The following is a 114717-nucleotide window of genomic DNA, read 5'->3' as shown; positions in this document are numbered from 1 at the left end:
ACCGAACAGCTCCAAAGGCTGCCGTGCTGCCGTTACACTACGGCGGACCGCGCGCGTTCCCCGGGGACCGACGCCCGACAAGTCTGCCATGCGCAGCATCCGTCCCCGCTTTCATGTCACGGGTGCGCGCAGCATCGCTCCGTCCCCCGCCGTCAGCGCGCGCAGCATCCGTCCCTCCCGTGTCACGAATGGTCGACGGCATCAGCCATTCGTGACAGGCGAGCGATCTCGACGTCGTTCGCCTGTCGCGAATGGTGGGCAAGACCCGCACTTTGCGACAGCCGAACGACCGCCGGGCGCGCGAACCCGTCCGACGGGTGAGAGCGCGCCGGCGCAGCCGGGGCGCGGCGGCATAATGGGGCGGTGAGCCCCGACAACGACGAGGTCGACCGCATCGTCGATGCGTGGGTGCGTCAGCGCCCGGATCTCGACTTCTCGCCGCTCGAAGTGCTGTCCCGCGTCGACCGGCTCTCCCGCCACCTCGACCGGGCACGCAAGGAGGCGTTCCGTCGCAGCGACCTCGAGTCGTGGGAGTGGGACGTGCTTTCGGCGCTCCGCCGGGCGGGCGAGCCGTTCCAACTCAGCCCCAAACAGCTGCTGCAGCAGACGCTCGTCTCCAGCGGCACGATGACGAACCGCATCGACCGCCTCGTGGGTCGCCGCCTCGTGCGGCGCGAATCCGACCCGGGCGACGGCCGCAGCATCCTCGTCACCCTCACGGCCGACGGACGGACGAGAGTGGATGCGGCGATCACCCGCCTTGTCGACGCCGAGGCCCTGCTGCTCGACGCCCTGTCGCGCGGCGACCGCGACCGGCTGGCCGCGTTGCTGCGAAAGCTCAGCCTCGGCTTCGACTCCTAGGGGTCGCCGCCGGGGTCTGCGCGGGACCCCGGATCAGCCGAGCGCCTCGCTCAGTTCGAGCCAACGACCCTCGAGGCCGTCGCGCTCGGCTTCGAGCCCGGTGATCCTGGCCATCTCGGCGCCGAGGCCCTGGTAGTCGTTCGGGTCCCACTCGGCGAGTGCTGCGCGCGCGGCCGTGACCTGCGTGTCGAGCTTGACGATGCGCCGCTCGATGGAGGCGATCTCCTTCTGGGCCGTCCGCAGGTCACCGCCGGCGAGTGCGGGCGCACCCGACCCGCCCGACGCCGCGGCCTTGGACGTACCGGTGGTCTCGCCCGCCGCGCGCAGCTTGAGGTACTGATCGACGCCGCCGGGCAGGTGCCGGAACTCGCCGTCGAGGATGGCGTACTGCTGGTCGGTGACGCGCTCGAGGAAGTACCGGTCGTGCGAGACGACGAGGAGGGTTCCCGGCCACGAGTCGAGCAGGTCTTCCATCGCGGCGAGCATGTCGGTGTCGAGGTCGTTCGTCGGCTCGTCGAGGATCAGCACGTTGGGCTGGTCGAGGAGGATGAGCAGAAGCTGCAGGCGTCGCTTCTGCCCACCGGAAAGGTCTTTCACCGGGGTGGAGAGCTGCGCGCTCGAGAAGCCCAGCTGCTCGAGCAGTTGTCCGGGTGACAGTTCCTGCGCCTTCGAGCCGGCGCCGAACGTGTACGACGTGCGCAGGCGGGAGATCACCACGCGCACCGGGTCTTTGAGGTGCTGCTCGAGCTCGTCGAGCCGCTGCGTGAGGGTCGCGACGTGCACGGTCTTGCCGCGCTTGACTCGCCCCTCGGTGGGCTGGATCGATCCGTCGACCAGGCCGAGCAGCGTCGACTTGCCCGCGCCGTTGACGCCGAGGATGCCGGTGCGCTCGCCCGGGGCGATCAACCACGTGACGTCGTGGATGATCTGACGGTCGTCGTAGCTGACGGCCACGTCGATGAGGTCGACGACGTCTTTACCCAGGCGCGAGGTCGCCAGTGACTGCAGGGCGACGCGATCGCGGATCTCCGGCACGTCGGCGATGAGTTCGTTCGCCGCGTCGATGCGGAACTTCGGCTTGGTCGACCGTGCGGGCGCTCCACGGCGCAACCACGCGAGCTCTTTCTTCGCGAGGTTCTGCCGACGTGCCTCGATCGTCGCCGACTGGCGGTCGCGCTCGACCCGCTGAAGGATGTACGCCGCGTATCCGCCCTCGAAGGCGTCGACGATGCGGTCGTGCACCTCCCACGTGACGGTGCTGACCTCGTCGAGGAACCACCGGTCGTGTGTCACGACGAGCAGCGCGCCGGAGTTCGTCGCCCAGCGACGCTTCACGTGAGCTGCCAGCCAGGTGATGGCCTCGACGTCGAGGTGGTTCGTCGGCTCGTCGAGGAACAGGATGTCCCAGTCGCCCGAGAGCAAGCGCGCGAGCGCGACCCGCCGGCGTTGACCGCCCGAGAGGGTGCCGATCCGCGCCTCCCAGGGGACGTCGGCGAGGAGGCCCGCGATCACGTCGCGCGTGCGGGCGTCGCCCGCCCACTCGTGCTCAGCGCGACCGTCGACGACCGCGTTCGAGACGGTGTCGTCGTCGTCGAGCTCGTCGGCCTGGTGCAGCACACCGACCGTCACACCGCTGCGGACGGTGACGCGGCCGGAGTCGGCCTCACGCAGGCCGGCCAGCATGCCGAGAAGGCTCGACTTGCCGTCGCCGTTGCGGCCGACGATGCCGATGCGGTCGCCCTCCGACACGCCCAGCGTCACGGAGTCGAAAACGACTTTGGTCGGGTACTCGAGATGCAGGGACTCGGCCCCGAGAAGATGCGCCATATTATCTCCAGGCTACGGGGTCCGCGCTGTACGACTGATGCACGGGGGTTCCGCGGTGCCGTCGTCCGCGTCGCATGGCGCACCGGAGGATGACACGGGGCCGCCCGGAAGATTCCGGACGGCCCCGCAGAAGAACGGATGCTGAGGATCAGCTCAGGTCGTTCGCTTCGAGCCACTCGGTGGCGATGTCGCTGGCCGACCGCTGGTCGACCGTGTTCTGCACGTTCAGCGCGACGAGGCCCTCGGGAGTCAGCGCAGCACTGATCTTGTTGATGACCTCGGCCGCGTCGTCGGGGAAGTCGGCGCTCACGACGGGAACGACGTTCGACGCGAGGAAGAGGCCCTCGGGGTCTTCGAGCACGACGAGGTCGTCGGTCTCGATCCGCGGATCAGCCGTGTAGACGTTCGCGATGTTGACCGTGCCGGCGAGCAGATCTTCGACCGTGGTGTCGCCGGTCGCGGAGAACGCGACCTCGACGCCGTAGGTGTCGAGGAGCCCGGTCGGACCGTAGGGGCGCTCGGCCAGCTCGGCGTTCCCGCCCAGGGTGAGGGGCACGGACACGTTGGCGAGGTCGGCGATCGTGGTGAGGTCGTTCTCCTCGGCGAACGCCGCAGTGACGGTGTAGGAGTCCTGGTCGGTCGCCTCCGACTGGTCGAGGACGGCCAGGCCCTCGGGCAGAGCGTCGGGGAGCGCCGCGAAGACGTCGTCGGCGGTGCGCGCCTCGGTCTCGGGGTCGAAGTACTGCAGCAGGTTGCCGGAGTACTCGGGGAACAGGTTGACTTCGCCGCTCTCGAGAAGCGGGATGTACGCGTCGCGCTGACCGATGCTGAGCTGCTTCGTGACCTCGAAGCCGGCGCCCTCGAGCGCCTGCGCGTAGATCTCGGCGATGATCTCGTTCGAGGGGTAGGCCTGCGAACCGACGACGATGGGCCCGTCGGAGGCGCCGTCACCGGCGGGCTCGCCGGAATCGAGCGGGCTGCTGGAAGCGCAGCCAGCCAGGGCGAGGAGTGCCGCCGCGCCGACTGCTGTGCCGGCGAGGCCCTTTCGGATTCGTGCTGTGAACATGGTTTTCTCTTTTCTTGGTGGGGTGCAGAGTCGGTCGCCGTTAGCGAGCGACGGTCTTGGTGATCTCGGGGCGCTCGGTGGCCGAGCGCAACGTCTTCTTGCGGCTCGTCTCTCCTGCGGCGACCGCACCGGCGCGGATGCCGCGCGGAACGACAGCGTGCTGAGCGACCGCGAACAGAGCGTCGAGCACCAGCGCCAAGGCGGCGACGAGGATCGCGCCGCCGATGATGACGTCGAGTTGTCGAAGCTGCAATCCGCTAATGATGTACTGGCCGAGCCCGCCGAGACCGATATAGGCCGCAATGGCGACGGTGGCGACGACCTGCAGGGTGCCGGCACGGAGTCCACCGACCAGAAGCGGGAGTCCGAGCGGCACCTCGATGCGCCACAGGATCTGCCACTCGGTCATTCCCATGGCTCGCCCGGCATCGATCACCCGGCGATCGATCGCCTCGAGTCCGGTGTAGGCGCCGGCGAGGATCGACGGGATCGCCAGGATGACGAACGTGATGACCGCGGCCTCGGGTTTGTGCAGGACCCCGAGCAGCAGGACGAGAAGGATCAGAAGACCGAACGACGGGATCGCCCGGGCGGCGCCCGACACGGCGACGGCGAACTCTCGCCCCCGCCCCGTGTGCCCGATCGCCCAGCCGACCGGCACCGCGATGAGCGCGGCGATGACGACCGAGACGAAGGTGTAGGCGAGGTGCTGGGCGATGGCCGCGGGCAGCGGCGAATTGCCGCCCAGGCGATCGGGCGAGAAGATCCAGGCGAAGGCCTCGAAGAAGAGGTTCATGCCGTCGCCTCCGCACCGATCGCCGCGCGCCGCACGCGGCGCGCCTTCGTGGCCCGGGCCCACGGCATGAGCAGACGGCCCACCATCACGAGCACAAGATCGACGACGAGCGCGAGCACGACGACCACGACGACTCCCGCCAGCACCTCGGGGATGATGCGGCGCTGCAGACCGTTGGTGAAGAGGTAGCCCAGGTTGATGACGCCGACGAGGATGCCGACTGTGGCCAGCGAGATCGTGCTCGCGGCCGCCACGCGGATTCCGGCGAGGATGACGGGGCCGGCGAGCGGGAACTCCACCGCCCAGAATCGTCGGAACGAGCCGTAGCCCATCGCCGTGGACGCCTGACGGACACCCGGGTCGACGGAGTCGAGGCCGTCGGCGACCGAGCGCACGAGAATCGCGACCGCGTAGATGGTGAGCGCGACGATGAGGTTCGTCTCGCTGATGAAGCTGTACCCGATCGCCGACGGCAGAAGGATCAGCAGCGCGATCGAAGGGATCGTGTACAGCAGACCGGTGATCGTGATCACGCCGCTGCGCACCAGCCGGTAGCGCCACGCGACCCACCCGAGTGGCACGGACAGCACGAAACCGATCAGCAGCGGGATGACACTCTGACGCAGGTGATCGAGCGTCAGACCGCCGATGAGATCGAGGTTGTCAAGAACCCAGCTCACCCGGTCGGTCCGTCCACCAGCGCCCCCTGGGTGCGCCCCTCGCCATCGACGACGAACGTGCCGTTCGCCGTGTGCTCGATGTGAAGCGCACGTTTGCCGCGCTCGGTGCCGACGAAGCTCGCGACGAAGTCGTTCGCCGGTTTCTCGATGATCTCGGCGGGGGTTCCCAGCTGGGCGACGCGGGCGCCCTTCTCGAGGATCACGACCTGGTCGCCGAGGAGGAAGGCCTCATCGATGTCGTGGGTGACGAAGACGATCGTCTTGCCGATGTCGCGCTGAAGCCGCAGCAGCTCTTCTTGCAGCTCGGCGCGCACGATGGGGTCGACGGCGCCGAACGGTTCGTCCATGAGCAGGATGTTGGGGTCGGCCGCGAGCCCGCGCGCCACACCGACGCGCTGCTGCTGGCCACCCGAGAGCTGACTCGGGTACCGATCGGCCATCGTCGGCTCGAGCCCGACCGTCTGCATCAGTTCGAGCGCCCGCGCCCGAGCGGCACGCCGAGTCTGACCCTGCAGCACCGGCACGGTCGCGATGTTGTCGATGACCGTGAAGTGCGGCAGGAGTCCGGAGTTCTGCATCACGTAGCCGATGCTCCGGCGCAACTCGACCGGCGATCGGTCGGCGATGTCGTCTCCGTCGATCGAGATCGTGCCGCCGCTGGGATCTACCATGCGGTTGATCATGCGCAACAGCGTGGTCTTTCCGCAGCCGGACGAACCGACGAACACCGTGGTCTGCCGCGACGGCAGCACCAGATCGAACTCACCCACGGCGCGGGTGCCATCGGGGAAGACTTTCGAGACGTTCTTGAACTCGATCATGTCGACCGCCTCAGTCCTCGACCGACACCTTCCGGTCGAAGGCGACGAAGCCGGCGAAGTCGCGGCCGGCCTTCTCGACGGCGCCGGGGAGCAGATCGGGGTACGACCACGCGCCGTCCGTCAATTCGACTCCGTCGAGGGCGATGCTCCAGTACTGAGCCGCACCCTTCCACGGGCAGGTGTAGGGCGTCGGAGTCTTCACGAGCGCACCTTCGCGCACGCTCGCCGGCGGGAAGTACCAGTTGCCTTCGATCGAGACCAGATCGTCGCGATCCGCCTCAGCGATCACGACACCGTCGAGTACAGCCTTCATGAGTCCTCCTCGGAGCTCCGCGGGGCACGGAAACCCGTGCGATTCCGCCACGGTACCCGAGGCTACCGACGCCCAGGGCGGGGAGGGCCGAGATTGCCGCGTATGACGCCAACGTGTTATTGAGAGCCCCGCCGACGGTCTGCCGTCAGACCACGCGCGCGCCGGCCACCGGGCCGTGCACATGGAGCGCGGTGAACCCGGCCGCGCTGAGGGTGATCTGAAGTTCGAGGGCCGACGCATCGTCGGAGGCGAGGAAGGCGACGGTGGGCCCCGACCCCGACACGAGGCCGGCGAGCGCACCGGCCTTCTCACCGGTTTCGAGAGCCGCTCCCAGAACGGGCCGGAGAAGCAGCGCGGGCGCCTGCAGGTCGTTGCGCAGCGACGCCGCGAGCATTTCGGGGTCACCCTGTCGAAGAGCGTGCAGCACGGCGGGGTCGACCCGCGGCTGACGGGGAGCCGGACCGATGTCGACGAGGTGCCGCGCGCGATGGGCGTCGAGCTCGCCGTAGGTGACGGGGGTCGACATCCCCTCGTCGCTCACCACGAGCACCCAGTCGAAGCGGCCACGCGCCAGGGCCGGGCTCAGCTCATCGCCGCGGCCCGTACCGACCGCTGTCCCGCCGACGAGGGCGAACGGCACGTCGGCGCCGAGCCGGGCGGCCAGTCGTGCGAGTTCTGCCGTCGAGAGCCCGGTTTGCCATAACGCGTCGCAGGCGACGAGGGCGGCCGCAGCATCCGCCGATCCCCCACCCATGCCCCCCGCCACCGGTACCGACTTGCGGATCTCGAGATGCACTCCGCGGTCGATGCCGGTCGCACCGGCGAGAAGGCGCGCAGCGCGCACCGCGAGGTTGCGGTCATCGACGGGCACGTCGTCGAGCGCGACCGTTCCCGTGACGTGCGCGGTGATCTCGTCGGCATCGCTCGCCCAAAGGTCTTCGTAGAGCGACACCGCTTGATAAGCCGTCGCGACGTCGTGGTACCCGTCGTCCTGCACGTCGCCGACTTCGAGGAAGACGTTGATCTTGCCCGGCGCACGCACGTGCACTCGTCCGGCGGTCGGCGCGAGACTCACCGGTTCGCCGACTCCGCCCAGAGGTCGACGTCGATCGCGTCAGAGACGGCGTCGATGCGTTCGAGCTCTTCGGCGTCGAATGCCGGGCCATGGAGCGCGGCGAGGTTGTCATCGAGCTGCTCCGTGCGCGAGGCGCCGATGAGAGCGGAGGCCACCGTCTCGTCGCGCAGCACCCACTGGATCGCCATCTGCGCGAGGGTCTGACCGCGTTCCTTGGCGATGAGGTTCAGGCTCCGCAGCGCCGCAACCGCGCTGTGCGGGAGGGCCGTCTCGGTCAGGGAAGAACGCTGCTGCGCGCGGCGGGCGCGGCCGTCGCCGAGGTATTTGTCGGTCAAGAGGCCCTGAGCCAGCGGGGTGAAGGCGATCGCGCCCATCTGCTCGTGCTGCAGGACCTCGGTGAGTCCGTCTTCGACCCAGCGGTTGAGGATCGAGTACGACGGCTGGTGGATGACCAGCGGTGTGCCGAGCGAGCGCGCGACCGCTGCGGCCTCGGCCGTGCGCTCGGCGCTGTAGGACGAGATGCCGACGTAGAGGGCCTTGCCCTCGCGGACGAGGGTGTCGAGGGCGCCGATCGTCTCTTCGATGGGGGTGACGGGGTCGACGCGGTGGGAGTAGAAGATGTCGACGTAGTCGATCCCCATGCGCTCCAGCGACGCGTTCGCACTCGCCAGCAGGTATTTGCGCGAGCCGAAGTTGCCGTAGGGACCCGGCCACATGTCGTACCCGGCCTTCGACGAGATGATGAGCTCGTCTCGGTAGGGGGCGAAGTCCTCGCGCATCATGCGGCCGAAGTTCGTCTCCGCCGATCCGTACGGCGGGCCGTAGTTGTTCGCCAGGTCGAAGTGGGTGATCCCGCGGTCGAAAGCGTGGCGCAGCAACGCGCGCTGATTGTCGAACGCGATGTTGTCGCCGAAGTTCCACCACAGCCCGAGCGAGACCGGGGGAAGGAACAGTCCGCTCGCACCGACCTGCCGGTAATCCGCGCCGGAGTAGCGTTCTGCCGCTGCCGCGTAGGGCCGGTGGAGGTCGCGGACCTCCGCGCCGAATCGCTCGGGATCGATCACCCTTCGACACTAGCGCCCGCCCGCGCCCGCAAAGGATGCGGGGAGGAAATGCGGGCGCAACGCGGTGTGTTTACCTTTAGTACACCTTCGCTTCCGCGAAGATCCTCCCCCTTACCGTTCTGAGAGGAGCCGCGTTGCCCCGGATTACCCCGCTACCGGCCGAGACCGACCCGCTGCGCCGCATCCTCTCGAGGAACGACGTGCGCCTGGCCGACGGCATCCTCCACCTCGTCGGAGACGACACCGCGCCGTCCGAGGCGCGGGACTCCGACCTGCTCTTCGTCGCAGCCGCGTTGGAGGCCGCCGACATCGACGTGCTGCTGGTGCGCGACACCAACCGGCGCCCGAAGATCGTCGTCGATCTGACGGATGCCGCCGCCGCCCTCGCGGCTCTGCGCCTCGCGGCAGCGGATGAGCCGCTGTATTTCAAGAGCCCCGGCGAAGATCCGCACCCGGTTCATACGGCGTCGCTCTCGGCCGACGTCGTGTCGGCGATGGCCGTGTTCCGACCGCGGACGTCGATCGACGGCGCATTGCGCTACGGCGCGGCCTTCGCTCCGCAGCTGGAGTTCTGGCGGTTCGGCGAGCCGCTCGTCGAGGCACCCCGCGCGAACGCCCTCACCCGACGCGTGATGGCCACCACCGACCTCTCGTTCGTCGAGGTGGAGCGTCACGGTCGCACGTGGCGGACGATCGAGGGCATGTTCGCGCCCCACGCGAACGAGTTCACCCACGACGTCGACATGGTCTTCTCGTGGGTCGACGGCACCGACTCGGAGTTCCAGCGGCAGCGCGCGGCGAGCATGCAGGGCTACGTCGTCGGAGACGGCGACGACGCCCCCGCGCGATACCGTCAGATCGACGAACTGCGCTACGCGTTGCGCAGCGTGCACATGTTCGCCCCGTGGGTGCGTCGCATCTTCATCGTGACCGACTCCCCCCGGCCCGCCTGGCTGGCCGAGCACCCCGACGTCACCATCGTGCGCAGCGAGGAGTTCTTCGCCGATCCCTCCACCCTGCCGACGCACAACTCCCACGCCGTCGAGGCGCAGCTGCACCGCATCGAGGGCCTCGCCGAGCACTTCCTCTACAGCAACGACGACATGTTCTTCGGTCGACCCGTCACGCCGGAGCTGTTCTTCAGCGGATCCGGGGTGAGCCGGTTCGTCGAGAGCGGGGTGCGCATCGGCGCCGGCGGATCATCGCCCGATCGCTCGGGGCACGACAACGCCCTGCGGGTGAACCGCGCGCTGTTGCAGGAACGATTCGGACGCGTCATCACGCACGACCTCGAGCACAGCGCCGTTCCGATGCGCCGCTCGGTCGCGGCCGAACTCGAGCAGACGTTCGCCGACGACTACGCGCGTACGGCCGGCAGCCGCTTCCGCTCGTCGACCGACGTCTCGGTCACGAACAGCCTCTACCACTACTACGCGCTCTTCACCGGGCGGGCCGTCGTGACCACCGAGCCGCGCATCCGCTACATCCAGACGACGCAGCTCGACTCGCTCCGGCGCATGGAGCGGCTGATCGAACGGCGCGACACCGACATGTTCTGCCTGAACGACGGCAGTGAGCCCGAGATCCCCGAAGAGATGCGGGTCAAGGCGCTCCGCTCCTGCCTCGAGCGCTACTTCCCGGTGCGCGCCCCGTGGGAGCGTGCCGACCGACCTGTCGCCGGAGTCAGCGGATCACGGGCATCGGCGCCGTCGGCGGCGACGTTCGCGTGAGGGTGCGCGCGGCGGGCGTTTCGACACCGGCCGCACGGAGCCGTGCGAGCGACTCTGCAGCATCGACGAACTGCAGGGGAACCGTCGTCTCGAGCGGCACCACCGAATGGACGATCGTCTCGTCGTAGATGTGGATCATGTTGAACCCCTGCGCGCCGTCGCGCGGCCTCGTGCCACCGACGGGCACGGTGAGGTCCTGCGTGTAGCAGGTGGCGGAGGCCACGGACACGGGGATACCCGCGAACGTCGCGAACGTCGAGTAGTGCAGGTGCCCGCCGATGATCGCGCGCACGTCGGTGCCGCGCAGCACGTCGGCCAGGCGGCGCTGGTCGCGCAGCTCGACCGACGCAGCCAGATCGAGCACGCTCGGCACCGGCGGGTGGTGGAGGGCGAGGATCGTGCCCAGGGGTGCGGGGGTCGCAAGCTCCGCCGCCAGCCAGCGCAGCTGATCGTCGGAGACTTCGCCGTGGTGCAGGCCGGGCACGGTCGTGTCGAGCGTGACGATGCGGAGTCCGTCGAGCTCGTCGACGCGGTCGACCGGGGCACCGCCCGACGGGTCGCCGGGAAGAAGGTGCGCCCGGAACGAGGCACGGTCGTCGTGGTTTCCCATCACCCAGATGATGCGGGCGCCGAGCGCCTCGGCGAGGGGTTCGACCAGGGCGGCGATGCGCGCATACGCGTCGTCTTCGCCGTGGTCGGCCAAGTCTCCGGTGAAGATGAGGGCATCGGGACGAACCCCGGATGCTTCGATGGCGGCGAGCGCACGGACGAGATAGGCCTCGGAGTCGACGCTGTCGTAGAGCCGCGCGCCGTGGGCTCGCAGGTGTGTGTCACTCAGGTGGAGCAGAACCCTTTCGGGCTTCGGGTACTCGGCGTACCGCATGTCTCTCCCTCAAGCCGCGAATCGAACGGCGCCGTGAAACCGACAGAACCGGCGAACCGGTCTAGCGGCTGAGCGTGGCAGAACGAGAGAAATGTTACAGAGAGGTTTCGTGAACTCCCGATGGACACGTCATGAAACGCTGATGCGGGCGATGCGGACGTAGTCCTCGACAGAGAGTTCTTCGCCCCGTGCGGTCGGCGCGACGCCGGCGCGCTCCAGAAGAGCGGATGCTTCCGCCGCCGTCGCCCCGACGACTCCCGCGAGCGCTTGCCGGAGCATCTTGCGACGCTGCTGAAAAGCGGCGTCGACGATCGCGAAGGTGCGGCGGCGTTCTTGCTCTGTGCCCCGCGGCTCGGAATCGAGGGTGAAGGCCACGAGCACGGAGTCGACGTTCGGAACCGGCCAGAAGACCTGCCGCGAGACGGTGCCCCCCAATCGCCATGCTCCGTACCAGGCGGCCTTGACGCTCGGCGCGCCGTAGATCTTCGAGCCGGGCCCCGCCGCCATCCGCTCCCCCACTTCGGCCTGCACCATGATCACCCCGCGCTGCAGCCCGGGGAAGGTCTCGAGGAAGTGCAGCATCACCGGCACCGAGATGTTGTAGGGCAGATTCGCCACCAGCACGTCGGGGTCGCCGGGCAGTTCGGTCACCCGCAGCGCGTCGGCATCGACGACGGTCAGCGCGCCCTCGGGAACACCGTGTGCCGACGCGGTCTCGGCCAGCCGCGCCGCGAGACGATGGTCGATCTCGACGGCGGTGACGGGGGCACCGGTTTCGAGGATCGCGAGGGTGAGCGATCCTAGGCCAGGCCCGATCTCGACGACACGGTCGGTCGCGGTGACCCGCGCGACCTGCACGATGCGGCGAACGGTGTTCGCGTCGACGACGAAGTTCTGGCCCAGCTTCTTGGTCGGGGTGATATCGAGCGAGGCCGCGAGCCGACGGATCTCGGCGGCGCCGAGCAGGGTGACGGGCATCCCTTCATCGTAGTTCGCGGGTGCGCAAGCCTCCTGCCCCGGTGCTTCCTGCGGAGTACCGTGGCGGTCATGAGCTCAACCGGCACCATCCCCGCGGACACCTTCTCGATGAAAAGCCCCTTCGGACGCCGCGCGGCCGCCCTCTCGATCGCCGCCGCGGTCGGCGGGTTCTTGTTCGGGTTCGACTCGTCGGTTATCAACGGCGCCGTCGACTCCATCCAGGAGAACTTCGCGCTCGGCGACTTCCTCCAGGGGTTCGTCGTCGCCGTCGCGCTTCTGGGTTGCGCGGTCGGCGCGATCGTCGCCGGGAACCTCTCGGATCGATGGGGACGCCTGCGCGTCATGATGCTGGGCGCCGTCATGTTCCTGGCGTCGTCGGTGGGCTCGGCGCTCACCTTCAGCGTTCCCGACCTCATTCTGTGGCGTGTCATCGGCGGCATCGGCATCGGCATCGCCTCGGTGGTCGCACCGGCCTACATCGCCGAGATCGCGCCGCGGCAGATCCGCGGTGCGCTCGCGTCGCTGCAGCAGCTCGCGATCACCCTCGGTATCTTCACGGCTCTCCTGAGCGACGCGCTCCTCGCCAACATCGCCGGCGGTGCCTCGGAGCAGCTGTGGTGGGGCATGGCCGCCTGGCGTTGGATGTTCCTCGTCGGTGTCATCCCGGCGGCGGTCTACGGCATCCTCGCCTTCACCATGCCGGAATCGCCCCGCTTCCTGCTCTCGAAGGGCCGCGACGACGAGGCGCGTGTCATCTTCGCCCGACTCGTTCCCCCCGCCGATCTCGAGAAATCGGTCACCGAGATCTCGCAGTCGATCGAGACCGACCGCAAGAACGCGGGAGCCTCGCTCCGAGGCCCGGTCTTCGGCCTGCAGGGCATCGTCTGGGTCGGCATCATCTTGTCGGTGTTCCAGCAGTTCGTGGGGATCAACGTGATCTTCTACTACTCCACGACCCTCTGGAAAGCGGTCGGCTTCGACGAGAGCAACTCGCTGCTGATCAGCGTGATCACCTCGGTCACGAACGTCGTGGTGACCCTCGTCGCGATCTGGCTCGTCGACCGCGTGGGCCGCAAACCCATCCTCCTCACCGGTTCGCTGCTGATGGCGGTTTCGCTGGGCACGATGGCGCTGGCGTTCACCTTCGCCGAGACCGTCGACGGATCACCGAGCCTCCCCGGCGCGTGGGGCCCGGTCGCCCTGGTCGCCGCGAACCTGTTCGTCGTCGGGTTCGGCGCCTCGTGGGGCCCGCTCGTCTGGGTGCTCCTCGGCGAGATCTTCCCCAGCCGCATCCGCGGCAAGGCGCTCGGGGTCGCTGCGGCCGCGCAGTGGATCGCGAACTTCTTGATCACCGTCTCGTTCCCCGTCATGGCCGGGTGGTCGCTCCCGGTGACGTATGGCATGTACGCGTTGTTCGCTGCGCTGTCGTTCTTCTACGTCGCCTGGAAGATCCCCGAGACGAAGGGCATGGCGCTCGAGCAGGCCGAGACGCTGTTCACGAAGAAGCCCGCCCGCGCGAAGAGCTGACGCCCTGGTGTCGCATCCGTGCGGCAGGATGAGAGCGTGACCCGGTTCGTAGTGGTACCGCAGTGGCAGGGCAGTCCGTCTTCGCGTGCCATGCGGCTGCGCGACGGGGCTGAGGCGATCGCAGGAGACCTCCCGCGATCGACCACCGAGCACCTCGCCGTTCCCCTCGAGGCCGGCGACGCCCTCGACTCCGGGGTACAGCGCCTGAGCGCCGTCGCCCGTGTGCGCGAAGATCTCGCGGCTTTCGTCCGGGAGGCCGATGAACCCGTCGTGGTGATCGGCGGTGACTGCGGCGTCGCGGCCGGAGCCGTTGCGGCCGTCGCTGCGGACGACGTCGCGATCGTGTGGTTCGACGCCCACGCCGACGTCAATACGCCCGAGACGTCGCCGTCGGGCGCCTACAGCGGGATGGTTCTGCGCAGCATCCTGGGCGACGGTCCTGCCGCGGTCGCACTCGACAAGGGCACCATCACCCCGGGCCGGGTCGTGCTCGCCGGCGCACGCTCGCTCGATCTCGAAGAAGAGCTGTTCGTCGTCGGCGAAGGGATCCGGATGCTGTCTGCCGACGACCTCTCATCGCACGATGCCCTCGCAGAGGCGGTCGCCGCGACCGGTGCCACACGCGTGTTCGTTCACGTCGACCTGGACGTGCTGGATCCGGCCGAGATCTCCGGCGTGCAATCGGCACAGCCGTTCGGAGTAGCCGCGACCGACCTGGTCGCCTCGGTCCGCGCGCTTCGCGCTCGCTTTCCCCTCGTCGGCGCCTCGCTCGCGGGGTTCGCGCCGCCCTCCCCCGAGGCCGCCGTCGACGATCTCGGCACGATCCTTCGCATCGTCGGAGCACTCGCGTGAGCCCGGTGCCGGTTCCGCCCACGGGGTGGGAAGAGCGCGCCGAACTCGCGGTGGCGCGCGGCCGGCGTCTCGACCGCTGGATCCCCTCGATTCTGCTCGACTCGCCCGTCAGCCGATTCGGATACCTCTACGGCAGCGCCGTCGGCTGGGTCTGGGGCACGCTCTGGAGCACCGGCCGGATCGAACGCCGGGAGGGTCTCTGGGTGTTCCGAGGCCTGCCGAACTGGGCGTTCGGACGCGGCGGGGTATGCGTGGGCGGATGCTTCCTCACCGGCGGCGGGCGCGTGACGCCCGCGATGCTGCGCCACGAGGCCGTGCACCAGCGCCAGTGGCGTCACTACGGCATCCTCATGCCGGTGCTGTACGCCATCGCCGGGCGCGATCCGCTGCGCAATCGGTTCGAGATCGAGGCGGGGCTCGTCGACGGGAACTACGTTCCGCGAGCCGCCTGATCCGAGCTTCGCCGCTGGCGCCAGGCCCGCCAGGCCCCGGTCGACCAGAGCGCCCAGATCACGAGCAGCGGCTGGAAGACCAGGCGGATGCCGCGCGACAGATCGGAGTCGAGCCCGAACGCGTCTGTGCCGCGGACGAACTGTTCGATGTTGCCGGGGAAGACCGCGATGAAGAACGCGGCGGTGATCCACCCGATCAGCACGCGGTAACGCGCCAACACGATGAGCGAGAGCCCCAGCGCGATCTCGACGAGGCCGGAGGCCACGACGACCACGTCGACGGGCAACGGCAGCCATTGCGGCACCTGGGCGACGAAGGATTCGCGCGCGAAGGTCAGGTGGCCGATGCCGGCGAAGGTGAGAACCGCGCCCAGCAGCCAGCGAGCGATCGAACGAGGAAGGCCCATGACGCGATCGTAGACGCGAAGAGCGGGTCAGCGGGCGGTGGCCAGGCCGAAGCGCTCGGGGGTGTGGATCGACTCCGCGTCGATGTCGTAGCCCACCGTGAGTTCGTCGACGATGTCTGCCGTGCCGAGGTAGCCGCCGAGCAGGTAGACGCGCGTGTTCGCGGCTGCATGACCCTCGAACGCGCAGAGCATCTCGCCCGCCCAGCCCGAGACGGCGCGGGTGAGCGCTTCTCCGGGGGCGCAGGCGCGCACCTCACCCGGCGCACCGCCGCGGCGCGACCGGTCGAGCCACGTCACCGTCATGCGGGCGGGGGCGCTGACGCGGCCGATCCACGAAGCATCCGGAACCTCGATGAAGAGGCGTCCGGTCGAGCAGAGCGGCAGGGTCACCAGAAGGGTCTCGAGGTCGACGAGCGAAGACTCGTCTGCCGTGACGAGATATTGCACCCGGGTGTGACGCGAAGACCGGCAGGCGGTCTCGTTGTGCTCGCTTTTCTGGACCATGACCCTCCTACTATACGGGAGGGAAGGGTTGCCTCACCTTATGTGGCGGGAATGATCAGGATGCGGCGAAGCTCGCTGATCTCGTCCCTGTCCAGCGCATGGGCACGCAGGTAGTCGCTCGGCGAGCCGTACTCGTCGGTGAGGCGCTTGAGCAGCCCGCGCATCACCCGCGCCGGTGACCGCGTCGCGAGCTCCTCGAGGTGGACCGCCTCCGGATGCATCGCGCGAAGACGTGCGACGACCTCGGTGTTGCGCGCCGCGGGGAGCATCTTCTCGGTGCGCGCATAGTCGGCGACGATCGCATCGAGGTCGACACCCGCGGCGGCGAGCGCGAGCGCGACGGTGACTCCGGTGCGATCCTTCCCCACCGTGCAGTGAACGAGAACGGGCTGATCGACGATGATGCTCCGGACGACTTCGACGACCCGGTCGGCGGCCTCGACGATGAGGCTGGAGTACAACTCGGCCAGGCTCACGTCGTTCTCGAAGAACGACGTGATCGAGCCGAGGAAGACCGGCACGCGTTCGGTGGTGAGGTCGAGGCCGTCGACCAGGCTCGGCGACCGCTCCACCTCCTCGTCGTCCCGAAGGTCGATGATCCTCCGGAGCCGCAGTGCGCGCAGTGCTTCGAAGCCCGATTCGTCGACCGTGGCGAGGTTGCCCGACCGGTAGAGCACGCCGCTCCGTGTCTGCCCGTCGCCCGCCGGCAGCCCTCCGATGTCGCGGAAGTTCAGCACCCCCGAGACCAGGGAGCGCTGCGCGCCGCGGCTCACGCCTTCTCCGGTCGCGGCGGAACGGGATAGCGGCCCGCGATGGCGACCCGGTTGAAGGCGTTGATCGCGACGAGGATCCAACTCAGCCCGACGTACTCCGCCTCGCTCAGGATGCCGCCCACGTGGTCGTAGACCTCGTCGGGGACGCCGTCCTCAGAGATGAAGGTGAACGCCTCCGCCAATTCGAGTGCGGCGCGTTCGCGGTCGGAGAAGACGCCCGACTCGCGCCACACCGCGATCTGAGCGATCTCGTCGGCCGAGAGCCCCGCCGCGACCGCGCGGTCGACGTGGATCCGCACGCAGAACGCGCACCCGTTGAGCTGCGAGGCATGGAGCTGCACGAGCTCTTTCAGGCGCGGTTCGATGCCCGAATCCGCCGCCAACGCGCCCACCGTCTTGGAGAACGTCTCCAGCGCCCGGTAGGCATCGGGCGCGGAACGCGAGAGGTGCACGCGAGGCTCTTCGCTCATGCCTTCAGCCTATGCGCGCGGGGTTCGACACGCTCGGCAACCAGACCCTGAACCTCGCGAAAGATCCGGCCGTCCCGACGACGGGGCAGAATGGCCGCGTGCCCGACTTCGACGAGTTCTCCTTCCTCCCCGACCAGGCTGCCGACGCGGGCCTGCCGGGTCCGCTTCCGCGCGGCGAGCGCCTCACCCTGACACTCCCCGACGGCCGGTCGTTGAGTGCGCTGCGGTACGGCGACGCCCCACCCGAGGTGACGTTCCTCCACGGCGCGGGTCTGAACGCCCACACCTGGGACACCACGATCGTGGCGCTGGGTCGCCCCGCTCTCGCGATAGATCTCGCCGGGCACGGCGATTCGTCGTGGCGCGACGACGCCACCTATGCGCCGCGGCTCCTCTCCCCCGACGTCGTGGCCGCACTCGCCGAGTGGACCGACCGCCCCCAGGTGCTCGTCGGTCAATCGCTCGGCGGTCTGACCGCCGCGCCCGTCGCAGCATCCACCCCCGCTTCTGTCTCGCGCCTGATGATCGTGGACATCACCCCCGGCGTCGATCCCGATGCCGGGCCCACCCAGGTGCGGGCTTTCTTCGCCGGCCCGACCGACTGGGCGTCGCGCGACGAACTCGTCGATCGCGCCCTCGCCTTCGGGCTCGGCGGGGGGTCGCGCGAGAAAGCCGCCAGGGGGGTCTTCCTCAACTCCCGGGTGCGTACGGATGGCCGCGTCGAGTGGAAGCACCACTTCGCCCACCTCGCCGCGGCCGCCGCGAACGCTGCGGGCGAGCCCGCCACCGATGACGCTGTGGCCACGCTTCTGAGCGGCGCCGGATGGGAGGACCTCGCCGCAGTGCGAGCTCCCATCACGCTGATCCGTGCCGATCGCGGGTACGTCACAGAGGCGGATGCTGCCGAGTTCGCGGCGCACGCGCCAGCGGCCCGCATCGTGACCCTCGCGTCGAGTCACAACGTGCAGGAAGACGCGCCGCTGGCCCTCGCGGACGAGATCGTGCGCCTCTTCTGACCCTTCCGTGTCGTTCCGCGTCGGCCCCGCCGCGGGGGGTCGCGCGGAACCCTAGGCTGGAGGGCACACCGAGATAGCCCTGCCGCGGCGTCCGACAGCATCGATGACGCCGCCTCCTGGGGAAAGGACCCGCCACATGCCCCGCCGCGCCACCTTCGCCGCCACAGCCCTCTTCGTCACCGGAGCCCTGCTCCTGTCGGGCTGCACGAGCACTCCGAGCCCCACCCCCACATCGGTCGGCGCCCCCGACCCCGACGCGACCCTGACGGTCGCGGCGACGCTCGAGCCATCGAACCTCGACGTGCGACACACCTCAGGCGCCGCCCTCGACCAGGCCCTCATCGACAACGTCTACGAGGGCCTCGTCTCGCGCGACCAGGACAACACCGTCGTCCCCCGCCTCGCGAGCGACTTCCAGGTGTCCGACGACGGCCTGACCTACACCTTCACTCTCCGTGAGGGCGTCACCTTCCACGACGGCAGCGCACTGACCGTCGATGACGTCGTGACGTCTCTGACCGCCGCCAAGGACGACGCCACCATTCAGGGCAACGTCGACCTGACCGGGGTGACCTCCATCACCGCCCCCGACGCCACGACCGTCGTCGTGACCCTGGCCGCCCCGAACAGCGACTTCCTCTTCTCGCTCACCGGGCGCGCCGGACTCGTGGTCAAGACCGGCGATACGACGAACCTGCAGACGGCCGCGAACGGCACCGGTCCGTTCTCGGTCTCCCAGTGGGCGCAGGGTCAGAGCTTGATCCTCGAGCGCTCCGAGTCGTACTGGGGCGAGCCGGCCGGCGTCGCCGAGGTGGTGCTCGACTACATCCCCGACCGCACGGCCGCGGCCAACGCGGCCCTCGCGAACGAGGTAGACGTCACCCTCGAACTCGACCCCGAGTTCCGTTCGCAGATCGAAGACAGCGGCATGTTCGCGATCGAGACCGGTCAGACGACCGACAAGGGCACCCTGGCCTTCAACAACGCCGCCGCCCCCCTGAACGACCCCGACGTGCGTGAGGCGCTCCGTCTCGCGATCGACCACGACGGTCTGATCGAGGCGATCGGCGGCGTGGGGGCACCGCTCTTCGGACCGATCCCCGAGCTCGACCCCGGCTACGAAGATCTGTCCGAGCTCGTCCCGTTCGATCCCGAGCGAGCGAGGCAGTTGCTCGCCGACGCGGGTCAGGAAGACCTCGAGCTGACCCTCACCATCCCGAACATCTACGACGCGACGATCCCCACCTACCTGGTGTCGGCGTTCGACGACATCGGCGTGACGCTGAGGGTCGAGTCGGTCGAGTTCTCGGTATGGCTCACAGACGTCTTCACGAACAAGGACTACGAGCTGAGCTTCGTCCGCCACGTCGAGGCGCGCGACTTCTCGAACTGGACGAACCCCGACTATTACTTCGGCTACGACAACCCCGAGGTGCAGTCGCTCTACACCGAGGCGGTCGCCTCGGTCGACGAGGAACAGGCCGATGCACTGCTGGCCGAAGCCGCACGCATCGTCTCGGAAGACAACGCCGCCGACTGGCTCTTCGTCGCCGCGCCCCTCGCCGCGGTCGGCACGCACGTCAGCGACTTTCCTCAGAACTCGCTCAACGTCCGCCTTCCGCTGGCCGGTGTGACGGTGTCGTCCGAGTGATGACGACGGCGAGATGACGGTGTCTTCGCGGTGATCCGCTACGCGGCGACGAGGGGGGTCCTGCTCCTGGCAGGCCTCCTCGTCGCCAGCGTGCTCATCTTCTTCACTCTTCGGGTGCTCCCGGGCGATGTCGCGCAGCTCATCGGCGGCACGACGTCGTCTCCCGAGCAGATCGCCGCGATCCGGGCCGGTCTCGGCCTCGACCGACCCCTCCCCCTGCAGTACGCCGACTGGATCGGCGGAGTCTTCCGCGGAGACCTCGGATCATCGCTGTTGACCGGCACCTCCGTCGCCGACGAACTCGCCGCCAAGGCGCAGGTGACCGCGCCTCTCGGGCTCCTGGCACTGCTGATAGCCATGGCCTTCAGCATCCCCCTCGGTGTCGCATCCGCGCTCCGTCGCGGTCGCGCTGACGGAACCGCGTTGAACGTCGGCGCACAGGCCCTCGCGGCCGTACCCGTCGTGTGGGCGGGAATGATGCTGGTCGTCGTGTTCGCCGTCTGGCTGGGGTGGCTCCCCGCCCAGGGGTTCCCGCGCAACGGGTGGGCCGACCCCGCCGCCGCGTTGCGTTCGTTGCTCCTCCCGGCGCTGACGATCGGGGTCATCGAGGGCGCGATGCTCATGCGGTTCGTCCGCAGTGCCACACTGCAGGCCGTGGGCCAGGACTACGTCCGCACCGCCGCGGCCAAGGGCCTCACCCGCCGCCGCGCGCTGATCCGGCACGGGCTGCCGAACGTGGCGCTGTCGGTCGTGACCGTCCTCGGCCTGCAGGTCGCGGGCATCGTGGTCGGCGCCGTCGTCATCGAACAGCTCTTCTCCCTCCCGGGGGTGGGGCGGATGCTGGTGGCCGACGTGGGCGCCCGAGACCTCCCCAAGGTTCAGGGCGAGCTGTTGGTCCTCACCGCCTTCGTGCTGATCGTCGGATTCGTCGTCGACCTCGCGCACCGTTTCATCGACCCCCGGCAGAGGGACACGGCATGAGCGAGATAGCGCCCGCAGGACGCGGGCAATGGCTGAGACGTCTGTGGAGCCTCGGAACGGGCCGCTTCGGCATCATCGTCGTGGCGGCGCTGCTCCTGACGGCGATCGTCGCCGCCTTCTGGACACCGTTCCCGCCCGCGCAGGTCGACATCGCCGCGCGGTGGTCGGCACCCGGGTGGCCCCATCTCCTCGGAACCGATGACACCGGTCGCGACATCCTCAGCCTTCTGATGGCGGGTGCGCGAACGACGATCGTCGTCTCACTCGGAGCCGGACTCATCGCCACGGTGCTGGGCATCGCGCTCGCCGCCCTCGGCGCGCTGACGGCGCGGTGGGTTCGTGAGACCGTGGCCGTCCTCATCGACGTGCTCGTCGCCTTTCCCGTGCTCCTCATCGCGATGATGATCTCGGCGGTATGGGGCGGGTCGCTCGGGGTCGTGATCTGGGCCGTCGGCATCGGCTTCGGCGTCAACATCGCCCGTGTCACCCGGTCAGAGCTCCGCCGCGTGCTGCGCAGCGACTTCGTCCTCGCCGGACGCGCGAGCGGTCTCTCTCCCGCGCAGAATCTCTGGCGGCATCTGCTGCCGAACGTCGCGCCGGTCTTCATCGTGCAGCTCTCGTGGGCGATGGCCGTCGCGGTGCTGGCCGAAGCCGGTCTGTCGTACCTCGGTTTCGGTGCACCGGTCACCGAGCCGTCGTGGGGCCTCCTCCTCAGCGGGCTGCAGCAGTACATCTCGATCCACCCCCTCACGGTGGTCTGGCCGGGCTTGGCCATCACCGTCACGGTGCTGGGCCTGAACCTCCTGGGTGACGGGCTCCGCGAAGCCACCGACCCCACGCTCTCGCGGCGGACCGCAGCATCCCGTCTCCACGTTCCCGGAGTGGTCGCATGAGTCTCGAGGTGCGTGACCTGGTGGTCGAGATCGGCGGCCGAAGAGCCGTCGACGGGGTGTCGTTCACCGTGCCCGACGGCGGCCGACTCGGTGTGATCGGCGAGTCGGGCTCGGGAAAGTCGCTCACCGCCCTCGCCGTGCTGGGCCTGCTTCCCGACGGTGCGACCGCGACGGGCAGCGTCCGCTGGGACGGACGCGAGATTCTCGGGCTCCCCGATCGCGAACTCGCGCGCGTGCGCGGTGATGAGATCGGCGTGGTCTTCCAAGAACCGCAGACCGCGCTGAACCCCATCCGCACGGTCGGGCGACAGATCGGCGAATCGCTGCGGATCCACGAAGGACTCTCGCGCGCCGAGGCCCGCAGACGCTCGGTGATCGAGGCGGAGCGCGTCGCGCTCCCCGACCCCGCGAGCATCGTGAACCGCTACCCGCACCAGCTCTCCGGTGGTCAGCGGCAACGCGTCGCGATCGCGATGGCGCTCGCCTGCCGGCCGCGGCTGCTGATCGCAGACGAGCCGACGACCGCCCTGGATGTCACTATCCAGGCGGGCATCCTCTCGCTCCTCGGCTCGCTCGTGCGCGACGCCGGCATGTCGCTCGTTTTCATCACCCACGACCTCGCCGTCCTCGCCCAGGTGGCCACCACCGCCGTGGTCCTCGAGAACGGGCGGGTCGTCGAGACCGGCGAGGTGGCGCAGCTGCTCGACGCCCCGGTCTCGCCCGTCACGCGGGGCCTGGTGCGCGACGCGCGGGCGACCCTGTGGCGGCCGGAGGGCGGACGATGACCGACGTTCTGCTGCGCGCGCGGGAGTTGACCCGTCGCTACACGGCGCCCCGGCGGGCCCTGTTCGCGCCCCGAGCCGTGACGACGGCCCTGGATGCCGTCGACCTCGACGTCTCGACGGGCTCGGCCGTCGGCGTGATCGGCGAGTCGGGATCGGGAAAGTCGACGCTCGTGCGCCTCCTGCTCGCCCTCGACACCCCGACGTCGGGCTCGGTCGAACTGGGAGGACGACCGGTCGACGCACGGCAGAGCGCGCGGTCGTTGCACTGGCTCCGCCGGCAGAGCGGAATCGTCTTCCAAGACCCCTATGCCTCGCTCGATCCACGGATGAGCATCGGGCGCATCGTCGGCGAACCACTCTGGGCGCTCGACATCGCCGGCGATCGGCGCGCCCGCGTGCGCGAGGTGCTCGCTCAGGTCGGCCTCGACGCCGCGATGGCCGATCGGTTTCCGCACGAATTCTCCGGCGGTCAACGTCAGCGCATCGCCATCGCGCGCGCGATCGTGCACCGCCCGACCCTGCTCGTCGGCGACGAGCCGCTCTCGGCACTCGACGTGACCGTGCGCGCCCAGATCCTGCGCCTCCTCGCCGAACTGCGCGCGAGCACCGGCATGACCCTTCTTCTCGTGTCGCACGACCTCGGCGTCGTCCAACACCTCTGCGACGACGTGGTGGTCATGAAAGAGGCGCGCATCGTCGAGCGCGGCGCCACATCGGCCGTGCTGCAGAACCCGGTCTCGCCCTACACGCAGTCGCTGTTGGCGGCCATCCCCACCCTTCCCCGGCCGTAATCGGCGCGACACTCCGGTGTCGCAACCGGCGGCTAGGGTTCGGCTATGTCCCCCGCGATCATCCCCCCGTTCCTGCTCGATCGGCTCGCAGAGACCGAAGAACCCCGCCTCGCGCGCGCCGCCGCCGCGGCCCGCGCCACGATCGCGATGGGCCGGCCTGAGCGCCCGGCACGCGCCCGCCTCCGTCTCTCGATCGACGAGACCGGAACACTGGTCGCCGAGGCCGCACCCGGCCCCGATCGCGTCGTCTTCGACGCGGGCAACACCGAGCGCCTGCCCGGTGCGATCGTCCGCGCCGAAGACGATCCTGAGACCGGCGACGCCGCTGCAGACGAGGCGTTCGACGGACTCGGGGCGACCTTCGACTTCTTCTGGGATGCCTTCGCGCGCGACGGCATCGATGCGGCGGGCGGTGCGCTGCTGGCGACCGTGCACTTCGGCGAAGACTACGACAACGCCTTCTGGAACGGCGAGCGCATGGTGTTCGGCGACGGCGACGGCGAGGTCTTCACCGGCTTCACCCGCTCGCTCAGCGTGATCGCGCACGAACTCGCCCACGGGGTGACCGAAGCCGCGGGCGGTCTCGAGTACGAGGGTCAGTCGGGCGCGCTCAACGAATCGTTGTCCGACGTGTTCGGTGCCTTGGCAGAGCAGCACCACCTCGGCCAGACGGTCGAACGTGCCACGTGGCTCATCGGCGAGGGCATCTTCACCGACGAGGTGCAGGGCGTCGCTCTGCGTTCGATGAAAGACCCCGGCACGGCCTACGACGACGATGTCCTCGGCAAAGACCCGCAGCCGGGTCACATGCGCGACTACGTCGAGACCACCGACGACAACGGCGGGGTGCACATCAACTCGGGTATTCCGAACAAGGCCTTCCACCTCGCCGCCACCGCACTCGGCGGTAAGGCATGGGAGCGCGCCGGCCTCGTCTGGTACCGCACCCTCACCGGTGGCGCACTGTCGCCGACGGCCCGGTTCGTCGACTTCGCCGACGCGACGGTGGAGGCAGCCCGAGCGGAGTACGGTGAAGACTCGGAGGAGGTCGCCGCCGTCCGCGCCGGGTGGGTCGGAGTCGGCGTCATCGACGATGGAGCAACCCGCTGAGCCGACGCGAGTGATCGTGACCGTCGTGCGCTCCGGCGGAATCGCCGGCCTCCGACGTGAATGGCGTGCGGAACCCTCCCCCGATGCCGTGGCGCACTGGATCGCCCTCATCGACGGGTGCCCCTGGGGCGAACCGATCGGCGAGTCGCCCGGCGCAGACCGCTACCGCTGGCAGATCCGCGCCCGCCGCGACGAAGAACCCGAACGTCAGGCCGAGCTCGACGACGGCCAGGTCGAAGGCCCCTGGCGCACGCTCGTCGACGAGGTGCGCGCGCTCTCTCCGCGCCCGGCGCGGCGCGGCGCGGCCGACCGTTGAGCGAACCTACGAACGAGGCGAGCAGCATCCGCCCCGACGATCTCAGCCGAACAGGCGCCGTTTCGCCGGCTTGAGCTTGGGCACGCTGAGCTGCAGATAGACGACGCCCAGCCAGCGGCCGAACTTGAACCCGACCCGGCCCATGCGTCCGACCTCGACGAAGCCGAGCTTCTCGTGCAGCGCGATCGAGGCTTCGGCCCCCCGGTCGCTGACCGCCGCGACGATCTCGCGGATGCCCGCCTCCTGCGAGGCGGCGATGAGCGCCTCCAACAGCGCACGCCCCAGGCCTTTACCGGCGGCCGCCTGCCCGAGGTAGATCGAGTTCTCGACGGTGTAGCGGTAGGCCGATTTGCTCTTCCACGGCTGCACGAGGGCGTATCCCAGAATCTGCCCCGACGGCGACTGCGCGACGAGGAACGGCATTCCGAGCTTGACCAGGTGCGCGTACTTGTCGCGCCACTGCGCGAGCGTCCACCGCTTCTCGTCGAACGTGACCATCGAGTTCGTCACGTAGTAGTTGTAGATCTCGCGGATGTCGGGGATGTCGGCCTCGCGCACCGGGCGGATCTCGTACTCGAAGGGACGCTCCGGTGCGGCTGAGCGACGCAGGTGCCAGGGCAGACGGCGTCGGCTCTTGTCGTACTCGTCCTCCAGCATGAGCGCCATTTTAGCGGCGACGAGACCCCCGAACGCCGCCCCGCGGGGCGATTCACTCGAGCGGATGCTGCGGAGGCCTCAGGCGGGCAGGCGCCAGTCGACCGGCGGAGCGCCCTGCTGCTCGAGCAGCGCGTTCGCGGCCGAGAACGGCTTCGAGCCGAAGAAGCCGCGACGCGCCGAGAGGGGCGAGGGGTGCACCGACTCCACGATCGGCGTCGCGCCGAGCAACGGCCGGAGGTTCGCCGCATCCTTCCCCCACAGGATCGCCACGAGCGGCCGGTCGCGCTCGACGAGGCTGCGGATCGCGAGCTCGGTCACCTTCTCCCACCCCCATCCGCGGTGCGAACCCGCATTGCCCGGAGAGACGGTGAGCACACGGTTCAGCAGCATGACGCCCTGGTCGCTCCACGCCGAGAGGTCGCCGTGGGCGGCGGGTGCGATGCCGAGATCGGACTCCAGCTCGGTGTAGATGTTCGCGAGGCTCCGTGGCACCGGCCGCACGTGCCGGTCGACGGCGAACGAGAGGCCGATGGGGTGTCCGGGGGTCGGATACGGGTCCTGCCCCACGATGAGCACCTTGACCTCGGAGCGCGGCCGGGCGAAGGCGCGCAGCACGTTCTCGCCGGCGGGGAGGTAGGAGCGACCCTCCGCAGCTTCCGTCCGAAGCCGCTCGCCGAGTGCGGCGATGTCGTCCGCCACCGGGGCGAGCGCCTCGGCCCAGCCGCGGTCCATCAGCCCGGAGTCGGCGAGTTCCGCCAGCGACTTCGCCATGCCGTCAGGCTCCGTCTTCTTCTTGCACCGTGCCCCGCGCCGACCAGGGGAAATCGATCCACAGAGCGGTTTCCTTCCACGAGTAATCGGGCCGGACGATGGTGGTCGGCTTGGTGTAGATGACGACCGAGCGCATGTCTGCGCCGCGGTCGCGAAGCAGTTTCACGGCCAGGGCCAGCGTCCGGCCGCTGTCGGCGACGTCGTCGACGAGCAGCACCTTCCGCCCGCTCAGGTATTCGGTGTCGAGCGCGGGGCGCAGCACCTCGGGCGCATCGAGAACCGTGCCGATGCCGGTGTAGAACTCGACGTTCAGGGCGCCGCAGTTCTTCACGCCGAGCCCGTAGGCGATCGCTCCCGCGGGCAGGAGACCGCCGCGGGCGATGGCCACCACGACGTCGGGGACGAACTCGTCGGCGAGGATCTCTCGAGCGAGGTCTCTGGATGCTTCGCCGAACTGATCCCACGTGAGCGTCTCGCGCTCGTCGTCACCTGTCGTCATCGGGTCCTCCTCGGGCCGGTCGACCTTCAGCCTAGGCAACGGCGCCGGGCGATCCGGCCGCGGGCGACGATGCGCGCCGCGCCGCCCGTGTACTCTCGGCCCATGTCTCGCGCATCGTCCGCCGCCGATCGACTGCGTGGTTCTTCTCTCGGCATCACCGCCGGGCTCATCGGCTGGTTCGTCGTCGTCGAGATCACCAGCGGCGTACTGCAGGGGTATTACGTGCCCCTGCTCAGTGACATCGTCGTGCGACTGGGCGTGACCGACGCCGACGTCAACTGGTTCGAAGCGGCGCAGCTGCTGCTCTCAGCGCTCGTCCTGCCGGTGCTCGCGAAGCTCGGCGACATGTACGGGCACAAGAAAGTGCTGCTCGCCTCGGCTCTCCTCACCGCCGGAGCGAGCTGGTGGCTGGTCTTCGCCGACTCGTTCTGGACCTTCCTGATCGCGTGGGCGTTGCAGGGCTTCTACGTCGTCTGGCTGCCGCTCGAGATCGCCCTCGTCTTCGAGCGCGGCAGACGTCAGGCACGCGGGGTCTCGCAGACCCGACGCGCCGCCGGCCTCCTCGTCGTCGGTCTGCAGGCCGGAGCGATCCTCGGGGCACTCGCCGCCGGCAGGCTGTTCGCCGCGACCGGTGAGAACCTGCAGTTGACCCTCATGGTGCCGGCGATCGCGGTGACACTCGTGTGCGTCGTCATCTGGCTGGGAGTGCCCGAGTCGGAGCCCGTACCCGGCCGCCGGCTCGACATCGGCGGTTTCGTGCTCCTCGCGTTCGCCCTGTTGCTGATCACCGGTGCCCTGTCGTTCCTTCGTGTACCCGCCGGCCCGGGGCCTGCGGTCGTCGTCGCGTTGCTCGTCGCCGGGCTCGCCGCGCTGGCCGCCTTCGTCTGGTACGAGTTGCGCCAGCCCGACCCCGCGGTCGACATCCGTGTTCTCGTGCGCCCCGAAATGTGGCCCATCCAGGCGACCGCGTTCCTGGTCGGCATCAGCCTCCTCGGCGCGCAGGGTCCGCTCGCGACCTACGCGGGTACCGATTCTTCGCTCGGGTACGGCCTCGGCCTCGACGCGACCGACCGGTCCAACGTGATCGGGGTGTACCTCGTGTCGCTGATCGCGGGGGCCGTGCTCTTCGCCGTGCTGTCTCGCCGCGGCAACCCGCGGCTCATCCTCATCGCTGCGTCGGCCCTCGTCGGCATCGGCTACCTGCTCTTCGTGCCGTTCCACGTCGAGCTCTGGCAGGTGCTGACGAACCTCTCCATCGCCGGCGTCGGCTCGGGCGCCCTCGTCGCGGCGATGCCCGCCGCCGCCGCAGCGGCCGCGCCCCGCGGCCAGACGGGTATCGCGTCAGCGTTGACGAACACGACCAAGACCATCGGCGGCACGTTCGCCTCGGCGGTGTTCGGGGTGGTGCTCGCCGCGGGTGCGGGTGCGGCCGTCGTGGGCGCCGCCGCCCCTCTCGTCGGATACCTCACCGTCTGGGCGGTGTGCTCCGCCGGCGGATTCCTCGCCGCAGCGCTGCTCTTCTTCGTCCCCAAGGTCGCCTTCGCCGACTCCGCCCCCGAAGAAGCGGCAGCCGCGGCCGGCCGGTCGCAGGTGCTCTGAGCCGGGACTCAGCCCTCGCGCACCCGCAGCGGCCCGCGCGCCAGCGCATGCTGGGCGGCCTGGGCGACCGGTCGCATCGTCACGAGATCGAGGTTCACGTGCCCCGGAGCATCGAGCGCGTACGCGATCACGTCGGCGACATCGGCGCCCGTCAGCGGGTTGTCGACGTCGTCGTACACGCGATCGGCGGCGTTCTGGTCGCCGCGCAGCCGGTTGAGCGAGAACTCCTCGGTGGCCACCATGCCGGGGGCCACCTCGACCACGCGAATGGGCTCGCCGTTCAGCTCGAGCCGCAGCGCGTGCACCAGCATCGACTCGGCCGCTTTCGCGGCGTTGTAGCCCGACCCGCCCGGGTAGGCGGTCTGCGCGGCGGTCGACGTGACGAAGACGGTGTCGGCGTGACCGTCGGATGCTGCCGCGTCGCGCAGCAGCGGGAGCAGCGCCGCAACCACGCGCTGCGTCGTCAGAACGTTGACCTCGAACATCCACTGCCAGTCGGCCGGGTCGCCGTTCTCGACGAAGTCCGTTCCGCGGGCCCCACCGGCGATCTGCACGAGCGCGTGCACGGGGCCGGTCTCGGCGAGCCAGCCTGCGAGCGCGTCCACGTCTTCGCCGCGGGTGAGGTCGGCCGCGAACGCGACGATCCCCGTCTCGGCTTCGAGCGCTTCGACGCGCTCGGCCCGACGGGCGACTCCCACCACGTCCCAGCCACGAGTGCGCAGCATCCGCGCCGTCGCCTCGCCTATCCCAGAACTGGCACCGGTCACCACAGCACGTCGCGTCATTGGCACAACGCTACCCGCCGCCGCGCGGGGCGGCTGTTACGTCGCGAGTCTCCGCGGGTGGCGGGCAGGTGAGGCCCTGCGTAGTCTCGCTGCAGGTCACGGCGCCCGCCTGGCCGAAGCCGAACGCAGGAGCCGCTCATGTCCGCACCCGAGAACTGGCGTTTCGAGACCAAGCAGATCCACTCGGGCGCGCAGCCCGACCCGGTCACGAAGGCGCGGGCGACCCCGATCTACCAGACGACGTCGTACGTCTTCGACAACGCCGACCACGCCGCGAACCTCTTCTCGCTGGCCGAGTTCGGCAACATCTACACCCGCATCCAGAACCCCACCCAAGACGTCGTCGAGCAGCGTCTGACCGCTCTCGAGGGCGGCACGGGGTCGCTGCTGGTGGCGAGCGGCCAAGCCGCCGAGGTCTTCGCGATCCTCAACATCGCCCAGGCCGGTGACCACTTCGTCTCGTCGAGCTCGATCTACGGCGGCACCTACAACCTCTTCAAGTACACCCTCGCGAAGCTCGGCATCGAGGTCTCGTTCGTCGAGAACCAGGACGACCCCGAGGAGTGGCGCGCCGCCGTCCGCCCCAACACGAAGCTCTTCTTCGCCGAGACCATCGGCAACCCGCAGATCAACGTGCTCGACATCCGCACCGTGGCCGACCTCGCGCACGAGGCGGGCGTGCCGCTCATCGTCGACAACACCATCGCGACGCCGTACCTTATCCGTCCCTTCGAGCACGGCGCCGACATCATCGTGCACTCCGCGACGAAGTTCCTCGGCGGACACGGCACGGTCATCGGCGGCATCATCGTCGACGGCGGAAAGTTCGCCTGGACCGAGAACGCCGACAAGTTCCCCGGCCTGAGCGAGCCCGACCCGTCGTACCACGGCGCTTCGTACACGACCGCCGTCGGTGACGGGCTCGCGTACATCATCAAGGCCCGCGTGCAGCTGCTGCGCGACCTCGGGGCCGCGATCTCGCCCCAGAGCGCCTGGCTGCTGATCCAGGGCATCGAGACCTTGTCGCTCCGGATCGAACGCCACGTGCAGAACGCACAGGAGATCGCGGAGTGGCTCGAGAACCAGCCCGACGTGGCCTCGGTCAACTACTCCGGGCTGCCCACCTCGCCCTGGTACGCCGCGGCGAACCACTACGCCCCGAAGGGCGTCGGCGCGGTGCTGTCGTTCGAGCTGAAGGGCGGCGTCGGCGCCGGCCGCGAGTTCGTGAACTCGCTCACCCTCTTCAGCCACCTCGCGAACATCGGCGATGTGCGCTCGCTCGTAATCCACCCCGCCTCGACGACCCACTCGCAGCTCACCCCCGAGCAGCAGTTGACGACGGGCGTCACCCCCGGTCTCGTCCGCCTCTCGGTCGGGCTGGAGAACGTCGACGACCTCAAGGCCGACCTCGAGCAGGCGCTGGCCGCGGCCCGTCGAAGCGTCGAGGCTGCGCGCGCGTAGTTTTCGCACCATACGCAGCTGCCCCGGCCCCATCGCTTCTGCGATTCGGGACGGGGCAGTTGCGTCGGGCGGATGCTGCGTGGGTCAGGCCCGCACCTTCGGACGCAGGTGACCGAGTCCGCCATCGATTCCGAGCACCTGGCCCGTGATCCAGTCGTTGGCCGGGTCGAGGAGAAACTCCACTCCGCGCGCGACGTCGTCGGGTTCGCCGAGGCGCCCGAGCGCGTGCATCGACTCCGAGACCCTGCGAGACCCCTCGCTCGCCGTGAGCGCAGAAGTCAGCGGCGTCTGGGTCAGGCCCGGCGCCACCGCGTTGATGCGGAGTCCCTGCGATGCGTAGCTCGCTGCCGACGAGAGCATGAGCCCGATGACACCGGCCTTCGCGGCGGCGATCGCATCGTGATTGGGCAGCCCCGCCATCGCCGCCGCAGATGAGACCAACACGACCGAGCCGCCCGACCGCAGGTGCCGCCCCGCCGCCCGGACGGTCGCGAACGCGGTCGTCAGCGACGCAGCGATCACCCCGTCGTACTGTTCGCGCGACGTGAGGTGAGCGGGTTTGAGCAGCATCGAGCCCGCGAAGCACGCCACGCCGTCGAGGCGTCCAGCCTCGACGAAAGCCCGGTCGACCGCGTCGAAGTCGGTCGCGTCGAGGACGATGTCGGGATCGCCGTTCCCGGCCTCCCGAGCCGTCGTCACCACTTCGTGACCTGCTGCCCGCAACAGCTCGCAGGTCGCCGCACCGATGCCGCTCGATGCGGCGATGATCAAATATCGCGCCATGGGGTTCCTCCCCCGCAATTGTCTCCTCCGCGGAGCCGCCGTGGGCGGGATCAGCGCCATCCCGCAGCAAATCGATCCACGGTGTGACAGTCCGCTGGCCGAGGGGCCCAGCGGCGTATCCCGGATTCTTGATCGCGTGCCCACCCCACAAGCCCGTATCCGCTTCCCGTCGTCCGCTGCAGTTCGGCGCCGTCGCGGCGCTCGCATCTGCTGCAGTCCCCGTCGTCTGCTGCAACTTCCGTCCGGTTGCAGCAGCATCCGCCGCATTTCCCGTCATCCGCTACACAGGGCGACGTAGCGGATGCTACGAAATGCCGCGGATGTTGCCGCGAGCACGGCACGACAGCGCGAGCACGGGGCGAGGTCGAATCATCGCCGAGAACGCGGATGCTGAGCGCCTCCCGCACGGGCGTGACCGCTCAGCATGCGGCCGCCCCGCCGTAACAGTCCGCCGACGGCGCACCGCACGCGGGAGGATGGAGGTATGGACTGGCAGACCTCCGAAGACACGGTGCCCTCTGCGCCGATCACGGAGGCTGACGCACGCCTGCTGTTGGGCCGGCCGCCGGCGACCGGCGCCTGGCGCGACGGCGACCCGGTCGGTGACCGCAAATTCGCCGGGTTCCGCGACTTCCGCACCGAGGGCGGTGAAGAGCTCCCCGCGTTCCGCCTGTCGTACGAGACGTGGGGCGAGCTGTCCCCCGCCCGCGACAACGCGGTGCTGGTCCTTCATGCTCTCACCGGCGACAGCCACGTTCGCGGGCAGGCCGGCCCCGGGCACCCGACCGCCGGCTGGTGGGAAGACCTCGTCGGCCCGGGCGCACCGATCGACACCGACCGGTGGTTCGTCGTCGCCCCGAACATGCTGGGCGGGTGCCAGGGCTCGACGGGCCCCGCGAGCATCGCCCCCGACGGGTACGAATGGGCCGCGCGCTTTCCGTTCCTGACCATCCGAGACCAGGTCGATGCCCAAGCCCGACTCGCCGACACGCTCGGCATCGACGTCTGGGCCGGGGTCGTCGGCGGCTCGATGGGCGGCATGCACGCCCTCGAATGGGCCATCGGCCACCCCGCGCGGGTGACGCGCGCGGCAATCCTGTCGGCGCCGCCGGTGACCACCGCCGACCAGATCGCGCTCAACTCGGTGCAGCTCGAGGCGATCCGCATCGACCCGCGCTTCGCGGCCGGCGAGTACTACGACGCCGGCGACGGCGACGGGCCTCATCGGGGCCTCGCGCTCGCGCGCCGCATGGCACTGCTGAACTACCGCAGCCCGACCGAACTCAACCAGCGCTTCCAACGGTCGTGGCAGTCGGGCGTGAGCCCGCTCGGTCACGGCGGACGCTTCGCGGTGGCCTCGTACCTCGACTTCCACGGCAACAAGTTCACCCGCCGCTTCGACGCCAACAGCTACCTCACCCTCGTCGACGCCATGACCTCGCACGACGTCGGACGTGACCGCGGCGGAATCGAAGACGCGCTGCGGCGGGTCACCGCCACGACCCTCGTGCTCGGAATCGACAGTGACCGCCTCTTCCCGATCGATGGACAGCACCGCATCGCCCGCAGCATCCCGAACACGCTCGACGGGCGGGAGGCCGTGACCATCGCCAGCGATTTCGGCCACGACGGTTTTCTCATCGAGACGGATGCTGTCGGAACCCACCTCCGCCGACTTTTCGAGGCCTGAACAGGCCTCGCTGGCGAGGCGAGTCAGGCGACGGCGGCGGGCTCGGGTTCTGCGGCGACCGGAGTCTTCTCGAAACGGAAGCTCAGCAACGCCACGCCCAGGCCCCCCAGCGCGAGCGCGACACCCACCCACGCGGGCGCCGCGAACCCGAGGCCGAGCGCGATCACGACGCCGCCCAGGAAAGCGCCGAGGCTGTTGCCCATGTTGAGCGCAGAGTGATTGAGCGCCGCAGCGATCGACTGGTTGTCGCCCGCGACGTCCATGAGTCGGGTCTGGATCGCCGGGCTCAGGGCCGCTCCGACGAAACCGATCGCAAAGGCGAAGATGCCGAGCGTGACCACCCAGCCCGCCGTCAACGCCAGCAGGGCGCAGGCGATGGCCATCGCGACGAGACCGATGGGGAGCCATTTCTTGAGGTTCGCGTCAGCGAGGTGTCCGCCGACGATGTTGCCGACCGTCATACCGAGGCCCACCACCACGAGGACGATGGAGACCGCCCATTCCGGCGAGCCCGCGAGGTCTGTGACCATGGGCGCGATGTAGCTGTACATCGCGAAGAACCCGCCGAAGCCGACGGCCCCGATCCCCAATGCGAACCAGACCTGACCGACCTTGAAGACCTTGAGCTCGTCGCGGAGCCGGCGCCCGGGCACACCCGGGTGCTCGGGAACGAACAGCATGATCGCGAGGGTCGAGAGCGCGAAGACGCCGCCGACCGCGAGGAAAGCGAACCGCCAGCCGAACTGCTGCCCGAGGAGGGTGCCGAGCGGCACGCCGACGACGTTCGCGACGGTGAGCCCGGTCAAGACGAAAGCGACGCCCTTGGCGCGGTTTCCCGGTCCGAGCACGTCGGCCGCGACGAGCGCCCCGATACCGAAGTACGCGCCGTGCGGGAGCCCCGCGAGGAGACGGGATGCAGCCACCAACTCGTACGTCGGCGCGATCACCGTCAGGAGGTTGAAGACGGTCAACGCCAGCGCCAGGACGATCATGACGCGGTGACGCGGAAAGCGGGCGACCGAGCCCGCGATCGTCGGCGCGCCGATGACCACACCGAGCGCATACAGCGAGATGAGCACTCCCGCTTGCGCGATCGCGTCGTCGGGGTTGGCCGCCCATGCGGACGGCAGAAGCTCTGCGGCGACGTTGGGCAGAAGCCCCATCATCACGAACTCGGTCATGCCGATGCCGAAGCTGCCGATGGCGAGCGAGAGGAGCGCCCGCATCGCCGCACCCCTCGAGAGAGTCGAGGAGGTCATTCCTCGATGGTATCCCCGCGTGCCTCGTTCTCGCGAATCGATTCGATAGCGCTCTCCAGGCGTTCGATCTTGCCGTCGATCTCGCCGGTGCGTCCCGCGCGGATGTCTGCTTTCAGCACCAGCGACACACGCGAACCGAAGGGCATGACCGCGTCGGTCGCCCGACGGACGACGTCGAAGACCTCGTCCCATTCCCCCTCGATCTCGGTGAACATCGAGGTCGTCCGGTTCGGCAGGCCCGACGCTCGCACGACACTCACCGCTGCGGCGACCGCATCGTGCACCGACCCGTCGGCATCGGAGGAACCGGACGGAGCGACAGAGAAAGCGACGAGCATGGGATCACCCTCGCACAGCGGCGGCGCGGCGGCGAGCGGATGCTGCGCCCGCCCGCGTGCGCACGCGGCACAGCCGCACGACCACCCAGACGAAGAGCACCACGAGCAGCAGGTTGCGTGCGTTGAGCAGCAGGACGGCCCCGAGCTGCGCGACGAGGAGACCGTCGTAGGCGAGCGGATAGATGCCCTGGGTGAGCGCGGCGATCGCGAGCGTCAGCACGGCCGGTCGGGCCCAGTGCGCGCGATCCAGCACCAGCCCGATGAGCACGGGGGTGACGAGCCACACGATGTACTGCGGAGAACCGACCTTGTTGAAGACGATGAAGCCGACGACCAGACCGAGCGTCAGCACCGGGAACACCGAGGCGAACGACGCACCCCGCCACGTCTTGACCGCGCCGAGCAGGAACACCGAGCCGATCGCGATGACCATCAGCGGTGTCATCGCCGCGATGACGGGGTCGACGTTCGGGCCGGTGACCTGGAACGTCAGGATGTTCGGCTCGTAGTAGATGCTCGCACCGTCGACGCCCAGCGATGCGAGGAGCATGTAGAAGCCGCTGACCGGGGCTTCGATCTGCAGTCCCCGGTCGGTCTGCTCCGACACGAACGAGAACGCGTAGGCTCCCCCGCCCGCGATGAAGATCACCACCAGGGTCAGGGCGGAGACGGCGAGCGCGCCACCGACGACGGTGAAGCGTCGCCGCAACGTGACGAAGGCGGCCGCGAGAACAGCCGCCGGCCACACCTTGATCCACGTCGCGACGGCGAGCAGGATCGCGCCGAGCCACGGCCTGCCGACCAGCCAGAGCGACCCGGCGATGGCGAGGGGCACGGTCACGCCGTCGAGCCGATACATGCCGACCGGGCCGAGCAGCAGGATGGCGGCAAGCCAGAACCATGCGCCGGTCACACGACCTCGCGAACGGGCTGTGCCGACCAGCAACCCGAACACGACCGCGTCGAGCGCGGTGACGAAGACGGCCCAGCCGACCGTGTAGGTCAGAAACCCGAAGGCCCAGGCCATGACGAGCGGAACCAGAGCGAGCTGCGGATACACCCACGGCTCGGTGATGCCCACGATGCCGCCACCGGTGAGCGCTCGCGCCGACCAGGGTTCGTACACGAGATACACGTCGCCCATGGGGTTGCTGGGGAGGACGAAGCCCGCCACACCGACCGCCGCGTGGACGAGCACGAAGGCGATCCACAACACACCCCGCTTGGACACGGCGTCCATTCTACGAGGCCCCGACTTTCGCGAACGTATCGGGCCGACGCCCGGCGACATCAGCGACGTGGGGCTGCGTCGTCGCCGGCGAGAAGTCCCGCCACCGTTCGCGCGATCTCGGCCGTGATGTCGAGGGCGGTGATCGGCCCCCCGGCCCCACCGTGACGGGCCGCCGCTTCGGTGGCCGCGCGCCCGTGCACCCATGCCCCCGTGGCGGCGAGCGCCCCGAGGTGCTCTACGTCGGCCGGCGTTCGTACGGTGGCGCCCGCGACGATCGCGCCGATGACACCGGCGAGCACGTCACCCGTCCCCGCCGTGGCGAGCCACGGTGTGCCCGTCGTGACCCGCCGCACCCACCCGCCGGGCGTCGCGACGACCGTCGTCGCCCCCTTGAGGAGCACGGTGGCACCGAGCGCCCGCGCCGTCTCCCGCGCCGCACGCTCACGCTCGGAATCGTCGGCGTCGGCACCGATCGGCACGAGCCCGGCCATTTCGCGGAGCCTGTCGTGCTCGCGCCCGTGCGGGGTCAGCACCCGGGGCGCCGAGCCCTCCGCCGCGAGATCGAGTGCTCCCGCATCGACGACGACGGGAACATCCCCGGCCAGGATGCTGCGCAGCGCCGCATCCTCGTCGGGCGAGCGATCGGCAGCATCCGTTCCCGATCCGATCAGCCACGCCTGCACCCGCCCCTCGGCGGTCACGGTCTCGGGCCGGCGGGCGAGGATCAGATCCTGCGCCCGTTCGGGACCGACGTACCGCACCATTCCGAGGCCCGTTCGCCAGGCCGCCTCGACGCCCAGGACCGCAGCGCCCCGGTACCGGGTCGAGCCGGTTCGGAGACCGAGCACTCCGCGGGAATACTTGTCGTCTGACGCCGTTGGCAGGCGGAGAACACTTCGCGCCTCCTCGGCCGTCCACGCGGCCGTTGCGGGCCGGGGCTCGAACGTGGTCTCGACCCCAGTACCCGACATGGCCCACACCCTACGCGCCGGAGGCACCATGAGCATCCTCTTCACCCCCCTGACGATCGGCCCGACGACGTTCCGCAACCGACTGTGGGTCGCACCGATGTGCCAGTACAGCGCCGTCGACGGCATGCCCGCGGAGTGGCATCACGTGCACCTCGCCCAGTTCGCTTCGGGCGGTGCCGGTCTCGTCGTCGCCGAAGCCACCGCTGTGTCCCCCGAGGGACGCATCTCGCCCGATGACACCGGCATCTGGAACGACGCACAGCAGAGAGCGTGGGCTCCGATCGTGGATGCCCTGCACGCGCGTGGCGCCCTCGCCGGCCTCCAACTGGCGCACGCGGGGCGCAAGGCCTCGACGTGGTCTCCGTTCGCCGGACACCGCGGCACCGTGCCCGGCGACCAAGGCGGCTGGCAGCCCGTGGCCCCCTCGGCGTTGGCGTACGAGGGGTATGCGACCCCCACCGAGCTCGACCTCGACGGCATCGACAAGGTGGTCGCCGATTTCGCCGCGGCCGCCCGGCGCGCCGTCGACGCCGGCTTCGATGTGCTCGAAGTGCACGCCGCCCACGGCTACCTCTTGCACCAGTTCGTCTCGCCGCTGTCGAATCAGCGCACCGACGAGTACGGCGGGTCGTTCGAGAACCGCATCAGGCTGCTCACCCGGGTCGTGACGGCGGTGAAGGATGCTGCTCCGCAGGCGCTCGTCGCCGTCAGGTTCTCTGCGACCGACTGGGCAGACGGTGGGTGGGACGTCGACGACACCGTGCGCGCGTCGGCGGTGGTACGCGACCTCGGCGCCGACCTCATCGACGTCTCGAGCGGCGGGCTGGTCGCCCACCAGCAGATCACGACGGGCCCCGGCTACCAGGTCGCTTTCGCCGCTGCCGTGCGGGCCGGAGCCGGGATCGCGGTCAACGCGGTCGGCATGATCGACACCGGCGAGTTCGCCGAGGAGATCCTCGCCCGTGGCGACGCCGACGCGATCATGTCCGCCCGCGAGTGGCTCCGAGACCCGCACTTCGCCCTCCGCGCCGCCCGCGACCTGGGCGACGCGGTGGCGTGGCCGCCGCAGTACGAGCGCGCGCGCTGGCGCTGAACGCGGCGCTCAGCGCCGTCGGGCCGTCGCGTCCTGCACTTCGCCCACGAGTTCCTCGATGATGTCCTCCAGGAACAGCACCGCGGTGGTCTCGCCCGCGTCGTCGCGCACCTGCGCCAGGTGGCGACCGGCGCGGCGCATGAGCGCGAGCGCGTCTTCGAGGTCGGTCGACTCCAGCACGGGCACCATGTGGTGGATCCGCTTCGGCGGGATCGGGCGGGCGATGTCGGCGACGGCCCCCTCGATCTCGGCGGCGCGAAGCACGTCTTTGAGGTGCACGTAACCGACCGGTGCCCCCGCAGCATCCACGATCACGTATCGCGAATACCCGTGCTTCGCGACCGCCCGTTCGATCTCATCGGGCGTCGTCGACTCGGGGAGGGTAACCAGATCGGCGAGCGGCACGGCGACGTCGCGACTCTTCTTGTCGGTGAACTCGACCACCGCCGCCACCGTTCCCGCCGCGTCGTCGAGCACGCCCTCGCGGCGCGACTGGTTGACGATCGTGGCGACCTCGTCGAGCGTGAAGGTCGACGCGGCCTCGTCTTTCGGCTCGACGCGGAACAGCCGGAGCACATGGTTCGCGATCCAGTTGAGCGTGACGATCACGGGCCGGAAGACCTTCGAGATCGCGACGAGCGGCGGCGCGAGCATCAGCACAGCGCGGTCGGGCAGCGTGAACGCGAGGTTCTTCGGCACCATCTCGCCGAAGACGACGTGCAGGTACGAAACGATGAGGAGCGCGACGACGAAGGCGGCGACATCGACGACGACTTCGTCCAGGCCGGTGAGACCGAGCGGTCCGGCCAGCAGGTGGTGGATCGCCGGCTCCGAGACGTTCAGGATCAGCAGCGAGCAGATCGTGATGCCGAGCTGGCACGTCGCCAGCATGAGCGTGGCGTGTTCCATGGCCCACAGTGCCGTCTTCGCGGCGCGCGATCCGCGTTCGGCGAGAGGTTCGATCTGCGAGCGGCGTGCGGAGATGACCGCGAATTCGGCGCCGACGAAGAACGCGTTGGCCGCCAGCAAGACGACGAGCCAGGCGATTCCTGCCCAATCGTTCATCGCTGGTCACCTCCCTTCGCGGCACGCACGAGGTCGTCGACGTTCTCCTCCACGGGGTGAGCGGTGAAGGCGACGCGGTCGATGCGGCGCCCGTCCATGCGGATCACGGTCAGGGTGCCGTCCTCGACAGAAACGCTGTCGCCGATCAGGGGGATGCGTTCGAGTTCGGCCATCATGTAGCCGCCGACGGTGTCGTACACGTCGCCTTCCGGCACGCGGACGCCCGCACGATCGAGCACCTCGTCGGGCCTGAGGTCTCCGGGGAAGTTGATGGCCTCGGCGGTGCGCACGACGCCCGCGCGCGAGCGGTCGTGCTCGTCGAGCACCTCGCCGACGATCTCTTCGACGAGGTCTTCGAGGGTGACGACACCGGCGGTTCCACCGTATTCATCCACGACGACCGCCATCTGGTAGCCCCGGGCCCGCAGCTCGGCCACGAGGGCGTCGAGGTGAACGGTCTCGGGAACGCGCAGCGGTTCGGTCGCGAGTGCCGCGGCCGGAACATCGCCCCGGCGGTCGCGGGGTACACCGATCGCGGCCTTGAGGTGCACGATGCCGATGATGTCGTCCATCGAGTCGTCGTAGACCGGAAAGCGGCTGTGCCCGGTGCGGCGCGCGAGCTGCACCACGTCGTCGGCGGAGTCCTCCGCCGACAGCGCGTGCACGCTCGGGCGCGGCGTCATGACGTCCGCGGCGCTGAGGCGGGCGAACCTCAGGCTTCGGTCGAGGAGGGACGCGGTGTCTTTCTCGAGCATGCCGGCGCTGGCCGAACGCCGCACGAGGCTCGAGAGCTCTTCGGCGGTCCGGGCGCCGGACAGCTCTTCCTTGGGCTCGACGCCCATGGCGCGGAGGATGCCGTTCGCGCTGCCGTTGAGCACGATGATCGCCGGACGGAAGACCGCGGTGAACGCGACCTGGAACGGCATGACGAGCTTGGCGGTCTGGCGCGGAATCGCGAGTGCGAAGTTCTTCGGCACGAGCTCGCCGAGGATCATCGAGATGATCGTGGCGAGCGCGACGCCGATGATGGTCGACAGCAGCGAGACGATTCCGTCGGGCAGGCCCCACGCGGCGAAGGCCGGACGGATCAGGCTCGAGAACGCGGGCTCCATCGTGTAACCGGTCAGGAGCGTTGTCAGGGTGATGCCGAGCTGCGCGCTCGACAGGTGCGTCGACGTGATCCGCAGCGCCGCGATCGTCAGCGAGAGCCGCGACTCACCCGCATCCTGTCGCTTCTCGAGATCAGCACGATCGAGGTTGACCAGGGCGAATTCACTGGCGACGAAGAGGCCTGTTCCGACCGTGAGCAGAAGCCCCACGCCCAGCATGACGAGTTCCATCACGCACCACCTCCGCCCGAGGCGGAGAGAGGACTGTGGGGCAAAGGTCTACAACTGGGAGGGTCGTCCATCGTCCGCTCAGTCTATCGCCTGCCCCGGCGGCCCCGGCCGGCCCGCTCTCCGTTCTCCCCCGGGCATTCCGCTCCACTTTCCGTCATCCGCGGCACAGATAAATGGGGCGGATGCCGGGAAGTGCAGCGCGGGGGCGTCCACGCTCCGGAACGTGATTCGCGCGGCCGAAATGTGCGCCACGCGGCCGAAATGTATGTCGCGCGGCCGAATACTGCCCCCGCGGCCCATATATTCGCAGCGCAAGCATGCAAAGACAGCGCGATCAGTGGGCAAGCGCGGAGCTCGCGTCCTCCCCAGGGCGCTCCAGCCCGCGGACTTCCGCGCTAATCCCGAGCGCCGTCGGCGCGACCGTCAGGCGTTCCATCCTGGTGACATGATCTGGCCCGGTGTCCCCACGGTTCCCGTCACGCGTCGACGCGACGAGGAGTTTCCCCTCGACAACCGAAAGCTCCGGCGTGCGATCGACCAAGGCGCGTGGGTGCGCGTCGCACCCGGAGCCTTCGTCGAGTCAGCCGACTGGAGGTCCCTGAGACCGATTCAACGGCACCGCCTGCGGGTGAAGGAAGTCGCCGACCGTGCGCGCGCACCTCAGGTGTATTCGCACTTCGCGGCGGCGGCGGCGCTGGACATCGACGTGCTCGGCGCGTGGCCGGACCCCGTCGACGTAACTATAGATCGGGCGACGGGCGGCCGAAGCGGTGGCGCGATCCGACGCCACGCGCTGGGGCTCGACGGCATCGACACGATCGTCTGGAACGGCCACCTCATCACCTCACCCGCTCAAACGGCACTCGATCTCGCGCGGTGTCTGCCCTTCACCCAGGCTGTTGCCGTCATCGACCAGGCTGTCTGGGTCCGACGTCGCGGCGGACCCCTCACGACGACCGAAGAATTGCGCCGTCTCCTCGAACTGTCCACTCGCAGGGGGACGGGACGCGCGCTTCGTGCGATCGCTGCGTCCCGACCGCTCGCCGACAATGTGCGCGAGACCGAGAGCCGCCTCCTCATCGTCCGGCTCGGCTTCCCCTCGCCCAGACTTCAGGAACGGCGGATCCTTGCCTCCGGCCGAGTGGTTTTCGGCGACTTCTTCTTCCCCGACGCCAATCACTGGGGCGAACTCGACGGACGGGGGAAGTATCTATCGCCGGAGTCCGACGCGGACCGCTCCACCGCCGACATCGTCATCGACGAGAAAAACCGCGAGAACGAGATCCGCCGGACCGTCCGCGGATTCTCGCGCTGGGAACCGTCCGACATCGCGCCCCGACGCCTGTACGACATCCTCACCGCTGACGGCCTGCGATCCTCGCGCCCCCGCCCCTGATCGAGGGAGCGCTTCGGCCCGCTCGGGACTTCGCGTCGGCGGTCGCAGTTGCGCTCCCGTTCCGTGGGTCGCGCTGCCCTCCGGTGTCTGCGCGGCTCATCCATGGACAGCGCAAGCACCATTCAGCAGCGCAACCCTCCGAAAGACAGCGCGAGCCCGGGAGCCCCAGCACCCAGACCACGCAGAGGAGGGCGATCGCCTCACCAGGAGACGGGGAGCGCCTTGCCCTCTTCGTAGCCGGCGGCGGACTGCAGGCCCACGCGGGCGCGATCGCGGAATTCGGCCACCGTCGAGGCGCCGGCGTAGGTGAACGACGAACGGACACCGGACGTGATCATGTCGAGCAGGTCTTCGAGGCCCGGGCGGAGGGGATCGAGGTAGATCCGCGACGACGAGATGCCTTCGGCGAAGAGCTCCTTGCGTGCGAGTTCATACGGATCGAGGCGCCCGAAGCGCTCGTGCACGGCCTTGGTCGATGCCATGCCCCACGATTCCTTGTAGATGCGGCCGTCGGCGTCGGTCATGAGCTCGCCCGGCGCCTCGATCGTGCCGGCGAACCACGAGCCGATCATGACGGATGCTGCGCCCGCCGCGAGGGCCAGTGCGACGTCGCGGGGGTAACGCACTCCCCCGTCGGCCCAGACGTGCGCGCCGTAGATGCGCGCAGCCTCGGCGGTCTCGAGCACGGCCGAGAACTGCGGACGGCCGACGGCGGTCATCATGCGGGTGGTGCACATCGCGCCCGGTCCGACTCCGACCTTCAGGATCGTCGCGCCGGCGTCGACGAGGTCGCTGACACCCTCGGCGGTCACGATGTTGCCGGCGACGATCGGGAGCCCGAGATCGAGTGCCGCCACCTCGCGGAGGGCGCGCAACATGCCGTCCTGGTGCCCGTGCGCGGTGTCGAGCACCAGCACGTCGACTCCGGCCGCGGCCAGAGCGCGCGCTTTCGCTCCGGCGTCGCCGTTGATCCCGACGGCCGCGGCGACGATGAGGCGCCCGCTCGCGTCGACGGCGGGTGCGTACAGCGTTCCGCGAAGGGCGCTGCGGCGCGACAGCGTGCCGACGAGATAGCCGTGCTCGATGACGCAGAGCGTCTCCGCCTCGGCGGCGACGATCAGGTCGAACGCGTGACGCGCCGTCACGACGTCATCCGCATCGATCGCCGGAGTGCGCCCGCGGACGAGATCCCCCAGCCGCGCATCGGGAAGAGCGGTGCCGAGCCGGGTGGCCGAAACGATCCCGACGACGTCGTCGATGTGCACGCGCTCGGCCGTCGAATTCGCGACCACGATGCCGTGGCCTTCTGTCGGGGGCATCAGCCTCGCCGCCTCGGCGACCGTCGCGTCCGGTGAGAGGACGAGCGCTCCGTCCCACTGCACGGGCTGCGATTTGACCCACCGGATGGCGGCATCGAGCTCCTGCAGCGGCAGGTCTTGCGGCAACACACCGAGGCCGCCCCGTCGGGCGAGGGTGGCCGCCAGGCGCGGACCCGTGACGGAGTTCATGTTCGCCGACACCAGGGGGATGCGCGCCGACGTTCCGTCTCCGGGTGAGAGGTCGACGTCGAGACGACTGGTGACCGCCGAACGGCGAGGCACGAGGAACACGTCGGAATAGGTCAGGTCGACCTCGGGCCGCTCTCCATAGAACTCCATGACTTCTACGGTACGCGGCGGCGCACGAGCCGGCATCGGCCTGCTCTGCGCCGAGGAGGGAGCCCCCAACTGGGCTAGGCTTGACGAGCGGCGTGCGTGAGCAGCATCGGCGCGCCGCCTCCATCTTCATCGAAGAAAGCAGGCGATCGACCGTGTCGAGCCAGGTGACCGGAATCGGTACTTCGAACGAGGGCGAATTCGGCGCCAATGAGTGGCTAGTCGACGAGCTCTACGAGCAGTTCAGGTCCGACCGGAACTCCGTGGACAAGGCGTGGTGGCCCATTCTCGAGGCCTACCACCCCGTCGTCCACGACGCGGCGCCCGCCGCCACGACCGCACCGTCGAACACCGCCGGAGCCGCGAACACGGCCGCACCCTCCCCGTCGGTGAACGAACCGAAGCCCGTGACGGCTCCGATCCCCGTGATCGGCGCACCGCCGGTCGCCCGGACGACGGCGAAGCCCGCGAAGCCCCAGCCGATCCCCGCACAGGCACCGAAGTCCGAGACGGCGGCGGCGAAGACCGAGACCGAGCCAGAAGCCGACAAGGTCACTCCGCTCCGCGGCATGCCGAAGACGCTCGCCGCCAACATGGACGAGTCGCTGACGGTTCCGACGGCGACGAGCGTGCGCACCGTGCCCGCCAAGCTGATGATCGACAACCGCATCGTCATCAACAACCACATGGCCCGCACCCGCGGCGGCAAGATCAGCTTCACCCATCTCATCGGCTGGGCGCTCGTCCAGGCGCTGAAAGAGTTCCCGAGCCAGAACGTGTTCTACGCCGAGGTCGACGGCAAGCCGTCGGTGGTGGCGCCCGCCCACGTGAACCTCGGTATCGCGATCGACCTCCCCAAGCCCGACGGCACGCGCTCGCTCCTCGTTCCGAGCATCAAGCGGGCCGACACCCTCACGTTCGACGAGTTCCTGTCGGCGTACGAAGACCTCGTCAAGCGCGCACGCAACAACAAGCTCACGGCCGCCGACTTCCAGGGCACGACGCTGTCGTTGACCAACCCCGGTGGCATCGGCACCGTGCACTCCGTGCCGCGCCTCATGAAGGGGCAGGGATGCATCGTGGGCGCGGGAGCTCTCGAGTACCCCGCCGAATACCAGGGCGCCAGCGACACGACCCTGAACGAGTTGGCGATCGGAAAGACGATCACCCTCACGAGCACCTATGACCACCGGGTGATCCAGGGCGCGGGGTCCGGCCAGTTCTTGAAGATCGTGCACGAGCTGCTGACCGGCGAGCACGGCTTCTACGACGATCTGTTCGCCGCGATGCGCATCCCCTACTCGCCCATCCGCTGGGGCAAAGACATCCATGTCGATCTGTCGGAGCGCATCGACAAGGCCGCTCGCGTCCACGAGCTCATCAACGCCTTCCGCGTGCGCGGCCACCTCATGGCCGACATCGACCCGCTCGAGTACGTTCAGCGCACGCACCCCGACCTCGAGATCGAGTCGCACGGGCTGACCTTCTGGGACCTGGATCGCGAGTTCGTGACCGGCGGATTCGGCGGCAAGCGCGTCATGAAGCTCCGCGACATCCTCGGCGTCCTGCGTGACTCGTACTGCCGCACGATCGGCCTCGAGTACATGCACATCCAAGACCCGGTGCAGCGCAAGTGGTTCCAGAACAATGTCGAGGTCAAGTACACGAAGCCCGGTCACGACGAGCAGCTGCGCATCCTGTCGAAGCTGAACGAGGCCGAGGCGTTCGAGACGTTCCTCCAGACGAAGTACGTGGGCCAGAAGCGCTTCAGCCTCGAGGGCGGCGAGTCGTTGATTCCGCTCCTCGACGAGATCCTCCAGGGCGCAGCATCCGCAGACCTCGACGGCGCCGCCATCGGCATGGCGCACCGCGGACGCCTCAACGTCTTGACCAACATCGCCGGCAAGACCTACGGCCAGGTGTTCCGCGAATTCGAAGGCTCGGTCGCGCTCGGCAACAAGCGGGGCTCGGGCGACGTGAAGTACCACCTCGGTACCGAGGGCACCTTCGCTGCCGAGGGCGACAAAGAGCTGCCGGTGTACCTCGCCGCGAACCCGTCGCACCTCGAGACCGTCGATGGAGTGCTCGAGGGCATCGTCCGCGCCAAGCAAGACCGCAAACCCATCGGCAGCTTCTCCTGGCTCCCGGTGCTCGTGCACGGCGACGCGGCCTTCGCCGGCCAGGGCGTCGTCGTCGAGACCCTGCAGATGTCCTTGCTGCGCGGTTTCCGCACCGGCGGCACGATCCACGTCGTCGTCAACAACCAGGTCGGGTTCACCACGCAGCCGTCCGACGCGCGTTCGTCGGTCTACGCGACCGATGTCGCCAAGACGATCCAGGCGCCGGTGTTCCACGTCAACGGCGATGACCCAGAAGCCGTCGTGCGCGTGGCCGAGCTCGCGTTCATGTACCGCGAAGAATTCCACCGCGACGTCGTCATCGATCTCGTCTGCTACCGCCGTCGCGGTCACAACGAGGGCGACGATCCCTCGATGACGCAGCCGCTGATGACCAACCTCATCGAGGCCAAGCGCTCGGTGCGTCGCCTGTACACCGAGTCGCTCATCGGTCGCGGCGACATCACGCAAGAGGAGTACGAGCAGGCGAAGGCCGACTTCCAGGGTCGACTCGAGGTCGCGTTCGCCGAGACCCACGCCGCAGAAACGGGGACGTCGCCGGTGGTGGTTCCGGATGCTGCCGACGCACCCGTCGCCGGAGAGCCCGAGACGACCGGTGTGTCGCGCGAGGTCGTCCAGTCGATCGGCGACGCGTTCGTCAACAAGCCCGAGGGCTTCACCGTCCACACGAAGCTCCAGCAGCTGCTCGACAAGCGGCTCGAGATGAGCCGCAGCGGCAACATCGACTGGGGCTTCGGCGAGCTTCTCGCCTTCGGTTCGCTGCTTCTCGAGGGCACCTCGGTGCGCCTCGAGGGTCAGGATTCCCGCCGCGGCACGTTCGTCCAGCGACACTCCGTACTCCACGACCGTGCGAACGGTCAGGAGTGGATCCCGCTGTCGAACCTCAGCGACAACCAGGGGCGGTTCTGGGTCTACGACTCCTTGCTGAGCGAGTACGCCGCCATGGCGTTCGAGTACGGCTACTCCGTGGAGCGGGCCGACGCGCTCGTCCTCTGGGAGGCGCAGTTCGGCGACTTCGGCAACGGTGCCCAGTCGGTCATCGACGAGTTCATCTCGTCGGCCGATCAGAAGTGGGGCCAGCAGTCGAGCGTCGTGCTGCTCCTCCCCCACGGGTACGAAGGACAGGGACCCGACCACTCGTCGGCCCGCATCGAGCGTTACCTGCAGATGTGCGCGCAAGACAACATGACCGTCGCTCGTCCGTCGACGCCCGCCTCGTATTTCCACCTGCTCCGCCGCCAGGCGTATCAGCGTCCGCGGCGCCCGCTGGTCGTCTTCACCCCGAAGGCGATGCTGCGGTTGCGCGGAGCCACCAGCCCCGTGGAGGATTTCACCACGGGCAAGTTCGAACCGGTGCTCGACGACAACCGCGGGCTCGACGCCGCCAAGGTGACGCGCGTGCTGCTGCACGCGGGCAAGATCCACTGGGATCTCCGCGGCGAACTCGAGAAGAAGCCGCGCCCGGAGATCGCCCTCGTGCGACTCGAGCAGTATTACCCGTCACCGGTCGCCGAGCTGACCGCTGTGCTCGACCGTTACCCGAACGCCGAGCTGGTGTGGGTGCAGGACGAGCCCGAGAACCAGGGCGCCTGGCCGTTCATCGCGCTGGAACTGGCGAAGCATCTCGGAGGGCGCGCGATCCGCCGCATCTCGCGAGCGGCGGCCGCCTCACCGGCGACGGGTTCGCCGAAGGTGCACGCTCAGGAGTCGGCCGCGATCCTCGAGCAGGCTCTCACGCTGTAAGGGATGACGAGAACACCCGAGGGGGTGTCGCCGCGGCGACACCCCCTCGGGTGTTCTCACACGATCAGTGCGAGACGGGTCAGCGCGCCGTCTGCGCCTCTGCGAGACGTGCGAGAACGAGATCTCGCAGGTCTTCGGGGGCCGTCTCTTTGCACGCGCGCGCCACGACATCGGTGAGGGTGCGGGCGACCAGTGCTTCGTCCTGGCATCCGGGACAACCCTCGAGGTGCTGCTCGATGTCGTCGTGGGAGGTCTTGCACACCTCGTGGCGCAGGTACTCCTCGAGGTCGCGTTGGGCTTTCTCGCAGCCGCAGTCGCTCATTTTCCTACTCCCGACGCGGCGGTGATGCCGCGCTCCTTCGCATAGCCCGCCAGCAGTTCACGCAGCAGTCGCCGGCCTCGGTGCAGGCGACTCATGACCGTGCCGATCGGAGTCTTCATGATGTCGGCGATCTCCTGGTAAGCGAAGCCCTCGACGTCTGCGAAGTACACCGCCAACCGGAAATCTTCGGGAATCGATTGCAGTGCGTCTTTCACGACGGATGCCGGCATCCGGTCGATCGCTTCTGCCTCGGCCGAGCGCGAGCTCGAAGCCGTCGTCGATTCCGCTCCCCCGAGTTGCCAGTCCTCGAGGTCGTCGATGGTGCCCTGATAGGGCTCCCGCTGCTTCTTGCGGTAGGTGTTGATGTAGGTGTTCGTGAGGATGCGGTAGAGCCACGCCTTCAGGTTCGTACCCTGCGTGAACGAGGCCCACGAGGAGAAAGCCTTCACGAAGGTCTCTTGCACGAGGTCGGCAGCATCCGCGGGATTGCGAGTCATGCGCATCGCGGCGGCATAGAGCTGGTCCATGAAGGGGAGCGCCTGCTCCTCGAACTGCCCGCGCACATCAGCGGGGGTGGGGACCCTGTCGTTCATCACGAGCAAGTCTACGTCGGGCCATGAAGCATCCATCAGCCCCGTGTTCTTCGACGCCGATACGGTGTCGCGTTCCATCAGTACGGGCATTGCGCTCCTTTCGCCTTCAGTAGGGTAGAAACCGATGACCGCCGACGGCTATTCCCCGACCACCGCGAACGCGACCGCCCCGCGCGGCGAATGGCCTGCGCCCGTGGCACGGGGCCCGATACGCGCGGCGGTGTCGGTGCCCGGCTCGAAATCGCTGACGAACCGCGAGCTGATCCTCGCCGCCATCGCCGAAGGCCCCGGCACCCTGCACGGGCCGCTGCACTCCGATGACTCCGCCCGCATGATCGACGCACTCCGTGCCCTCGGCGTCGGCATCGAAGCGGTGGAGGGCGACGGCGCTTTCGGCCCCGATCTCGCGATCAGCCCCCTCACGCCGTTCCGCGGCGGCATCGAGATCGACTGCGGCCAAGCGGGCACCGTCATGCGCTTCGTGGCGGGCTTGGCCGGACTCGCTGACGGCGAAGTCGTCCTGACCGCCCACGAGAGTGCCCTGCACCGACCGATGGGCGCCATGATCACCGCTCTGCGCGACGTCGGAGTCGACATCGACGACGGCGGACGCTGGGCGCTGCCTTTCGCCGTGCACGGGCACGGCCACATCCGCGGCGGCGAGGTCGAGATCGACGCGAGCGGATCGAGTCAGTTCGTCTCAGGCCTGCTGCTCGCCGCCCCGCGCTTCGACGTGGGCCTGCGGCTCCGTCACACCGGCGGAAAACTGCCCAGCGTGCCGCACATCGACATGACCGTCGAGGCACTGGGCCACCGCGGCATCCACGTCGAGCAGCCACGCCCCGGCGAATGGCTCGTCCCGGCGGGTCCCGTGCGCGCCAAAGACGTCACCATCGAGCCCGACCTCTCGAACGCCGCCCCGTTCTTGGCGGCCGCGATGCTCACCGGCGGCAGCGTCTCGGTCGCGGGCTGGCCCCTCCACTCGACGCAGCCGGGAGCGCTGCTGACCGACATCCTCACCGAGATGGGCGGCCGCGCCTCGCGCCGGGGCGGCAGTCTCACCGTCTCTGCCGGCGACGGCGTCGTGGGTATCGATCTCGATCTCTCAGCGGCGGGAGAACTTGCACCCACGCTGTTCGGCCTGGCGGCGTTCGCCGACGCCCCCACCACCCTCTACGGCATCGGGCACATCCGCGGGCACGAGACCGACAGGATCGCGGCGCTGGTCGGAAACCTCCGCGCCCTTGGCGGTGAGGCCGAAGAACTCGAAGACGGTATCCGCATCGTGCCGCGCCCCCTCACCGGGGGCGTGTGGCGGGCCCACCACGACCACCGCCTCGCCACAACCGGCGCCCTCATCGGCCTGCGCGTCCCGGGCGTCGTCGTCGACGACATCGGCACGACAGCCAAGACGATGCCGCAGTTCGCGGCCCTCTGGCAGGCCATGCTCGACGGATCGTCGACGGATGCTGCGTCGTGACCCCGTGAGGACCCCGTGAGCTGGCTCGACAACCCCGACGACGACGAACCGGAACTCGACGAGTCCGACTTCCGCGCCCGTCCGAACCCGCGAGCCAACCGGCCGCGGACGAAGATCCGCCCGGTGCACGCCGACGCGACGGTCGCCCGCGTGCTCGGAGTCGACCGCGGCCGTTACACGGTGCTGGTCGACGAGGGAACGCCCGAGGAGCGACGCGTGCTCACGACCCGGGCGCGCGAGTTGCGCCGGGAGCGCATCGTGACCGGAGACCTCGCGCGCGTCGTCGGTGACAAATCCGCGACCGACGGAACGCTGGCCCGCATCGTGGGGTTGGAACCGCGCACGTCACTTCTTCGCCGGAGCGCCGACGACACCGACCAGGTGGAGCGGATCATCGTCGCCAACGCCGACCAGATGCTCATCGTGGTGGCCGCCGCCGACCCCGAGCCGCGCGAGCGTCTCGTCGACCGCTACCTCGTCGCGGCGCTCGACGCCGGGGTGCGTCCACTGCTCGTGGTGACCAAGACAGACCTCGCAGACCCCGCGCAGTTCCTTTCGCACTTCGACGGGCTCGACCTCGAGGTGTTCACGAGCGGACAGGACGAGATGCCGCTCGAGCGGATCGGGGCGGCACTCATCGGGCACTCGACCGTCTTCGTCGGCCATTCGGGAGTCGGTAAGTCCACGCTCGTGAACGCGCTGACGGGTTCGGTGCGGGCGACCGGACACGTGAACGAGGTCACGGGCCGCGGGCGCCACACGTCATCGTCGACCGTTTCGCTGCGCTACCGCGGCGAGCGAGGCGCGGGATGGGTCATCGACACCCCAGGAGTCCGATCGTTCGGGCTGGGCCACGTCGACCCGGCGAACATCCTGGGTGCGTTCACCGAGCTGGCGCTGGTCGCCGAGAACTGTCCGCGCGGCTGCACGCACCTGCCAGACGCCCCGGATTGCGCCATCGTCGAGGCCGTCGCCGAGGGACGCCTCGGGCCCGAGGCAGCTGCCCGCCTGGATTCGCTCCAGCGGCTGCTGATCACCTTCGCCGGATCGTAGGCTGAAGGGGTGACCCACCTCGAACCCGGCAGCGCGGCTCCCGACTTCACCCTCCTCGACCAGGACGGCACGGCGCTCTCTCTCGCCGACCTCCGCGGCCAGCGCGTCATTCTGTACTTCTACCCGGCGGCGATGACCCCCGGGTGCACGACCCAGGCGTGCGACTTCCGCGACAGCCTCGCCTCCTTGCAGGGTGCGGGCTACACGGTGCTCGGCATCTCGCGCGACGAGCCGGCGAAGCTGAGACAGTTCCGGGAGAACGACGGCATCACGTTCCCCCTGCTGAGCGACCCCGACCACGCGGTGCACGACGCGTACGGCGCGTGGGGCGAGAAGCAGAACTACGGCAAGACGATCACCGGTGTTCTGCGCTCGACGTTCGTGCTCGATGAGAACGGCGTCGTTCGCGAGGCGCTTTACAACGTGAAGGCGACGGGCCACGTCGCCCGTCTCCGCAAGACTCTGGGCGTCGACGCCGCCTGAGCGGCCTCTCTCGCGTCCGCAGCCGCTCAGAGGTCGTCGGGCTCCCCTTCGGGCGCGTCACGCTTGACCACCATCAGCAGCAGGACGAGCCCGAGCGCGGCCGGAGCCGCGATGGCGAGCGCGATGAGCGGGTCTGCCCCCGCGCCGGTGAGCGCGCCGAGCGCGACCGCGAGAATCAGAACCTGGGCGACGATGCCCCCGGAGCGGCCCCACGATGCTCCTCGGAGCGTGGCCACGGCGAATGCCGCCAACCCCGCGGCGGCGACGATCGTGAGCACCATCAACGCGAGCGCGGTGGCGAGGAAGACGGTGTCGCCCGTGGCGAGCGCCGCAATCTGCCAGGCGACGAGCGCGGCCACACCCACGGCCTCGAGCCCGAGCACGACGGCGGCGAGAACACGTGCGGCCACGAGAGGCCCTTCCGAGAGAACCGGTGAGAGTGGTAACTCCCTGGAAACCTGCCGGTTACCTCTTGATCGCCGGGGAGGGCTGTGGGACGATGGTCGAAGCCGTGTGCTCCCACAGCGAAGTGGGGCGAGTCTTTCGCTCGCATCTCCCACAAGGGTACCGGAACCCGAATCCGGGATCCCAACTCATCCGACTTTCGTCACAAGGAGCACCACCATGGATTGGCGCGACAAATCCGCCTGCCTTACCGTCGACCCCGAGCTGTTCTTCCCCGTGGGAAACACCGGCCCGGCCGTCGACCAGATCGAGAAGGCGAAGTCGGTCTGCGCCCGGTGCACCGTCACCGAGGTGTGCCTCCAGTACGCTCTCGAGTCCGGTCAGGACTCCGGCGTATGGGGCGGTCTCTCTGAAGACGAGCGTCGTGCACTCAAGCGCCGCGCCGCTCGCGCGCGACGCGCTTCCTGAAGCGACCCGTTTCGCACCGGCCCGACCCGGCCGCCGCGTAGCTCACCCGTGTCAACAGCCGGCACGACCCGCCTCGGTGGGTCGTGCCGGCTGTTTTCGGTGTACCGGAATCAGGCGCGCGAGCGTTCGATGTAGCGCAAGGGGATGAGGATCGTCACTTCGGTGCCGCTCCCGACGAGCGTGTGCCAGTCGATGGTGCCCCCCAGTTCGCCCTGGATGAGGGTGCGGACGATCTGAGTGCCGAGACCCCGGCCGACCTGCCCCTCGGGCAAGCCGACGCCGGTGTCGCGCACGCTCACTTCGAGGTTCTCCGTGCCGCGCTCCGCGGAGATCTCCACATCGCCCTCCTGACCGGCGAGCCCGTGCTCGACGGCGTTCGTGACGAGTTCGGTGAGAGCGAGGGCGAGGGGCGTGGCGTACTCGCTGGGCAGCGTGCCGAACCGCCCCGTCGAGCGTGTGCGGGCGCGGGTGTTCGGCGCCGCGGCCACCTCCGCCACGAGCTTGAGCACTCGGTCGAAGACCGTGTCGAAGTCGACGTTCTGAGCGAGTCCCTCGGAGAGGGTGTCGTGCACCACGGCGATCGCCGAGACGCGACGCATGGCCTGGCTGAGCGCATCCCGCGCTTCGTCGGAGTGCGTACGACGCGCCTGGATACGCAGCAGGGACGCGACGGTCTGCAGGTTGTTCTTCACCCGGTGGTGGATCTCGCGGATCGTCGCATCCTTGGTGATGAGCTCCTGCTCCTGATGACGGATCTCGGTCACATCGCGGCAGAGCACGATCGCCCCGATCCGCACCCCGTGGTCACGCAGCGGAATCGTCCGCAGCGACACCTGAACACCGCGGGCCTCGATGTCGGCACGCCACGGAGCGCGACCGGTCACCACGACCGGAAGCGACTCGTCGACCTCGCGGTTCGCGGGAAGGATGCGGGTCGTGACGTCGACCAGCGACTCGCCCTCGAGTTCGTCTTCGAACCCCATGCGGTTGAACGCGGAGAGCGCGTTCGGGCTGGCGAAGGTGGTGATGCCGTCGACGTCGAGGCGGATGAGTCCGTCGGACGCACGCGGCGCACCGCGGCGCGGAGCGGTCGGCGCGGCAAGGTCGGGGAACTCCCCCGAGGCGACCATGCCGAAGACGTCGTCTGCGCAGTCGTTGAAGGTGATCTGCTGGCGCGACGGGGTGCGGGCCTCGCCCAGGTTGGTGTGACGGGTCAGCACCCCCACCGTGACGGCGGGGTCGTCACCGCGAGCCAGTTGGCGCACGATCGGCACGGCCCTGACGCGCGTCGGGGTCTCTTCGAACCAGTCGGGAGAGGCGGAGTCGACGATCCGACCGCTCTGGAAGGCCTCGAGGACCTGCGTGCGCCACTGCGGACGGACACGGTCGCCGACGATGTCGCGGTAGAACAGCGTCGCGGCTCCTCCGGGACGGGTGTGCGCGACCGCGACGAAAGAATCGTCGGCCGTCGGCACCCAGATCACGATGTCGGCGAAAGCGAGGTCGGCCAGGAGCTGACCGTCGCCGGCGAGGCGATGCAGCCACTCGACATCCGGCTCGCTGAATCGGCCCTGGGCGTAGACGAGGTCGCTGAGCGTTGACACACCTCTAGCGTAGGGGGGACCCCTCGACGGGATGCGCCCTCATCCGGTGCGAGCGAGCCGCCGCGCTCCGCGCGGGCGACGCGCGCGAGGATCGATGGCTGGTCGCGGCGAAGGAGACACCGCCTCTCCGACGAGTCGCCGCACGGCCGCGGACAGCGGGGACCGGGGAGCGACCTCCGACACGGGACGCGCCGCCAGGACTGCTGCATCCGCCGACCTCGGGTCGAGAGGAACGAACCAGACGTCCTCGATACCCGCGAAGCGCTCGAGAGTGCGGCGCACCTGTCCGCGCGCGTCGATGCCGAGGGTGCCCGGCCGCAGCCGATTCGCGACCACGACCACGCGGGCCGAGCCGATGGTCGCGCGGAGCTCGGCGTGCGCGCGGAGGAAGCGCGCGACCCCGACCGGATCGGCCGAGAGCACGGCCACGATCGTGTCTGCCTCCTGCAGCGTGGCGACCGTCGCGGCGTTGCGGCGCGGACCGTCGAGGTCGCTCATGATCTCTTCGTCACGCTCGAGGGCCGCGGCGACGTCGACGACGACATGGTCGGCCCACGCCCGACACGCCGCCAGCGCGCCCACGACGCGGTCGTGCGCCAACTCGGGCCAGCGCCCCGGCCTGTTGATGCCCGTGAGGACGTCGATGCGGCCCGCACCGGCGCCCGCCGGTGCGCTGATTCGACTGAGCTCATCGCCGTCGAGCCCCCCGAGATCGACCTGCCGGCAAGCGGCGGCGAAGCCTGGTCCCTCGTCGGCGATGCCGAGCAGGAGCGCGAGCGACGGCGCGTGGGAGTCGGCGTCGACCAGCGCGACCCGCGACGCGCCCCGCCGGAGTTCTGCCGCGAGTTCGATGGCGAGGGTCGACCGACCCGGGGATCCGTGGGGGCCCCACACAGCGATGACCCCGCCCGCCGCGGGCCGCCGCCGTGCCGTTGCATCGATCCCCGCGGCCGGAGCGGCCAAGGCGTCGGCGAGCACCCAGCCCTCCACGTCGAGCGCCAGCGGCGCGGCGAGCCCCAGCCCCGCCGCGTCGCGCCGAGCTGAGGCGTCATCGCCGAGCAGAATGATCCGCACGCCCCGCATTCGACACGCGTCGACCAGCGCCGGAGCCGGCGCAGTGCGGCCGGCTTGCAGCACGAGGGTGTCGGCGCCGGCGGGCACGGCGTCATCCGGCGCTCGTGACGCGGCATCCGCCTCGATCACCGCGACGACCCGCACACCCTCGGCGCGGAGCTCTGCGGCGAGCCTCTCGCCACGGGGAGGGTCGACGGCGACGACCGCACCGGTCATCGCGCAGTCCCGGCGACCGGAACGACCGAGAGCACCGACCCGTTCGATTGCGCCTCGAGCGTGGCCGCGACGTCGGCACGGGCGATGACGACTTCGAGCGTCGCATTCGCGCCGCCGATCATGGCATCGTCGCGGGTGACGGCGGCGACGGTCGCATCGGCGACGAGGATGCGGGGTGCGTCGAACGACTCGCGGTCGAGGGGCGGAGCGTGCCACACCTCGACCCGCGTACCCTCGACGATCGACGCCGAGACGTCTGACGAGGTACGGATGACCAGGCTCGTCGTCCGCGCGTCGGCGGCGGCCCCGACGGCCTCGGCGGGGACGAGTTCGCCCTCGCCGATCGTGCGCGTCGCGACGGTGCCGTCTTCGAGCGCCGCCGGGCCGACATACGACTCCCCCACCTGCCCCAGCGCGACGTCGACGACGCGGAGGTCTGCGACCGTGAGCGTTTCCCCGGGAACGATGGTCCGCGTCGCGGCATACACCGGTGCCGTCTGTCGTGCGGCCGTGACGACCAGCCACACCCCGGCGACCGACAATGCGATCAACAGGATGCCGAGGAGGAACCGGGCGTCGCCCCAGAACTTGCGGGGTCGCCGTCGAGGCGAGTCGATGGCCGTCATGCCGACCATGGTGCCCCGATCAGACACAGAGTGTCGGGTTTTATCCACAGCGGCGTTATCCACAACGGCGCGGACTCACCGGGTGTTCAGGTGGCGGCGCTCATAATGAACACATGCCAGAAGTCCCCCCGTCCGGCGTGCGTCTGCTCGCGCCGTCGCAGGTGGCCGAGCTGCTCGACGTGACGGTCGACGAGGTCCTCGCGCTCGTCCACGACGGTCACCTGCGCGGACTCCGCGTCGGAACCCCCGCTCGCTGGCGGATCGAAGAAGACAGCGTCGCCGTCTACCTCGACGATCAGGCCGAGGAAGCGCGCCGGATGGCGCTCTGGCGACAGTCCAATGCCGCGAGTTTCCCCGAGCTGTGGGGTCGTGGGAGCGTGCGGAACCCCGACTGATCAGAGCGGGATGGGTGCGTCCGCACCGATCCAGGCGATCGACGCGAACGGGATGAGCCGGTAGGCGGTGACCTCGGCTCGCCGACGAGGAGCTCCCGCGTCGTGGAGAGCGAGGTCGAGGTGATCGGCACCGGCACGGTCGATGGTCCCCGACAGCATCCGCCCGCCCGACAGGTGAACCGTGACCCCCGCGCGCCGTCTCACGAGATCGCGCACGGCGAACCCGAACGTCGCACGCCGCGACACCGGAGCCTTCGCGCCGGCATCGAGGGGCCGTGCCGTCCGCAGCAGCTCGGCGTGCGGCATCCGCACCGACACGATCGAGACGAGCGGCACGAGGGCCGCACCCGCGCGGGTCTGCCACGGGGAAACCAGCAGCCAGTCGGCCCCGAGAGCCGTGATCGGGGCGGTGAGGACCGTGCCGTCCGCGAGCTCGATGGCAGACGACGCCTCGGTCGAGACGAGGGCTGCGAGACGCTCGTGCAGGGTGAGCTTCGATAGCCGCAACCGCTCTGCTTCGCTGTCGAGTGCCGCACGTTCGGCCTCCCACTCCGATTCGAGCTGGTCTTCGATGTCTTCGAAGAAACGGTCCCAACGCATGGCGCCGACGTTAGAGCAGGCGCGCGCGGCGGGCGCCGACTTATCCACATCGGTCCGCGGCCCTGGTGCGGCGCGGTGGCCGTGTGCTTCACTGGCCGGGAAGCATCCCCCCTGTTTCGCACGACATTCATTCACATTTGTCGAGATAGGCACCCTGATGGCAATGACGTCTGCGGGTTCAGCCCGTGCATTCACCTTCACCGCCCGGGCCACCGAGGTGGACGAATACTTCGCCCCCCAGCCCACCGCGTCGCACGACCTGCCCGCCCCCGAGCCGTTGCTGCGCAACCTGACGCTCGGCGTTCTGGAGGTCTTGGCCGGGGTCCGCGAGATCGAGCAACTCGCCCGCTGGCTGACCGAGGACGCCTATCGGGGCCTCGTCACCCGCGCGAATCTCGCCACCCGCGCCCGCAGTGCCCGGGGAGTGCCCGCCGCCCGCCCCGCGCACCGCATCATGTCGGTGCGCGAGTGCCGCCCCGCCGACGGTGTCGTCGAAGCCGTGGTCATCGTCGGCGGACCCGCGCGCACCCGCGCCGTGGCGATCCGGCTCGAGGGCATGGACCGCCGTTGGCGCGCGACGTCGTTGGCCCTCCTCTGAGACGCCGCAGTCGCTTCGTCGCTAGGGGCGGTACGAAGCCAGGAAGTTGCCGAGCCGTTCGATGGCATCGGTCAGCACGCGTGCTTCGGGGAGCGTGACGATGCGCACGTGGTCGGTCGTCGGCCAGTTGAAGCCGGTGCCCTGCACGAGAAGCACGTGCTCGGCGATGAGGAAGTCGTGCACGAACTTCGCATCGTCGGGGATCTCGTAGACCTCGGGATCGAACCGGGGGAACGCATAGAGGGCGCCCTGGGGCATGACGCACGACACCCCGGGGATCGCTTCCAGGCCCTTCCACGCCGCGTCGCGCTGCTCGTGCAGCCGACCCGTCGGGGCGATGAGGGCATCGATCGACTGCACCCCCGACAGCGCCGCCTGCACCGCGAACTGCGCCGGCACGTTCGGGCACAGACGCGTGGAGGCGAGGAGGGTGATGCCCTCGATGAAGCCCTTGGCGTGATCTTTCGGACCGGTGATGACGAGCCAGCCCGACCGGTAGCCGGCGACGCGATAGGTCTTGGACAGCCCGTTGAAAGTGAGGCAGAGAAGATCGGGCGCGACCGTGGCGAGCGGGATGTGCTCGGCCTCGTCGAAGAGGATGCGGTCGTAGATCTCGTCCGCCAGCAGCAGCAGTGAGTGTTCGCGCGCGATGGCGGCCATACCCTCGAGCACCTCGCGCGAGTACACCGCGCCGGTCGGGTTGTTCGGGTTGATGATCACGATCGCCTTGGTGCGCGGGGTGATCTTCGATCGGATGTCTTCGAGGTCGGGCTGCCAGCCGTCGAGTTCGTCGCAGATGTAGTGGACGGGGGTACCGCCGCCGAGGCTCGTCATCGCCGTCCACAGCGGATAGTCCGGGGCCGGGATCAGGACCTCGTCGCCCTCGTCGAGCAGTGCCTGCATCACCATGGTGATGAGCTCGGAAACGCCGTTGCCGAGGTAGACGTCGTCGGGGTCGAACAGCGGGAAACCGGGCATCTGCTCGTACCGCGAGACGACGGCCCGGCGCGCCGACATGATGCCCTGGCTGTCGCTGTACCCGTGCGAGTTCGGCACGGCCTCGATCATGTCTCGCACGATCTGGAACGGGGCTTCGAACCCGAACACCGCGGGGTTGCCGGTGTTGAGCTTCAGGATGCGGTGCCCCTCGGCCTCGAGCCGGTCGGCCTCGACGAGGGCCGATCCACGGATCTCGTAGAGGACGTCTTTCAGCTTCGAGGACTGATCGAGAGGGCGTAGCGGAGTCATTCCGTCAGAATAAACCCGCCCCGGACCGGCCAATGCTCATCGCGTGGACCGGCCCGGGTGGGGGAAACTACTTCTTCTTCGGGGTCGCCCGGCGCTCCGCACGGTTCTGCGGGGCCGCGGCCGTCGCCTGACCGTTGTCGGTCCGCTGCCCGAAGGCGCCACGCGGCGCCTCGGCAGCCGGGGCGGCAGCGGGGGTCGCGGACGCGGCGGCCGCTGCCTGGCGCACGCGGTTCGTCGCCGCCTGCTGCACCTGGCCGCGGTCGTTCCGCACCTCGACCTCACCGGCGTCGTTCGCCGCCGAGTACTCGAGGCGCTGACCTTCGACGGGCGCGACGGTCAGGCCCTTGGCCTCGACCTCCGCTTCGTCGCCGTCGGCGCGGCGCACCTCGACCTCGAGGTTGAAGAGGTACCCGACCGACTCCTCCTTGATCTGTCCCATCATCGACTGGAACATCTCGAAGCCCTCGCGCTGGTACTCGATGAGCGGGTCGCGCTGAGCCATCGCCCGGAGGCCGATGCCGTCTTTCAGGTAGTCCATCTCGTAGAGGTGGTCGCGCCAGCGGCGGTCGAGCACCTGAAGCACCACGCGGCGCTCGAGCTCGCGCATGGCGGGGCTGCCCAGCGTCTCTTCGCGGTTGCGGTACGCGATCTTCGCGTCGGAGAGGATCTCGCGCTTCAGACCCGCCGAAGTCACCCGGCCCTTGTTGCCCGCCTCGGCGACGACCTCGTCGATGGTGACCGAGACCGGGTACATCGTCTTCAGCTCGGTCCAGAGCGCGTCGAAGTCCCAGCTCTCGGTGTGTCCGCTGCCGGTGTGGTCGTCGATGACGGTGCTGATGGCGTCTTCGATGAAGTGCTCGACCCGGCCCGCGATGTCGTCGCCCTGCAGCATGTGCCGCCGGTCGGCGTAGATCGCCTCGCGCTGGCGGTTGAGGACGTCGTCGTACTTCAGGACGTTCTTGCGCACCTCGGCGTTGCGCGCTTCGACCTGGGTCTGCGCGCTCCGGATGGCACGCGAGACCATCGACGACTCGATAGCGACGTCGTCGGGGAAGTTCGTGCGCGACAGGATCGCCTCGGCGGCGCCCGACTGGAACAACCGCATCAGGTCGTCGGTGAGCGACAGGTAGAAGCGGCTCTCCCCCGGGTCGCCCTGACGGCCGGATCGGCCGCGCAGCTGGTTGTCGATGCGGCGCGACTCGTGGCGCTCGGTGCCCAGCACGTAGAGACCGCCGGCTTCGACGACCTTGGCCGCCTCGACCCCCACCGTCTCGCGGACGCCGTTGTAGACAGCATCCCACTCCGACTCGTAGGCCTCGGGAGTCTCGACCGGGTCGAGACCCTTGCCCTTCATGTCTTGCACGGCGAGGAACTCGGCGTTGCCGCCCAGCATGATGTCGGTGCCTCGACCGGCCATGTTCGTGGCAACGGTCACCGCACCGAGGCGACCCGCGCGCGCCACGATCTCGGCCTCGCGCGCGTGGTTCTTCGCGTTGAGGACCTCGTGCTTGACACCCTTCTTCGCGAGAAGGCGGGAGAGGTACTCGCTCTTCTCGACGCTCGTCGTACCGACGAGCACCGGCTGTCCTGTCTCGTGCCGCTCGGCGATGTCTTCGACGACCTGGGCGAACTTCGCCGTCTCGTTCTTGTAGACGAGGTCGGACTGGTCTTTTCGGACCATCGGCTTGTTCGTGGGGATCGGAACCACGCCGAGCTTGTAGGTCGACATGAACTCCGCGGCCTCGGTCTCGGCCGTACCGGTCATGCCCGCGAGCTTGTCGTAGAGGCGGAAGTAGTTCTGCAGCGTGACCGTGGCGAGGGTCTGGTTCTCGGCCTTGACCGGCACGTTCTCCTTCGCCTCGATCGCCTGGTGGATGCCCTCGTTGTAGCGACGACCGACAAGGATGCGTCCGGTGTGCTCGTCGACGATCATGACCTCGTCGTTCATCACGACGTAGTCGGCGTCGCGCTTGAACAGCGCGAGCGCCTTGATCGAGTTGTTCAGGAACGAGATGAGCGGCGTGTTCGCCGACTCGTACAGGTTGTCGATGCCGAGGTAGTCCTCGACCTTCTCGATACCGGGTTCGAGGACGCCGATGGTGCGCTTCTTCTCGTCGACCTCGTAGTCGACGCCGGGCTCGAGCGTGCGCGAGATCTTGGCGAACTCGGCGAACCACCGGTTGGCTTCACCCGACGACGGCCCCGAGATGATGAGCGGGGTCCGGGCCTCGTCGATGAGGATCGAGTCGACCTCATCGACGATGGCGAAGAAGTGGTCGCGCTGCACGAGATCGTCTTTGCGCCACGCCATGTTGTCGCGCAGATAGTCGAATCCGAACTCGTTGTTGGTGCCATAGGTGATGTCCGCGGCGTACTGCTCGCGGCGCACCTGCGGGGTCTGACCGGCGACGATGACGCCGGTCGTCATGCCCACCGCGCGATAGACGCGGCCCATGAGCTCGGACTGATAGGTCGCGAGGTAGTCATTCACCGTGATGACGTGGACGCCCTTGCCGGCGATCGCGTTCAGGTAGACCGCGAAGGTGGCGGTCAGGGTCTTTCCCTCACCGGTCTTCATCTCGGCGATGTTGCCGAGGTGAAGCGCCGCGCCGCCCATGATCTGGACGTCGTAGGGGCGCTGCCCGAGGGTGCGCTTGGCCGCCTCGCGGATCGCGGCGAAGGCCTCGGGCATGAGCTGGTCGAGGGTCTCGCCGGCCTCGTGACGGGTACGCAACTCCGCGGTTTCACCGCGCAGTTCGTCGTCGCTGAGCTGCGCGTAGTCGTCTTCGAGTGCGTTGACCGCCTTCACGACCTGCTGGAGCCGGCGGAGGATGCGCCCCTCTCCGGCGCGGAGCAGTTTCTCGAGAGGATTTGCCACGGAGGATCTCCATCTGTCGGGTGCAGCGCCGAAGCGCCCGCCTGCGAGCAGGCATACAGTGCCATGTTATCCGTTCGTGACCTCCGAAGAACCCGGAAGCGGATGCGCGTGCGCGGGCCGCCCGAGACGGCGGCCCGCACCGCGCGCCCAGGGCGAACAGACGGCCTCGCGGGACGCCGAGATCGTAAGATCGGAACATGGCCGGCTTCTGGGGAAAACGCAAACGCGAAGAGCAGGGCGCTGCGGACGCCGACCTCATGCGGCGGGCCGAGATGGCGATCGTCGCGGCCGACGAACGTGTGCGCCTGACCACCGACGAGCTCGACTTCGCCAGCGCCGAGCTCGGCGACAGCGCGACCGCCGATCTGCGCAGCGCGGTCGAGTCGGTCAAGACGCACCTGAGCGAAGCGTTCCACCTGCACCAGCTCAACCACGACGAGATCCCCGACACCCCGGAAGAACTGCGGACGAGGAACGCTCGCATCATCCAGCTCTCGGAGTGGGCCGAAGACCTGCTCGAAGAGCGCACGACCGCCCTGCAGTCGGCGATCGAGAAGGTGCGGCGGGCTCCCGAGATCCTCGCGCGCGTGCGCACCGACCGCGAGCGACTCGCCCTGCGTGTGCCCGCGGCGCGCGACGCGGTGCAGCGTCTCGCGACGCGGTACAGCCCGTCGGCACTGCAGCAGATCTCGGGCAACCCCGAAGAGATCGAGCAGCTGCTCACCTTCGCCGCGCACACCGCCGACGTCTCGGAACGCCGACGCGAAGCCGGCCAGCGCGAGCAGGCGGGCGTCGCTCTCGAAGCGGCGACCGAATCGATCCGACGCGCCGAGTCACTGCTCGACGCGATCGACTCCTATGAGATCGAGGCGCTGCGAGCCGAGTCCACGCTCGCCGCCGTCGTCGACGACTCCCGCGGCGACCTCGTCGACGCCCGGAACGGCCCGCAGACCCCCGCCGTCCGCGAGGCCATGGTCGCGCTCGAGCGGGCTCTCGCCCAGCTTCCCGCGGGGGGCGTCCGCGACGACCCGTTCGGCGCGCTGTCGGTTCTCCGCAAGGCCAACACCGACCTCGACACGGCGCGCGAGCGCGCCTCGCGCCCGGTCATTCCGCAGACGCACGTCACGCACGCCGTCGACGACGCCGACCGGCAGCTGACCGTCGCGCGCAGCATCATCTCGGGTCACCGCGGGTGGATCGGCGCCGACGCGCGCACCCGTTTCGCCGAGGCAGAACGCCTGCGTGCCGAAATCCCGCTCGGCCCCGTCGACGAAGATTCGCGCGAGCGCACGATCGCCGCCGCGCGGCGCGTGGCCGCTCTCGCTTCCGAGGCGCTGCAGCTCGCGCAGCGCGACATCGACTCCTCGCGCCCGAACGACTGGGGCGGCGACGGCTGGGGCGGCGGTCGAGGCGGCGGACGCGGCGGCGGAATGATGGGCGGAGGCAGCCCGGTCGGAGGAATCCTGGGCGGCCTCGTCATCGGTTCGTTGCTCGGCGACATGTTCGACGGCTGAACCCGCGCAGCATTCGCTCGCCCCTCAACGACGAAACCCGCTTCACGTGGCGAGAACCTGACGAAATGCCCGGGTCTCGCCACGCGAAACGGGTTCGCGGCGGTGGTGATACCGCGTGTCAGGAAGCAGCGCGCGCTTCGGGGGCGGCCTGCGTCGCCAGCGAGATCACGCCGTAGTCCCAGCCCTTGCGGCGATAGACGACGCTCGGGCTGTCGCTGCGGGCGTCTACGAACAGGAAGAAGTCGTGGCCGACCAGCTCCATGCGGTCGACGGCCTCTTCGACGGTCATCCACTCCGCGTCGAACCGCTTGGTGCGGATGACGACCGGGGTGTAGTCGGCCTCTTCGTCGGCGGCCGCGACCACGGGGATCTCGCCCGTCGCGACGGCGCGAAGCAACTCGACCGACGCCGGCTCGATGTCGATGCCCTCGAGCGAGCCGCTGCCCTTCTCGAACTTCGCGCCGCGGGGGTGGTTGCGCGCATCGACGCGCTTGTCTTTCGCGCGGCGCAACTGCTCGGCCATCTTGTCGACGGCGAGATCGAGGGCGGTGAACTTGTCACCATCGGTCGCCTCGGCCCGCACGACCGGTCCCTTGTCTGCGAGCGTGAGCTCGACGGTGTCGTCTTCCATGCGCCCGTTGTGGTACGCGCGGTGCGTCACTTTCACTTCGAGGCCCTGCGCGCGCGGCGCCAGGGTTTCGATGCGAGAGGCCTTCTCCTCGACGACCGATCGGAATCGTTCAGTGATTCCCACTCCTACGCCGGTGATGTTGGTATCCATCCGTGACCTCCTTGTTCCGGGTCCGCCCAACGGCTTTTTCGGTGCCAAGGGCGGACGGTCCGTCGCCTTGTAGTCCCCCCCACCGTAGTCGCGACGCCCCCGCCTGTCACGCGCGAATCGCGGGGGCCGCTCACCCCCGCCCGGCTCGCTCTGGCCGCGCGCCGAAGCGCTTCGGTGTCGCGGCCACGGTGGCGGCGCCCACGACCTCGGCCCCGCCCGCGCGCAAGGCCCGCACGGCCTCGCCGAGGGTCGCTCCGGTCGTCACGACGTCGTCGACGACGATGACCCGCCGCCCCGCGACGCCCCGGGCCACCAGGCTCCCGGCCACATTCGCGCGGCGTTCGTCGACGTCGAGACGGCGCTGGTCGCTCGTGACGCGCGCGCTCCGGAGCGCTCCGAGCGGCTCGACCCCCGCGCGGCGAGCCAGCAGCTCGGGCACGCGATAACCGCGGCGACGCATCGACGCGGCAGATGTCGGGAGCGGCACGAGCGAGGGACCGGCGGGGAGCCGCTCGAGCGCGACGGACAGCGCCGGGGCGAGCGAGCGGATCAGCGCGATCCTGCCCTCTTCTTTCAGCGTGCGGATGACCCGCGCCGGCACCCCGGTGAACGGCAACCCGCTCCAGACCGGCACCCCGTCGACATCGCGGCGCGTGGGGGCCGGCCTGAGCTCCCTGCTGCACTCCTCGCAGAGGGCCACGTCTTCGGCACCGCACCCCGCACAGTCGACCGGCAAGACGAAGGTGAGCGCGTCGGCAAGCGCACGGCGCAAAGGAGCGGTGTCCACGCCGCCAGGCTGCCGCTTCGCGTGCACGCGCGTCGCCCAGCGAGAGAACCTGGGAGCGGATGCTGTCGCGCACCCGCCTGGGGAGGGTTACTCGGGCAGTCCCTGCTGCACGCCCAGCACCGCGATGTCGGCCGCTCCTTCTTCCCAGTTCGCTCCTCGCTGGATGAGGAGCGCCCCTTCGCTGGTCCGCAGGCGCACGGTGGAGTTTCCTCCCGCGATGTCGACAGCCCCCGAGCTGACGGCGAGCAGCGTTCCGCGGCCGCCGACCGGTTGCAGCAGAACGGTCGACCCCTGCGCCGAATTCAGGAGCACTCCGAGATTGCCGTCGTCGAGCCAGGCGAGATCGACTCCCTCCGACGGGGTGGTCGCGAGCACCAGCGGCTCGCCGACGGCCACCGGCGTTCCGCCGTCGCGGCTCACCGCGGCCACCCACACCTCGGTGCGGTCGTTCGCCCGCACGAGTGCGGCGAGGCGGGTTCCGTCGCGCGAGAGCTGGAAGGCGTACAGCTGCGAGACGCTCGGCCACAACGCGGTGATCACGGCGGGATCACCCTCGAGCGGGTAGACGGCGAAAGCATCGGGGTCGCTGCGCGACGCCGACCACACCGTCGCCTGCGTGTCGATCGACGGGGCGACGAGGTCGGGCGTGCTGCCGTCCAGAACCTCGAACGTCTCGTCGGCGTAGGCCCGCAGCACGGCGCCGCTCCCGTTGAGCACCGCCGCGCTCCGATGATCCGCCGTGACCTCGACCGATGCGGCGTCGATCTCCTCCACCGCACGGGACAGGCCGGGAATGGTCTCGATCGAATCGGCGACGAGGAATCCGAAGCCGTCGCCCGCGATCTCGACGAGCGGGTCCGACTTGACACGCGTGGAACGGAAGGGCACCGCCTCGGCGCCGAGAGGCGTCGTGCCGACCGTCATCTGCGCCTCGGCGACGCCGACCGAGGCCAGAGACTGCTCGAGCTGGGTCTGCATGCGATTCAGGGTGCGCTCGTCCAGCGAGAAGGCGGCCGTACTGAGCTCGACCTGCGCGGTGGTGCCGCCGTCGATCAGGGGCACCGCACTGCTGGCCAGGGTCACGTCGTCGGGGAAAGCGGTGGCGACCGCCGGGTCGAGCCACTGGCTCGGGGGGCCGTCGACGAGTGCCTGCGCGACACGCGCCGCGATCAGGTTGCCGGGGAACCACCGCACGTCGGGCACGAGGTAGGTCCACGTCTTGTCGAAGTACATCACCGACGCCGAGCGGAAGACGCTGGGGAAGACCTCTTGATAGAGCACGATGCCGTCGGGGGCGAGATCGATGCGCCACTCCCCGTCGCGCTGGACAAGACGGAAAGGCAGCGAGACGGGCGCCCCGTAGGCCGGGACGTACTCCCCGGCGGGCGAGACGTAGGCCTCGGCCGTGACGCGCTGCGTGATCTCGATCGACGAGGCCTCCGTCGTCGGCGAGGGGCTCGGCGCGGGCGAGGCGGGGGCCGCCGACCGTTCGCTGAGCCGGTCGATCGTCACGCTCGCCAGGGGCTGCCATTCGGGTGCGTACTCGGGGGTCAGATACTCCCGGGCCGTCTGCCAGTCGTCTTGGGCGCCGACGCCGGCGCGCAAGAAGCCGTCGACGATCTGCTCGGGCGAGGCGCCCGCCTGCGGCGGATCGGGAACGAGATCGAAGGTCTGCGTGTCATCCGCGTCTTTCGGCAGGTTGCCCGCGTTCACCGGCCCGGACGTCGGGAGACCCGTGCAGGCGGTCAGGAACAGCAGCATCCCCGCCAGCACAGCGGTCGCCGCGCGCTTCACGAGACACCGCCCGCGACGTCGATCGGTTGGGTGAGACCAAGGGCATCGAACGGCGCACCCTCGTCGTCGCGGGGTGCGAGCGGAATCGGCGACCCTTCGACGCGGGATCCGTCGCGCGGCAGGGTGAGGACGAAATGCGATCCCCGGCCGAGCTCCGACCAGACGGCGAGGGTGCCGCCGTGCAGACGGGCATCGCCCAGGGCGATCGACAGGCCGAGGCCGGTGCCCCCGATGGTGCGCTTGCGCGAGGGGTCGGCGCGCCAGAACCTGTCGAAAACGCGCTCGACGGCGGCGGGAAGCATCCCCATGCCGTAATCGAGCACGCCCAGGGCGACGGTGCGCTGGTCGCTGTCGACCGTGATGACGATCGGTCGCCCCTCCCCGTGCTCGATCGCGTTGCCGAGCAGGTTGCGCACGATACGACGGATGCGTCGCGGATCCATGTCGACGGGCGAGTATCCGCCGGGTGCGACGAGACGCACGTCGGAGCCGTGCTGCAGCGCGAGTTGCGACATCGAGGCGATGACGTCTTCGGCCAGGTGCGCAAGGCTCGTCGGCTCGAGTTCGAGCTGGACGGAGCCCGCGTCGTAGCGGCTGATCTCGAGCAGGTCGGTCAGCAGGATCTCGAACCGTTGCACCTGCGCGTGGAGCAGCTCGGCGGCGCGCGCCGTGGCCGGATCGAAGTCGTCTCGACGGTCGTTGAGCATGTCGGAGGCGAGGCGGATCGTCGTCAGCGGCGTCCGAAGCTCGTGCGAGACGTCGGAGACGAATCGCTGCTGCACGAGCGAGAGGTCGGCGAGCTCTTTGATCTGCGACTCGATGCTGTCGGCCATCGCGTTGAACGAGCGGCCGAGGGTGGCCAGCTCGTCGTCGCCGCGCACCGCCAGGCGCACCCCCAGTTCACCGGCCGCGAGCTTCGCGCTCGTGTCGGCCGCTTCGCCGATGGGGGTCGTCACCGAACGCAGGACGTACCAGGCGATTCCGCCGATGAGCACGAGCAGCACGATCCCGACGAGCCAAAGGACGGCCTGTACGAACGAGAGGGTCTGCGCGGGGCTCGCCAGGTCGTAGGCGAGGTAGAGCTCGTACGGACCCGCGTCGGGGATCTCGAGCTGCTGGCCGACGACGATGCCCGGCACGGTGCCGCCGCCGTCGGTGGGCAGTTCGACCGACTGCCACCACTGCGAACCGCTGTCGCCCGACTGCACCTGGGCACGAAGCCCCGGTGACAGGATGCTTTCGTCGAACCCCTGCGAGGTGCGCCCCTGCGGGGCGAGAGGCGAGATGTCGGTGCCGATCCGGTAGAAGGCGAACACGTCGCTCGATGCCTGCTGCAGAAGCGGCTGCTGGATGCTGGTGATCAGGTTCTGCCGGTTGATCGCGTTCTCACCGGCGTCGACGGTCGATTCGAGCGTCTTCTGCGCCGACATCTTCGCGTTCTGCGAGCTGTCGAGCACCTGTGCCAGGCGCGACTGGAACAGGTCGTTCTGGATCGCGAGCGCCATGCCGACGCACGCGACGAGGATCGCCACGGCCGTCAGACCGACCGTGAGGAGGACGGTGCGAAATCGCAGCGACCGGCGCCACAGCGAGGTCAACCGCGTCGGCCACGACCGCCAGTCCCGGATCACCCGGACCGGCGTAGTGGCGCTCGAGACCGACATCAGTGCCTCACGCAACCGCCCCGGCGCGGTAGCCGACACCGCGCACGGTGGTGACGATGCGAGGGTTGTCGGGATCGGTCTCGACCTTCGCGCGCAGGCGCTGCACGTGCACGTTCACCAGGCGGGTGTCGGCCTTGTAGTGGTAGCCCCACACCTGCTCGAGCAGCATCTCGCGCGAGAACACCTGCTGCGGTTTCGACGCCAGCGCGACGAGCAGCTCGAATTCGAGGGGCGTCAGCCCGATGGCCGCGTCGCCGCGGCGCACTTCGTGGGCTGCCACGTCGACCGTGAGGTCTCCGATGCGCAGCGTCTCGCCGCTCGTCTGGGCCCCCGGACGCAAGCGCGTGCGGATGCGGGCGACGAGCTCCTTCGGGTTGAACGGCTTCATGATGTAGTCGTCCGCGCCCGACTCGAGGCCTTTGACGACATCGGCGGTGTCGGTGCGGGCGGTCAGCATGATGATGGGCACGCCCGACTCGGCGCGCACGCGGGTGCAGATCTCGATGCCGTCCATACCGGGGAGCATGAGGTCGAGAAGAATGAGGTCGGGTCGCTCCCGCCGCCAGGCATCGACGGCCTGCGCGCCATCGGCGCAGAACGCCGTCTCGAATCCTTCGGTGCTCAGCACGATGCCGATCATCTCGGCGAGTGCGGTGTCGTCGTCGACCACCAGGATCCGTGATGTCATATGCGCTTCGCCTTCCGCGTCCGGCCCAGGCGCCATGGGCCCGCGCAACAGCCTCCCCGTGCGCTTCCCCCAGAGTAGTCGACCCTTCGTCGGGGGCGCCGTACCTCACGCGCGGCGTATGACACGATAGGGGCGAAGCCGCAGCACGAGGAGGCGCCCACCGTGACCGCGTATCCCGCCTGGACCCCCGCATCCCGACCCGGAATAGTCCCCCTGCATCCGCTCGGGTTCGGCACCATCCTCGGAAGATCGTTCGTGGCCCTGCGCCAGAACCCCAAGGTTCTGCTGGGCTTCGCCCTCTGCGTGCAAGTGGTCGGCTACCTGGTTCTGCTCGCCGCGATCGGCGGCGTCGCGCTCGCGTCGTTCTCGCGACTGGAGACGTTGCAGCCCGGCACTGACGACTTCGACGCCGTCCTGGCCGGATCGATCGCTGCCACCGGCATCACGGCCTTCGTCTTCGGTCTCGGCTCCCAGGCCCTCGGCGTGATCGTGCAGGGAGTCGTCGTCAGCGAGGTCGCCTCCGCCGTCATCGCCGAGAAACCCACGCTCGGCGAGGTCTGGCGACGGGTGAAGCCGGTCGCGTGGCGCCTGGTCGGCTACTCGTTCCTGCTGGCGTTCGCCACGCTGCTCGTCATCGCGGTCGTGGGTGCGCTCTTGTTCGCCGTCGGGCTCGCCGCGCTGCCGCTCGCGATCGTCCTCGGCATTCTCGCGGTGCTCGGGGCCATCCCGCTCTCGCTGTGGCTGACCACCAAGCTGCTGCTCGTCCCCGCGGTGATCATCCTCGAGCACGCCCGCATCCGCGACGCGGTGCCGCGGTCGTGGCGACTGACCCGTGACCGGTTCTGGTCGACCCTCGGCGTTCTGGTCATCGTCTCGGTCACGTTCAGCGCGATCGCTCAGGTCGTCAGCATCCCGTTGTCGCTGGTCTCGACCGGGTTCACCACCGTCATATCCCCCACGGGCGAGCCCGAGCCGGGAGCGATCGTCGGCTTCATCGTCTCGACCCTGCTGACGCAGGCCGCCACCCTTCTCGTGCAGTGCGTCGCGGTCATCGTGCAGTCGACCGCCACGGCGCTCATCTACGTCGACTGCCGCATGCGCCACGAAGGTCTCGATCTCGACCTGCGGGCCTACGTCGAACGCAGGGATGCGGGAGCGACCGACCTCGCCGATCCGTTCCGCGAGAACGTCGGACGAGTCGTGGGCCCGCGCCCGCCGCAGTACGGCTACCCCGCGCCCGGCTACGCAGCGCCGGGCTACGGAGCACCCGCGTACCCCGCACCGGGCTACCCACCGGCGGGAGGCTTCCCGGCGCCGTACCCGCCGCAGCCGCAGCCACAGCCGCAGCCGCAGGGCGCGGCACCGCAGGGCGTGCCGAACGCCGCAGCGGAGAACCCCGCGCAGACCGCCCCGGCGCAGACCGACCCCGCCGCGGCGCACACGCCGTCAGCGCCCGCCCCGGCACCGCCCGCCGACGCGGCTCCCACCCGGTGGGCAGCACCCGGCGACGGCTCGTGACGCCGGGCTCCGCGCTCACCGCAGTGATCTCGACGGGAGCGATCTTCGGCGGCGCAGCGCCCCTCTCCCCCGACCGCGACGAAGCGCGCGAGTGGGCGGAGCGAGAGCTCGCCGACCCCCGCTACGCCGCTGCCGAACCCACCCTGCTCGACCGGATAGCGCGGGCGGTGAGCGAGTTCTTCGAGAACCTCTTCTCGGCCGAGCTGCCCGACACCCTCGGGCCCGCCTTCGCGATCATCGCGGCGGCCGTGGTCGCGGTGCTGATCGTCGCGGGCCTGCTGATCTGGGGGCGACCGCGGCGAGTGGCGCGGAGCCGCGACACGGCGACGGATCTCTTCGGCGATGCCGACGAACGCACGGCGGCCGAACTGCGTCGCGAGGCCGCCGCCGCGGCATCCGCCGGCGAATGGGACGAGGCGATCGTGCTGCGCTTCCGCGCTCTCGCCCGCGGACTCGCCGAACGGACACTCGTCGAGGTGTCGGCCGGCACGACGGTGCACGGCTTCGCTCGCGCGGCCGCCCGCGCATTCCCCGCGGAAGGGGCACGAATGGATGCTGCTGCCGCGGCGTTCGATGACGTGCGATACCTCCGACGACCCGGCTCCGAAGGCGTCTACCGCTCGATCGCCGCGCTCGACGACGACCTCGTTCGCGCGCGACCCGCCCTGGCGGAGCTGGCATGAGCCTGGCACCCGAGACCCTGCCCGACCGCGGTGACGCCGCGGCGGTGCCCCGCGCCCGAGTGCGCCGGCGCCGGGGGCTGCTCGGGTGGGCTGCCGTCGCCGCGGTGATCATCGTGGTGGGCCTCGTCGGAACCGTCATCGCGGGGAACGGATGGGCCGAACGCGACGCGCTCGACCCCGAGTCGGCCGGTCCCGGGGGCACCAGGGCGCTGGCGCGCATCCTCACCGAGCAGGGCATCGACGTGCGGGTGGCGCGCGACCGGGGGGCCGCCCTGGCCGCGCTCGAGGGCGACGCCACGCTGGTGCTGCCCGACGCCCCCGCCCTGTCCGACGACGCGATCGCCGAACTCGCTTCCGCAGCCGACGACGTGGTGCTCATCGAGCCCCGTACACGCACGCTGCGACTCCTCCTCCCCGGGGCACAACCCGCGGGGTCAGCCGGCACCGAAGAACTCGCCCCCGCGTGCGCCCTTCCCGCCGCCGAACGCGCCGGAGGGGTCGTGGGCGGCTCACTCGCCACCGCGGGCGACGGTCTCACGGGGTGCTACCCCGTCGACGACGGATTCGCGCTCGTCACCGGCGATACGGCCGACGGGGCCGTCACCGCGCTTGACGGGCGCGCCATGTTCGCCAACGACGTGCTCGCCGAATCGGGGAACGCCGCTCTGGCTCTGGCCGTGGTCGGCTCCCGCCCGACCGTCGTCTGGTACGTGCCGTCGCTCGCCGACTCCGACATGACCGACGCCGCTCCCACCCTCGGTGAGCTGACGCCCGGATGGGTCAGCCCGGTCATGGTTCTGCTGCTGCTGTCGGCGATCGCCGCCGCGGTCTGGCGCGGCCGCCGCTTCGGCCCCCTCGTCGTCGAGAACCTGCCCGTGACCGTTCGCGCGTCCGAGACGACCACCGGCCGAGCCCGCCTCTATGCCCGGTCCAACGACCCCGGGCACGCGCTGGACCAGCTGCGCCTCGGCGCGCTGGGGCGCATCGCGCGGGCGCTCGGCCTGACCGCGCGCGCCGCACCCGTCGAGATCGCCGATGCCGCCGCCGCGCGACTGGGCGCGGACCGGGGGGCGGTGCGCAGCATCCTGATCGACGACACCCCCCTGACCGATCACGAGCTCGTCGAGCTCACCACCCGACTCCGCGCACTCGAAGCGAGCGTGCGCGCCGCCGCCCGACCCGAAAGGACGACCCCATGACCGACACCGAGGCCGTGGGATCAGACCACGCCGCGCTCCGCGAGGGCATGCACCGCGTTCGACTCGAGGTGGGCAAGGCCGTCGTGGGTCAAGACGGCACCGTCACCGGGCTCCTCATCGCCCTCCTCGCCGGGGGCCATGTGCTGCTCGAAGGCGTGCCGGGCGTGGCCAAGACGCTGCTCGTGCGCTCGTTCAGCCGAGCGCTCGGTCTCGACACCAAGCGCATCCAGTTCACGCCCGACCTGATGCCCGGTGACGTCTCGGGGTCGCTCGTCTACGACGCCCGCGCGGGCGAGTTCGAGTTCCGGGCCGGGCCGGTGTTCACGAACGTCGTGCTCGCCGATGAGATCAACCGCACACCGCCCAAGACGCAGGCCGCGCTCCTCGAGGCCATGGAAGAGCGTCAGGTCTCGACCGATGGGGTCACCCGCCCGCTTCCCGAACCGTTCCTGGTGGCAGCCACGCAGAACCCCGTCGAACACGAGGGCACCTACACGCTGCCCGAGGCTCAGCTCGACCGATTCTTGCTCAAGCTGCTCGTCAGCGTGCCCGACCGCGATGCCGAGGTCGCGATCCTCCGACGGCACGCGGGCGGCTTCGATCCGCGGGAGCTCGGCGAGGCCGGCGTGCAGCCCGCGATCACGCCGGCCGAGATCCTGGCCGCGCGCCACGCCGCCGCATCGGTGGCCGTCGCCGACGACGTGCTCGCCTACGTCGTCGATCTCGCTCGTGCGACCCGCGACAGCCCGTCGGTCGAGCTCGGCGTCAGCCCTCGCGCGTCGACGGGGCTCCTCGCCACGGCCAAAGCATGGGCGTGGCTCGGCGGCTACCCCGCCATCACTCCCGACCACGTGCAGACGATGCTCGTTCCCACCTGGCGCCACCGCATCCGCCTGCGGCCCGAGGCCGAGATCGAGGGCGTGTCGGTCGATGCGATCCTCGCGTCGGTCGTGCAGCAGACCCGCGTTCCCATCTGACGCGGGCCCCTCATGTACGTCACCGGCCGGTTCCCGTTCCTCGTCGCCCTCGGCGTCGTGCCCGTCGTCGTGCTCTCGCTCGGCGGCATCAACGCGTGGGCGGCGGCCGGCGGGTGGGTACTGCTGAGCCTCTCGACGATGACGGCGGATGCTGTCGTCGCGGCCGATCCGCGCAGCATCCGCATCGAGCGGCGCATTCCTCCGCGGGTACTCCGTGACGAGCCGGTCGTGACCGAACTGCTGTTGTCGAACACCGGCCGGCGCGACCTGCACGGTCGTGTGCGTGACATGTGGCAGCCCACGGCCGGCGCGCCCGCCGCGCGTTCGCGCGTCGACATCCCCGTCGGCGAGCGCCGCTCGGTGCCGATACCGCTTCGGCCGCGGCGACGCGGCGAGCTCGGCACCGAGGGGATCGTCGTCCGCGCGCGCGGGCCCCTGGGTATCGCGGGTCGCCAGGCGATCCTGAACGCGCCGGGCCGGATTCGGGTTCTTCCGCCGTTCACTTCCCGGCGCCACCTTCCCTCGCGGCTCGCCCGTCTGCGCGAGCTCGACGGCAATACCAGCGTGCAGGTGCGCGGACAGGGCACCGAATTCGACTCGCTGCGCGAGTACGTGCGCGGCGACGATGTGCGCGCGATCGACTGGCGCGCCACCGCGCGTTCGGGCACCACGATGCTCCGCACCTGGCGTCCCGAGCGCGACCGCCACGTCGTGATCGTCATCGACTCGGGCCGCACGGCGGCGGCACGTGTGGGAGACGGCGTGCGGCTCGACGCCGCGATGGAGGCGGCGCTGCTGCTGGCGGCCCTCGCCACCCGGGCGGGCGATCACGTGCACCTGCTGCTGTTCGACCGCGTCGTGCGCGGGCTGGTCACCCGTGTCGAGGGTGCCGCGCTGCTGCCGGCGATGGTCGATGCGATGGCTCCCGTCGAGCCGCAACTCATCGATACCGACTGGGACGCCGCGTACGCGCAGGTCCGGCTGCTCACCGGGCGGCCCTCGCTCGTCGTCCTGTTGACCGCGCACGACGAACCACTCGCCGCGCGCGGGTTCCTCGGCACCCTCTCGGGTCTCACCGATCGCACCCGGGTGCTGGTCGCCACGGCCACGGATGCCGACTCCCCCGACCCCGCCATCCGCGACGCCGACGACGTCTACGCCGCGGCTGCTGCCGAGCGCGCCCGTCGCGATGCGGGACGCGTGGCGAGCGCGGTCCGTCGGGCCGGTGGCGAAGCCCTCGTCGCCTCCGCCGAAGAACTTCCTCCTCTGGTCGCCGACCGATATCTGGCGCTGAAAGCCGCGGGACGCCTGTGAACGCGGACTTAGCAGAATAGTCAAGGCACGAGCTCATACGCCCTCCTTCATACGGAGCGGATTAAAGTTGCAAGGATGTGGCCGCGAACTCGTGCACAGGCAGTGCCCCGTCCCGCCGACCGCCGTCACCCCCGGAGATCTCTTGCACGGAAACGCCACAACCCGATTCGATGACGTCGCCCTCATCTCGGTAGCCAGTCAGCTACCCGGGCGCGTCACCTCGTCTGACGACATCGAGAACCGACTCTCGACGGCGCTGTCTCGCATGCGCCTGAAGCCCGGGCTGCTCCGGCGCGTCGCCGGCGTGCTCGAGCGACGCAACTGGGCCGAGGGCGAGTCCGCCGATACGGCGACCGTGATCGCCGCTCAGCGCGCCCTCGCCGAGGCCGGTGTCGACCCGAGCGAGGTGGGTCTGATCATCAACACCTCGGTCACCCGCAAGCACCTCGAACCCTCCGTCGCCGTCCGGTTGCACCACGAACTCGGACTCCCCAGCTCGGCGGTCAACTTCGACGTCGCGAATGCCTGCCTCGGTTTCATCAACGGGATGAGCCTCGCTGCGGGAATGATCCAGTCGGGTCAGGTGCGCTACGCCTTGATCGTCAACGGCGAGGACGCCGACGACGTGCAGGTGAACACCGTGGCGCGGCTGCTGGGCAGCAACACCGACCGTGACACCTTCATGAGCGAGTTCGCCACCCTCACCCTCGGGTCGGGGTCGGCGGCGGCAGTGCTCGGGCGCGCCAGCGAACACCCCGAGGGACATCGCCTGATCGGGGGCGTGACCCGCGCGGCCACGCAGTTCCACGAGCTCTGCGTCGGCAGCGTCGACGGCATGTTCACCGACGCCAAGGCCCTGCTCAAGGGCGGCATGGAACTCGTGACCTCGGCGTGGCAAGAGGCGCGTTCGGACTGGTCGTGGTCGAACATGGACCGCTACATCACCCACCAGGTCTCTGCCGTGCACACCAACGCGATCGTCCGAGCCATCGGTCTCGACCGCCGCCGGGTGCCCGTCACCTACCCGCACCTCGGCAACGTCGGCCCCGCTTCGATCCCCATCACCCTCGACGCCGAGCAGGCGACCCTCCGCTCGGGCGATCGCGTGCTGTTGATGGGCGTGGGCTCGGGACTGAACACCGGCATGCTCGAGCTGGCGTGGTGACCTCACCGGTCATGGCGAAGAGCGAGGGTGCAGCAGCGACGCTCCCGCCCGCGGGCCTGGCCGGACTGCCGCCGGAGTTCTCGCGCATCGTCGCCGTCCCGGGCTTCGGCGGCGACTCCGGCACGTCTCGGCAGTGGCACGTTCTCGACACGGGAGACGAGCTGCGCGCTCTCGGAATCGAGCCGGTCGGCACGATCATCGCCGTCCACGGCAACCCGACCTGGTCCTACCTGTGGCGAGACCTGCTCACGGCGTCGCTGCGCGAGGCCCGCGCGGGTGCCCCGGCCTGGCGGGTCGTCGCCGTCGATCAGCTCGAGATGGGGTTCTCCGAGCGCACGGCACAGCTGCGCACCCTCGAGCAACGCATCGGCGATCTCGGTGCTCTGGTGCGCTCACTCGCCCCCGAAGGGCCGATCGTCACGGTCGGACACGATTGGGGCGGCCCGATCTCGCTCGGATGGGCGGTCGAGAACACCTCCCGACTCGCCGGCGTGGTCGCGCTCAACACGGCGGTGCACCACCCCGCCGAGCAGCAGATCCCGTTCCTTCTCCGGGTCGCGGGGGCGCGAGGGGTTCTCGGCGCCGTCACGACCGTGAGCACGGCATTCCTCGACGTGACCCTGTCGCTGGCAGACCCTCGCCTCGAACCGGCCGTGCGCGACGCCTATCGTGCGCCGTACTCGACCACCGCGCGCCGTCGCGGAATCGGACAGTTCGTCGCCGACATCCCCGCCACCCCCGCCCATCGCAGCACACCGGCGCTGAACCGGGTGTCGAGCGGGCTCGGCGCGCTCGGCGTACCCGCGTTGCTCCTGCGAGGCCCGAAAGACCCCGTCTTCGGCGAACAGCATCTCGACGATCTCGCCAAGCGGATGCCGTGGGCCGACGTGCACCGTTTCGAGGGCGCGGGGCACCTCCTCGCTGAGGAGCGCCCGTACGCCGAGGTCATCCTGGCCTGGCTGGCCGACCGCGTCGCGCCGCTCGGGTCTCCCGCGGCGCCCGTCGCCTCACCGACCCCCGACCCCGAGAATTCCGCCGATGCACCGCCGCTCTGGGACAAACTGTTCCAGCGCCGCACCGACGACGGCGCGGCCGTCATCGACATGACGACTTCGAGCGAAGGCCGCCCCCTGCGGGTGAGCTGGCGCCGACTCGCCGAGCGCGTCGAGCAGATCGCGGCGGGTCTCCACCGCATCGGCGTGCGCCCGGGCGACCGGGTGTCGCTGCTCGTGCAGCCCGGCCCCACGCTCACCGCCGTGCTGTACGCCTGCCTGCGCATCGGCGCCGTGGTCGTCGTCGCCGACCGCGGTCTCGGCATCCGCGGACTCTCGCGCGCCGTGCGCGGCACCAACCCGCGGTTCGTCATCGGAGAGGTCGCGGGCCTGGCCGCTGCGCGCACGCTCGGGTGGTCGGGCACGCGCATCTCGGCCGCCCGGTTGCCGTCGGTCACGGCGCGAGCGCTCGGGGTGGCGCACAGCCTCGCCGACATCGCCGAGATCGGTGCGACCCGCGTGCTGCCGACCCCGCCCTCGCCGTCCGACGACGCCGCCGTGCTCTTCACTTCGGGATCGACCGGTCCGGCCAAGGGCGTCGTGTACACGCACGCTCAGCTGTCGGCCCTGCGCGACGCCCTCGCTGCGCACTTCGACGTGAACGAAGACACCGGGCTCGTCACCGGCTTCGCCCCGTTCGCCCTGCTGGGCCCCGCTCTCGGCACGCGATCGGCCACCCCCGACATGGACGTCTCGGCCCCTCGCACCCTCACCGCGACCGCCGTCGCGAATGCGGTCAGAGAATCAGCGGCCCAGATCGTCTTCCTCTCCCCCGCTGCGGTCGCCAACGTCGTCGCGACCGCGCACGCGCTCGGCGACGATGAGCACGCCGCCCTCGCCGGCGTCCGCACGTTCCTGTCCACCGGCGCCCCGGTGGGCATCGAGCTCCTCCGCGCCGCGCAGCGGCTGATGCCGAACGCCGTCGCCCACACGCCCTACGGCATGACCGAGTGCCTGCTCGTGACCGACATCACTCTGCCCGGCGTCGAAGACGCCGCCCTCTCGGGGCAGCACGGAGTCTGCGTCGGTGCGCCGATCGGAGCCGGCAGCGTGCTGATCAGCCCTCTCGACCGCGACGGTCGCGCCACGGGCGAGCTGACGACGACGCCGGGCGTCACCGGTGAGATCGTCATCGCGGCCCCGCATCTCAAACGCGGGTACCACCGCCTCTGGTTCACCGACCGCGCCGCGGCCAGAGACGCCGCATCCGCCGACCCGGTCGACCACGTCGGAACGACGAGCCGCCGGCACCGCACGGGCGACGTCGGTCACCTCGACGCCGCCGGGCGCCTGTGGATCGAGGGGCGGATGCCGCACGTGATCGTCACGAGCGACGGACCCGTGACTCCGGTCGGCCCAGAACAGGCCATCGAGGGTGTGTCGGGAGTGGCTCGGGCAGCGGTCGTCGGGATCGGACCCGAGGGACTACGTCAGTGCGTCGCCGTGGTCGAGACGGCACCGGGGGCGAAACGCGCGGGTCTTGCCGACGCCGACCTGACCGAAGCCATCCGCGCCGCCGCACCGATCCCGCTGGCAGCGGTGCTCACCGTGCGCGCTCTCCCGACCGATGTGCGGCACAACTCGAAGATCGACCGGACCCGACTGTCGGTCTGGGCCGACGGCGTCCTCGCGGGTCGACCGCCGAGCGCACCGTGATCGTTCTCGCCACCGGGGCCTCGGGCTTTCTCGGGCGCGCCGTCGCGACGGCCCTCGTCGACGCCGGCCACGAGGTGCGCACGCTGCAGCGCCGCCCGTCGGGCGTCGCCGGCGTCACCGACGTGCGCGGCTCGGTGTCAGACCCGTCGACCGTCGATGAGGCCACGCGAGGGGTGGAGGCGATCGTGCACCTGGCGGCGAAGGTCTCGCTCGCCGGAGACCCCGCCGAATTCGACGCCGTGAACGTCGGCGGCACGCGGCTCGTGCTCGATGCGGCACGCTCGCACGGCGTCACTCGCTTCGTCCACGTCTCGTCCCCCTCGGTCGCGCACGCGGGCCACGCCCTCGCCGGGGTCGGCGCGGAGCCCGCCGATCCGGCCGGCGCACGCGGCGAATACGCCCGCACGAAGGCCGAGGCCGAGCTCATCGCACTCGACCGCAACGGCGACGATCTGGCCGTCGTGGCCGTGCGCCCGCACCTCGTCTGGGGACCGGGCGACCCGCAACTCGTCGAACGCATCGTCGATCGCGCGCGGCGGGGCACACTCCCGCTGCTCAACGGGGGAACGGCGCTCATCGACTCGACGTACGTCGACAACGCCGCGTCGGGCATCGTCGCCGCCCTCCACCGAGCCCGCGCCGTCGGAGGACGCGCCTACGTGCTCACCAACGGCGAACCTCGACCCGTCGGCGACCTGATCGCCGGGATGTGCCGCGCCGCGGGTGTGCCGGTTCCCCGCTTCAGTGTTCCCGCGCCCCTCGCCCGCGCCGCCGGCGCACTGGTCGAACGGGTGTGGGCTGTCCGTCCGGGCACGGACGAACCCCCCATGACGCGCTTCCTCGCCGAACAGCTGTCGACGGCCCACTGGTTCGAGCAGCAGACGATCCGCCGCGACCTCGCGTGGACGCCCACCGTCTCGCTCGACGAGGGTCTTCGGCGCCTCACCGCCCACTACGCCCGCTGATCCGGGACGCTTCGACAGCTCAGCGACCGGGGCGGCGCTCAGCCGGACCCTGAGCCCGTCGAGGGGCCCGCACGCAGCGACGCGGCCCGCCCCCGGAGGGACGAGCCGCGTCGTCGATGTTGCTCAGACCAGGTCGAACCGGTCGAGCTCGGTGACCTTCTGCCACGCGGCGACGAAGTCGCGCACGAACTTCTCGCGCGCGTCGTCCGATGCGTACACCTCGGCGAGGGCCCGCAGCTCCGAGTTCGAGCCGAAGACGAGGTCGGCACGCGTGCCGATCCACGTCGCTTCACCCGTGGCGTCGTCGTGCGCCTGGAAGGCGTGCGAGCCGGGGTCCAGCGGCTTCCACGTGGTGCCGAGCTCGAGCAGGTTCACGAAGAAGTCGTTCGTGAGCGCGCCCGGGGTCTCGGTCAGCACACCGAACGCCGAACCGTCCCAGGTCGCGCCCATGGCGCGGAGGCCTCCGACGAGCACGGTCGTCTCGGGCGCCGTCAGCGTCAGCTGGCTCGCCTTGTCGATCAGGTGGTATTCGGCCGGGAGCGACGCCGACCGGCTCTGATAGTTGCGGAACCCGTCGGCGATCGGCTCGAGCCACTCGAACGAGTCGGCGTCGGTCTGCTCGGGGGTCGCGTCGACGCGGCCGGGACGGAAGGGCACCTCGACCTCGACGCCGCCCGCACGCGCGGCCTGCTCGATGCCGGCGTTGCCCGCCAGCACGATCAGGTCGGCGATCGAGACGCGCTTGCCCCCGGTCTGGGCGGAATCGAAGTCGCTCTTCACGCCATCGAGCACCTCGAGCACCGTGGCGAGCTGGGCCGGGTTGTTCGCCTCCCAGTCTTTCTGAGGGGCGAGGCGGATGCGGGCGCCGTTGACGCCGCCCCGCTTGTCGCCACCACGGAAGGTGGATGCTGCGGCCCACGCCGTCGACACGAGCTGTGCCGTGGTCAGGCCCGACTCGACGAGCCGACGCTTGAGCGCCGAAGCATCCGCCGCGTCGATGAGTTCGTGGTCGACCGCCGGAAGCGGATCCTGCCAGATGAGGTCTTCGGCGGGCACCTCGCTGCCGAGGTAACGCACCTTCGGGCCCAGGTCGCGGTGGGTCAGCTTGAACCAGGCGCGGGCGAACGCGTCGGCGAAAGCATCCGGGTCCTCGAAGAAGCGACGCGAGATCTCGCCGTACGACGGGTCGAACCGCAGTGCGAGGTCGGTCGTCAGCATCCGGGGTTCACGACGCTTCGACGCATCGTGCGCCAACGGCACGAGGTCGGAGCCCGCGCCGTCCTTCGGGCGCCACTGCCAGGCGCCCGCGGGGCTCTTGAACAGCTCCCACTCGTACGAGAAGAGGATGTGGAAGAACTCGTTGTCCCAGCGGGTGGGGTGGTACGTCCAGGTGACCTCCAACCCGCTCGTGATCTGGTCGTCGCCCTTGCCGCTGGCGTGGTTGTTCTTCCAGCCGAGGCCCTGCTCTTCGATACCCGCGGCCTCGACGTCGCCCTCGAGGTTGGAGTCGGGCGCCGCACCGTGGGTCTTGCCGAAGGTGTGACCGCCGGCGATCAGCGCGACGGTCTCTTCGTCGTTCATCGCCATGCGGCCGAAGGTCTCGCGGATGTCGTGCGCCGCGAGCAGCGGGTCGGGGTTTCCGGCCGGGCCCTCGGGGTTCACGTAGATGAGGCCGAGGTGGGTCGCGGCGAGCGGCTTCTCGAGGTTCTTCGCCTCGCGTCCGCCCGGGAAGCGCTTCTCGTCGCCCATCCACTCGGTCTCGGAGCCCCAGTAGACGTTCTCAGGCTCCCAGACGTCCTTGCGGCCGCCGGCGAAGCCGAAGGTCTTGAAGCCCATCGACTCGAGCGAGACGTTGCCCGCGAGGATGAAGAGGTCGGCCCACGACAGGCTCTGCCCGTACTTCTTCTTGATCGGCCACAGGATGCGGCGACCCTTGTCGAGGCCGACGTTGTCGGGCCAGCTGTTCAGCGGCGCGAAACGCTGCTGGCCGCTGCCGCCACCGCCCCGGCCGTCCCAGACGCGGTAGGTACCGGCGCTGTGCCAGGCGAGGCGGATCATCAGCGGACCGTAGTGTCCGAAGTCGGCCGGCCACCAGGGCTGCGAGGTAGTCAGGGTTTCGAGGATCTCGGCCTTGACGGCGGCGAGGTCGAGGCCCTGGAACGCCGCGGCGTAGTCGAAGTCTTCGCCGAGCGGGTTGCGCTCCGCCGGGTTGTACGCCAGCAGGTCGATGTTCAGCTTGTTCGGCCACCAGGTGTGGTTCGGGTCGCCGGACGTGGGGCGCGGAAGATCCTCGTGCATCACGGGGCAGCTGGCACCCGCGGCGGTGGTCTCCTCGCCGGTGACGGTGGTCGACTCGGTCTCCTCGTCGGTGACGACGGGGGTATCGCTCTCAGTCATTCGGTTCCTTCTACGGGGTTGGCAGGGACAGGGGAAAGACGAGCGGATGCTGCGGCGTCACTGCACGAGCTGCAGAGACCCCAGAACGTCACTTCGGCCGAGACGAGCGTGAAGCCGCGGGTGTCGCCGGGCACCATGCAGGGCGCGTGCCCCACGACGCAGTCGACGTCTTCGACCCGGCCGCACGACGTGCACACCAGGTGGTGATGGTTGTCGTCGACGCGCAGCTCGAAGCGGCCGGGCTGGCCCGCCGGCTCGATGCGTCGCACGATGCCGGCCGTGGCGAAGTCGCCGAGGGCGTTGTAGACCGACTGCAGGCTCGTGTGCGCGAGCACCGGACGCACGTGGTCGAACACCTCGTCGGCGCGGGCGTGCGGCATGTCCTGGAGGGCTTCGAACACCGCGACACGCGTGCTGGTCACGCGAAGTCCGACTGCCCGGAGCGCACTCTGGGAAGCGGATTCGGCGGAGGTTGACGGCACGTCCCCACCCTAGCGTCGTTCTTTTGATCTGATCAAAAGAGTCGTGCTCCCGGGCGTGTCCGCGTGTCGACCGCGCTGCGTCTCAGCCGGCGATGAGGCGCGGCGTTCCGGCCTCGTACTCGGTGAGATCGCCCGACTCCCCCTCGAGTACGGCGCGCCGGCCCAGCACCAACACGTAGACCAGGAACACCGCGAGGGCTGCGGCGCCGATCGTGAGCTTGATCTGCCACGGCCACGGCTGCGGAGTGACGAAGCCCTCGACGAGCCCGGAGAGGGCGAGCACGAACACCAGGCCGACGGCGATCGTGCCGAGCGAGCGGCCCGCCTCGGCGAGCGCTTCACCCCGTGACCGGGCACCGGGTGCGACCCACGCCCAGAAGATGCCGAGTCCGGCCGCCGCGGCCACGAAGATCGCGGTGAGCTCGAGCAGACCGTGCGGGAGGATGAACTGGAAGAAGATGTCGCCGCGCCCGAATGCGAACATGATCGCCGCGGCCTGCCCGACCCCCACGGCGTTCTGGATCACGACCATGACGGGCCAGAATCCGGTGATGCCGAAGATGACGCACTGCGCGGCGATCCAGGCGTTGTTCGTCCACACGGTTCCTGCGAAGACGGCCGCGGGGTTCTCGGTGTAGTACCCGGTGAACTCTTGATCGGCGTAGGCCTGCAGATCGGCCTGCGGACCGAGCGCCGCGAGGGTCGCGGCATCCGACGAGATCCACACGGCGACGAGGGCCGCGACCAGGGTGAAGGCGAGGGCGATGACGAGTGTGGCCCACCGCACCCGGTAGAACGCCGCCGGAAGCTGGCGCACGAAGAACCGCGGCACCTGGCGAAGGACGTTCTCGCGCGCCCCGGTGAGGCGCAGCCGCGTGCGGGCGAGGAGGGTGGACACGTGGTCGCCCTCCGGAGTGCGGCCGGCGGAGGTCTTGATGTCGGCGAGATCGGCGGATGCTGCGCGGTAGCGCGTCACCAACTCGTCGACTTCGGGTCCGCTCAACCGACGGCGGCGGCCCAGTTCGTCCAGGCGCGCCCATTCGTCACGGCGCGCGGCGGTGAGGGCATCGAGGTCCACTGGTTAACTGTATCCATGACGCAGCCGCCCGCCCCGGTTCGGATCCCCCAGGAGGAGACGCTCACCGGTGAGGCCGTGGCCCTCGACGTGCAGCCCCTGGGGTTCTTCCTGCGGGCGGTCGGACTCCTGATCGACGTGGTCGCCTCGCTGGCGGTGCTTTTCCTGTTCCTGTTGGTCGCCACCTACCTCATCGGCGCGGGCACGGTGAGTCTCGACGTTCTACCCATTCTCGGCATCGTTGTCCTCGTCCTGGTCTCCGTGGTTCTACCCACCACGATCGAGACCGTCACCCGCGGGCGGAGCCTGGGCAAGCTGGTCGTCGGCGGACGCATCGTCCGTGCGGACGGCGGCGCGGCCGGGTTCCGTCAGGCGCTTCTGCGCGCTCTCGCCGGCGTGCTCGAGATCTGGCTCACCGTCGGCGCGGGCGCTGCCCTCGTCGGGGCGTTCACCCCCCGGTCTCAGCGGCTCGGTGACCTCCTCGCCGGCACCTATTCGGAGCGCACCCGCACCCAGCCGCTGCCACCTCCGGCCCCGGGTGTGCCCGACGTCCTCGCCGACTGGGCGCGTGTCGCCGACGTCGACCGCCTCCCCGCCCGGCTCTCTTCGCGCATCTCGCAGTTCGTGAGGCAGGCTCCGGATCTTCTCCCCGGCGCACGGGCGCGGCTCGCCGCGTCCCTCGCCGCCGAGGTCGCCCCCCACGTCGCGCCGCTCCCCGCGGTCGACGCCGAGACGCTGCTGCGCGGGGTCGCGGCGGTGCGCCGTGATCGAGAATGGCGTGCGCTCCAGCGGCGGAACGAGAAAGTCGCCTCCCTGCTGGCGGGGACCGACGACGTGCTGCGCTGAGCCGTCAGACCTGCAGGGTCTCGTGGCGGACGACGATCCACCCGCGCGGGACCGAGAGCCGTTCGGTGTGGATCGCGCACAGGTCGTGCGCGTGAAGATCGTCGGCGCGGCCCAGCGGACCCACGGCGGCCATCTGATCGCCGTAGTCGTACGTCAACGTCGACACGGCCTCGCGGGCGCAGGCCACCTTCGAACACAGTCTCTCGCGCATCGTCCACACGTTAGTCGCGTCATCCCCCACGCCTTCGACGCCACCCCGTGCGGCGCCCACCCCGTGCTCGGGGCACCCCGCGTAAGATGACGCCATGGCGTGGCGACGAGTACGGGAACCTCTTCCTGCGCGTCCGACGCGTTCGTCACGACACGGCCGGCACGGGCGCGAGAACCGCAGCCCCGTGGTGCGGCCCCCGCTCCCCCCACTCGATACCCGAGCCGATCGATTCGAACTCACGGTGGGCACCGCCTCGGAGTTCCTCCGGTCGGCGTGGGACGAACTGCGCGACGTCTCGTTCGAGATCGGCATCATGCCCCCGCTGGTCGAAGATGCCGGAATCCCGCGCTGGCGCGTGCTCCGCGAAGAGAAGCGCATCATCGTCTACCGCGTTCCGATCGAGCGCCTCAGCCACCTGCATCGCGACGACGAGATGCACCGCCGCATCGTGATCGAGGGGTGCGTCTTCCGCGCCGCCGCCGAATACCTCGACCGCGATCCGTGGGATCTCGGGCCCGAGCGCTTCCGCTTCTTCTGATCTCCGGCACCGGCGAAACCTTTCGGAAACACCGGACGTTGCTGTCCGGTGCTCTCGTGAAGCTTGTGTTGCAGGCGCATTAATCGGCCCTTCACGCCCTCAGCCGACTCATAGGCTCGCGCTCGGTAGCGACGGAGATCGCTCGCTCCCACTCCCCCGACGCCTGGCGAGTGCTTCGTGCGCCCGCGTCACGCCCCTCTCATCGATGGAGAACTGTGAGTACTCGTTTGTCCTTGCGGGCCAGGGCGGTCGCCGTAGCGGCCTGCCTCGTCACGCCCGTTCTGGCCTTTGCCTCGGCCCCCGCCGCATTCGCCGCCCCCGCACCTGATCCGGTCGTCGCCTCGGGCGACAACTGGACGGTCACCACCGCACCCGGTGGCTACGTCGTCACCTACGAACTCGACGAGCCCCTGCCGATCGTCGACGACGCACCCACCCTGCTCGTCGACGGCAAGACGCTCGGCTTCGCCGCCGAGTCCGCCGACGGACTCTCGCTGTCGATCACCACGACCGACCCCGCCGTGGCGTCTGCCGGGGCCGTCGAGAAGAGCTGGTCATCGGGTGAGACCGACAAGGCCGCCGAGAGCGACAGCTCGACGGTGTCGGTCGAAGACGACAACGACGCGTTGCTGCGCCAGCTCGACGCTCTCGCGCCCCTCGCCGCGGTCGAGGATCCCTCCGACCTCGGCCAGTACACGGTGACCGAGGCCGAGTACGACTTCGGCGACCGCGCGGTGCCCCTTGCGGGCATCAGCGGAATCCGCGGCGAGATGACCGGAAAGATGTACCTGACCGATGCCCCCGGCGCTCGGCCCACGGTGGTCCTTCTCCACGGTCGCCACTCCTCGTGCTCCGGACCGGACGCGAACCCGCTCCGGTGGCCCTGTGGCCCGACCCAGATGAACATCCGCTCCTACCAGGGCTACGAGGGCACAGGACGGGCTCTCGCCTCGCAGGGCTACAACGTTCTGTCGATCGCGGCGAACGCGGTCAACTCGAACGACAACCAGCTCGCGCTCGACTACGGCGCGCAGGCTCGCGGACAACTGGTCCTCGACACGCTCGGAATGCTGCAGCAGGCCTCCGCCGGCCAGTCGGTCGCATTCGATGACGTCTCGTGGCCGAACGCCGAAGGCGAAGCGGTCACGACGACCCGCACGCTCGACCAGGCCCTCAGCTACGCCACCACGCGCGGCGATGCGCCGTCCGCAGCATCCGGTGTCACCGCCGCGTCGCTGCAGGGTCGATTCGACCTCACGCGGGTCGGCGTCATGGGTCACTCCCGTGGCGGCGAGGGTGCGACCTCGGCTGCGACCCTGAACCAGGGTCTCGAGAAGCCGTACGGCATCATCTCGGTGCTGCCCCTCGCACCGGTCGACTTCGGCCGCATGACCGTTCCCGACGTGCCGCTCGGCGTGTTTTTGCCCTACTGCGACGGCGATGTGTCGAACCAGCAGGGTCAGCACATGATCGATGACTCGCGCCACGCCTTCGGCGACGACACCCTGCGGTCGGCCGTGTGGATCATGGGCGCCAACCACAACTTCTTCAACACGGTGTGGACGCCCGGCCTCTACCCCGCCGGCACCGGCGACGACTGGAGCACGCGCGACCTGACGTCGTCGTGCTCGACGACCGACTCCACCCGCATGACCGCCGCCGAGCAGTACCAGGTCGGCGTGTCGTACATGACGGGCTTCTTCCGTCTGACGATGGGCGGCGAGACGAAGTTCCAGTCGCTGTTCGACGGGTCGGTCAAGCCGAGCACCACCGCCACCGGCTACGCCGACGTGCGAGTGATGGCTTCGCAGCCGAAGAGCGCCACAACCCTGGTGACCGACTTCGCCGCGAACAGCACGCTCACCCGTACCTCGGGCGCCGCGACGGCCCAGGTCTGCTCGAACCTCGACACCGCCACGGCCCTCCCGCAGCCGACCCCGTTCTGCGCGTCCCGCGCAGTCGGCAGCTCGCGGGTGCCGCACTGGACGCCGGTGCGCTTCGGACCGAACGTGCCCTTCGCGGTCACCCGCGTGCTGTGGACCGGGTCGAGCACGACCGACCCGGCCGCTCCGAGCACCGGCGAGCTGCGGGTATCCATTCCGTCGGGCATGCGCGACGTCTCGACGCGCTCGCAACTGACGGTGAAGACCGCCCCCGACGAGTCGGTTCCCACCGGTACCGACTTCACGGTCACGGTGCTCGACGGCAAGGGCAACACCTTCAGCCGCGCGGCCTCGGCGATCAACCCGCTGGCGATCAACCGCATGCCCGGTGGCACCAACGCCACGCTGAACAAGATCGTGCTGCAGCAGCTCACGATCCCGACGGCGGAGATGACGGGCATCGACCTCACCGACGTGCGTGAGGTGCGCTTCACCGCAGGTATCGGCGCCGACGGCACCGGCTCGGGCGGCGTCTACCTGTCGGACCTCGCTTTCGACACTCCGACGCTGGGTACCCCGGTCGTGCAGACCCGCACGACCATGAACATCGCCTCCACGATCATCGAGGAGGGCGACGCCCCCAGCACGACCGACGTCGCGGTGTACCTGAACCGCGCTGACACGCAGCGGATCACCGGATACATCAGCGTGATCGCGTCGACCGTTCCCGCGGCGGCGGGCACCGTGGGCGCCGGCGTGAAGCAGGTGACGTTCGCGCCCGGCGAGACCTGCCAGGTCGTCACCGTGCCGGTCGTCGGCAACGACGTCGCGTCACCCCTGAGCGCAGCCAGCTTCACCGTCAGCGCGACGAACACGACGAACGCCGTCATGGGGTCCGACGCCTTCGGTGCGCTGCTGGTGCGAGAGGACGACGGGACGATCGCTGCGAACCCGACGACGCCGGCGGTTCCCGAGCTGCCGCCGGTCGGCACCCAGGGCGACGCCTGCGCGGAGTACGCCGCATCCGTGGTTCCAGGAGAACTGACCGCATCTTCGGACGAGGTTGCTCCGGGCGGCTCGGTCGTGCTGACCGGCACGGGCTTCCGCGTCGGTGAGAGCGTGGCCTTCACCTTCGGCGACGAACTGCTCGAGCCCGTGATCGCGAACGCCGACGGTATCGCGACCATCACGGTGGACGTGGCCGACGACGCGACCCTCGGCGCCACGATCGCCTCGGCGAGCGGCCTGGGATCGGGTCGCGTCCTCACGACGACCGTGTTCGTGCTGGCACCGACGACGACCGAACTGGCCGTCGTTCCCACGGAGCCGGTGGAGGGCGAGTCGGTCCGGCTCGTCGCCACGGTGACGGGCGATGACACCGAGGGTGAAGTGACCTTCACCGAGGTGGCACCGGGCGCAGCACGCGCGGTCGGCGACACGCTCGGCACCGCGCCGGTCGTCGACGGGACGGCCGTCCTCGAGCTGCCCGCCGGCCTCGAGGTCGGAGACCACACCCTGGTCGCGGCGTTCGCTCGTACCGACGTGGCCGGAGCATCCGAGTCCGAGCCCGTGACGATCACCGTCACGGCTGCGGTCGAAGAGGTCGAACCGACACCGCCCCCGGGCACGGGTGAAGACGACCCGGGCACCGACGGCGAAACGCCGGGCACGGACGACGCAGACCCCGCCGGCGACCCGGACGGTGTGCTGCCCGCCACCGGTGGCGACGCCATCGGATGGGGCTTCGCCGCAGCGGCCGCCCTGCTCGTCGGAGCCGGCGCGACGATGGCGATCCGACGGCGGCGATCGCTCGTCTGACGCCTGAGATCGAAGAAGGGTGTCGCCTCCTCGCGGGGGCGGCACCCTTCGTCGATGGGGCGAGCCGGCTCGCGTCAGGGGTAGACGGTGATGGGCGGGGCGGCAGCATCCGACGCCCACACGGCGAAGGACGCGAGCGAATCCGCCGACGCGAATCCGACGCCGGCGTGCACCGGGCCCGAGGGGGCCATGCGGTAGATCGTCCCCGATGCGACGGTCACGGCAGTCGACCCGCCCGCCGCGACCGAGACCGTGCTCGGCGCACCGCCCGCGGTGTCCTCGAGCGTGACCGTGACCTCGTCCGATCCCGCGTTGGCGATCGTGAGGGTGGGTTCGGGGCCGTTCGGCACGGCGAACACGCTGGGCGTCGAGACCTCGGGAGCCGACGCGTACCAGGCGAAGTCGGCGCCCGCCCCGAAGCCCGTCGCCTCGAAGGTGCCGGTGACGATCGGTACGGATGCGTCGACCGTCACGGTGTAGCGACCCGGCGCGAGGTCGTCGAACGCCAGCGAGGTGGGCACGCCGGCGGTGAGGGGCACGGTCGACGTCCGCCCGGCCGCAGAGGCGTCGAGCGGCTGCACCGCGACCGTGGCCTCGCCGTCGTTCCCGGGGGCGAGCAGCCTCACGATCGTCGCCGAGTTGGCGGCATCGGGAGCGCTGACCACCGAGACGCCGGGGATGACCTGGCGGTTCGTCGCGGCGGCGACGGCGCCGACCTGGTCGACCCCGCCGGGGGTCAGGACGCGGGTGATACTGGCCTGCAACGAGGCGCGCACGGGCGCGCCGGTCGCGGTGATGCGCACGACGGGGCTCTCTTCGTCGAGCAACAGACCCGCCAGAGGCACGGCGATCTGCGTTCCCGCCGCGATCACGCGGTCGGCGCCACCGGGCGGGGTTTGCGGGCCGCTGACCCCGAAGACCGTCAACTGCACCGTCGCCGCGACATCACCCGGATTCGAGACGATCACGAGGTCATTCGAGCCGGTGGTGGTCGCGCCGCCGACGAGCCACGACTCCATGAGGGGCGTGGTGCACGACGACGCGGCGAAACCGGCCAGGTCGGCATCGGCGACCGCGGCAGACCCCGATGCCGCGAGCTCTGCCCGGTCTGCGCCGACCGGCGCGGCCGAGAGCACCGTCGGTTCGGTCCCGGCGGGCCCGGCCACGGTGACGGGCTGCGCGCTCGTCGACGACGGCCCGGACACGACGGCCTGTGCGGCGGCGACGCTGAGCGACGACGCCTGCTCGACGGTGCGCCCGAGCGCGAGAAGCGGACCATCGCAGGCCACCACCGACGCCGACGGGGCCGGCGTCGTCGTCACGCTCACGGGGTCGGCACGGAGGGTCGGCCAGGGCGCGGCGACCCCCGCGATGACGGCGGCCACCGCCCCGACGGCCACGGTCGCGCCGATGACGACGCGGGCGCTGGTCGCGGCCCACCGCCGCCCACGTGAGTCGGTCATCGCGTCTCCCCCGGGGTCGGTCCGACGATGCGCGGCGAACGACGCGCGATGCCGCGACTGGCAGTGGTGGGCACGGCGAGAAGCAGCGCGATGACGAGCGCGGCGATCTGCCCGGCGGCGATGATGCGGGCGGTGTCGCTGGTCGCCGTCGACGGCTCGGCGCGCGGCTGCGACGGCTCGGTCACGCGCCACAGCGTGCCCCGCGCCGTCTCACCGACCGCGTCGAGACCACGCAGCTGGTCGAGCGACGTCGAGGCCGACAGCTGCAGCGACGCAGCGGTATCGGCCGCCGACGCGTCGCCGGGAGCGAGGAGGACGAACCCGATGCCGTGCGAGGCGAGTTGCGACACCGCATCCACCGCCGAGGTCGTCACGAGTCCGGCGGCGAGATCAGCCACCTCCTGGTCGGAGGCGTCGGCCTCGTCACGGGTGGCGACGATGGTGCTCTGCCCGCCCAGCGTCTCGCTGCCGCCCCAGACGACCTTGACCCGCAGGCCCGACCCCGTGGGGTCGAGCACGAGCGTTCCGAGACGGGCGTCGTCGCGTCCCTCGGCCGCGACATAGGCCGGCAGGGTCGAGGATGGGCCGTTCGTGAGTGCCGACTGACCACGGACCGAGAGGGTGAGTGCGGGCACGGAGGTGACAGCGAGCGCGCCGAGTACGACGACGGCGGCCAGCGGACGGACGAGCCGCATCCGCGGCACCACACCCGCGTCGAGCGTGAGCATCGCGGCGCCGATGGCACCCAGCCACGCGAGGCTGAGAGCAGCACCCGGCCAGATCGGCACGGCCGACGCGTCGGCGAACGAGACCGATACACCGACGACGGCGAAGGCCGTCGCGAGACCGCTGCCGGCGATGACGAGCAGGCCGCCGCCGCTCACCCAGCGCGGGGTGAGCACCGACAGGAGCGCCAGCACAGCCAGCGGCGCTGCGAGCAGAGCCACCCACCACACCGGTGCGCCGGGCAGGAACGCCGACCAGCCGCCGGGGTCGGACACCGGTGACCCGGTGGCCAGGAGAAGACGGCCGACGGCGTCGGGCGAGACCGCGTCGCCGGCGAAGGGAACGCCCGGGTCGGCGAGCAAGGCCCACGGTCGCCCCGCCCGCACCTGGTGCCAGACGAGAGGCGCGAAGGCGACGATCGACGGAACGACGACCCAGATGATCTGGCCGATGCCGCGCCCGCGCTGCGCAAGGCCCGCACCGATCAGGGTCGCCGCCCACAGCAGCACGAACGCCGGGGCCAGCGACGGCGCGCACGCGATGACGGCGGCGAGGAGAATGGATGCCGCGCCCGCCGCGGCCCACGATCGGTGCGCCACGCTCGCGGTATAGAAGAGCCACGGCAAGAGAAGGTGTACCAGCACACCGGAGGGTCGGCCCTCCGACAGTGCGGCCAAGAAGGTCGGAGCGAGCGCCCAGGCGACGGCGGCGGTGAGCCTCAGCATCGACCGTTCGGTCACACGGGTGCTGGCGAACCAGGCGCCGACGACGGCGAGCGGGAGCGCTGCCAGCCACAGGACGACGAGGGCGCGCGACGGCTCGGCGGGCGACAGGGTGCCGAGGAGGGCGATGACCGCGGCGAAGGGATCGGCGGGCCCGACCGTCGCGAGTCCGATCGCCCGCTGCCCGAAGCCCGCATCGGCCCACAGCTGCCCGACCGTGGCCTGCAGCGGAGCGAGCGCGCCGCCGCCGAGACTCGGCCACGCCAGCAGGGCGGGGAATGCGGCGACCGAGACGACGATGGCGCCGAGCACGACCCACGCGCCGCCGCCGGTGAAGAACCGCAGGTCGGACCTCACCGGAGCCGTGGGCTCGGCGTCGCCGTCGAGCCGCAGCCGCAGTTGCGTGCGGCTCACCCGGAGGGCGGCCAGTCTCGGCCAGCCGACACGTTTCACCGCCTTGATGCGCCCGCGTGCACGCGCCACGGCGTCGAGCCGAACGAGCACGCGCAGGGTGGCGCCCCACTCGGGCCAGACGCGGGCGGGCTCCTTCGAGATCAGGTGCGTGACGGTTCGCCAGAGCGCGAGCGGAAGCAAGGAGAGCCAGTGCAGCACCACCGCGAACGCGGGCGCGTAGCTCAGCCGGCGGTGCAGCTCGGCGGTGCGCATCGCGAAGGCGCGGCGTCCCGCACGGCGCCCGACCGGAACCGACGCCACCCCGTCACCCGCGACCGCGACGCGTGCCGTCGGCACGAGGGTGACCAGGTCGCCCGCGAGTCGGGCACGGACACCGAGGTCGAGACCTTCGTCGGCACCGGCCAGAGCGGGGTCCAGCCCCCCGAGCGCGCGCCAGTTCTCGCGACGGACGAGAATGCCGCGCACGTCGGCGCCCAGCACGTCGGCCACCGCGTCGTGCTGCCCCTGGTCGAGTTCCCCGGCGGCGAGCTCGACGGCGCGCCCGGTGCCGGTCATGCTGACGCCGAGCGAGACGATCTCGGTGCGATCGTCCCACTGCACGAGTTTCGGAGCGGCCATCGCGAGCGAGGGCGCGAGTTCGAGGGCACCCGCCAGGCGGGTCAGGGCGTCGGGTTCGGGTGCGGTGTCCTGCGCGAGAAGCCACACGGCATCGCCCGTGAGGCGCGGGGTCGCCAGGGCTGTCGCCGCGGCGAACCCGGTGGAGTGCGGGGCCGTGATGACACCCTCCGCACCAGACGCTGCCGCGATCTCGGTCAGTGCAGCGTCACCGCCGCACAAGACGAGCGTCAGTGCGTCGACGGGCCGCGTCTGTGCGCGGAGTGCGTCGAGCGTGCGCTGCAGGTGGAGCGCAGTGGGCGTGCGTCCCTCGGGACGGACGACGAGGATGGCGTGAACTCGCGCGGGCATGGCGCGATAAGCCTAGGCGGCGAGGCTGTGACGCTCTGCCGCACGCGCCGGGCCGGCGAATTCCCAGGTCAGCTGGCGCGACGCTTGAGCTTGCGGCGCTCGCGCTCGCTGAGCCCGCCCCAGATGCCGAAGCGTTCGTCGTTCTGCAGGGCGTATTCGAGGCAATCGGAGCGCACGTCGCACGACGTGCAGACGCGCTTGGCGTCTCGGGTCGAGCCGCCCTTCTCGGGGAAGAACGCCTCGGGGTCGGTCTGCGAGCAGAGCGCATCGGTCTGCCACGACAAGAGGTTCTCTTCGGCGACCTCGGACTCGCGACGCACACCGGGAACACCCAGTTGAACCGGATCAACGAACCAGTTCTCGGGTGCACCGGAACGATATTCTGACGCCATTTCGTCCCCCTTGCGATCCCGCCGCGTGTCGCTCACGCATTCATAATTACACCGGTGTTATTCGCGTAGGTCAAGTCGCGGATACTAAAGCCTCAAGCCCCGCTTGAAGCTTCTCCGCGCTCCCACCGGCGTGTCGCGCCGACCGGTCCGTTCCTCTGCGACCGGCGTCCACCTCCGGGCTGTTGCGCCTCCCCGGCCGCACTAACTCAGGCTGAATGGCGGCGCCCCGAATGCCGGCCCCGTCATTCCGGGGTCGCGCCTCTGAAGCGCCGTTCTGAGCCTGAGTCAGTGCGCGAAGGAGGTGGGCACAGTCGGTCAGGCGTCGCCCGGCATGGCGATGAAGAGTTCGCCCGACCCGTCGACAGCGAGAGGTGCCTCGTCCGCCGTCGCGAGTGCGGCCTGACCGGGCGCGAGCTCCACGCTCGTACCCGACGCGCCGGTCACGCGGATCGAGCCGCGCGTCGCGAGCACGATGGCGGACCCGCGCAACGCCGCCGACGCGCTGTCTCCGTCGACGACCAGGTGCAGCAGAGCGAAGTCGGGCACGCCCGCGTCGAAGAACTGCGACGTGTCGTCGAGCCGCACCGGGGTGAGGATCGGCGGCGGTGAGGGCGCAGCATCCAAGAGTCCGAGCAACTCTCCGACGTCGATGTGCTTCGGCGTCAGTCCGCCACGCAGAACGTTGTCGCTCGCGGCCATGAGCTCCACACCCAGCCCCGCGACGTAGGCGTGCAGAACGCCCGCGGGAACGAAGATCGCCTCCCCCGGTCGCAACGACACGAGATTCATCAGCAAGGCGACGACGACGCCCGCGTCTGCCGGGTAGGCCTGCGCCAATTCACGGGCGAGAGCGAGCTCCGCCGCGAACTCGGCCGACGTCCCACCGACCGCGGCGGCGATGATCCGCTCGATGTCGGTCCTCGCCGCCTCGCCGAGCAGCCAACCGATGGTGCGGCGCAGTGCTTCTTCCGCATCCGCCCCCTCGAGGTGCGCACGCAGTTCCTGGGCACCCTCACCGAGCGCGTCGACCAGCCGCCGGGTCGCGTCGAGATCGCGCAGACCCGCGAGAGCGACGAACGGGTCGCTCACCGCGACGATGAGCTCGGGCTTGTGGTTGTCGTCGCGGTAGTTGCGGTTGCCGGCATCGCGAGCGACGCCCGCCGCCTCTTCACGGGCGAAGCCCTCTTCGGCCTGCGCCTTCGACGGGTGCGCCTGGATCGACAGCGGCGCCCCGGCGGCGAGCAGCTTGAGCAGATAGGGCAGCCGCGACGGCACATCGCCCGCGGCGGCCTCGGCCGGCAGCCACTCGTCGAGCGTGCGTCCGGTGCCGTCGTGCACCTCGGAGGGCGAGCCAGGGTGATCCCCGAACCACACCTCCGCCTCGGGGCGCCCGCTCGGCTCCCGACACTCGAGGTCGGCGATCAAGGTCATGGATCCCCACGCGTAGTCCCTCGGCGTGTTCGAAATGCGAGTCAGCACGCCCCCAGCCTATGGGCGCCCCGACGGTAGCCTGAAGACACGATGGCAGTCTTGACGAAGCATCCCGCGTCCGCGCCCCCCGAGGCGCCGCCGCGTGAGACGACGGGGCATCTGCTGCTGCGCGGCTGGTGCGTGTTCGTCCTCTTCTCGGCCCTCGCCGGCACGGGCTGGGTCCTCGCGATCGGCAGCGTCGGGGCGGGAGTCCTCGCGGCCGCGGCGACGCTGCTCTCCGTCGTCTTCTGGCTCGTCCTGCATCCGCCGCTGCAGTGGCGGCGCCTGCCGTGGGTCGCGCTCGCCTTCGTCCTCTGGGCGGCCGTCCCCGTGATCTGGAGTCCGAACCCCGCGAACGCTGCGGTGGTGTGGATGCTGCTGACTGCCGCCTCGATCAACGCGATGTTCATTGCTGCGGCGCTGACCTGGCGCGACGTCGTCCGCTCCATCGCGTCGGCGGTGAAGTGGGTGATCGGTCTCTCTGTCGCCTTCGAGGTCGCCGTGGCCATCTTCGTCGGGGGTCCGATTCTCCCCGGCTTCGTCATCGCACCCGCCGGCGGCGACTCGGCGGCCTACTGGTCCAGCGGAGACTTCTTCGGCGACGGTCCGCTCGAGGGGATCGTCGGCGACCCCGGCGTGCTCGGAGCCCTCATGGTGCTCGCCATCATCGTCTTCGTCATCCGCTTCGCTGCCCGCGCACCGCGCCGGCCGGTGCTCCTGGTGTGGATCGTGGTCGCCGGCTTCATCCTGGTGCGCTCCGGCTCGACCGTGTCGCTCCTCGCCGTCGCCGGGGTGACCCTCGTGCTCGCGACGGTCCTCCTCATGCGCACCGCCACGCACCCCGGCGAGCGCACGCGTTACTACCTCCTCTACGCGACGGCGGGCATCGCCGGCGGCGCGGTCGTGTGGATCTCGTTCGGCGACTCGCTCGGCAGCGCCCAGGGCGCGTGGGCGCAGGTGTTCGACCACCTCGGACCGATCGGCGTCGTGCTTCTCGCGATGGCGCTCCTCGCCTTCATCTGGCGCGCATGGTTCTTCGCCGTCGACCGCCCCCGCTTCGACCTGGTGGCCGATCGCCCCTACTCCCCCCTGGCCCTGCTCCCGACGCTGCTGGCCACCCTCCTCCTCGTCGAAGGGGTGGCCGAGCCGGGAGTATTGCTTCTCTGGGGCTGGATGCTGCTGGTTCTGCTCGGCGCCAAGATCAAGCAAGCACCCCTGGTCGGCGTCGGACCGGCAGAGCAGAGCCTCGCGATCGAGCGCGGGGAAGCGCCGCGGGCGGCAGCCTGACCCGCCGCGTCACAGGGCCCAGCCAGAACGCGCGGGTAAGCTTCCGGCGTGGCCGCAACCTCGGTCCGCAGCATCCCGGAGAGTCCATAAACGTGACCCACGTCTTGCAGAACGTCGTCTTCCCGCTCGATCGAGACCCCGATCTGCTCCCGTTGTACGCCGACCCCGAGACCTGGTCGGTCATCGACGAAGAGCCCGTCCGCGTCTCGAACCGGGCGCAGCTCGGCAACGTCCTCGACCGCCGGCGTGCCCGCATCGTGTCGGGTCGCCGGGTGTCGTTCGGCACCTACTTCAACGCCTTCCCCGCCTCGTATTGGCAGCACTGGACACCCGTGCGCAACGTCACGCTGACGGTGCGGACGAGCGGTCCGGCGACGATCCTCGTCTACCGTTCGAACGGCGGCGGCGTGAAGCAGCGACTCGAGACACGCGAGGTGTCGGGCGAAGAGACGTCGGAGTTCGCCCTCGTTCTCGATCAGTACAGCGACGGCGGGTGGATCTGGTTCGACATCGCCGCCGACGAGAAGGCGGCGATCTTCGAAGGCGCCGAATGGACCACCGAACAGGAGCCGACGCGCACCGGTAAGGCGTCCATCGGCATCACGACCTATAACAAACCCGAGTACTGCGTCGAGACTCTGGCGGCGTTGGCCGATGCTCCCGACGTGCTCGATCTGTTGGATCGCGTCTTCGTCATCGACCAGGGCACGCAGCTCGTCGCCGAGCGTGCGGAGTACCCCGCGCTGGCCGAGCGACTCGGCGACACGCTCGAGGTCATCACCCAGCCGAACCTCGGCGGGTCGGGTGGCTTCGCCCGCGCGATGCTCGAGACGCTCGATCGGCCCGACAGCGACTTCGTCCAGCTCCTCGACGACGACGTGCGCATCGAACCCGAGTCGGTTCGCCGTTCGGTGGTGTTCGGTCGCTATGCCTCCTCGCCCACGATCGTCGGCGCACACATGTTCGATCTTCTCGATCGTCCCAAGCTGCACGCCTGGGCAGAGGTCGTCGACGACCAGCCGTTCATGTGGCGCGCCCTTTACCAGGAGGAGCTGCCGCACGACTTCAGCGTCGCGAACCTGCGGCAGACCCCGATGCTGCACATGCGGCTCGATGCCGATTACAACGGGTGGTGGATGTGCCTGATCCCCCTCGAGATCATCCGCGAGATCGGCCTCTCGCTTCCCGCTTTCATCAAGTGGGATGACGCCGAATTCTCGCTGCGCGCCCGCGACGCCGGCTACCCGACCGTCTCGATGCCGGGAGTGGCGCTGTGGCACGTCTCCTGGGTGGGCAAAGACGACTCGATCGACTGGCAGGCCTACTTCCACGCGCGAAACCGGATCGTTGCCGCGCTTCTGCACTCCCCCGTTCCCCGTGGTGGGACGCTGCTGCGTCACAGCCAGCGGGTCGATCTGAAACACCTCATGATGATGCAGTACTACCCCGTGGAGCTTCGCCATCGGGCGCTGCGCGACATCCTCTCGGGTCCGGCACACATGTGGCGGACGCTCCCCACGGCGATGCCCGAGGCGCGCAAGCTGGCCGCAACGTTCCCCGAGACCAAGATCCACAAAGACTCCGGCGTCCCGATGCGCGCACGGCGCGGGCGCCAGGTGTTCAAGCGGCGGAAACAGCACGAGTTCGACAGCCCGACGGGGCTCATGCTCCGCACCTTCACTCTGCGCACTCTGCTCGCGCACTGGATCCACAGCCCGAAGCCCGCGAACGTCGCGCAGCCCGAGGTCGAATTCGGAAAAGGTGATGCGCACTGGTGGCGCATTCCGACCTACGACAGCGCTCTGGTGAGCGCCGCCGACGGCTCGGGGAAGAACGTCTACACGCGCGATCGGGCGAAGTTCCGGCGGATGCTGGCCGAGACCATTCGACTCCATCGGCAGCTCCGGCGCGAATGGCCCCGGCTGTCGCGCTCGTATCGCAAGGCCCTGCCCGACCTCACTTCGGAACGCGTGTGGCGCGAGACGCTGAAGGGACAGCGATGACCGACGGCACCTCGACGCCCGCAGCGGTGTTCGACCCCGCCACGGTGACGATCGCGATCGTCACCTACAACCGCTCGCACCTGCTCACCCGACTGCTCGAGAGCATCGGCCGCATGGATCCGAAGCCCGGTCACGTCATCGTGATCGACAACGCTTCGACCGACGACACGACAGCGGTCGTCGAATCGCTCCGCGCGCAGCTCGGAACCGAGCTCGTCTACCGCCGCCTCGACACCAACACCGGCGGATCGGGCGGGTTCAGCGAGGGGATGCGCGTCGCCTACGAACTCGGATCCGAGTGGATGTGGCTCATGGACGACGACGTCGAGGTCATCCCCGACGGTCTCGCCCTGATGGGAAAGTGGGCGCCCCGCTTCCAGAGCGTGCAGGGCCGCCGTTACGACTACGACGGCAGCGCCTTCTACTGGCAGTACCGTGTGGCCGAATCTCTGGCGATCCCGATTCCGTTCGCGCCCGCCGGCTTCGACGCGTCGGGGTTCAAAGAGATGAATTCCGGATGCTTCGAAGGCATGTTCATCCACCGCGACATCGTGCGCCAGATCGGGCTCCCCGACCCGCGGTTCTTCATCTACTGGGATGACCAGATGTACGGATGGCTTGCGTCACGCATCACGACGTCGGTGATCGTCGACGATTTCGTGTTGCGCCGCACCCGCGAGATCAAGCAGCACGACTTCGGCGTCCGTCATATGAACGCGTCGAGCAACGCGTATCGCTTCTACATCATGCGCAATCGGGCATACATCAAGAAGTACTACCGCGCGCACGGGGTGTACAAGCCGATCCCCTTCGCCGTCGGAACCGCGCTGACCTTCATCAAAGAGCTCATCCGCCTCGCGCTCGTCGAGCGCACGCTGCGCGGAACGGGCCATCTGTTCCGCGGCATGCGCGCGGGTCGGCAGATCTCACGGGACCGCACGTGGCGTCCGATGCCCGAGCTCCCGCCCCTGTCGCCCGGCTCGGGGGCACCCCGAGAGGGATGATTCGCGAGGCGGGCTCACGCGAGGTGGTTGTTCCACATCGAGAGTGCCGCACCGATCGCCATGTGCATGTCGAGGTACTGGTAGGTGCCCAGGCGTCCGCCGAAGTGAACAGATTCCTCACCCTTCGTCAGGTCGCGATAAGCCAGCAGTGCCGCGCGGTCGGCCGCCGTGTTGACCGGGTAGTAAGGCTCGTCGTCGTGCGTGGCGAAGCGTGAGAACTCGCGCATGATCACCGTCTTGTCCGCCGGGTACCGATCGGCGCGCTCGGGGTGGAAGTGCTTGAACTCGTGGATCCGCGTATAGGGGACGTCGGCGTCCGCGTAGTTCATGACGCTCGTGCCCTGGAAATCACCGACCGGCACGACCTCCTCCTCGAAGTCGAGCGTGCGCCACGAGAGGGCACCCTCGGAGTAGTCGAAGTACCGGTCGACGGGACCCGTGTACACGATCGGGACCTGGCCGACCGTGGCGTTCTTGTTGAGGGGTTGCGTTCCGTCGAAGAAGTCGACCTCGAGCTTGACCTCGATGTTCGGATGATCTGCCATGCGCTCGAGCCAAGCGGTGTACCCGTCGACGGGAAGGCCCTCCCACAGGTCGTTGAAATAGCGATTGTCGTAGGTGTAGCGCACGGGGAGCCGCGAGATGATCTCCGCGGGCAGGTCTGTGGGGTCCGTCTGCCACTGCTTCGCGGTGTAGTCCCGGATGAAGGCCTCGTAGAGAGGTCGTCCGATGAGGGCGATGCCGCGTTCCTCGAGGTTCGCAGCCGACTTCGCGTCGTACTCGCCCGCCAACTCGGAGATGAGCGCGCGAGCTTGGTCCGGCGTGTGGGCAGCCTCGAAGAACTGGTTGATCGTCCCCAGGTTGATGGGCAACGGGAACACGACGTTCTTGTGGTTCGTGTACACGCGGTGCACATAGCTGGTGAACCGCGTGAACCGGTTGACGTACTCCCACACGGTGGGGTTCGACGTGTGGAAGAGGTGCGCTCCGTACCGGTGCACTTCGATCCCCGTCGTCGGCTCGATCTCGGAGTAGGCGTTTCCTCCGATGTGGTGACGACGGTCGATCACCGTCACTTTCCGTCCGGCTGCGGCGGCGCGTTCCGCAATCGTGAGACCGAAGAATCCCGAACCGACGATGAGCAGATCCATGGGTGAGGCCTTCGTGTCGTGGGCCGGCGCAGATCTGCCGGACGCGTCATTCGATCCTACTTCGGCGGTCGACGCCGCCTCGCATGGCGCAGCGGCCGCTCAGATACCGTCGGATACGATGGCTGACTGTTGTCAGCAGAGAGCGGAGCACATGATCGAGACGTGGGGACAGGTCGCGGCGCCCTTTGCAGCATCCGCTATCGCTCTCATCTTCCCCGGCCTCGTCGTCATGATCTCAGGCTGGGGATGGCGTCGTCCAGGGTTGCTCTTCTTCGCGCCGGCCGTGTCGATGGCACTGCTCGCCGTCTCCGCCATCCTCGCCCCGATCGTCGGGCTTCCGTGGTCCCCCCTCCCGGTGATTGCCCTGACCGTCGTCGCGGCGGTCGTGGCGTTCTTCCTCCGCCGTTGGGTGCGTGACGACGCCCCGCCACGTCTGCCGGCACGCGTCGTCGTCGCCGCTGTGGGGGGCTTTGTTCTTGCGGCCGTCGTGATCTCGGCGCAGCTCGCGTGGGTGTTCGTCGACCCCGACAGCATCTCTCAGACCTTCGACGCGATCGTGCACCTGAACACGGTCGCGTTCGCGATCGATACTTCGAACGCCTCGGCATTCCACATCGGCGCCACTTCCGACATCGCGTTCTATCCCAACGCGTGGCACAGCGTCGCGTCGCTGGCTGCCGAGATCACGGGCGTCTCCACGCCGGTCGCGGTGAACTCGGCGAACCTCGCGATCGGGGCGATCGCCTGGCCGGCCTCGTGCATCGCCCTGGCCTCGGCGTACTTCGGCGACCGAGCGGCCGCATTCGTGGTGCCGGCGGCGTTGTCGACCGGATTCGGCGCATTCCCCGTCCTGTTGCTCATGTTCGGCGTGCTCTACCCCAACATGGCCGCGTACGCGGTGCTGCCCGCGGGTATCGCAGCCGTGCTGCTGCTGTGCCGGGCCACCACCGTCGCGGCGCGCACCCGCGCCGCCGTACTCCTGGCCGTCGCGTCCGCGGGAATCGGCCTGGCGCATCCGAACGCCTTCCTCGCTCTGTTCGCCTTCGGCACCGCGATCGTGGTGCTCGAGGTGCTGACGTACGTGCTCCGGGAGCGCACGCGGAGGAGCTGGATCACCGGTGGCGCGATCGTGGCCGCGATCCTCGTCGTCGGCATCCTTCTCTGGCGTTTCTCGCGCACCGGGGAAGACATGTCGCGCTGGGGCCCCTGGCAGACCAGCGCACAGGCCGTCGGCGAGGCGCTGCTGGTCTCTCCCCGCCAATACTCCGTGACCGTCCTTTCGGCCGCACTCCTGATCGCCGGGCTGATCGTCATCGCGCGCCGCCCGCGCAACCTCGTCGTGGGCGCGCCCTTCGCCGTCGCCACCGTCCTGTTCGTCCTCGTCTCCGGCACGGCCGTCGGCAACGTCGTCCGCGAGGCGCTGACGAATCCCTGGTACAACGACTCCTACCGCTTGGCGGCGCTGCTGCCCGTCGCGGGCATCCCCGTCGCCACGCTCGGCGCGATCGCTATCGTCGACGCACTCTCCACGCTCGCGCGGCGCCGCCGTCTCCCCGTCGCGGTGACGGGCGTCGTGGCGACCCTCGCCGCCCTCGCCCTGTTCTCCGTCAGCATCGGTCCGAACGTGTCGCGCACGATGACGGACGCCCGACAGGTGTACACGGTGAACGCCACCTCGGCGTTGCTCACCGCCGACGAGCAGCGGCTCCTCGAGCGCCTCCCGGACACGACACCCGACGACGCACTCATCGCGGGCAGCCCCTGGACCGGTACCTCTCTGGCCTACGCGCTGACGGGCCGGCAGGTGCTGGAGAAGCACGTGTTCGGCTCGCTCAGTGATGACGAAGAGTATCTCGACGCCCACCTGCGAGAGATCGACACCGACCCCGAGGTCTGCGCGGCCGTCGACCGGCTCGGTGTCGACCACGTACTCGACTTCGGCTCGCAGAACGTGTTCAACAACCCCGGGTCGGGAACGGCGTGGGCCGGTGTCAACGACCTCCAGCCCTCGGACTCGCTCGTGCTGGTGGACTCAGAGGGGCCCACGGCCCGCCTGTTCCGCATCGAGGGGTGCTGACCCCGGTGACGGGCCGCGCAGCCGTCGCAGTCGCGTATGACTGCCTGTTCCCCTATTCCACCGGTGGCGGCGAACGTCAGTATCGGGCATTCGCCCGCGAGCTCGCTTCCGAGGGCCGGGACGTCGAGTATCTGACGGCCGTGCAATGGCAGGGGCCCACACCTGTGGAGCAGCCGTTCGCCATCGTTCCCGTGTGCGGTCCCCTCGAGCTCTACTCGGCCGGCGGCGTCCGCCGCATCCCCGCCGCTCTTCGCTTCGCCGCGGGGCTGTTCGGAACTCTCGTCCGGCGGCGGCAGCGCTACGACGCCGTCATCGTGAGCGGTCTGCCGGTGTTCAATGTCTTCGCGACCCGCCTCGCGCTCCTCGGCTCCGACACGAAGGTCGTCGTCGATTACCTCGAGGTATGGCACCGGCGGCAGTGGATCGAATACGCCGGTCGTTTGACCGGGACGATCGCCTGGATGCTGCAGAAGTCGGCGATCCGCGTGACGCCGATCGCGACGTGCCACTCGGAGCTCAGTGCGACGCGGTTACGTCGGGAGGGCCTGCGAAGCGAGCCCATCGTGAGCCCCGGCCTCATCGACGCCGAGGCGGGGGCCGCCGAGGCGACGCCCGCCGCCGCACCGCCCTACGTTCTTTACGCGGGGAGGCACATCCCCGACAAAAGGGTCGAGGTGCTTCCCGCGGCCGTCGCCGCGGCTCGCGTGGGCATCCCCGATCTTCGGCTGATCATCCTTGGAACCGGCCCGAGCACGCCTGCCATCCGCGCCGCTGTCACCCGGGCCGGAGGGGAGAAGTGGACGGATCTCCCCGGTTTCGTGGACGACGAGAAGCTCGAGCAGTTGATGGGCGGCGCGCTCTGTCTCGCGAACCCCTCTCGACGCGAGGGCTACGGACTCGTAGTCGTCGAGGCGAATGCACACGGCACTCCCGTCGTGCTCATCGCCGACGAGGGCAACGCATCGACCGAACTGGTCGATGCCGGCGTCAACGGAATCGTCGCTCCCTCACCCGATCCCGGCGACCTCGCCGACGCGATCCGCGCCGTCGCCGAAGCCGGCGACGGAATGCGCGAGTCCGCGCGCTCGTGGTACGACGACGCCGTTCGCACACGCACCATCCGACGTACCGTGGAGGGCATCGTGTCGGCCCTCGACCGGCCGGCCGCTCCCGCGGCGAAGACGAAAGCAGGAACCACGTGACAGACCCGCAGGCCGGCGAGGCCCTGGAGCTCACCATCCTCATGCCCTGTCTCAACGAGGCGGAGACCTTGGAAGTGTGTATCCGCAAGGCGAAGGGCTTCCTCGCTCGAAGCGGTATCCGCGGCGAGGTGCTCATCTCTGACAACGGGAGCACGGACGGCTCCCAGGCGATCGCGACCCGCCTGGGCGCACGCGTGACCGACGCCCCGCGCCGCGGGTACGGAGCTGCGCTCATCAACGGCATCGAAACCGCCCGCGGGCGGTTCATCATCATGGGCGACGCCGATGACAGCTACGACTTCGAGAATCTCGACCCCTTCGTCGAGCGTCTACGCGCCGGCGCCGATCTCGTGATGGGCAACCGTTTTCAGGGCGGCATCGCCCCCGGGGCCATGCCGCCGCTCCACAAGTACCTCGGCAACCCCGTTCTCTCCACCATCGGGCAACTCTTCTTCCGACCCGGCATCGGCGACTTCCATTGCGGTATGCGCGGGTTCAACCGCGACCGCATCAGCGACCTCGACCTGCAGACCACCGGCATGGAATTCGCCTCGGAGATGGTCGTGAAGGCATCCCTCGCCCGCTATCGCGTCGAGGAGGTTCCGACGACGCTGAAGAAGGATGGCCGTTCGCGGCCGCCGCACCTGCGCAGCTGGCACGACGGCTGGCGGCACCTCCGATTCCTGCTGCTCTTCTCCCCTCGCTGGTTGTTCGTCTACCCGGGTCTCGTCGCCTTCTTCCTGGGCGCGATCGCTGTCGGCGTGCTCGCCTTCGGCGGTGTGCGGATCGGCGGCATCGGCTTCGACGTCACCACGATGGTCTATGCGAGCGCACTCTGCGTGATCGGCTATCAATCCCTGCTGTTCTTCTGGCTCACCAAGCTCTACGCGACGCAGGAGGGCTTCCTCCCTGCGAGCAACCGATTCAAAGCGATCGTTTCGCGCTGGACCGCGGAGCGGGGCCTGCTGATCGGCCTGGCGCTGTTCGTTCTCGGGATCATCATCGGCATCGTGCAAGTCGCGCGCTGGGGCAGCCTCGACTTCGGCCCGCAGGATGCGTCGGAGGTCGTCCGAGTCGCCATCCCCAGTGCACTCGGGATCATCCTGGGGTTCCAGACGCTCATGATGAGCTTCTTCTCCGGAGTGCTGACGACCCCCCGCCGGGTGCAGCGTCCGGACGCCGTCATCGAGAACTGACCGTGCCAGCACCGGTCCCGGCCGACCGCATCCTGGTCGACCTCCTCGGCTTCACCGGATCGCGCGGGGGCACCGAGACATACGCGCGCGAATTGCTCGTCCGTCTCCCCGCGCTCCTCCCCGACGCGACGTTCGCTGCGCTGACCGGACGCGTCGGCGCCGAGCGTGTGCGCGGATTCTTCCCGGGCGCCGTGCATGCCCTCCCGTGGGTGAGAGACGACGCGGTGAGCTGGGCGGTCGGAGCAGTCGCCGGCACCGAGCTCTTCGCTCGGCGTAACGGCGCCGACCTGGTGTGGGCTCCCGCCAACTTCGGACCGGTCTTCCGCGGGACGCCCCGAGTGGTGACCGTCCACGATGCCATCTACGACGAGGTGCGCGGCAGTGTCGGGGAGCGGGTGATGCGCGCCGCGACGTCGACCCTCATGCGTCGCTCAGCCACGACCGCCGACCGCGTGATCACCGTCTCGCGGTCCGCCGCGACCGCGATCCGCACCCATCTCGGGGTGGCCCCCGACCGGATCTCCGTCGTGCACAACGGAAGCCGCGACCCCCGACCGCAGCCCGATCCGCGGGCGACCGTCGCTCGGCTGCGGCTGCCGGCGAACCGCCCGATCCTCCTCAGCACGGGCAACCGCATGCCGCACAAGAACTTCGAGGGGTTGCTCGCCGCGATCGCCGAAATACCTCGCGACCGCCGACCGGTGGCCGTCATCGCCGGGGGGCGCGAGGGCGACCCTCTGCGCGCGACGGTCGATCGGCTCGGCCTGGAAGACGACGTGATCCTCCCGGGCTGGGTCTCCGACGAGGAGCTCGAGGCGTTGTACCAGGTGGCGGACCTGTATGTGTGCCCCTCGCTGGCGGAGGGTTTCGGTCTGCCCGTCGTCGACGCGATGCGCCGAGAGGTACCCGTCCTCGCCCACGACATCCCGGTCCTCCGCGAGGTCGGCGGCGACGCCGCGCGTTACTCCGACGCACGCTCACCCCGCACCTTCGCCGCCGCGATCGTCGCCGCGTTGCAGACGGCTCCGGGCGAAGCACAGCGACGCGAAGCGGCGGACTGGGCGGCGCGCTTCACGTGGGACGCTGCCGCGCAGGGTACGGCCGCGGTGCTCACCGAGATCATTCGTTCGCGGAGAAACACCCCGTGAGCGACCCGACTCCGCTGTGGAAGCGGCTTCTCGGATTCGGACTGCTGCCCGCGCTCGCCGCGGTCTCACCGCTTCTCGTGCTGCCCGTCGTCTCGCGTACCGCCGGGGCCGAGGGATGGGCGAGCGCCATCGCCGGCGAAGCCGTCGGAACGTTCGCCGCCATCGCCATCGCGTACGGATGGACGACCGTAGGCCCCGCCCTCGTGTCGATCGCCGGATCGGACGAGCGGCGCGGACGGCTCTACCGAGACGCGCTCCTCGTCCGCTTGCTCACCGCCGCGGTTGCGCTGCCGGCGATGGCGATCATCTGCGCATTCGTGGCTGCACCCGGCTTCGAGTGGCTCTCGATCCTCATGGGGCTCCAGGGCGCGCTCATCGCCATGTCGTTCACCTGGTTCGCGGTCGGTGTCGCCGACCCTCGGTCGATCATCTTCTACGACGCCATTCCGCGCCTCGCTGTCGCCGCGCTCGCCGCTCTGGCGATCGCCGCCACCGGCATCGTCGAGCTCTACCCACTGGCCGGTATCGCCGTCACCATCGTCGGCACCGGGGTGTACTCGGCACGGCTGCTTCGTCGCTACCCCACCGCGTGGCCGCCATTGCGAGAAGTGCCGGGACTGTTCCGCATCGGAGCGCCCGTCGCCCTGAACGACGCTGCACTCGGCGCGTACTCCGCCTTCCCGACCCCCCTCGTCACCGTCACGTCGTCCGGCATCGCCGCCGCCGGATTCGCTTCCGGTGACAAGATGCTCAAGCTCGGCCAGTTCCTGCCCTTGACACTCGCGAACGCCCTGCAGAGCTGGACCGCCGAGGCGCGGGGCGCCGATCGGCGACGTCGACTCCGGCTCGCTCTCCTCGCCCACGGACTCTCCGGCGTCGCCGGATGGATCGTCCTCGCCGCCGTCGGCCCCTGGGCGAGCTTCGTCCTCTTCGGCTCAGAGGCTGCAACCACCACTGCCGTGCTCGTCCCGCTCGGCGCCGCGTTCGCGATGTACTCCGTGCGCACGTCGATGACCCGCCACGTGCTGTTCCCCGCCGGAGAATCCCGGGCGGTCATGTGGGCGACCCTCGCCGCGACGCTCACCGGCGTCCCCGCGATGATCGCGCTGTCGATCCCGTTCGGCCCGGTCGGCGTCGCTCTCGGTTACGCCCTCACCGAAACCGTGGCGACCGTCATGCTCGTTCGTCGGACCGCTCGGTCGCTGAAGGCGCTCGAAGCGGAGGTCGTTTCGTGAGGCCCCCGCTGCTCTTCGCCGTCTCCACGCTCGGTCGTCTGCCACCGCTCGAGCGGTTGCTCGGTTCCCTCGACGGGCAACTCGGCCCGGAGGACCGCATCGCCATCGTCGCCCAGGATCACCTCGATGAGGTGCGCGCACTCTCCGAACGTTTTCGCTCCGTCTTCGGTGACCGGCTCCGGGTCGACGCCTCGGCCCGAGGTGCTTCTCGCGGCCGAAACGCAGCGGTCGCCCTTCACGCTGACCTCCCCGACGACGCGCTCGTCATGTTCCCGAACGACACCACGTGGTATCCGCCGGGATCGGTGGATGCCATTGCCTCAGGGGTCGGAGATGCCCCGGCCGGCGCGGTCCACGTCATGACGGACATCGGTCCGCGGTTCGTTCTTCCGCCCGAGCGAACCGCCCTCGATACCCGCACGGTGTGGCGGGTGATCGAGATGAGTCTGGTCTTGCGCCTGGGCCTGTTCCGCGCGGTCGGCGGGTTCGACGAAGATATCGGCACGGGCGCGTCCACACCCTGGCAGGCCGGTGAGGTCACCGATCTCCTTCTCCGCGTGCTCGGGGGGCGACCGGAGCTCGCGCTCTCCTTTGCCTGGATCCACGATCCGTCCGCCCATGTGGGGGGCGTCGAAGAGACGTCGGGCCTCACCCGGGCCGAACGGACGCGCAAACTCCGTGCCTACGGACGCGGTATCGGCCACGTGTACCGCTCGCACCCTTTCCCGGTGTGGCAACGGTGGGGCTTCGTCGCCGCGGGCGCTTTGATCGGTGTGCGGCGCGGAGGCGAGTATGCGGTGCGCGACGGCCTCACGGCATTCGCCGGCCGATGGGAGGGCGTCACCGGGCGCGTGCGCGGGAATGCCCCAACGGCGGTCCGCCGCTGACCGGATCAGCACCGACGAAAGCGAATCCTCGCTGTCCGATCGGCACTCGGGGCATCCGTATACTCCAGTGGTGCTCTCGAGATTCGCTGCCGCTCTCCAGCGCGTTCGTGCCGCACTGCGTGCAGCCCGCAGCATCCGGGTCGTTCGCCCTCTCATCGAGACTGCCGACCGAATCTGGTGGGCGCGCACCATCCTCCGAGCCGATGTCGTAGACCCCGACCTCATTGCCGCCGCCGGATACTCTTCCCCTCGATCGGCGGTGCGCGCGTATGTGCGGGGCGGATTCCGGAAGGGCATGTCCCTCAACCCCCTGCTGATGGAGAAGCTCGTCGCCTCCCAGCTGTCGGATGTCGGGCGCGTCCCCGCGTTGTACGCCTACCTCGTCAACAACCGCCAGCGCGTTCGGACGAGCGTCAACTGGGATGCGACGGCCTACGCGGAGACGCATCCGGAGTCACTCGACGATCCGGCCGGCCCGCTGGGGCACCAATGGCGTTCCGCACGCGCGACCGGTGAGATCGTCCTCGGGGTGAACGAGGCACGCACTGTTCCGTGGTCCGCAGTGCTGGCGGCGGCAACACGCACGCCTCGGTCCGCAGATACGGTCCCCACCCTCTCGACGGAGAGAAAGCGCGTGATCATCTGCGAAGTCGGCGAAGACGAACCCGATCTGGCATTCACCCTCGATATGGTGATCGGTCTCGCGGAGGACGGCGACACGGATGTCATCCTCGCCCTCGAGACGACCTCCCGAGACGATCTGGCCGCGTGCCACCTCCTCGCCCTCTGGCTGCCGCACACGATTACGCTGCGCGGTTTCTCCGAACTGCGGAGCCTCCTCCCGCCGAGACCAGACGGAGTGGTGCTGGTTCGCGCGCCACGGGCCGAGCTCTCCGCCGATGACGCTCGCGGGTTGTTGACGGAAGGCGTCAGGGGTGCAGTCGGGCCGCTGTGGCTGGATACGGACGGCACGGTCGCCTCCGCGGGACTGATCGTCCGAAACGGTCGGTATCGCCACCTGTTCGAAGGTCATCCCCCCGAGGACGCACGTGCCGCCGGCGCTCTGCTGGAGGTAGCGGGTCTCGCGGCCGGCTCCTACGCGCTCCCCCTCGACGGTCGACCGGCTGCTCGACAGGCCCGGACGCTCACCTCTTCGCTCGTGAGGACGGTTCGCTCGCCCGCGCCTGCCGGCTTCGTCGATGCTCCTGACACGGAGCTGACTCCGTACCTCCGACGGGCGGGTTTCGTGGCGGACACGAGGACGAGCGGCGCTCCACGGCTGCAGCGACTTCAGCGAACGCACACCCTCGCCGACGGCACCGTGGTTCCCGTCCTGCGGTGGGCGGTGAAGATCGCCGCACCCCCCGGTCGCTTCGGTGAGTACTGGGGCGATACCCACTTCGCCCGCGGAATTGCCGAGGCATTGCGGCGGCTCGGGCAAGAAGTGGTCATCGACGCGTACGCCGCACGGCGGCGCAGCACCTCCTATCTCGACGACGTCGTCCTCGCCCTGCGCGGTCCCGAACCCCTCGAGGCGCAGACCGGCGCACACTCGCTTCTGTGGATCATCAGCCACCCGGACGAGATCACCGCGAAGGATCTGGACGGCTTCGCCTCGGTCTTCGCCGCCTCGACTCCGTGGGCCGCGCTCGCCACCGAGAGGTTCGGGGTACCGGTTCACGCGTTGCTGCAGTGCACCGACGGGGGGCGGTTCCGCCCGTCGGGACTCCCGCGAACGAAGGAGCGGGTCTTCGTGGGCACCGCCCGTGGAATATCGCGCCCATCCGTGGTGGAGCCCCTGCGCGCCGGCATCCCCGTCAGCGTGTACGGCCCCGACTGGACGGGATGGATTCCGGCGCAAGCGGTGGTTGCGCGAAGCGTGCCCAACGACCGGTTGTCCGCGATGTACGAGAGCGCCGATGCCGTTCTGAACGACCACTGGCCGGCGATGCAGCGGGCAGGGTTCATCTCGAACCGCCTCTTCGACGTCGTGGCCGCCGGGGGGCGCGCCATCAGCGATCGCGTCGTCGGGATGGAGGAGATATTCCGAGGTTCCGTCCGCGAATACGAGAGCATCCCCGAACTCCTGGAGATCCTCCGAAGCGACCTCGACTCGGTGTTCCCCTCACAGGATGCGTTGACACGGATCGGAGACCGGATCCGACAGGATCATTCTTTCGACGCACGCGCGCGCACGCTTCTCGATGCGGCGCTGAAGGGCCGGTGAGGGCTTCGTCGCCCCTCCGCGACTCACGCCTCCGCCGACACGGTTTAGACGATCGCAGGCCGTACGATCGGAGTGAGTGACTGAAGGAAGACCCGGTCGATCATCGCCCGGGCACGATTCACAGATCGGAACGCGCCGAGGACCTCTCGCCAGTGGTGTGCGGGTCGGGTGCACTCGGTACGACATCCGCTCACATCGTGTCCGTCCACTCGACAGATGGCACCACGCGTCCCCGTGAACGGCGGTCATCGACGTATCGAGTTAGTCTGAGTTGTTTTTCGAACGGAAGTGAGCACGGATGGTCTTCGAGAATGACGTCGTTGTAGTCGGAGGCGGTGGTCACGTCGGATTGCCCCTCGCCATCGCACTCGCGAGTCGCGGGAAGCGCACCGTTGTGTACGACACGTCGGAGCGCGCGGTCGACAGCATCCGTAGCGCCCGCATGCCGTTCATCGAGCCGGGTGCAGACACCATGCTCTCTGATGTCGTCGCATCCGGGATGCTCACCGCATCGACCGATCCTGCCGTCGTCGCTACCGCGGAGAATGTCGTCGTCGTCATCGGCACGCCTGTCGATGAGCATCTCAATCCCGATCCGAATGCGATTCCGCGCGCTCTCGGGACGTGCGCTCCGTTCTTCCGCGATGGCCAGCTGATCGCACTGCGCAGCACGATCTACCCGGGGGTGACCGCGCTCGTGCGCGACATGCTCGCGGACCGCGGGATCTCGGTGGACATCGCCTTCTGCCCCGAACGCATCGCCGAGCACCGCGCGATGACCGAGTTGTTCGAACTCCCCCAGATCGTCTCCGGGTACGACGAGAGGTCCATCGCCCGTGCCGGCGCACTCTTCGGGGCGTTGACGGATTCGATCGTGGAGCTCTCGCCGGAGGAGGCTGAGCTCGCCAAGCTGTTCACCAACACCTGGCGCTACATCAAGTTCGCAGCGGTGAACCAGTTCTACATGATGGCCAACTCCAAGGGGCTCGATTTCGAGCGGATCCGCGCGGGCCTGACCCACGACTATCCTCGCGCGCAGGACATGCCCGGCCCCGGCTTCGCCGCTGGTCCGTGCCTGTTCAAGGACACGATGCAGCTCGCTGCATTCAGCGACAACACCTTCCAGCTCGGCCATTCGGCCATGCTCGTGAACGAGGGACTGCCGCTTTACGTCACCAGCCAGCTGGAACGCAGCCACGACCTGTCGAAGATGACGGTCGGCATCCTCGGGATGGCATTCAAGGCGGGCTCGGACGACATCCGCTCGAGCCTGTCCTACAAGCTGCAGCGCGTTCTGCGGTTCAAGGCGAAAGAGGTCCTGGCCACCGACCCGTACGTCCCCGAGAGCGTCGACCCGTCGCTGCTGCCCCTCGAAGACGTCATCGCCCGCAGCGACCTGCTGATCATCGCCACGCCGCACGTCGACTACCGCGGACTCACGACGGACAAGCCCGTTGCCGATGTCTGGAACCTGTTGGGCAATGGAGTGCTGATTTGAGCGACGCGACCCCGCGCGTGTCCATCGTCGTTCCCGCCTACAACGAGGGCGACGACATTCTTCCCTTCCTCGCCAAGGTGGTGACGACGGTGAAGCACGACTTCGAACTTCTCGTCGTCGTCGACACCCCCGACGACTCCACCGTCGCCGCGGTCGAGACCGTCGCGCGCGAGGACCCCCGGATCCGCACTGTCGTCAACACGCACGGCCGGGGGCCCGCCCAGGCGATCCGATACGGCTTCGATGTCGCCCGAGCCAGGACCGTTGTGGTCACCATGGCCGACGGGAGCGACGACCCGCGCCAGATCGACCCTTTGACCGAGCTCGTCGAGCGCGGTGTCGTGGTCGCCGCCGGGAGCCGTTACATGGCCGGGGGACAGCAGATCGGCGGTGAGCGGTTCAAGCGGGCGCTCTCGCGGCTCGCCGGGCAGTCGCTGCACCTGTTCGCCGGCATCGGCACGAGAGATGCCACGAACTCCTTCAAGGCCTACAACGCCGACTTCGTGCGCACCGTCACGATCCAGTCGCGCGCAGGATTCGAGATCGGCCTGGAACTCACGGCGAAGGCGCGACGCGCGCGTCTCCCCGTTGCCGAGCTCCCCACCATCTGGCTCGATCGCACCGAGGGCGAGTCCAACTTCCAGCTCCGGAAGTGGATTCCCCAGTACCTCCGCTGGTACTTTTTCGCGTTCGGCAAGCCACTACCCATCACAGACATCGAAGCCGCTGCAGGCGCGAAGGGAAGCAAGTAATGGAAAAGGTCCTCGTCACCGGGTCCGCGGGATTCATCGGTGGTTACGTCGTGGAGGAGTTGCTCCGCAAGGGATACCAGGTCGTCGGAGTCGACAACTACTCCAAGTACGGACCTGTCAAGAAGTCGTACGACGACAACCCGAACTATGAGTTGGTCGTCGCAGACGTTCTCGACACGAAGCGCATGACCGAGTTGCTCATGGACTGCGATCACTTCATCGCCGGCGCCGCCCTCATCGGCGGGATCTCGTACTTCCACACGTACCAGTACGACCTGCTCGCGGCGAACGAGCGCATCATCGCCTCGTCCTGCGACGCCGCGATCGCCGTCAAGAAGGCCGGGGGGAAGCTCAAGAAGGTGACGTACATGTCGTCTTCCATGGTCTTCGAGTCGACCGACCGCTGGCCGTCGAAGGAGGGCGACGAGCTGATCGTTCCGCCTCCGCTGTCCTCCTACGGGTTCCAGAAGCTCGCAGTCGAGTACTTCGCGCGAGCTGCGAAGGGCCAGTACGACGTCGACTTCACGATCCTGCGCCCGTTCAACTGCGTCGGCATCGGCGAGTCTCGCGCCCTCGGCGATGTGGAGATCCACTCCGGGAACGTCCAGCTGGCGATGAGCCACGTGGTGCCCGACCTCGTGCAGAAGGTGCTCAAAGGGCAGGATCCTCTCCACATCCTCGGTGAGGGCAACCAGGTGCGTCACTACACCTACGGTGGCGACCTCGCCCGCGGGATCGTCCTCACCCTCGATCACCCCGACGCCCTGAACAACGACTTCAACATCTCGACCCCTACCGGGCACACCGTGGTCGAGCTCGCAGAGATCATCTGGAGCAAGATCAAGGGCCCCGATGTGCCCCTGAATCTGGTGCGCGACCCGGCGTTCGAGTACGACGTCCAGAAGCGCGTGCCCGATGTCACGAAAGCGAAGGACGTTCTCGGGTTCGAGGCGAACACCACGCTCGAGGACATGCTCGACGAAGTCATCCCGTGGATCCAGAACGCCGTCGCCGAGGGCACGATCTGACACACATGAGCACTCTTGTCGCGGCTTCCGAGAACAGGCGCCGGCTGTCGGCGCTTCTTGACGGAAGCGGCGTCCCCGCCGCCGTGCACTACGTGTCGTTGGTGGTGGCCTTCATCGTCATCGCTTTCCTCGCGCGGAACCAGTGGTTCTTCTTCGACGAGTGGTCGTTCCTGAGTGATGCGAACGGTGAACTCTGGAGCGGTCACGCCGGCCACTGGAGCACGGTGGCAGTCCTGGTGTGGATGCTGATCAGGTCGGTCTTCGGAATCGGTTCTTACTTCCCCTTCGTCCTCCTGGCCGTGGCGACCCACGTGGTCGTCATGCACCTCCTGTGGCGACTGATGCGCAGGATTGGCGTCGATCCCTGGGTGGCGACCTCCGTCGCCGGCTTGGGTCTGCTCCTGGGCGCCGCTTCCGAGAACCTGCTGTGGGCGTTTCAATACGGGTACATGGGCGCAGTCGGATTCGCGCTCGGGGCCGTACTCCTCGCCCGTCGAGGCCCGCTATCCCTCCCGCGCGCGGTCGGCATCGCCGTGCTTCTCACCATCGGGGCTGCAACCTCCGGCACGGCACTGCCTTTCTTCCTCACGGTGGCCGTCGTTCTGTGGCGCCTGCACGGATTCCCGAAAGCAGCAATGGTCATGGCGGGGCCGGTGGCCGTGTACCTCGGGTGGTACTTGCTCATAGCGGGCGAGAATCCGAACGACTATCTCCGCGCGACGGGCGTCGACATCTTGTTGACGCCCGAGTTCATGGGCGCGATGTTCGTTGAGAGTCTGGGGCGCATCATCCCCCTCCCTTATGCGGGAATCGCCGTGGTGGCGGTGCTCGCGGTCTTCATCGCGGTCTCGCTGCGGAAGCGGTTGACCGACGAGATGCTGATCGGTGTCGCGATGGCGGGCGCGGGGATCGTCTTCGCCGCGCTCACGGCCTATTCCCGTTGGGGAACGACCGTGGCGACGGCGGATTCGGGTCGCTACGTCTATATGGTGTTCGTCACCCTCGCGCCCATCATCGCCGTGGGTCTCACCCGCATATCCACCAGCATCCCTTCGCGAGCGTTCATCGTGTCGATACTGGTCGTCCTCGCGGTGTACAACACCGGACAGCTTGTGACCGCCGCACGGGAAGAGGCGGGTCGCGAGAGTTTCGTACGGCAGGCGATGTCGGCCGGGGTGGATCTCGCCCGCATGAACCCTGACGCGGTGGACCTGGCAGCCACCCCCGATTCGCTCTACTTCCCCTTCAGCCTGCGGCTCGCGGTGGATCTCGCGGACGATGGGCTCGATCTGGGCGAGTACTCCCACCGCGCGTGGCTGACCGCCCTGGCAGGAGTCGGACTGACTGTCGATGACGACGCCGCGCCCCTACCGAACTGCGTTGCCGCGTCGCCGGGAACGCTCGTCCCCGCGGACGCCGTGATAACGACGAATTCGGACACGACCGTCGGCATGGCCGCCATCGCGGACGGCGAGTACGGTCAACCGCGCGACCTGAGGTTGACGCCGGGAACGCACTCGGTCGCCACTTTCGACCGCACGCCCATCGTCATCACTTCGACCTCGAGCCCTGCCCAGGTCTGCTCCGACGGAGAGGAGTGAAGATGAAGCGGCCCGACGTCTCCGACACGTTCGCCTTTCTGACCCGCAACCTGCGTCGTGGTGCGATATTCCTGGCCATCGGCGGCGTGGGCTTCATCGTCGATGCCGTGGTCTACAACCTT

At 69.5% G+C, this 114717-nt stretch carries 101 protein-coding genes and 1 tRNA gene (2 of these 102 running past the window's edge); 52 read left to right on the top strand and 50 right to left on the bottom strand.

All coding sequences use genetic code 11. From position 1 onward, the window contains the following. A tRNA-Gln gene (locus tag ACFXQA_RS07680) sits at nt 1-47 on the bottom strand; it reaches 25 nt to the left of the window's first position. A gap of 316 nt (nt 48-363) precedes the next feature. Between ACFXQA_RS07680 and ACFXQA_RS07675 the strand changes: the two genes are divergently transcribed. Then, on the top strand, nt 364-861 hold the full coding sequence (locus tag ACFXQA_RS07675) for a MarR family winged helix-turn-helix transcriptional regulator (protein WP_394519232.1): 498 nt from the start codon (nt 364-366) through the stop codon (nt 859-861). 33 nt (nt 862-894) lie between these two features. Here ACFXQA_RS07675 and ACFXQA_RS07670 read toward each other — a convergent pair whose 3' ends face one another. The 8 genes from ACFXQA_RS07670 to mgrA form a co-directional block, all read right to left on the bottom strand. After that, nucleotides 895-2688, bottom strand: a complete 1794-nt coding sequence (locus ACFXQA_RS07670; protein WP_394519231.1) for an ABC-F family ATP-binding cassette domain-containing protein — start codon at nt 2686-2688, stop codon at nt 895-897. 148 nt (nt 2689-2836) lie between these two features. Then, entirely contained in the window at nt 2837-3754 is a 918-nt protein-coding gene (locus ACFXQA_RS07665) for an ABC transporter substrate-binding protein (protein ID WP_394519230.1), read from the bottom strand. A gap of 40 nt (nt 3755-3794) precedes the next feature. Beyond that, nucleotides 3795-4550, bottom strand: a complete 756-nt coding sequence (locus ACFXQA_RS07660) for an ABC transporter permease (RefSeq protein WP_394519229.1) — start codon at nt 4548-4550, stop codon at nt 3795-3797. Then, nucleotides 4547-5230: an ABC transporter permease gene (locus ACFXQA_RS07655; RefSeq protein WP_394519228.1), complete on the bottom strand. Its 684-nt coding sequence runs from the start codon at nt 5228-5230 to the stop codon at nt 4547-4549. Before ACFXQA_RS07655 ends, ACFXQA_RS07660 begins: the two co-directional genes overlap by 4 nt. Further along, the gene (locus tag ACFXQA_RS07650; protein ID WP_394519227.1) at nt 5227-6051 is read right to left on the bottom strand and encodes an ABC transporter ATP-binding protein; all 825 of its coding nucleotides are present in this window, start codon (nt 6049-6051) and stop codon (nt 5227-5229) included. The genes ACFXQA_RS07655 and ACFXQA_RS07650 overlap by 4 nt, the downstream gene beginning before the upstream one ends. Before the next feature lie 10 nt (nt 6052-6061). Beyond that, complete coding sequence (locus ACFXQA_RS07645; RefSeq protein WP_394519226.1) at nt 6062-6364, bottom strand: DUF427 domain-containing protein; 303 nt, start codon at nt 6362-6364, stop codon at nt 6062-6064. 145 nt (nt 6365-6509) lie between these two features. Then, the gene (locus ACFXQA_RS07640; RefSeq protein WP_394519225.1) at nt 6510-7439 is read right to left on the bottom strand and encodes a 4-(cytidine 5'-diphospho)-2-C-methyl-D-erythritol kinase; all 930 of its coding nucleotides are present in this window, start codon (nt 7437-7439) and stop codon (nt 6510-6512) included. Next, nucleotides 7436-8503, bottom strand: a complete 1068-nt coding sequence (gene mgrA, locus ACFXQA_RS07635) for an L-glyceraldehyde 3-phosphate reductase (protein ID WP_394519224.1) — start codon at nt 8501-8503, stop codon at nt 7436-7438. Before mgrA ends, ACFXQA_RS07640 begins: the two co-directional genes overlap by 4 nt. 134 nt (nt 8504-8637) lie before the next feature. Between mgrA and ACFXQA_RS07630 the strand changes: the two genes are divergently transcribed. Beyond that, the gene (locus ACFXQA_RS07630; RefSeq protein ID WP_394519223.1) at nt 8638-10233 is read left to right on the top strand and encodes a stealth conserved region 3 domain-containing protein; all 1596 of its coding nucleotides are present in this window, start codon (nt 8638-8640) and stop codon (nt 10231-10233) included. Here the strand turns inward: ACFXQA_RS07630 and ACFXQA_RS07625 are convergent. Next, the gene (locus ACFXQA_RS07625; RefSeq protein ID WP_394519222.1) at nt 10187-11116 is read right to left on the bottom strand and encodes a phosphodiesterase; all 930 of its coding nucleotides are present in this window, start codon (nt 11114-11116) and stop codon (nt 10187-10189) included. The two genes, ACFXQA_RS07630 and ACFXQA_RS07625, sit on opposite strands and share 47 nt — an antisense overlap. A gap of 129 nt (nt 11117-11245) precedes the next feature. After that, a complete protein-coding gene (rsmA, locus tag ACFXQA_RS07620) occupies nt 11246-12094 on the bottom strand; it encodes a 16S rRNA (adenine(1518)-N(6)/adenine(1519)-N(6))-dimethyltransferase RsmA (protein WP_394519221.1) in 849 nt (282 codons plus the stop codon). Between the two features lie 69 nt (nt 12095-12163). On the opposite strand from rsmA, the gene ACFXQA_RS07615 reads away from it, so the two are divergent. From ACFXQA_RS07615 to ACFXQA_RS07605, 3 genes are read left to right on the top strand one after another with little or no spacing between them, the layout of a single operon-like run. After that, complete coding sequence (locus tag ACFXQA_RS07615; RefSeq protein ID WP_394519220.1) at nt 12164-13621, top strand: sugar porter family MFS transporter; 1458 nt, start codon at nt 12164-12166, stop codon at nt 13619-13621. Between the two features lie 36 nt (nt 13622-13657). Next, nucleotides 13658-14473 (top strand): arginase family protein, encoded by an 816-nt coding sequence (locus ACFXQA_RS07610; RefSeq protein WP_394519219.1) that lies wholly within the window; start codon nt 13658-13660, stop codon nt 14471-14473. Then, nucleotides 14470-14925, top strand: a complete 456-nt coding sequence (locus tag ACFXQA_RS07605) for a Fe-S oxidoreductase (protein ID WP_394519218.1) — start codon at nt 14470-14472, stop codon at nt 14923-14925. The genes ACFXQA_RS07610 and ACFXQA_RS07605 overlap by 4 nt, the downstream gene beginning before the upstream one ends. Here ACFXQA_RS07605 and ACFXQA_RS07600 read toward each other — a convergent pair. Genes ACFXQA_RS07600 through ACFXQA_RS07585 form a run of 4 tightly spaced genes read right to left on the bottom strand, consistent with a single transcriptional unit; the run spans nt 14904 to nt 17079 of the window. Further along, nucleotides 14904-15332: a DoxX family protein gene (locus ACFXQA_RS07600; protein ID WP_394519217.1), complete on the bottom strand. Its 429-nt coding sequence runs from the start codon at nt 15330-15332 to the stop codon at nt 14904-14906. The genes ACFXQA_RS07605 and ACFXQA_RS07600 overlap by 22 nt on opposite strands. Nucleotides 15333-15359: 27 nt before the next feature. Continuing rightward, entirely contained in the window at nt 15360-15836 is a 477-nt protein-coding gene (locus tag ACFXQA_RS07595; protein ID WP_394519216.1) for an SIP domain-containing protein, read from the bottom strand. 38 nt (nt 15837-15874) lie between these two features. Then, nucleotides 15875-16609 carry a tyrosine-protein phosphatase gene (locus ACFXQA_RS07590; RefSeq protein ID WP_394519215.1) on the bottom strand — a complete coding sequence of 245 codons (735 nt, stop codon included), beginning with the start codon at nt 16607-16609 and terminating at the stop codon, nt 15875-15877. After that, nucleotides 16606-17079: a carboxymuconolactone decarboxylase family protein gene (locus tag ACFXQA_RS07585; protein ID WP_394519214.1), complete on the bottom strand. Its 474-nt coding sequence runs from the start codon at nt 17077-17079 to the stop codon at nt 16606-16608. Before ACFXQA_RS07585 ends, ACFXQA_RS07590 begins: the two co-directional genes overlap by 4 nt. A gap of 98 nt (nt 17080-17177) precedes the next feature. On the opposite strand from ACFXQA_RS07585, the gene ACFXQA_RS07580 reads away from it, so the two are divergent. The 8 genes from ACFXQA_RS07580 (at nt 17178) to ACFXQA_RS07545 (ending at nt 24622) form a co-directional block, all read left to right on the top strand. Continuing rightward, complete coding sequence (locus tag ACFXQA_RS07580; RefSeq protein ID WP_394519213.1) at nt 17178-18095, top strand: alpha/beta fold hydrolase; 918 nt, start codon at nt 17178-17180, stop codon at nt 18093-18095. A 136-nt stretch (nt 18096-18231) separates the two neighbouring features. Beyond that, nucleotides 18232-19746 (top strand): ABC transporter substrate-binding protein, encoded by a 1515-nt coding sequence (locus ACFXQA_RS07575; RefSeq protein ID WP_394519212.1) that lies wholly within the window; start codon nt 18232-18234, stop codon nt 19744-19746. A 30-nt stretch (nt 19747-19776) separates the two neighbouring features. Continuing rightward, nucleotides 19777-20727 (top strand): ABC transporter permease, encoded by a 951-nt coding sequence (locus ACFXQA_RS07570; protein WP_394519211.1) that lies wholly within the window; start codon nt 19777-19779, stop codon nt 20725-20727. Continuing rightward, on the top strand, nt 20724-21620 hold the full coding sequence (locus tag ACFXQA_RS07565) for an ABC transporter permease (RefSeq protein WP_394519210.1): 897 nt from the start codon (nt 20724-20726) through the stop codon (nt 21618-21620). The genes ACFXQA_RS07570 and ACFXQA_RS07565 overlap by 4 nt, the downstream gene beginning before the upstream one ends. After that, on the top strand, nt 21617-22405 hold the full coding sequence (locus tag ACFXQA_RS07560) for an ABC transporter ATP-binding protein (protein WP_394519209.1): 789 nt from the start codon (nt 21617-21619) through the stop codon (nt 22403-22405). The genes ACFXQA_RS07565 and ACFXQA_RS07560 overlap by 4 nt, the downstream gene beginning before the upstream one ends. Further along, nucleotides 22402-23196 carry an ATP-binding cassette domain-containing protein gene (locus tag ACFXQA_RS07555; RefSeq protein ID WP_394519208.1) on the top strand — a complete coding sequence of 265 codons (795 nt, stop codon included), beginning with the start codon at nt 22402-22404 and terminating at the stop codon, nt 23194-23196. Before ACFXQA_RS07560 ends, ACFXQA_RS07555 begins: the two co-directional genes overlap by 4 nt. Before the next feature lie 45 nt (nt 23197-23241). Further along, complete coding sequence (locus ACFXQA_RS07550; protein WP_394519207.1) at nt 23242-24306, top strand: M4 family metallopeptidase; 1065 nt, start codon at nt 23242-23244, stop codon at nt 24304-24306. 10 nt (nt 24307-24316) lie between these two features. Further along, the gene (locus ACFXQA_RS07545; RefSeq protein WP_394519206.1) at nt 24317-24622 is read left to right on the top strand and encodes a hypothetical protein; all 306 of its coding nucleotides are present in this window, start codon (nt 24317-24319) and stop codon (nt 24620-24622) included. Between the two features lie 42 nt (nt 24623-24664). Here ACFXQA_RS07545 and ACFXQA_RS07540 read toward each other — a convergent pair whose 3' ends face one another. The 3 genes from ACFXQA_RS07540 to ACFXQA_RS07530 all read right to left on the bottom strand — a co-directional run bounded on the left by ACFXQA_RS07540 (nt 24665) and on the right by ACFXQA_RS07530 (nt 26549). Then, nucleotides 24665-25279, bottom strand: a complete 615-nt coding sequence (locus tag ACFXQA_RS07540) for a GNAT family N-acetyltransferase (protein WP_394519205.1) — start codon at nt 25277-25279, stop codon at nt 24665-24667. 78 nt (nt 25280-25357) lie between these two features. Next, nucleotides 25358-26050 carry a uracil-DNA glycosylase gene (locus tag ACFXQA_RS07535; RefSeq protein ID WP_394519204.1) on the bottom strand — a complete coding sequence of 231 codons (693 nt, stop codon included), beginning with the start codon at nt 26048-26050 and terminating at the stop codon, nt 25358-25360. A 4-nt stretch (nt 26051-26054) separates the two neighbouring features. Further along, the gene (locus ACFXQA_RS07530) at nt 26055-26549 is read right to left on the bottom strand and encodes a phosphoribosyltransferase (RefSeq protein WP_394519203.1); all 495 of its coding nucleotides are present in this window, start codon (nt 26547-26549) and stop codon (nt 26055-26057) included. Nucleotides 26550-26651: 102 nt separating this feature from the next. Between ACFXQA_RS07530 and ACFXQA_RS07525 the strand changes: the two genes are divergently transcribed. Continuing rightward, nucleotides 26652-28148 (top strand): MFS transporter, encoded by a 1497-nt coding sequence (locus ACFXQA_RS07525; RefSeq protein WP_394519202.1) that lies wholly within the window; start codon nt 26652-26654, stop codon nt 28146-28148. An 8-nt stretch (nt 28149-28156) separates the two neighbouring features. Here the strand turns inward: ACFXQA_RS07525 and ACFXQA_RS07520 are convergent, their stop codons facing one another. Continuing rightward, nucleotides 28157-28933: an SDR family oxidoreductase gene (locus tag ACFXQA_RS07520; RefSeq protein ID WP_394519201.1), complete on the bottom strand. Its 777-nt coding sequence runs from the start codon at nt 28931-28933 to the stop codon at nt 28157-28159. A gap of 138 nt (nt 28934-29071) precedes the next feature. Between ACFXQA_RS07520 and ACFXQA_RS07515 the strand changes: the two genes are divergently transcribed. Continuing rightward, nucleotides 29072-30394 (top strand): bifunctional o-acetylhomoserine/o-acetylserine sulfhydrylase, encoded by a 1323-nt coding sequence (locus tag ACFXQA_RS07515; RefSeq protein ID WP_394519200.1) that lies wholly within the window; start codon nt 29072-29074, stop codon nt 30392-30394. An 84-nt stretch (nt 30395-30478) separates the two neighbouring features. On the opposite strand, the gene ACFXQA_RS07510 is transcribed toward ACFXQA_RS07515, so the two are convergent. Further along, nucleotides 30479-31177, bottom strand: a complete 699-nt coding sequence (locus tag ACFXQA_RS07510; protein WP_394519199.1) for an SDR family NAD(P)-dependent oxidoreductase — start codon at nt 31175-31177, stop codon at nt 30479-30481. 484 nt (nt 31178-31661) lie between these two features. Between ACFXQA_RS07510 and metX the strand changes: the two genes are divergently transcribed. Then, nucleotides 31662-32867 (top strand): homoserine O-acetyltransferase MetX, encoded by a 1206-nt coding sequence (gene metX / locus ACFXQA_RS07505; protein ID WP_394519198.1) that lies wholly within the window; start codon nt 31662-31664, stop codon nt 32865-32867. A 23-nt stretch (nt 32868-32890) separates the two neighbouring features. Here metX and ACFXQA_RS07500 read toward each other — a convergent pair whose 3' ends face one another. The 4 genes from ACFXQA_RS07500 to ACFXQA_RS07485 are packed head-to-tail and all read right to left on the bottom strand — an operon-like array spanning nt 32891 to nt 36666. Further along, entirely contained in the window at nt 32891-34126 is a 1236-nt protein-coding gene (locus ACFXQA_RS07500; RefSeq protein WP_394519197.1) for an MFS transporter, read from the bottom strand. Beyond that, nucleotides 34123-34464, bottom strand: a complete 342-nt coding sequence (locus ACFXQA_RS07495; RefSeq protein ID WP_394519196.1) for a thiamine-binding protein — start codon at nt 34462-34464, stop codon at nt 34123-34125. The genes ACFXQA_RS07500 and ACFXQA_RS07495 overlap by 4 nt, the downstream gene beginning before the upstream one ends. Nucleotides 34465-34468: 4 nt before the next feature. Then, entirely contained in the window at nt 34469-35695 is a 1227-nt protein-coding gene (locus tag ACFXQA_RS07490) for a glycosyltransferase 87 family protein (protein ID WP_394519195.1), read from the bottom strand. A gap of 59 nt (nt 35696-35754) precedes the next feature. Continuing rightward, nucleotides 35755-36666, bottom strand: coding sequence for an ADP-dependent NAD(P)H-hydrate dehydratase (locus ACFXQA_RS07485; RefSeq protein ID WP_394519194.1), 912 nt, complete (start codon nt 36664-36666; stop codon nt 35755-35757). A 28-nt stretch (nt 36667-36694) separates the two neighbouring features. On the opposite strand from ACFXQA_RS07485, the gene ACFXQA_RS07480 reads away from it, so the two are divergent. Further along, nucleotides 36695-37759: an NADH:flavin oxidoreductase/NADH oxidase gene (locus ACFXQA_RS07480; protein ID WP_394520209.1), complete on the top strand. Its 1065-nt coding sequence runs from the start codon at nt 36695-36697 to the stop codon at nt 37757-37759. A 9-nt stretch (nt 37760-37768) separates the two neighbouring features. Here ACFXQA_RS07480 and ACFXQA_RS07475 read toward each other — a convergent pair whose 3' ends face one another. Together ACFXQA_RS07475 and ACFXQA_RS07470 are read right to left on the bottom strand one after the other, a co-directional pair. Beyond that, on the bottom strand, nt 37769-38824 hold the full coding sequence (locus tag ACFXQA_RS07475) for a hemolysin family protein (protein WP_394519193.1): 1056 nt from the start codon (nt 38822-38824) through the stop codon (nt 37769-37771). After that, nucleotides 38821-40164: a hemolysin family protein gene (locus ACFXQA_RS07470; protein ID WP_394519192.1), complete on the bottom strand. Its 1344-nt coding sequence runs from the start codon at nt 40162-40164 to the stop codon at nt 38821-38823. Before ACFXQA_RS07470 ends, ACFXQA_RS07475 begins: the two co-directional genes overlap by 4 nt. A 445-nt stretch (nt 40165-40609) precedes the next feature. Here ACFXQA_RS07470 and ACFXQA_RS07465 point away from each other — a divergent pair, with 445 nt between their 5' ends. Next, on the top strand, nt 40610-41560 hold the full coding sequence (locus ACFXQA_RS07465; RefSeq protein ID WP_394519191.1) for a hypothetical protein: 951 nt from the start codon (nt 40610-40612) through the stop codon (nt 41558-41560). A gap of 200 nt (nt 41561-41760) precedes the next feature. On the opposite strand, the gene guaB1 is transcribed toward ACFXQA_RS07465, so the two are convergent. Further along, nucleotides 41761-43218: a GMP reductase gene (gene guaB1, locus ACFXQA_RS07460; RefSeq protein ID WP_394519190.1), complete on the bottom strand. Its 1458-nt coding sequence runs from the start codon at nt 43216-43218 to the stop codon at nt 41761-41763. Between the two features lie 152 nt (nt 43219-43370). Between guaB1 and ACFXQA_RS07455 the strand changes: the two genes are divergently transcribed. Further along, nucleotides 43371-47096 carry a multifunctional oxoglutarate decarboxylase/oxoglutarate dehydrogenase thiamine pyrophosphate-binding subunit/dihydrolipoyllysine-residue succinyltransferase subunit gene (locus ACFXQA_RS07455; protein WP_394520208.1) on the top strand — a complete coding sequence of 1242 codons (3726 nt, stop codon included), beginning with the start codon at nt 43371-43373 and terminating at the stop codon, nt 47094-47096. A gap of 79 nt (nt 47097-47175) precedes the next feature. Here ACFXQA_RS07455 and ACFXQA_RS07450 read toward each other — a convergent pair whose 3' ends face one another. Beyond that, nucleotides 47176-47418, bottom strand: a complete 243-nt coding sequence (locus ACFXQA_RS07450) for a zf-HC2 domain-containing protein (protein WP_394519189.1) — start codon at nt 47416-47418, stop codon at nt 47176-47178. After that, the gene (locus tag ACFXQA_RS07445; protein ID WP_394519188.1) at nt 47415-48101 is read right to left on the bottom strand and encodes a sigma-70 family RNA polymerase sigma factor; all 687 of its coding nucleotides are present in this window, start codon (nt 48099-48101) and stop codon (nt 47415-47417) included. The genes ACFXQA_RS07450 and ACFXQA_RS07445 overlap by 4 nt, the downstream gene beginning before the upstream one ends. A 34-nt stretch (nt 48102-48135) precedes the next feature. Between ACFXQA_RS07445 and aroA the strand changes: the two genes are divergently transcribed. From aroA to bcp, 3 genes are read left to right on the top strand one after another with little or no spacing between them, the layout of a single operon-like run. Next, nucleotides 48136-49491 (top strand): 3-phosphoshikimate 1-carboxyvinyltransferase, encoded by a 1356-nt coding sequence (aroA, locus tag ACFXQA_RS07440; protein WP_394519187.1) that lies wholly within the window; start codon nt 48136-48138, stop codon nt 49489-49491. A gap of 15 nt (nt 49492-49506) precedes the next feature. Then, a complete protein-coding gene (gene rsgA / locus ACFXQA_RS07435; protein WP_394519186.1) occupies nt 49507-50544 on the top strand; it encodes a ribosome small subunit-dependent GTPase A in 1038 nt (345 codons plus the stop codon). 9 nt (nt 50545-50553) lie between these two features. Continuing rightward, nucleotides 50554-51027, top strand: coding sequence for a thioredoxin-dependent thiol peroxidase (gene bcp, locus ACFXQA_RS07430; RefSeq protein ID WP_394519185.1), 474 nt, complete (start codon nt 50554-50556; stop codon nt 51025-51027). A gap of 26 nt (nt 51028-51053) precedes the next feature. Here the strand turns inward: bcp and ACFXQA_RS07425 are convergent, their stop codons facing one another. Further along, the gene (locus tag ACFXQA_RS07425; RefSeq protein WP_394519184.1) at nt 51054-51437 is read right to left on the bottom strand and encodes a histidine kinase; all 384 of its coding nucleotides are present in this window, start codon (nt 51435-51437) and stop codon (nt 51054-51056) included. 214 nt (nt 51438-51651) lie between these two features. Here ACFXQA_RS07425 and ACFXQA_RS07420 point away from each other — a divergent pair, with 214 nt between their 5' ends. Then, complete coding sequence (locus ACFXQA_RS07420) at nt 51652-51900, top strand: WhiB family transcriptional regulator (RefSeq protein ID WP_116646083.1); 249 nt, start codon at nt 51652-51654, stop codon at nt 51898-51900. Nucleotides 51901-52010: 110 nt separating this feature from the next. On the opposite strand, the gene ACFXQA_RS07415 is transcribed toward ACFXQA_RS07420, so the two are convergent. Genes ACFXQA_RS07415 through ACFXQA_RS07405 form a run of 3 tightly spaced genes read right to left on the bottom strand, consistent with a single transcriptional unit; the run spans nt 52011 to nt 55420 of the window. Beyond that, nucleotides 52011-53504, bottom strand: a complete 1494-nt coding sequence (locus ACFXQA_RS07415; RefSeq protein WP_394519183.1) for a sensor histidine kinase — start codon at nt 53502-53504, stop codon at nt 52011-52013. Between the two features lie 39 nt (nt 53505-53543). Continuing rightward, nucleotides 53544-54794, bottom strand: a complete 1251-nt coding sequence (locus ACFXQA_RS07410) for a CpaE/TadZ family protein (RefSeq protein WP_394519182.1) — start codon at nt 54792-54794, stop codon at nt 53544-53546. Beyond that, nucleotides 54791-55420, bottom strand: a complete 630-nt coding sequence (locus tag ACFXQA_RS07405; protein WP_394519181.1) for an SAF domain-containing protein — start codon at nt 55418-55420, stop codon at nt 54791-54793. The genes ACFXQA_RS07410 and ACFXQA_RS07405 overlap by 4 nt, the downstream gene beginning before the upstream one ends. A gap of 113 nt (nt 55421-55533) precedes the next feature. Between ACFXQA_RS07405 and ACFXQA_RS07400 the strand changes: the two genes are divergently transcribed. Then, nucleotides 55534-55815 carry an excisionase family DNA-binding protein gene (locus ACFXQA_RS07400; RefSeq protein WP_394519180.1) on the top strand — a complete coding sequence of 94 codons (282 nt, stop codon included), beginning with the start codon at nt 55534-55536 and terminating at the stop codon, nt 55813-55815. Here the strand turns inward: ACFXQA_RS07400 and ACFXQA_RS07395 are convergent, their stop codons facing one another. Then, nucleotides 55816-56415 carry a hypothetical protein gene (locus ACFXQA_RS07395; protein ID WP_394519179.1) on the bottom strand — a complete coding sequence of 200 codons (600 nt, stop codon included), beginning with the start codon at nt 56413-56415 and terminating at the stop codon, nt 55816-55818. A gap of 157 nt (nt 56416-56572) precedes the next feature. Here ACFXQA_RS07395 and ACFXQA_RS07390 point away from each other — a divergent pair, with 157 nt between their 5' ends. Further along, nucleotides 56573-57013 carry an Rv3235 family protein gene (locus tag ACFXQA_RS07390; RefSeq protein WP_394519178.1) on the top strand — a complete coding sequence of 147 codons (441 nt, stop codon included), beginning with the start codon at nt 56573-56575 and terminating at the stop codon, nt 57011-57013. 21 nt (nt 57014-57034) lie between these two features. Here the strand turns inward: ACFXQA_RS07390 and ACFXQA_RS07385 are convergent, their stop codons facing one another. Beyond that, nucleotides 57035-58261 (bottom strand): pyridoxal phosphate-dependent aminotransferase, encoded by a 1227-nt coding sequence (locus ACFXQA_RS07385; protein WP_394519177.1) that lies wholly within the window; start codon nt 58259-58261, stop codon nt 57035-57037. A gap of 67 nt (nt 58262-58328) precedes the next feature. Further along, nucleotides 58329-61139 (bottom strand): preprotein translocase subunit SecA, encoded by a 2811-nt coding sequence (secA, locus tag ACFXQA_RS07380; protein WP_394519176.1) that lies wholly within the window; start codon nt 61137-61139, stop codon nt 58329-58331. A 197-nt stretch (nt 61140-61336) separates the two neighbouring features. Here secA and ACFXQA_RS07375 point away from each other — a divergent pair, with 197 nt between their 5' ends. Beyond that, nucleotides 61337-62653, top strand: coding sequence for a hypothetical protein (locus ACFXQA_RS07375; protein WP_394519175.1), 1317 nt, complete (start codon nt 61337-61339; stop codon nt 62651-62653). Between the two features lie 118 nt (nt 62654-62771). On the opposite strand, the gene hpf is transcribed toward ACFXQA_RS07375, so the two are convergent. The 5 genes from hpf to mtrA form a co-directional block, all read right to left on the bottom strand. Next, nucleotides 62772-63434: a ribosome hibernation-promoting factor, HPF/YfiA family gene (gene hpf / locus ACFXQA_RS07370; RefSeq protein ID WP_394519174.1), complete on the bottom strand. Its 663-nt coding sequence runs from the start codon at nt 63432-63434 to the stop codon at nt 62772-62774. A 130-nt stretch (nt 63435-63564) separates the two neighbouring features. Beyond that, nucleotides 63565-64221 (bottom strand): ComF family protein, encoded by a 657-nt coding sequence (locus ACFXQA_RS07365; RefSeq protein ID WP_394519173.1) that lies wholly within the window; start codon nt 64219-64221, stop codon nt 63565-63567. Nucleotides 64222-64308: 87 nt separating this feature from the next. After that, entirely contained in the window at nt 64309-66015 is a 1707-nt protein-coding gene (locus ACFXQA_RS07360) for an LpqB family beta-propeller domain-containing protein (RefSeq protein WP_394519172.1), read from the bottom strand. After that, nucleotides 66012-67679, bottom strand: coding sequence for an MtrAB system histidine kinase MtrB (gene mtrB, locus ACFXQA_RS07355; protein WP_394519171.1), 1668 nt, complete (start codon nt 67677-67679; stop codon nt 66012-66014). Before mtrB ends, ACFXQA_RS07360 begins: the two co-directional genes overlap by 4 nt. A 7-nt stretch (nt 67680-67686) precedes the next feature. Then, nucleotides 67687-68367 carry an MtrAB system response regulator MtrA gene (mtrA, locus tag ACFXQA_RS07350; protein WP_394519170.1) on the bottom strand — a complete coding sequence of 227 codons (681 nt, stop codon included), beginning with the start codon at nt 68365-68367 and terminating at the stop codon, nt 67687-67689. 162 nt (nt 68368-68529) lie between these two features. Here mtrA and ACFXQA_RS07345 point away from each other — a divergent pair, with 162 nt between their 5' ends. The 8 genes from ACFXQA_RS07345 to ACFXQA_RS07310 all read left to right on the top strand — a co-directional run bounded on the left by ACFXQA_RS07345 (nt 68530) and on the right by ACFXQA_RS07310 (nt 78896). Next, nucleotides 68530-69885: a glycerophosphoryl diester phosphodiesterase membrane domain-containing protein gene (locus tag ACFXQA_RS07345; protein WP_394519169.1), complete on the top strand. Its 1356-nt coding sequence runs from the start codon at nt 68530-68532 to the stop codon at nt 69883-69885. Next, nucleotides 69882-70568, top strand: a complete 687-nt coding sequence (locus tag ACFXQA_RS07340) for a DUF4129 domain-containing protein (protein WP_394519168.1) — start codon at nt 69882-69884, stop codon at nt 70566-70568. The genes ACFXQA_RS07345 and ACFXQA_RS07340 overlap by 4 nt, the downstream gene beginning before the upstream one ends. Beyond that, entirely contained in the window at nt 70565-71767 is a 1203-nt protein-coding gene (locus tag ACFXQA_RS07335; RefSeq protein WP_394519167.1) for a DUF4350 domain-containing protein, read from the top strand. The genes ACFXQA_RS07340 and ACFXQA_RS07335 overlap by 4 nt, the downstream gene beginning before the upstream one ends. After that, nucleotides 71764-72744, top strand: a complete 981-nt coding sequence (locus ACFXQA_RS07330) for an AAA family ATPase (protein ID WP_394519166.1) — start codon at nt 71764-71766, stop codon at nt 72742-72744. The genes ACFXQA_RS07335 and ACFXQA_RS07330 overlap by 4 nt, the downstream gene beginning before the upstream one ends. Before the next feature lie 12 nt (nt 72745-72756). After that, entirely contained in the window at nt 72757-74058 is a 1302-nt protein-coding gene (locus tag ACFXQA_RS07325; RefSeq protein ID WP_394519165.1) for a DUF58 domain-containing protein, read from the top strand. Nucleotides 74059-74200: 142 nt separating this feature from the next. Next, nucleotides 74201-75223, top strand: a complete 1023-nt coding sequence (locus ACFXQA_RS07320; protein WP_394520207.1) for a 3-oxoacyl-ACP synthase III — start codon at nt 74201-74203, stop codon at nt 75221-75223. Between the two features lie 11 nt (nt 75224-75234). Further along, the gene (locus ACFXQA_RS07315) at nt 75235-77931 is read left to right on the top strand and encodes an alpha/beta fold hydrolase (protein WP_394520206.1); all 2697 of its coding nucleotides are present in this window, start codon (nt 75235-75237) and stop codon (nt 77929-77931) included. Further along, nucleotides 77928-78896: an NAD-dependent epimerase/dehydratase family protein gene (locus tag ACFXQA_RS07310; protein WP_394519164.1), complete on the top strand. Its 969-nt coding sequence runs from the start codon at nt 77928-77930 to the stop codon at nt 78894-78896. Before ACFXQA_RS07315 ends, ACFXQA_RS07310 begins: the two co-directional genes overlap by 4 nt. Before the next feature lie 123 nt (nt 78897-79019). On the opposite strand, the gene katG is transcribed toward ACFXQA_RS07310, so the two are convergent. From katG to ACFXQA_RS07295, 3 genes are all read right to left on the bottom strand, one after another. Continuing rightward, entirely contained in the window at nt 79020-81293 is a 2274-nt protein-coding gene (katG, locus tag ACFXQA_RS07305) for a catalase/peroxidase HPI (RefSeq protein WP_394519163.1), read from the bottom strand. Then, nucleotides 81290-81715, bottom strand: coding sequence for a Fur family transcriptional regulator (locus ACFXQA_RS07300; RefSeq protein ID WP_394519162.1), 426 nt, complete (start codon nt 81713-81715; stop codon nt 81290-81292). The genes katG and ACFXQA_RS07300 overlap by 4 nt, the downstream gene beginning before the upstream one ends. A 142-nt stretch (nt 81716-81857) precedes the next feature. Continuing rightward, entirely contained in the window at nt 81858-82853 is a 996-nt protein-coding gene (locus tag ACFXQA_RS07295; protein ID WP_394519161.1) for a stage II sporulation protein M, read from the bottom strand. Between the two features lie 15 nt (nt 82854-82868). Between ACFXQA_RS07295 and ACFXQA_RS07290 the strand changes: the two genes are divergently transcribed. After that, complete coding sequence (locus ACFXQA_RS07290; protein WP_394519160.1) at nt 82869-83696, top strand: RDD family protein; 828 nt, start codon at nt 82869-82871, stop codon at nt 83694-83696. 4 nt (nt 83697-83700) lie between these two features. On the opposite strand, the gene ACFXQA_RS07285 is transcribed toward ACFXQA_RS07290, so the two are convergent. Further along, nucleotides 83701-83907 (bottom strand): DUF3499 family protein, encoded by a 207-nt coding sequence (locus ACFXQA_RS07285; protein WP_394519159.1) that lies wholly within the window; start codon nt 83905-83907, stop codon nt 83701-83703. A 241-nt stretch (nt 83908-84148) separates the two neighbouring features. On the opposite strand from ACFXQA_RS07285, the gene ACFXQA_RS07280 reads away from it, so the two are divergent. Next, on the top strand, nt 84149-84445 hold the full coding sequence (locus tag ACFXQA_RS07280; protein ID WP_394519158.1) for a hypothetical protein: 297 nt from the start codon (nt 84149-84151) through the stop codon (nt 84443-84445). A gap of 215 nt (nt 84446-84660) precedes the next feature. Next, nucleotides 84661-88146 (top strand): Ig-like domain repeat protein, encoded by a 3486-nt coding sequence (locus ACFXQA_RS07275; protein ID WP_394519157.1) that lies wholly within the window; start codon nt 84661-84663, stop codon nt 88144-88146. A gap of 74 nt (nt 88147-88220) precedes the next feature. Here the strand turns inward: ACFXQA_RS07275 and ACFXQA_RS07270 are convergent, their stop codons facing one another. The 4 genes from ACFXQA_RS07270 to manA form a co-directional block, all read right to left on the bottom strand. Next, nucleotides 88221-89609: a DUF5719 family protein gene (locus tag ACFXQA_RS07270; RefSeq protein WP_394519156.1), complete on the bottom strand. Its 1389-nt coding sequence runs from the start codon at nt 89607-89609 to the stop codon at nt 88221-88223. Further along, complete coding sequence (locus tag ACFXQA_RS07265; protein WP_394519155.1) at nt 89606-92437, bottom strand: glycosyltransferase; 2832 nt, start codon at nt 92435-92437, stop codon at nt 89606-89608. Before ACFXQA_RS07265 ends, ACFXQA_RS07270 begins: the two co-directional genes overlap by 4 nt. Nucleotides 92438-92505: 68 nt before the next feature. Continuing rightward, a complete protein-coding gene (locus ACFXQA_RS07260) occupies nt 92506-92829 on the bottom strand; it encodes a WhiB family transcriptional regulator (protein WP_394519154.1) in 324 nt (107 codons plus the stop codon). A gap of 315 nt (nt 92830-93144) precedes the next feature. Next, nucleotides 93145-94308 carry a mannose-6-phosphate isomerase, class I gene (gene manA / locus ACFXQA_RS07255; protein ID WP_394519153.1) on the bottom strand — a complete coding sequence of 388 codons (1164 nt, stop codon included), beginning with the start codon at nt 94306-94308 and terminating at the stop codon, nt 93145-93147. A 42-nt stretch (nt 94309-94350) separates the two neighbouring features. Here manA and ACFXQA_RS07250 point away from each other — a divergent pair, with 42 nt between their 5' ends. From ACFXQA_RS07250 to ACFXQA_RS07240, 3 genes are all read left to right on the top strand, one after another. Continuing rightward, nucleotides 94351-95586 carry an O-antigen ligase family protein gene (locus ACFXQA_RS07250; protein WP_394519152.1) on the top strand — a complete coding sequence of 412 codons (1236 nt, stop codon included), beginning with the start codon at nt 94351-94353 and terminating at the stop codon, nt 95584-95586. A gap of 92 nt (nt 95587-95678) precedes the next feature. Further along, the gene (locus ACFXQA_RS07245; RefSeq protein WP_394519151.1) at nt 95679-97589 is read left to right on the top strand and encodes a glycosyltransferase; all 1911 of its coding nucleotides are present in this window, start codon (nt 95679-95681) and stop codon (nt 97587-97589) included. Further along, nucleotides 97586-98593, top strand: coding sequence for a glycosyltransferase family 2 protein (locus ACFXQA_RS07240; RefSeq protein ID WP_394519150.1), 1008 nt, complete (start codon nt 97586-97588; stop codon nt 98591-98593). Before ACFXQA_RS07245 ends, ACFXQA_RS07240 begins: the two co-directional genes overlap by 4 nt. A gap of 14 nt (nt 98594-98607) precedes the next feature. Here ACFXQA_RS07240 and glf read toward each other — a convergent pair whose 3' ends face one another. Beyond that, nucleotides 98608-99744 (bottom strand): UDP-galactopyranose mutase, encoded by a 1137-nt coding sequence (gene glf / locus ACFXQA_RS07235; protein ID WP_394519149.1) that lies wholly within the window; start codon nt 99742-99744, stop codon nt 98608-98610. 151 nt (nt 99745-99895) lie between these two features. On the opposite strand from glf, the gene ACFXQA_RS07230 reads away from it, so the two are divergent. The 12 genes from ACFXQA_RS07230 to ACFXQA_RS07175 form a co-directional block, all read left to right on the top strand. Continuing rightward, nucleotides 99896-101821, top strand: coding sequence for a DUF6541 family protein (locus ACFXQA_RS07230; protein ID WP_394519148.1), 1926 nt, complete (start codon nt 99896-99898; stop codon nt 101819-101821). Next, the gene (locus ACFXQA_RS07225; protein ID WP_394519147.1) at nt 101815-103023 is read left to right on the top strand and encodes a glycosyltransferase family 4 protein; all 1209 of its coding nucleotides are present in this window, start codon (nt 101815-101817) and stop codon (nt 103021-103023) included. The genes ACFXQA_RS07230 and ACFXQA_RS07225 overlap by 7 nt, the downstream gene beginning before the upstream one ends. Then, the gene (locus ACFXQA_RS07220; RefSeq protein ID WP_394519146.1) at nt 103020-104219 is read left to right on the top strand and encodes a glycosyltransferase family 2 protein; all 1200 of its coding nucleotides are present in this window, start codon (nt 103020-103022) and stop codon (nt 104217-104219) included. Before ACFXQA_RS07225 ends, ACFXQA_RS07220 begins: the two co-directional genes overlap by 4 nt. A 2-nt stretch (nt 104220-104221) precedes the next feature. Then, on the top strand, nt 104222-105367 hold the full coding sequence (locus ACFXQA_RS07215) for a glycosyltransferase family 4 protein (protein ID WP_394519145.1): 1146 nt from the start codon (nt 104222-104224) through the stop codon (nt 105365-105367). Next, a complete protein-coding gene (locus ACFXQA_RS07210) occupies nt 105364-106602 on the top strand; it encodes a lipopolysaccharide biosynthesis protein (protein ID WP_394519144.1) in 1239 nt (412 codons plus the stop codon). The genes ACFXQA_RS07215 and ACFXQA_RS07210 overlap by 4 nt, the downstream gene beginning before the upstream one ends. Beyond that, nucleotides 106599-107489, top strand: coding sequence for a glycosyltransferase family 2 protein (locus ACFXQA_RS07205; protein WP_394519143.1), 891 nt, complete (start codon nt 106599-106601; stop codon nt 107487-107489). The genes ACFXQA_RS07210 and ACFXQA_RS07205 overlap by 4 nt, the downstream gene beginning before the upstream one ends. 70 nt (nt 107490-107559) lie before the next feature. Beyond that, nucleotides 107560-109716 carry a glycosyltransferase family protein gene (locus ACFXQA_RS07200; protein ID WP_394519142.1) on the top strand — a complete coding sequence of 719 codons (2157 nt, stop codon included), beginning with the start codon at nt 107560-107562 and terminating at the stop codon, nt 109714-109716. 298 nt (nt 109717-110014) lie between these two features. Next, nucleotides 110015-111214: a nucleotide sugar dehydrogenase gene (locus ACFXQA_RS07195; RefSeq protein WP_394519141.1), complete on the top strand. Its 1200-nt coding sequence runs from the start codon at nt 110015-110017 to the stop codon at nt 111212-111214. Then, entirely contained in the window at nt 111211-111966 is a 756-nt protein-coding gene (locus tag ACFXQA_RS07190) for a glycosyltransferase (protein WP_394519140.1), read from the top strand. Before ACFXQA_RS07195 ends, ACFXQA_RS07190 begins: the two co-directional genes overlap by 4 nt. Next, nucleotides 111966-112994, top strand: coding sequence for an NAD-dependent epimerase/dehydratase family protein (locus ACFXQA_RS07185; RefSeq protein ID WP_394519139.1), 1029 nt, complete (start codon nt 111966-111968; stop codon nt 112992-112994). Before ACFXQA_RS07190 ends, ACFXQA_RS07185 begins: the two co-directional genes overlap by 1 nt. Nucleotides 112995-112999: 5 nt before the next feature. Continuing rightward, nucleotides 113000-114595 (top strand): hypothetical protein, encoded by a 1596-nt coding sequence (locus tag ACFXQA_RS07180; protein WP_394519138.1) that lies wholly within the window; start codon nt 113000-113002, stop codon nt 114593-114595. A 2-nt stretch (nt 114596-114597) separates the two neighbouring features. Next, nucleotides 114598-114717, top strand: the 5' portion of a protein-coding gene (locus ACFXQA_RS07175; protein ID WP_394519137.1) for a GtrA family protein. Its footprint extends 399 nt past the window's final position; only the first 120 of its 519 coding nucleotides appear in the window; it begins with the start codon at nt 114598-114600; the stop codon falls past the right edge of the window.

Source organism: Microbacterium shimangi (assembly GCF_043556445.1).
GTDB lineage: Bacteria > Actinomycetota > Actinomycetes > Actinomycetales > Microbacteriaceae > Microbacterium.
The sequence above is the reverse complement of the archived record's forward strand: the minus strand, read 5'-3'. Positions and strand labels throughout refer to the sequence as shown.

Bases quoted from the DNA above. Each gene is read 5' to 3' on its own strand.
- ACFXQA_RS07535 (WP_394519204.1), bottom strand. From the start codon at position 26,050: ATGGCGAAGTCGCTGGCGGAACTCGCCGACTCCGGGCTGATGGACCGC.
- ACFXQA_RS07650 (WP_394519227.1), bottom strand. From the start codon at position 6,051: ATGATCGAGTTCAAGAACGTCTCGAAAGTCTTCCCCGATGGCACCCGC.
- ACFXQA_RS07375 (WP_394519175.1), top strand. From the start codon at position 61,337: ATGGCCGGCTTCTGGGGAAAACGCAAACGCGAAGAGCAGGGCGCTGCG.
- ACFXQA_RS07450 (WP_394519189.1), bottom strand. From the start codon at position 47,418: ATGAGCGACTGCGGCTGCGAGAAAGCCCAACGCGACCTCGAGGAGTAC.
- ACFXQA_RS07645 (WP_394519226.1), bottom strand. From the start codon at position 6,364: ATGAAGGCTGTACTCGACGGTGTCGTGATCGCTGAGGCGGATCGCGAC.
- ACFXQA_RS07250 (WP_394519152.1), top strand. From the start codon at position 94,351: ATGGCAGTCTTGACGAAGCATCCCGCGTCCGCGCCCCCCGAGGCGCCG.
- ACFXQA_RS07395 (WP_394519179.1), bottom strand. From the start codon at position 56,415: ATGCGTTGGGACCGTTTCTTCGAAGACATCGAAGACCAGCTCGAATCG.
- ACFXQA_RS07465 (WP_394519191.1), top strand. From the start codon at position 40,610: ATGATCTGGCCCGGTGTCCCCACGGTTCCCGTCACGCGTCGACGCGAC.
- mtrA (WP_394519170.1), bottom strand. From the start codon at position 68,367: ATGACATCACGGATCCTGGTGGTCGACGACGACACCGCACTCGCCGAG.
- ACFXQA_RS07530 (WP_394519203.1), bottom strand. From the start codon at position 26,549: ATGACGACAGGTGACGACGAGCGCGAGACGCTCACGTGGGATCAGTTC.
- ACFXQA_RS07385 (WP_394519177.1), bottom strand. From the start codon at position 58,261: ATGACTCCGCTACGCCCTCTCGATCAGTCCTCGAAGCTGAAAGACGTC.
- ACFXQA_RS07420 (WP_116646083.1), top strand. From the start codon at position 51,652: ATGGATTGGCGCGACAAATCCGCCTGCCTTACCGTCGACCCCGAGCTG.
- metX (WP_394519198.1), top strand. From the start codon at position 31,662: ATGGACTGGCAGACCTCCGAAGACACGGTGCCCTCTGCGCCGATCACG.
- ACFXQA_RS07520 (WP_394519201.1), bottom strand. From the start codon at position 28,933: ATGACGCGACGTGCTGTGGTGACCGGTGCCAGTTCTGGGATAGGCGAG.
- ACFXQA_RS07510 (WP_394519199.1), bottom strand. From the start codon at position 31,177: ATGGCGCGATATTTGATCATCGCCGCATCGAGCGGCATCGGTGCGGCG.
- ACFXQA_RS07330 (WP_394519166.1), top strand. From the start codon at position 71,764: ATGACCGACACCGAGGCCGTGGGATCAGACCACGCCGCGCTCCGCGAG.
- ACFXQA_RS07185 (WP_394519139.1), top strand. From the start codon at position 111,966: ATGGAAAAGGTCCTCGTCACCGGGTCCGCGGGATTCATCGGTGGTTAC.
- ACFXQA_RS07315 (WP_394520206.1), top strand. From the start codon at position 75,235: ATGGCGAAGAGCGAGGGTGCAGCAGCGACGCTCCCGCCCGCGGGCCTG.
- mtrB (WP_394519171.1), bottom strand. From the start codon at position 67,679: ATGTCGGTCTCGAGCGCCACTACGCCGGTCCGGGTGATCCGGGACTGG.
- ACFXQA_RS07265 (WP_394519155.1), bottom strand. From the start codon at position 92,437: ATGCCCGCGCGAGTTCACGCCATCCTCGTCGTCCGTCCCGAGGGACGC.
- ACFXQA_RS07325 (WP_394519165.1), top strand. From the start codon at position 72,757: ATGTACGTCACCGGCCGGTTCCCGTTCCTCGTCGCCCTCGGCGTCGTG.
- ACFXQA_RS07400 (WP_394519180.1), top strand. From the start codon at position 55,534: ATGCCAGAAGTCCCCCCGTCCGGCGTGCGTCTGCTCGCGCCGTCGCAG.
- ACFXQA_RS07405 (WP_394519181.1), bottom strand. From the start codon at position 55,420: ATGACGGCCATCGACTCGCCTCGACGGCGACCCCGCAAGTTCTGGGGC.
- ACFXQA_RS07500 (WP_394519197.1), bottom strand. From the start codon at position 34,126: ATGACCTCCTCGACTCTCTCGAGGGGTGCGGCGATGCGGGCGCTCCTC.
- rsmA (WP_394519221.1), bottom strand. From the start codon at position 12,094: ATGCCCGTCACCCTGCTCGGCGCCGCCGAGATCCGTCGGCTCGCGGCC.
- ACFXQA_RS07600 (WP_394519217.1), bottom strand. From the start codon at position 15,332: ATGGGCCTTCCTCGTTCGATCGCTCGCTGGCTGCTGGGCGCGGTTCTC.
- glf (WP_394519149.1), bottom strand. From the start codon at position 99,744: ATGGATCTGCTCATCGTCGGTTCGGGATTCTTCGGTCTCACGATTGCG.
- ACFXQA_RS07195 (WP_394519141.1), top strand. From the start codon at position 110,015: ATGGTCTTCGAGAATGACGTCGTTGTAGTCGGAGGCGGTGGTCACGTC.
- ACFXQA_RS07540 (WP_394519205.1), bottom strand. From the start codon at position 25,279: ATGCTGGAGGACGAGTACGACAAGAGCCGACGCCGTCTGCCCTGGCAC.
- ACFXQA_RS07525 (WP_394519202.1), top strand. From the start codon at position 26,652: ATGTCTCGCGCATCGTCCGCCGCCGATCGACTGCGTGGTTCTTCTCTC.
- guaB1 (WP_394519190.1), bottom strand. From the start codon at position 43,218: ATGGAGTTCTATGGAGAGCGGCCCGAGGTCGACCTGACCTATTCCGAC.
- hpf (WP_394519174.1), bottom strand. From the start codon at position 63,434: ATGGATACCAACATCACCGGCGTAGGAGTGGGAATCACTGAACGATTC.
- ACFXQA_RS07595 (WP_394519216.1), bottom strand. From the start codon at position 15,836: ATGGTCCAGAAAAGCGAGCACAACGAGACCGCCTGCCGGTCTTCGCGT.
- ACFXQA_RS07285 (WP_394519159.1), bottom strand. From the start codon at position 83,907: ATGCGCGAGAGACTGTGTTCGAAGGTGGCCTGCGCCCGCGAGGCCGTG.
- ACFXQA_RS07485 (WP_394519194.1), bottom strand. From the start codon at position 36,666: ATGTCGGGTACTGGGGTCGAGACCACGTTCGAGCCCCGGCCCGCAACG.
- ACFXQA_RS07180 (WP_394519138.1), top strand. From the start codon at position 113,000: ATGAGCACTCTTGTCGCGGCTTCCGAGAACAGGCGCCGGCTGTCGGCG.
- ACFXQA_RS07290 (WP_394519160.1), top strand. From the start codon at position 82,869: ATGACGCAGCCGCCCGCCCCGGTTCGGATCCCCCAGGAGGAGACGCTC.
- ACFXQA_RS07495 (WP_394519196.1), bottom strand. From the start codon at position 34,464: ATGCTCGTCGCTTTCTCTGTCGCTCCGTCCGGTTCCTCCGATGCCGAC.
- ACFXQA_RS07480 (WP_394520209.1), top strand. From the start codon at position 36,695: ATGAGCATCCTCTTCACCCCCCTGACGATCGGCCCGACGACGTTCCGC.
- ACFXQA_RS07515 (WP_394519200.1), top strand. From the start codon at position 29,072: ATGTCCGCACCCGAGAACTGGCGTTTCGAGACCAAGCAGATCCACTCG.
- ACFXQA_RS07615 (WP_394519220.1), top strand. From the start codon at position 12,164: ATGAGCTCAACCGGCACCATCCCCGCGGACACCTTCTCGATGAAAAGC.
- ACFXQA_RS07660 (WP_394519229.1), bottom strand. From the start codon at position 4,550: ATGAACCTCTTCTTCGAGGCCTTCGCCTGGATCTTCTCGCCCGATCGC.
- ACFXQA_RS07260 (WP_394519154.1), bottom strand. From the start codon at position 92,829: ATGGCGTCAGAATATCGTTCCGGTGCACCCGAGAACTGGTTCGTTGAT.
- ACFXQA_RS07240 (WP_394519150.1), top strand. From the start codon at position 97,586: ATGACCGACGGCACCTCGACGCCCGCAGCGGTGTTCGACCCCGCCACG.
- ACFXQA_RS07410 (WP_394519182.1), bottom strand. From the start codon at position 54,794: ATGACCGGTGCGGTCGTCGCCGTCGACCCTCCCCGTGGCGAGAGGCTC.
- ACFXQA_RS07230 (WP_394519148.1), top strand. From the start codon at position 99,896: ATGATCGAGACGTGGGGACAGGTCGCGGCGCCCTTTGCAGCATCCGCT.
- aroA (WP_394519187.1), top strand. From the start codon at position 48,136: ATGACCGCCGACGGCTATTCCCCGACCACCGCGAACGCGACCGCCCCG.
- ACFXQA_RS07270 (WP_394519156.1), bottom strand. From the start codon at position 89,609: ATGACCGACTCACGTGGGCGGCGGTGGGCCGCGACCAGCGCCCGCGTC.
- ACFXQA_RS07625 (WP_394519222.1), bottom strand. From the start codon at position 11,116: ATGCGGTACGCCGAGTACCCGAAGCCCGAAAGGGTTCTGCTCCACCTG.
- ACFXQA_RS07575 (WP_394519212.1), top strand. From the start codon at position 18,232: ATGCCCCGCCGCGCCACCTTCGCCGCCACAGCCCTCTTCGTCACCGGA.
- ACFXQA_RS07475 (WP_394519193.1), bottom strand. From the start codon at position 38,824: ATGAACGATTGGGCAGGAATCGCCTGGCTCGTCGTCTTGCTGGCGGCC.
- ACFXQA_RS07390 (WP_394519178.1), top strand. From the start codon at position 56,573: ATGGCAATGACGTCTGCGGGTTCAGCCCGTGCATTCACCTTCACCGCC.
- ACFXQA_RS07560 (WP_394519209.1), top strand. From the start codon at position 21,617: ATGAGTCTCGAGGTGCGTGACCTGGTGGTCGAGATCGGCGGCCGAAGA.
- ACFXQA_RS07585 (WP_394519214.1), bottom strand. From the start codon at position 17,079: ATGAGCGAAGAGCCTCGCGTGCACCTCTCGCGTTCCGCGCCCGATGCC.
- ACFXQA_RS07665 (WP_394519230.1), bottom strand. From the start codon at position 3,754: ATGTTCACAGCACGAATCCGAAAGGGCCTCGCCGGCACAGCAGTCGGC.
- katG (WP_394519163.1), bottom strand. From the start codon at position 81,293: ATGACTGAGAGCGATACCCCCGTCGTCACCGACGAGGAGACCGAGTCG.
- ACFXQA_RS07550 (WP_394519207.1), top strand. From the start codon at position 23,242: ATGTCCCCCGCGATCATCCCCCCGTTCCTGCTCGATCGGCTCGCAGAG.
- ACFXQA_RS07670 (WP_394519231.1), bottom strand. From the start codon at position 2,688: ATGGCGCATCTTCTCGGGGCCGAGTCCCTGCATCTCGAGTACCCGACC.
- ACFXQA_RS07335 (WP_394519167.1), top strand. From the start codon at position 70,565: ATGAGCCTGGCACCCGAGACCCTGCCCGACCGCGGTGACGCCGCGGCG.
- ACFXQA_RS07555 (WP_394519208.1), top strand. From the start codon at position 22,402: ATGACCGACGTTCTGCTGCGCGCGCGGGAGTTGACCCGTCGCTACACG.
- ACFXQA_RS07470 (WP_394519192.1), bottom strand. From the start codon at position 40,164: ATGGAACTCGTCATGCTGGGCGTGGGGCTTCTGCTCACGGTCGGAACA.
- ACFXQA_RS07445 (WP_394519188.1), bottom strand. From the start codon at position 48,101: ATGCCCGTACTGATGGAACGCGACACCGTATCGGCGTCGAAGAACACG.
- ACFXQA_RS07565 (WP_394519210.1), top strand. From the start codon at position 20,724: ATGAGCGAGATAGCGCCCGCAGGACGCGGGCAATGGCTGAGACGTCTG.